The following is a 115,343-nucleotide window of genomic DNA, read 5'->3' as shown; positions in this document are numbered from 1 at the left end:
AGAATGTTATTGGAAGAAATCTATGAACCGGTTTTTAGCGACTGGAGCTATGGATTCAGGCCTAAGCGTTCCTGTCATTCTGCATTAAAAGAAATCAGAAACGGTTGGAAAGGAACAAAATGGGTATGTGATGTTGATATCAAAGGTTACTTCGACAACATTGACCACGATCTGCTGCTGAAATTCCTGAGCAAGCGGATCGCTGATAACAAATTTCTGGCGCTTCTCAAGAAGTTCCTGAAAGCTGGCTATCTGGACAACTGGCGTTACTTTGGCACTCATAGCGGAACACCACAAGGTGGCATTATCTCCCCTATTCTTGCCAATGTATTTCTCCACGAGCTTGATGAATTTATGAAAAATAGAATCACCGAGTTCGGCAAAGGAGGACGGAGGAAACCCAATCCCATATACAGAAGAGCACTACAAAACCGGACAAATCGTATTAAATGGATCAGGCAAGGTTTCGGCGCTTCAGGAATGCCTGCTGATGAGCAGAAAATCCAAAAGTGGAAACAGGAAGCGGATGAACTGGAGAAACAATTGCGCACACTATCCAGTGTTATTATGGATGATACTGAATTCAAAAGAATGCGGTATGTTCGATATGCTGATGATTTTCTGATTGGAGTGATAGGAAGTAAAGGTGAGGCAAAAAAAATAATGGAAGAGGTTGTCTATTTTGTTGAATCCGAACTTCATCTGGAAATATCAAAGGAAAAATCCGGCATTATTGACCCAAAGAAAGGATTCACTTTTCTCGGTTAAGAAAAAAAACACGCCGTGAAAGAAAACAGGTCAAATGTGTTGTAGGGCTTAATACAGATGGAAGTAAAACTCATGCGGTAAAACGTACGATAACGGAACACGTCCATCTGGGTGTACCGAGGGAAAGAATCCTGAAATTCTGCTCTCTACGTGGCTATGGGAATTACGATGGCGGATATGGTAATAGTGCTGGTCGGCCAGCAATGATGCACATGTCTGACTATGAAATCATTAGTCAGTACAACGCTGAAATGCGCGGCTACGCGAATTACTACAATCTTGCCCCCGTTCTCTATCTCAATAAGTTGCATTGGATATGGGAAAACAGTCTTTATAATACGCTGGCAGGTAAGCATCGGATATCTCGCACCAAAATCGCGCGGCGGTTAAGGCAAGCGGATGGCAGGTATGTTTATCGGGAAAATCGTAATGGAAAGGTATATGAGTTGGAGGTATTTAGACTCAAAAACAGGAGTGCGCCCAAACACAGTTCACCGGATATATTGCCGAATACGTATAAATATTCTGGCAGAACTGAATTGCTGGACAGGATGGCTGCATGCCAATGTGAATATTGCGGTACCAGAACCGGCCCTTTTGAAGTCCACCATGTGAGGAAACTTAAGGATATCAAGTCGGGTACAGATAACTGGAAGACGCTGATGATTGCCCGTAACAGGAAAACATTAGTGATGTGCCGGATCTGTCACGTCAACCTTCACAGAGGAACACTGCCAGACCGAAGAAGCTTTGTTTGATCCAATGGAGAGCCGGATGCATAGAAATGTGCAAGTCCGGTTCGGTGGGGGGGTAACGGCTAATCCGTCAGGACGCACGTACCCTACCCAACTAGCTACCCAGCCCATCTTGCCACATCCAGGCTTAAAACCCCCGCATCGCGGGGGTTTTGTATTTTCGTCGTCACTCAGCGCTAAGCCGAACCGGGGGACGTGATATCCGCTGATGAAATCCGCCACTGGCCGTCATGACGTGTGGCGGCGGAATGTATCCTGCTAGCGACGGGACGACGGTGCGTAGAACGGTGCGCGCGGCGTTTCCTGCGCCAGATAATCGCGGTAAAAATCTTTTACATGCGGGAATACGGCCTTGCCCAGCTCGCGCCGGGCCTGCTCGTCCGCGCTGCGCGGCGCGGCCAGCTTTTGCGCGATATCATTGAGCACGGCGGCGCGATCGACCCGGGTAAACCGCCCCCGATGGCAGACTTCCTCGCCCTGGATGAATACGCTCTCGATATCCTTGGCGCGCGCCCGCTGCACCAGCACATCCAGCAGGGGAATATCCTCATCCTGATACGGCCAGGTGATACTTTGCCAATCGAACAGCACCGCATCCGCCAGTTTTCCCGGCTCCAGCCGGCCGATCCGCCCGGCAAAGGGGGTGGTTTTTGCCCCGCCCTCGGTGGCCATGCGCACGATCTCACCACAGGACGGCACTTCATCCTCCTCCATGCCGGGCACGCGGTGAACCCGTAGCGCCAGGCGCATCTCCTGCAGCATATCGCGATCTTCGTTAATTCCCGCCTCATCCAGCCCCAGGCCGACGGTCAGCCCATGGCGGCGGAAGGCGTTCAGCGGCGCGACGCCGCTGCGCAGGCGCAAATTAGAACTGCAGTTATGGCAAACGCAGGTTCCCGTCGCCGCCGCCAGTTCAATATCGGCCTCGTTCAGCCAAACGCCATGTCCCAGGGTCAGCGATGGTCCCAGCAGGCCCAGCTTGTGCAGGTGCGCCAGTGCCGTGGTGCCGGTGCGTCTACGGGCATATTCCCGCTGGTAGGCGGTTTCGACCAGATGCATATGCATCGGCACGCCGGCGTTATCCGCCTCCGCTTTGATCGCCTGTAACCCTTCGTCGCTGCACCAGTGCAGGTTGGCGGGCGCCAGTTGAATACGGGTCAGCGATTGGCCGCTATTATCTGCCGCCAGCATGCGGAACAGTTTGAGGTGATCGCCCAGCGGCAGCCGCTGTTTTTTCAAATGAGCAGCCAACTGCGGCTGGATTTCAGCCGGCACGCGGGCCACAAACCGTTCATCGGCTTCATAGACCAGCAGATTCTGCTCACGCACCGCGAAGCTGTAGGAGGCGCGCATGCCTATCTCACGGTAGGCGGCAAGCACCGCGCCAGCCGCCTGATGTATCGTCTCCAGCGTGCCGGGGCGCCAGCCGTGGATATGCTGTACGGTGGTGATGCCGGAGGCGATCATCTCAAAAGCGGAATAAAGCGTATCCAGCCGCAAATCCACCTCGCGCGCGCCCATGCGGCTGGCAAACCACAGTTCCAGCGCATAATCGGGCGAACCCAACTGCAGCGGGGTTAAGCCCACATGATGATGGCTGTTGACAAATCCCGGCATCAGCACGTGTTGCATGGACCCGTAGCGGCGGACCTGGGGATATTTATGGATCAAATCATCGGCATTGCCGATGTCCTCTATAACACCGTCTTTTTGGTAAAGCGCGCCCCGTTCCACCGCGATCGGGCGACCATCGTCGCCGATCCCCTGGATCAGCGTGCCTGCTAATATCAGTGACTCAGACATAAGGATATCCTGTAGCTGTAAAATTAACGCACCCAACCATGCGGCACGGGCCCAAACAAATCGTCGCGCCGATCGTTGAAATAGCGCATTTGCTGACGAAGCTGACTGAATTGCCGGTAATCCAGCGTTGCGTTCACTTCCCCCGCCCCAAGGTGGCGAGGGCGGTGCGCCAGCAGCGTGCCGTCGGCGTTGATCACACACGACTCGCCGTAATTATCCGTCGCTATTTCGTCCAGCCATTCCTCGCCCACTTTATTGGCGCAAACGACTATCAGGCCGTTCTCTTTGGCATGGGTACGCAATTCGCCGAGGAAGAAGGCTGCGTCATCGCCGCCGCTGCCGGCGACGGGAACAATGACCACCTCAACCCCCGCCTGGCGCAGCGCGCGCCAGCATTCAGGAAAGCGGCGGTCATAACAGATCAAAATCGCACAGCGCCAGCCTTCAATAGCGAACCTTTGCAGTCCGTCGCCCGGCGTGAAATGCGCGGCCTCGTCATAGCCGGGCGGCGGATAGTCGCTGGCCGGCAAATGCAGCTTCCTGGCCAGGGCGCCGTCGCCCAGCCTTTTCCCCAGGCGGTCAAAACCGATAACGGCGTTGTGGTAACAGCCGGTTTGGCTATCGTGCTCATAGAGCGGCAATAAAATAGCGCATCCCAGCCGCTGGGCCAGCGCCGCGCACCATCCGGCGCTCTCGCCCCGGACGGATTCGGCCCAGTGGCGATATTTTTTCGCCGGCGCGGCGCAAAAATAGGGCGTCAGCGCCAGCTCGGGCAGCGCCACCAGCCGTGCGCCGGCTTGAGCGGCGCGGGTAATGGCCGCCTCCAACTGCCGGCGATTAAGCGCCAAATCTTCGCCGCCCGGCGGCATTTGCAGCGCGGCCACCGGCAGGTAGGGTGATATCATCAGCCCACCTCCTGTTCGGCAAAGGCGCGATCGACTTCATCGCGCAGCAAATCGATAAGATGGTCGCTGAGCTGATGAAACAGGGGGCTTTTGGGGTCGCGCGGCCGCGGGAGATCGATGGGAATGATTTCTTTGATGCCGCCCGGACGCGCGGTAAAGACCACCACGCGATCGGCCAGCGCCACGGCTTCATCAATATGATGGGTGACAAAAATCATCGATACGCCGGTTTGACGCCATATGCGGATAAGGAAGTCCTGCATCTTCGCCCGCGTTTGCACATCCAATGCCGCAAAGGGTTCATCCAGCAGCAGCGCCTCGGGATTCAGCGCCAGCGCCCTGGCCATCGCCACCCGCTGGCGCATGCCGCCGGATAACTGATCGGGCCGTTTCTGCGCGGCATCGGCGAGGCCGACGTTTTGCAAGATGGACTGCGCCCGTTTCAGCCTTTGCTCTTTCGACATACCCTGCATCTTCAGGCCGAAGGCGACATTTTCCGCAACCGAAAGCCAGGGATAGAGCGACGCTTCCTGGAAGACAAATCCGCGATCGGTGCCCGGTTGCGATACCTCGGCGCCGCCGCAGCGGATTGAGCCTTCGCTGACCGATTCCAGCCCGGCTATCATATACAGCAGGGTGCTTTTACCGCAGCCGCTGGGCCCAAGCAGCACGACAAACTCTCCGCGCGCCACCTGCAAATCGACATTTTTCAGCGCGACGACAGCGCCGCCTTGCGCGTCGGTCCAGACTTTGCCCACGCTATTGCAATCAATCAGCGGCGGCTGGGGGAGGGTATTTTGCGTCATTTCTGGCCTCCGGCGCGGTTGTCAGGTACCCAGTAAAGGAGCTTTTTCTGCACATAGCGCAACAGCAGATCGAAAACAAATCCGGTAATGCCGATGATGGTCATGGTGAAAAACGACAGGCTGGAATTGAAGGTATTGCGCGCCTGCATGACGATTTGCCCCAACCCGCTGCCAACGCCTGTCGCCTCAGCCACCAGCACAATCATCCAGGCGCCGAACAGGTTCATGCGCAGTACGAAAAATAACGCGGGCAGAATGGCGGGGATAATGACGTAACGGAAGGTTTGCGCCCGGGTGGCCCCCATAACCGCCGCCACGTTGAGATGCGTTTTGCTCACGCTCTCAATCTGGCTGATAGTGGATACCGTCATGACGAAAAACAGTGATATAAACACCATGAAAATCGCCGGCGGATTGCCGATGCCGAAAATAAAAATGGCCACCGGCAGCCAGGCGATAGGCGAAATAGGCGCCAGCAGGGTGATGGTCGGCAATACCAACTTGCCGAACAGACGGAAATAGCAAATAGCCAGGCCACACACCAAACTCAGGATGAAACCCAGAGCCAGCCCCGCCATCACGCGGCCCACCGTGGCGAGGATGGTTTTTCCCAACGACAGTAACGCGGTGTCGTCAGTGACCTGCCCGATAACATCGGTCGGGATAAAATATTGCGCCTGCTGGGCGAAATTCGCCAGGAAGATATGTGGCGGCGGCAACAACAGCGGATTTAATCCCCCAAAAGCCCAGCACGCTTCCCAGATCCCGGCAAACAAGGCGACGGAAGCCACGCCCCAGCCGAGGCGAGAGAAAAACGCCGGCCAGCCGCGGCGGCGGGTTTTCCTGACAGGAGGAATGATCCCGACCGGTGAGACACCGGCGGTTTTTACCGGTTTTTGCAGGGTATTCACCTTCATGCGCTTTTCAGCTCCAGCGAACCATATAAGTCGGGATTCTCCTTAATCACCTCATTGAGCAATGACCAGTCGAAGATATCCGCTCCTGGTACCTTCTGGATGTAACGCAGCTCTTTCAGGTTATTGGCGCGCTGCAGGATAAAATCCTGGTTCTGCCGCTGGTCTATCATCGCCGGCTGTTTGGCGGCGGCGTCCAGGGTGGCTTCGTAGCTGGTCTTGAAATATTTGCCCACGGTATCCTTGACCGCCGAGGCGCGGTCGGTCTCTTCCTGATGCTGGCCGATCATCATGCCCTTGATAAGCGCCTTCACCGCCTCGCGATTTTCCGCCAGCACGGAGGAGCGTACCGCCAGCACGCAATCGCTATAGTTCTTGCCATAGATGTCGACGCCGTCGGAAAGCCGTACTGCGCCAGGGCGCGCCTGCAATGCCTGGGTAGCATAAGGTTCGATATGGCACATGGCGTCGATATTGCCGTTGATAAACGCCTGGGCCAGTTCCGGGGAGGTGCCGAAGTAGCGCACTTTGACGTCGGCAAAGCCCATGCCCGCTTTTTTCAGATAGTCATAAGGCAGCATTTCCAGCGTATCCGCCTGGAAGGTGCCCAGCGTCTTGCCGCGCAGCTTTTCGGCGGAATCGATGCCCTGCTGGCTGACGATTACGCAGCCCTGCACGCCTGAGCCGGCGACGATCTTGATTGGCGCGCCCTGGGCGAAAAGCGTAATAAAGTTGGTGTAGGGGACTACCGTCACATCCACCAGCCCGGCGCCGAACAAGGCGGCTATATCGGCGTTAGTCGGCGTGGTGACAAAATCCAGCGCGACGTTTTTCGCCAGCCCGCGTTCCTTGACCAGGAAGAAGGGACAGTTGCATAAGCCCGTCCCATGGGTGGCCTTAAAGGTGGTGATATCCGCCGCCAGGGCGGGGGTGCTGATAAGGTATTTGCCCAACGCCAGGCCGCCGGCCGCCAGCGCGCTGTGTTTCAGGAAATGGCGGCGATTGATATCAAAGCCATTAAGCCGCGGAAAAACCCGTTTTGTTGACATGATGTTTGTCTCCTGGTGTTGATAAAAGAGCGAACGAACCCCTGCCTGCAAGGCATAATGTCCAGTGGATGGCTGTCGCGGCCTGGTGGCAGGCGAAGCCGCGTATTAGTGCGTATATTCCGTTTGCGCCAGCAGGGCGGATAACCGGCTGAAATCGAGTACGGAATACGGATTATCCGGTGGCGCCAGCCTGCCCATCGCCGCCAGCGCCTGGAACCGGCTGATAATGGCGCCGGCAAGAGGGCGAATATCGATTTGCGGCGGTTGCCGCGCCAAGCCTTGCATCATCGTCGCCGGGGGAACGCCGGGATAAAATCGGGTTACGCTTGCCAGGGCGCCCTGCGGATCCGCCTTTATCGTGGTTTCCGCCTGCAACAGGGCCTTTATCACCGCATCCACCACATCCGGGTATTGATGTAAAAAGCTCTGGCGTGTGACCAATACGGTATCGGGGTAACCGGTTCCCCACACTTCGGCGGTGTCGCACATTTTTTGAAAACCCAGCATTTCGAGCTGGCTAATCACCGGCTCGATAAAAGTGCAGGCGTCTATTTCACGCCGCTGCATGGCGGTAATCGCCTGGTGCAAGGTGTCGAAATAACGAATATCGCTGTGTTGCCAGGCGCCGCGGTAATGGGTGATCGTATCGTGCAGCAGCACTTCCATCGGATCCTCGAAGAAGGTGCCGAAGCGCAGGGCAGAAGGCGCCGCGGCCACGCTGTCCGGATGGATCATTACCGCCATGCCGCCAACGCCGCTTCCGGCGATAATGCGCAGCGGATCCGCCGCGCTGAAATCGCTCAGCGGCTGGGTAAATCCCGTGGTGCCAATCTGCGCCGCGCCGCTTCTGAGCAATGCGATGGTTGACGCGGTGCCGCTGAGTTCCGGCACCCTCACCGTTAATCCCTGTTCGCGAAAGTAACCGCATGCCTGCGCCACGAATAACGGCAGGTTGGAAAGCGCTTCACCATGAGCCAATACCAGTTCAGACATGCGGTGCTCCACAAAATGCTTAAAGATTGTCAACAATCATCTGCGGCGAAATAGCGTCGGGATCGTTGCGGCAGAGGATATGGATTAAATTTGACAATAAGATCATGCAAAATTGAAGTCAATAATTATTTAAATTGTTCATCAGTTTTATTTTCGTAATATGCATTTCTTATATATAGCGTTTTGCGGGCAAAAAGAAAGGAAAATACAAAGTGAGAAAAGAGCACCTAAAGCGCTCTTTCTACAGGGGAAAACCGGTGGATGTAAAGGGTGTGGGGACATCGGGGCTGCCGGACCGCATGCGCCAGATATAAGAAATTCAGTTTCCCGTGCCGAGCAGGATCTCTTCCAGATCGTCTTCCTCTTCTTCCGGCTCTTCCAGATGAAGCGAATTTTCGATCCCCAGCAGGTGATCCAACATGAGTTTTTGCGCGCGCATGCTGTCCCGCGCCTCTACCGCATCGACCAGCCGTTCATGCTCGTTGTGCTGGCAGGTGACGTCCGTGGGGGTGTCATACAGCAGGATAGTCAAGCACGTCAATAACTGCAGGCCGCGTACGGTTCTTTCAAGAAAACGATTTCCCGCCAGGGAGGCCAGCAGCACATGAAACTCGCCGGACAAGCGCACAATCTTGCGGCGATCGCCTGAATGCCTGGCTTTTTCTTCCTGTTTAACGTGCTGGCGCAGCAGCGTGATTTCCTGCGCGGTCACCCGCTGACATATATTTTCCAGCAAGGGAATCTCGACATAGCGCCGGGCCTGGAAAAATTCCTTCGCTTCCGCAATGGTGGGGCTGGCAATAAAAGCGCCACGGTTGGGCAGGATTTCCACCACGCGCTCGAAAGCCATTTGTTGCAAAGCCTCTCTTACGACGGTGCGGGAGACCTTGAAAATGGCCGCCAGCTTTTCTTCCGTAAGCTTGGTGCCGGGCTTCAGGCGGTGTTCCGAGATGGCATTCATTAATTTCTCATACACCGCGCTGCGATCCCGGGCACATAGCGTGGCCGCGGCCTGCATATTTTCATCTGTCGGACGTTTCGCTCTGGCCATGTTAAATCACTCAGCCTCCTACCTGTGGCGGAATTTAATATCAATATTTATTTACAACAATCATGACACCAATATGTATATGTCTACAAGATAAATTGTTAAACATTAAAATTAATTATGTTTATCAGTCTATACGGACGATACAGTACGGCCGTAGCGTGATGACATTGGTAACCTGGGTTACTATCCTTGAATTACCCTCCTTTGTCCGGCGATTGTTGGCTAATATCACTTGTTTCGTTAAAAAATCGTACTATTTTACAAGATCGGCAGCGGCCTTCCAGGGATTATCGAAGCGTAGACACGCGTCGTATCAATAATAGGACCATGCCATGGATCATATTGTGTATGTTGTTGACGATGATGATGCGGTAAGACAAGCCATCGTTCGGCTGCTACAGTCGGAAGACTTTAACGTTGCCGATTTCGCCTCGGCGGAGATGTTCCTGAACCAGCATTTTGGCCCGCTCCCCAGTTGCTTGATCCTCGATATGAATATGCCGGTGGCGGATGGGTTCCAGGTTCTGGCCGCGCTGGAAAAAAAGGGCAGGGAATTGCCGATTATTTTTATCACCGGGTTTGGCACCATTCCTCTTTCGGTGCGGGCGATGAAGGCCGGGGCCTGCGAGTTTTTAACCAAACCGATCGACGCGGAAGACCTGCTCAACGCCGTGCGCGAGGGGCTGTCGGCGGCGGAAAAAAACCTCTCGTTCGTGAGCGAGCAGTCGAGCCTGGCCCAACGGCATCAAACCCTGACGCCCCGGGAGCGCGAAGTACTGGGACTGGCCATCGGCGGCCTGCTGAATAAACAAATCGCCACGGCGCTGGGCGTCAGTGAAATTACCGCCAAGGTCCATAAACGGCGGGTGATGGAAAAAATGCAGACCCGCTCCCTGGCCGATCTGGTGCGGGCGGCGGAACGGCTGCATATTGTTAAATCACAAAGTCGTTAACGCTTCCCTTCTTATGAGGAACATCATTATGCCGGAGCATGTCAATGGCGATTATCGCGCCAGCCTCAAAACCGTTTCAACCTCATTACGTAAGCTGCATAAGGCCTTGATTGACCTGGAAACGGCGCGCTTCGGCCCGATCGGCGGCCCGTTTGAGCATTTGCAACTGGTGAGCAGCCATCCGCAGTTTGCCTGGATCCGGCGCCTGTCGGAGATCTTGGTGGAATTGGACGAACGGCTGGATGAACCGGACGACATCGATGCCGCAACGGTCCTGTCATATAAAACCGTCATTGAGCGTTTACTTGCCCTCGGGCCGGAAAACGACACGGAATTCGCTAAAAAATATATCGCCGCGCTGCAGGAATCCACCGAGGTGGCTATGGCGCACGGGGCGCTGCGTCATCTCCTGTTTTTAGCCAATGATACGTCAGGCGCGCCGGGTAATGCGCCGGCATGATGCATAGGCTCAGGGCTGTGCCGGGGGCCACGGCGCCACCGGTACGGCCAGGCTGCCGCCCTGGGTGCGTTGCCAATAACCCGGCGATGTGCCGGTAAAGGTTTTAAATACCCGTGAAAAATGGCTTTGGTCGGTAAAACCGCATTCGAGCGCGATCTCCGTCAGCGTCTGTTGCCTGGCGCCCAGGAGTTCCAGCGCTTTCCGGATGCGCATGTTTTGCAGCCAGACACAGGCGGAAGTGCCGGTGGTATTTTTGAAATTGCGCGCAAAGTGCGCGCGGGACAGGCCGCATTCCCGGGCAATCAATTCAAGTGAAACGCCCTTCGCCAGGTTTTCCAGCATAAAATCCTTGGCCCGTTGTTCCTGCCAGGGCGCCAGCCGGCCTTTCTGCCGGGTCCAGTCCTGGGATGCCTTGCCGTAGACTTCGGCAATATGGGCGAACAGCGCCAGGGAGATATGATCAAACATAAAATCATGCATGCCGCCGGGTTGACCCAATAACGGGATCAGCGCCTGTGCCAGATGATAAATCACCGGATCCAGCGCGCCGGGAGCGCAGTCAAAATGACCGATGCGCTTTTGTCCGCTGTCATAGGTGAATTCGTCCAGCGCCTGGCGGGTAATTAAAAATCGTACGTTATCAAAGGCGCTCAAATGCTGGCAACGCCAGTCCTCGGTAAGCCTGGTAATCGCGACGGCCTGCTGCGCGTGTCCGCCCGCGTGGACCAGGCGGCCGTCATGCCAGAGTCGGTGCGAGGCGAAATCCCGCAGTTGCACGATAACGGAAAAGGCTTCGTGATGGGGAATGGCGATAACCGGCGCGTGTTCCGGCGGCATGGTTTCCCTATGGCGGCTGACGACCAGCCGCGCCGCGCCGGTGGCCAGCGGGTTGACTGGCGAGGTGATAGTATCGATTTTTTACGCTCCCGGTGAATGTCGTCGGCTTAGACTGCGCACGCGGCGCACGCAACAACAAGGATCGCTGCAGACCCACAGTAAACCACAGAATACCCGGCTGGCGACCCTTTCCCGGGGCGCCGGGGCGGGATTCAGAATTTAGCCATTAGGGCGAACGCCGCCGCGGCGCGGCCTGGTTTTGCCTTTAAGCGCCGGTGGGCAGCGCAGGCAGGGTGAACGAAAAACAGCTGCCGTGGGGATGGCACTGTGACGCCGCCATCTGCCCCCGGTGGTTTTCGATTATGGCATGGCTGATGGCAAGCCCCATGCCCATGCCCTGCTTCTTGGTGGTATAAAAAGACTCGAATACCCGCGCCCTGACCTCGTCGCTCAGGCCGATACCGGTATCGGCCATGGCGAAGGTTATCTTGCCCGGCGCCGGATTGACGGAGGACAAGGTGAGGATGCGCGGCCGGTCATCCACGTCCGCCATGGCTTCCGCGGCGTTCATCACCAGGTTAAGCAGCACCTGCTGGATTTGCACGCTGTCGCCATAGACGATAAAGGCATCGGCCCATAGCTTATCTTCGATGGCAATCCGGCGTCTTTCCAGTTCGCTATGGGAAAGGGTAAGGATATGATGCGCGGTATGGTGCAAATCGACCGGGGCAAAATGGGGCGGCGCGTTGCGGGTGAGCGCCTGCAGGCTGCGGATCATCTCTCCCGCGCGCTTGCCTTCGGCAATGATATCCTCCAGGCCGGTGCGGACATTATCCAGCCTGGCCGGGTCGCGGTTCAGCCAGCGCAGGCTGGCGCCGGCGTTGGCCACGATGGACATCAGCGGCTGGTTGATTTCATGGGCAATCGAGGCGGTGAGCTGCCCGACCGTCGTGGCCCTCGCCACACGCGCCAAGTCGGCCTGCGCGGCTCTGACCGCGTCCTCGGCCTGTTTGCGGGCGGTGATATCGGTTATGGTGCCAAAATACTCGTGGGCATTGCCGCAGGCCGGGATCGGCTCGCCGATTCCCGCCACGTAGCGAACAGTGCCGTCAGTCCTGACGATGCGATACTCGGCTTGCATGGACAATCCTTTACCCAGGCAATAGTCGATCTGGTTGAGTATCCGGTTTCGGTCATCGGGGTGGACAAAACCGATATAGGCGGTATAGGAGATAGCCTGCTGCTCTTCATTCAAACCGAATATACGCGCGAATTCGGCCGATATTTCCAGCGTTTCCTGGGTGGTTTCCCAGCGCCAGCTGCCGGTGTGGCTGATCTTTTCCCCCAGCATTAATGAGGTCTGGCTGGTGCGCAGCTCGTTCTCGACGCGACGGCGCTGGATATTCTCCTCGAGCAATTCCGCGTACAGGGTGGCGGTTTCAATGGAGATGGCGGCCTGCGCCACCAACAGCGCAATTACCTTCGAATGTTCGGCGGTAAAGGCATCAGGCATCAGCCGGTTTTCCAGGTAGAGCACCCCCACCAGCCGGGCCTGTTTAAACATGGGCACGCACAGCGCCGCCGCGCCGGAAGCCATCAGGTAGGGGTCGTGGCTGAACGGGCTGAACTCCCCCGGCGCGCCCAGGCGGATTTCCTGGCCGGTGCGAATGACCGCGTTAAGCATGGATACCGGCAGATCTGCCGCCACCGGCGCGGCCTTGACCACCTGTACGTTTACGCCGGCGACGGTGGTGTCGGCCCGCGCCTCGATAACCGGCGAACCGGCGATCACCCTGATCAGCAGGCCGCGCTGGGCGCCCGCGTGCTCCAGCGTCATTTTCATCAGGATATGAATCAGCCGGCCGAGATCGATTTCCTCGGATAATGCCCTCGAGGCGATGATAACGCTTTGCAGATCCTGGTTTTCCTGGGCCTGCCTAAAGGAAACCCCCGCGGGGAAACCGCCGCCATCGCCGCTTTTCTCCCGGCTGTCGAGTAGAGCGAACATCTCCTTTCGCATCAGCCCGGCTGCGTTTTTAGCGCCCCGGCGCGCCCGTATGGCCGCCAGGGAAAATTGCCATTTACCGTTTCGCCTGGCCCTGGTGGCCAGTCCGTCATTGATAACGCCGTTGATAAACTGCCGGGCGAGTAAAGGATTGCCGCCGGTCTCGGCATGCGCCAAACCGGCAAGCGCCGCCATATTGGCGGGTGTGGTACGAAAATCGCGCGCCAGCCATCGGGCCAGGGCGGCGGGGCTTAAGGGCGCGGGCTGGATATCCACCACCCGCGCCGCGTTATGGCGCAGCGTGGCAAGCGGCGCGGGACGCGACGGGTCCCCGGGGGATGTCGCGTCGCGTAACGCAACCACCAGCAGCAGCGGCAGCATGGCGGTATGGGCCATCAGGTGCTCCAGCAGGCCCATGCTGGCCGGGTCTATCCACTGAATGTCGTCGATGGCCAATACCAGCGGGCGGCCCAAAGAGGCAAAGGCGCTGGCCAGGCCATATATCATAGGGTTATACCGCGCTTCTCCCGCCTCGGCGGAAAGCGCGTACAGCGGGCTTTTTTTACCCAATATCAATGCCAGTTCCGGTACCAGATTGATGGCCAGCCCCGCATCATCGCCAAGCGCCGACGCGAGACGTGTTTTCAGCGCATCGATTTGCGCCGCCGGTTGCCCGAGCATATACAGGGTAAGCGATCTGAACGCCTCCGACAGCACGGCGAACGGCAGTACCTGTCGATACCGGCAGACCCGGGCGACGGCCAGGAGCGCGTCTTCTCCCCGCAGTCCCGCCAGGGCGCGGGCAATCAGCGATGATCTGCCGATCCCAGGAGGGCCGCCGACCACCACCAGCGCATGGGTTCCCTGGCTTTTCACCCGGGTAAACGCGGCGGAAAAAGCCTGGAGACCGCTGGGCGGCGTGAAGCGGCCATCGGACGGCCGCAACGACGGGGAAACATCCTGCAGCCCCGGTATAAAGTGCCGGATATGGCCGTACGCCGCCAGCGCAGAACGGCATCGCCTGAAATCCGCCATCAACCCTTCGATGGTCTGGTAGCGGCTTTGCGCAGATTTAGCCAGCAGTTTCATCACCACCTGCGATAACATTTCCGGCACAGACGGCCGCAGGGTATGGGGCGCCGCCGGCTCGCAGGCGATATGGTGATGTATCCATTCGGCTACCCCGCCGCCGCCGGGGAACACAAACGGCGGCCGGCCGGCCAGCCGTTCATAAAAAATCATCCCCAGGGAATACAGATCGCTGCGGGCGTCGACGCCGCATTGGGTCCGTCCCGTATGTTCGGGCGACATATAGGCCAGCATATCCTTGCTGACCGGCATGCCCGCCGGCGCCGCCGCCGCGCGCGTCGCCGGGCCGCCCATATCAAGGCGGCAAGCGCCATCGTCGGTCATCGACAGCGCGGCGGGCGTCAGCGCGCCATGGATTATCCCCTCGGCATGCAACAGCCGCAGCGCGGCGCAAATACTCAGGGCCTGGGAGAGAAAAGCGGCGATGGCGCCATTCGCCGGGGCGGATAAGGGATCGGGGGCAGGGTGCGTCTTGTCATCGGTTAAGCGCGATCGTGGCGCCGGCGGCATTGCATTGATCATGGACTTCCCCCGCGTTGGGCTAATACCCGCTGGATATGCTCCAACAGCATATCCACATCGATAGGTTTACGCATAAAAGAAACCGCGCCGGCGTTTAGCGCCCTTTGTGCCATGTCCTCGTCGCCATGGCCGGAAATCAGCATGACCGGCAGCCCCGGTCGGGATTGTCCCAGGCGGCTGATAAGTTCAAACCCGTTTATCCCTTTCAATTTGACATCCAGGATGACGAAATCGATGCTATCCCGCGCTTCATCATTCAGGAATTGCTCCGCCGATTCAAAAGATATCGTCGCATAACCGGCGGATTGCAATAAATTACTTAATCCGCTTCTTACGGAACGATCGTCGTCGATAATGGCTATAAGCAACGAGGGCGTCATGACGGTCGTCCCTAGGATGGCGGGGGCTTTCGGGTATCGGGCGGCGGCGCGCCGCTGATCTTGGGGACACACTCCGTGCGAAACCATGCCAGGGTCAGCGGCTCCCGCTTCAGCAGGCGCCGGCAGACCGGCACAATCTGCTCTCCTATCAGCATACCGAGCAGGCCCAGCAGGGCAATAACCGGCGGCGCGGGTGAACGCACCTGCAGCAATGAATAAATCACGCCGGCTAACACCCCGGCCAGCAGGGAAACAACGTAGGATTTCATAGACCTCCTCCCGGAGCGGATGACTCGCCGCGCAGGGATCGATTGGGCGTGAGAGCCGCGTCTTGCGCCGTTAAGGAGGCAACGGTCTTTTTTGCCGGGGCGGCGTTTGCCGCGTGGCGTGGCGTGGCTTGCGCCGCAAAGGCCTGGCTTATCACCAGCGCCGACAGCTGTTCGCCGATAAGCATCCCCAGCAGGCCGATGAGGGCGATGGCGGGCGGGGCGGGGGAGCGCACTTTCAGCAGCGCATAGACCAGGCCGATCAGAACCCCGGCGCCCAGCGAAATACAATAAGCATTCATATTCACCCCTGCTTTAACGGGAAGCGGCCGGGCGCGCCATGGGGACACGCCGGCCGGGAGAGCGGTTATTTCGCGGGAACCGGCGCCAGGGTATGGTGATCGCCATGGCCCCTTTCCGGCGCCTTATGCACCATGGTATAGGCATAATCCACGCCCATGCCGTAGTCGCCGGAATGCTCCCGCACGATAGCCATCACGGCGTCGTAAGTTTCCTTGCGCGCCCAGTCCCGCTGCCACTCCAGCATCACCTGTTGCCAGGTCACCGGGATCACGCCGGCCTGGATCATGCGCTGCATGGCGTAATCATGGGCTTCCCTGGACGTGCCGCCCGATGCGTCGGCCACCATATAGATTTCATAATCGCCCTCCGCCATGGCGCACAGGGCAAAACTGTTGTTGCACACCTCGGTCCACAGTCCCGAGACCACGACTTTTTTCTTGCCGGTGGCGGCCAGCGCATCGCGCACTTTCTGGTCGTCCCAGGAGTTCATCGACGAGCGTTCAAGGATGTCGTGGGTGGGAAATACATCCAGCAGTTCCGGATAGGTATGGCCGGAAAAACTCAGGGTTTCCACCGTAGTGATGATGGTGGGAATGCCGAACACCTTCGCCGCTTTCGCCAGCGCCACCGTATTGTTCTTTAACACCTGGCGATCTATCGACTGTACGCCGAACGCCATTTGCGGCTGCTGATCGATAAAAATCATCTGGCAGTTGGAGGGCGTCAGCACGTCAAGTTTTGAATCAATCATAATGGTATCCCGAGAGGGTGGAAGGAAAGGATCGCCCGCGCTTACGCGGCGCGCCGGTTGGGACGATGGAAGCCGGAAGTCAGCGGAACATCCATCTGCTGAGATGGTAGGCCGGGGAAATAAGCGAAACCATTATCTCTATGTATAACTAGACGGTGATCCGCGCCGGCGATAATAATCCAGCCATTGCCAACGCGACCACGCCTGACCGCCCGGTGCGCGTTTCCGCCCGCAGCCTGGCGCTGCCCACAGTTCCGGAGGTTTTATGGTTTCGCCCGATAAAGCAGAGACAGCCGAGTTAATCCTGGTGAATGGAAGGTTTCATACCCTGGACCGGCAAAATCCCCTTGCCGACGCGGTAGCCGTCGGCAAGGGAGCATTCCTGGACGTCGGCGACGCCGCGTCGGTGATGCGTTACCGCGGTACGCAGACCAAGGTTATTGATCTGGGGGGGCGTACCGTCGTTCCCGGCCTGAACGACTCCCATCTCCACCTGATCCGCGGCGGGCTGAACTATAACCTCGAACTGCGCTGGGAAGGGGTGCCGTCATTGTCCGACGCCCTGGCGATGTTAAAGGCGCAGGCGGACCGCACGCCACATCCGCAGTGGGTCAGGGTCGTGGGCGGGTGGACCGAGTTCCAGTTTGCGGAGCGCCGGATGCCGACCCTGGACGAGCTTAATGCGGCGGCGCCGGATACGCCGGTCTTTGTACTGCATCTTTACGATCGCGCGCTGCTTAACCGCGCCGCGCTGCGGGTCGTCGGCTATACCAGGGAGACGCCCAATCCTCCGGGCGGCGAAATCCAGCGCGATGCGGCGGGTAATCCCACCGGCATGCTGATAGCCCGCCCGAACGCCATGATCCTGTATGCCACCCTGGCAAAAGGGCCGACGTTGCCGCTGGAGTACCAGGTGAATTCCACCCGGCAGTTTATGCGCGAACTCAACCGGCTCGGCGTCACCAGCGCCATTGATGCCGGCGGCGGTTTCCAGAACTACCCCGAGGATTATGACGTGGTGGATCAACTGGCGCGGGAAGGCCAGCTGACGGTGCGCATCGCCTACAATTTGTTTACCCAGCGTAAAGGCGCGGAGCTGGAGGATTTTCAAAAATGGACCGCCATGGTCAAGCCCGGGCAGGGGGATGACTTTTACCGGCACAACGGCGCGGGCGAAATGCTGGTGTTCTCCGCCGCCGATTTCGAGGACTTCCTGGAGCCGAGGCCGGATTTGGCCGCCGGCATGGAGAACGAACTTGAGCAGGTGGTCCGGCATTTGGTCTCCAATCGCTGGCCCTTCCGTTTGCACGCCACTTATAACGAATCCATCAGCCGCATGCTGGACGTGTTTGAAAAGGTGAATCGCGAGATCCCCTTCGACGGCTTGCATTGGTTATTTGACCACTGCGAAACCATTACGCCGCCCAATATCGAGCGGGTGCGCGCCCTGGGCGGCGGTATTGCCATCCAGCACCGCATGGCTTTTCAGGGCGAATATTTTGTCGATCGCTACGGCGCGGCGGCGGCGAGCCATACGCCGCCCATCGCGCGCATGCTGGCGATGGGCGTGCCGGTGGGCGGCGGCACGGACGCCACCCGCGTGGCCAGCTATAACCCCTGGACCGCGCTCTACTGGCTGGTATCGGGCCGCACCGTCGGCGGCATGAAGCTTTACGATAGTGCGAATCGTCTGCCCCGTGATATTGCCCTTGAGCTGTGGACCGCCGGCAGCGCCTGGTTCTCCGGCGAGCAGGATAAAAAAGGACGGATCAAGGCCGGCCAGCTTGCCGATATGGCGGTATTGACCGCGGATTTTTTTGCCGTGCACGAGGATGAGATCAAATCCATCGCGTCGCTGATGACCCTCGTCGGCGGTAAAGTCGTGTATGCGGACGGCGAGTTTACCTCCCACGGCCCGGCGGCAATCCCGGTGCTGCCGGACTGGTCGCCCGTCGCCCTGGTGCCGGGACATTACCGCCAACTGACCGCCGCCCGCGCCCCGATGTTGCCCCATGCCTGCGCCGGTGCCTGCGGCGTCCACGGCCACGCCCATGACGCCGCGCGCGGTTCCTCGGTGCCGGTCGCCAATCACGCCGGTTTTTGGGGCGCGCTGGGCTGCAGCTGCTTTGCGTTTTGACCATGAAAACCACCGGGCGGTTTTACCTCACCCCGCAGGTCGACCTGGGCCTGCTGTTCCTGCGCCTGACCGGCTGTTTTATGCTGTTGTACGTACACGGCGCGCCTAAAGTGCTGCACTACGCCGATGAGCTCACCAGGATTGAGGATCCTTTTGGGCTGGGGGCGTCCCTGAGCCTGTGGGCCGCCATTTTCGCCGAAGTGGTCTGCCCGGTGTTTATCGCGTTGGGCGTGGCCGCCAGGGCGGCCTGTCTGCCCATCATCGCGGTATTGCTTATCGCCATGCTGGCGGTTCATCCGGACTGGTCGGTGGCGGAAGGACAATTCGGCTGGCTGCTGCTGATTATCTTTACCACCATCGGGTTATGCGGTCCCGGCCGCTGGAGCCTGCGGCCGGCGGCGCGGGGAGGTATCTTATGACGACATCGGACAAACAGGTTTTCAATCAGGATGCCGCCGGCGGGGACAGCGCGGCGGCCGCGCCGCCCTCTTCCTGGAGCCCGCTGCGCCAGCGCGTCTTCCGTATGTTGTGGATTGCCACGGTGGCCTCCAATATCGGTTCCTGGATGAGTGATGTGGGCACCAGCTGGATGATGCTCACCCTTAATTCCGACCCGCTGATGGTGGCTATGGTCCAGGCCGCCGGCAGCCTGCCCATGTTCCTGTTTGCGCTGCCCTCGGGGGTGATGGCCGATATCGTCGACAGGCGCAAATATCTGCTGTTTTCGCAGGCCTGGGTACTGGCGGTGGCGGTGGCCATGGCGCTGCTGGCGTTGTCAGGCCAGATGACGCCGCCCCTGCTGCTGGCCGCGGCGTTCCTGCTAAGCACCGGCGCCGCCATGAGCTCGCCGCCGTTCCAGGCCATCGTGCCGGATCTGATACCGCGCGCGGATCTGGCGCCCGCCATCGCCCTGAACTCGCTTGGCATCAATATTAGCCGCGCCATCGGCCCCGCCCTTGGCGGCCTGATTTTATCGTTTTCCGGTCCGGCGGTGGTTTTTATGCTGAATGCCCTGTCGGTGGTGGGCGTCATCGTCGTGCTGTACCGCTGGAAAACCGACACCGCCATCCAGCGCCTGCCGCCCGAGCATTTTTTTTCCGCCATGCGCGTGGGGCTGCGTTATGTCCATGCGGCGCCGGTGTTGCGCACGGTACTGGTGCGGGCCATGGCGTTCTTCCTTTTCGGCAGCGCCGGCTGGGCATTATTGCCGCTGGTGGCGCAACGCGAATTGGGCCTGGGGCCAGGCGGATATGGCGTGCTGCTGGCGGCCATCGGCATCGGCGCGATTTGCGGCGCCATCCTGCTGCCGGGGCTGCGTAAAAAGCTGACGCCCGACAGCCTGACGGTACTGGCCAGCCTGCTGTTTGCGCTTACCATGCTGGCGCTCGCCTTTGTCCGCCATTTCTGGTGGCTTGCCGGTATCCAGTTTTTTACCGGTTTTGCCTGGATAACCGTGCTGTCGACCCTGAATGTCGGCGCGCAGCGCAGCGCGGCGCGCTGGGTAAAGGCGCGCGCCCTGGCCGTTTACCTGACGGTATTTTTCGGCTCCATGACCGCCGGCAGCGCTGTCTGGGGGAAGCTGGCGTCGCAGCTGACTATATCCACCTCCCTGGCCGTGGCCGCCATCGGCATGGTATTGGGCACCGCCACCGCCCTGCGCTGGCGGTTAAACCAAGATCCCGATTTAAACCTTGAACCCACGGATCACCCCCTGGCGCCGGAGTCCGCCATAGAGCATGACCGGGGCCCAGTGATGATAAGCGTCGAGTATCAGGTTGAACCCGGGGAAATACCCGCCTTTATGCGCGCGATCCAGGAAATGCGGCGCGTCCGCCGGCGCGGCGGCGCGCTGACCTGGGCGGTGTATGAGGACATCGAGTTTCCCGGCAAGTGTGTCGAGGTGTTTGTCGTCGGGTCCTGGCTTGAACATCTGCGACAGCATGAGCGTCACACGGTGAATGATAAACGCATCCAGGATCGGGTGCGCGCATTCCATCATGGCGAGCAGCCGCCGGTGGTGCGCCATCTGGTGGCGCCTGAATAGCGCATTACGGCAACAGATATGACGCCCTGAATCCAGGAATGTACACACCTTCAGTTTTCCCGCACACACCCTGTAAGGAGTATACCTATGACTACTTTTATGACCCGTGACGGCACAGAAATCTATTTCAAGGACTGGGGGCAGGGACAGCCGGTGATCTTTGTCCACGGCTGGCCGCTGGATGCCGATATGTGGGAATACCAGATGACTTTCCTGGCGGCAAAAGGTTATCGCGCGATTGCCTACGATCGCCGTGGTTTCGGCCGTTCCAGCCAGCCCTGGGAGGGTTATGATTATGATACCTTCGCCGATGATCTGGAGGAACTGCTGCAAAAGCTGGAGATCCAGCACGCGGTGCTGGTGGGGTTTTCCATGGGCGGCGGCGAAGTCGCGCGCTACATTGCCCGCCACGGCACCCGGCGATTGGCAAAGGCGGTGCTGATAAGCGCGGTAACCCCGTTGTTTATCAAAACCGCCGATCATCCCGAAGGCGTGGATAAATCGGTCTTCGACGGCATAAAAGCGGGCCTGGCCGCCGACCGGCCGCAGTTTTTAAGCGATTTCAGCACGGTGTTCTACGGTACCAATCGCCCCGATAGCAAGGTTTCGGCCGGCATCCTCACCCAAACGCTGAATATCGCCCTGCTGGCCTCCCTTAAAGGCACCCTGGACTGCGTCACCGCGTTCTCGGAAACGGATTTTCGCCAGGATATGCCGGCATTTTCATTGCCGACCCTGGTCATCCATGGCGATGACGATCAGGTGGTGCCTTTTGCGGCGACGGGTAAACTCGCGGCGGCGGCAATCCCGTCGGCCATCCTGAAAGTGTATCCCGGCGCCCCCCATGCCCTGTGTTTTACCCATAAAGACCGATTGAATCAGGATTTGCTGGCCTTTATACAGCAGGATTAAACCATCCCGGCCCTGTGAATAGGCAGGCTGCGCCGCGTCCTGATAGGTTATGGATCAGGACGCTTCCAATAGGGCCAGATAATCGCCGATTTGCTTGCGCTGCTTGGTTTCGCGCAGTTGCAGGGCCATATTGATAATATCAAGTTGCCGGGCATTGACGGCGATATCAGGGTGTAGCTTTCCTTTTGCCGCGAGCCATTCGGCCACGTCGGCCCAGCGCCATAAGGGCGATACGCCTTTGATCCTTTGCACCGGCGAGGGGAAATCGCCGGAGCCGCGAGTGCCGTCCTTGAGCATGGCAACCGCCTGCCGCGACATATCCGACAGCTCGGCGATATCGCTTAAACCAACCAGGTTGGCATCCACCGAGATGACCCTGGCGCCCAAATCCGCCGATTCGATATCACCGATGGCGCTTAACACCGCCTGGGCGAAAGACGCGCTGTCGCGATCGAATTCCAGGTACACGGATTTACCATAAAAACACACCAGGGCGTCATCGCAGCCGCTCTCGAACAGCCGGTCTTCCAGTCCTTTGGTCTCTGCGGTTACGCCGGAGAGGGTAAGCGCAAAATTGTACAATGCCATTGTCACCTCGATTAAAGGCGGAGATCCGCCTTTGCGTAATAAAGCATGTGGCCATGTTACCGGCAGTGATTGATCTTGCGGCGAAGCTGCCTGGCATGGTTTTCCGCGCTGCGGGGCGTAGACCAGACACGCATTTGATGTTCTTCATGGCCGGGCACGCCGCAGGTCAGGCGGCCAAACGCATGCCCTTTGCCATGGCGAAATCGCCAGCCTTTGGAGAGAGCATATTCAATCGCCGCCTGAATATGCTTGTTGGGATGATCCTTCATCTCCCTCCCTATTGCTTGGGTTAATGTATTAGAAATGTTGACGCTTGTCAACGGTAGATGGCAGTCTCCTGCCGGCTGAGAGTAACAAATCTTTCGCAAGAAGAGAGTATAACGGGTTATTTAACAGTGGATTAGCGAGCGGCGCCGCAAATCCCGGGATAATGGCTGGGCGGTGCGGCCGCCACCGCCCAGCGGTTTATCACCGTGGCGCCTATGGCCGCTGCGCGCTGATATGCGGCGCAAGCTGTGCCGCCAGCCAGTCCATAAACACCCGCGCGCGCTGGGGCAGATAACGGCGATCGGCATAGACCAGCGAAACGTCCATAGGCGGCGCGGGGCAGTCGGGCAGGATCGCCACCAGTCGTCCGGCGGCCAGATGCTCCTCCAGGCCGATGGCCGGCGCCTGGATAATACCCAGGCCGCCGAGACAGGCCGCGTTATAGGCATCAACATTGTTCACCGTGACCAGCGAGGGAAGCTCCTGGCTCAGGTACTTGCCCTGATGGCGGTAAACAAATCCCTCCGCGCGCGATCCCAGGCTGGAGACATAATGGATCAGCACATGGCCGGCCAGATCCGCCGGCGTCCTGGGTATGCCATAGGCCGCCAGGTAAGACGGACTGGCGCAGTTCACCATGGGCAGCCGGCCCAGCCGCCGGGCGACCAGGGAAGCCTCGGTCAGTTCGCCGATACGCAGGACGCAGTCAAAACCTTCGCGCACGATATCCACCCGGCGATCGGTGCAGCTGATTTCAATGCGCAGGTTGGGATATTTTTGCATAAATTCGCCCAATTGCGGCAATACCAGGGCGCGGGCAATACCGGCGGGCATATCCACCCGCAATCGCCCGGCCAGCACCAGGCCGTCCTGGCGGAATAATCCCTCAAGTTCATCCATGTTCGCCAGCATATCCTTGCCGCGCTCATACAGCGCCAGCCCGTCCTGGGTGGCCGTGACGCGGCGGGTCGTGCGATGCAGCAGCCTGGCGCCCACCAGGGCTTCCAGGGTCTGGACATGTTCCGATACCGTTGATTTAGGCAGGCCAAGGCTCTCGCCCGCCTGGGTAAAACTGGACAGTTCGCTGACGCGAATAAAACTGCGCAGCAGCTCAAGCTTGTTGACCATCGTATGTCCGGATTATTGTCCTGTCATACCGAACAGTATTTCCGCTTTTTGCGGGTTTATCTATACCCCGCCGGCTAATAAGCTGTAGACCGACAGATTTACCTACCCACAGGAGCACATCGAGATGAGTCACAAAATTGCTTTAATTACCGGCGCCAGCCGTGGACTGGGCAAAAACGCCGCTCTGCACCTGGCGGCAAAGGGCGTGGATATTATCGGCACCTATCATAGCCGGGCCGAGGAAGCGCAGGCGCTGGTGGCGGAGATTCAACGGGCCGGCGGCAAGGCGGTCATGCTGCAGCTGGACGTCGGCGACAGTAGCCGGTTCAGTGAATTTGCCGCCGAAGTCGGCCGCACCCTGGCCGGGGAGTTTCAATGCGATCGGTTTGATTATCTGGTCAACAATGCGGGCATCGGGCTGCATGCCGCTATCGCCGACACCACCGAACAGCAGTTTGATGAGCTGTTCAGGATTCATTTGAAGGGACCGTTTTTCCTGACGCAAAAACTGCTGCCGCTGATAGCCGACGGCGGGCGCATCCTGAATATCTCCACCGGCCTGACGCGTTTCACCGCCTCGACGGCCGCCGCCGCGTACGCCACCATGAAAGGCGGCCTTGAGGTGTTGACCCGCTATCAGGCCAAAGAATTGGGCGGCAGGGGCATCAGCGTAAATGCCCTGGCTCCCGGGGCGATAGAAACGGACTTCGGCGGTGGGATAGTGCGCGATAACCAGCAGGTCAATCAGCTTATCGCCGCCAACACCGCCCTGGGCCGGGCGGGTCTGCCCGACGATATCGGCGGCGCGGTGGCCGCCCTGCTTGCCGAGGGTACTCATTGGATGACCGGCCAGCGTATCGAAGCCTCCGGCGGCATGTTTATCTGACGCGCCGGGCCGCGCTGTCCGCCAGCTGCAGGGCGCAGGGCTGCCGGCGCAGTTCCGCCATGACCGGCGGCGGGAGTTTGTCGTCGGTGATGATGTCGGTTAAGTCCGCCAGGGGCATGGCGCAGAACAGCGAGTAAGCGCCGTATTTACTGCTGTCCGCCAGCAGGATACGCCGTCCGGCATGGGCGGCGAGATCCCGTTTGAGCGCCGCTTTATCCTCTGTCGGCGTGGTCACGCCCTTTTCCAGGCTCCAGGAGTTACAACTGATAAAGGCCACGTCCGGATAGATTTTCTGCAGCAGCTGGCGGCCGTGGTCGCCGATGCAGGACTGGCTGCTGTCATCAATACGTCCGCCGGTAATCGTCACCTCGATTTGCTTGAATTCCGATAAGAACAGCGCGATATGCAAATCCGAGGTGATAACCCGCAACGGCAGATGGGTCAGATGGCGCGCCAGTTCCAGCATGGTGGTGCCCGCATCCAGCACGACGGCGTCGCCGGGCCGCACGCATTGCGCCGCCAGTTCGGCGATGGCCTGTTTCTCCAGCAGGTTGCGCTGCTGTTTTTCATTGGTGGTCGGCTGCGCGGGGATAAAACGGTTGAGCGTGACGCCGCCGTGGGTACGGCTGATAACGCCCTGCTCATCAAGTTTGATTAAATCGCGGCGAATGGTCGCGGGGGAGGCGGTTATCGCCTCGACCAGTTGTTCCACGGTGACCAGATTATGGCTTTTAAGGTATTCCATAATCTGATCTAAACGACTTTGTCCCTTCATAGCGCCCGTTCAGTTAAGCCAATGGCACGGCTGATTTTATGGATATCGCCATGCTGTCAGAGTTGGCTTTAGCTGTCCAGCCAATATCAAACGCCGCGCTTTTGTCCCCGTCATCTAACCAGCAAGATAGCCGGTATGGCTTGCTGCCTTATGCCCGCGCCGGTCGGCGTGGTCAAAATGGCTGCGCCTGATTGCCAATCTTTTCAATTAATTCAGTTATATAGTGCCAAAAAAATTCCTCAGGCCAAATGGCAGGCCACCTGCTGCCCGGAAGGTTTGGCGCGCAGGATGGGATGTTCCGCGCGGCAGCGGTCCGTGACATAGGGGCAGCGGGTATGGAAACGGCAGCCCGGGGGCGGCGACAGGGGGCTTGGCAACTCGCCGGCCAGGCTGACCGTGGCGACGCGGTTGGCCGGATCCATGCCGGGCGCCGCGCGCAGCAGCGCCTGGGTATAGGGATGCAGCGGCTGCCGGTACAGGACCTCCGTCGCGCCGGTTTCAATGACTTCACCCAGATACATCACCGCCACGCGATGGGAAATATGCCGTACCAGCCGCAGGTCATGGGCGACAAACAGCACCGTCAGCGCCAGCTTTTGCTGTAAATCCAGCAGCAGGTTCACTACTTGCGCCTGTACCGAGACATCCAGCGCCGACACCAGTTCGTCCGCCACCAGCACTTCCGGCGCCACCGCCAGCGCCCGGGCAATGCCGATGCGCTGGCGTTGGCCGCCGGAAAATTCATGGGGCAGCTTATCCACCGCGTCGGCGGGCAGGCGTACCAGTTCGAGCAGCGCCATGATGCGCGCCGGGATCGCGGCGCGCGGGCACATCCTGTGTACCGAGAGCGCCTCGCGCAATACCTGTCCCACCGTCATGCGCGGGTTAAGCGAACCATACGGGTCCTGGAAGATCATCTGCACCTGGCGGTTGAAATCGCGCCTTCCCTTGCCGCGCAGCGCGGCGATATCCTGGCCTTTAAAGCGGATGCGGCCGTCATCGGCCGCCAGCAGGCCCACCAGCGCCCGCGCCAGCGTTGATTTGCCGCAACCCGATTCGCCCACCACCCCCAGGGTTTCACCCCGCTGTAATTCCAGCCTGACGCCGTTAAGCGCCTGGATAAACTGGGGCGGGTGCCCCTGCAACCGATGCCAAAGCGATTGTTTTACCGCAAAACGCACCTGTGCGTCCTCGACGCAGATAATCGGTTGTTCGTCCGCCGGGGTTAATCCGTTCATCACAGGCTCCGCGTTTTGACCAGATGTTGATAATGGTGGCAGGCCACGCCCCGGTGGTCCGCCAGGGACAGCAGCGGCGGTACCTGCTGGCGGCACAGATCCGTGGCGTACGCGCAGCGCGGGTTAAAGCTGCAGCCCGGCGGCGGGTCCAACAGCGAGGGCGGCGTGCCCTCGATGGAGAGCAGCGGCGTGCGTTCCACGCCGACCCGCGGCACCGAGCCCATCAAACCCTGGGTATAGGGGTGGCGTGGCGTTGCAAACACCGCACCCACCTCGCCCGATTCCACGATGCGGCCGGCGTACATCACCGCCACCCGATCGCACAGCTGCGCCACCACCCCCAGATCGTGGGTGACGAAAATAATGCCCATATGCAGCCTGTCCCGCAGGGACAGCAGCAGATTAAGGATTTGCTGCTGGATGGTGACGTCCAGCGCGGTGGTCGGCTCATCCGCCAGCAGCAGGCTGGGTTCTCCCGCCAGCGCGATGGCAATCATCACCCGCTGGCGCATGCCGCCGGAAAACTCGTGGGGGTAGTTTTCCAGCCGGCGCCGGGCGTCGGGAATGCCGACCTGGTTAAGCAGTTCAACGGTGCGCGCCAGCCGCTGGCGACCGTTAAGCCGCGTATGGGCGCGCAGCGTCTCGTCAATTTGCCGGTGTACCGTTAACACCGGATTGAGGGCGATCATCGGCTCCTGGAAAATCATGGCGATGTCGCCGCCGCGGATGCGTTGCAATTCTTGCGGCGCGGCGTCGATGAGTTCCCGTCCCCGCCAGGTCACCGAACCGCTAACCTGGGCCGACCCGGGCATAAGGCGCAGCAGGGAACGCAGCGTCACGCTTTTGCCGGAGCCGGATTCGCCCACCAGCCCGAGTATTTCGCCGGGCCGCAGTTCAAAACTGATATCCTGGATGGCCTTTATCATCCCGCGCGGGGTATGGATAACGGTGTTCAGGTTGCTGACCCGCAGGGTATCGTCACCCGGCGCGCCCGGCGCCTTGCCTGGTAATTCAGGGCCTGGCGCTGTCGTGGCATGCATTCTCGACCTCCCTCATCAGCGGTGTCCGGGCCGGAGCCGTTCGGCCAGCACATCGCCCAGCAGGCTGAATCCCAGTCCGGTAAGCACGATGGCCAGGCCGGGGAAAATAGTGATCCACCAGGCGGTATCCATAAAATTCTTGCCGGCGGCGATTAATACTCCCCACTCCGCGGTGGGCGGCTGCGCCCCCAGGCCGAGATAGCCCAGGCTGGAGCCGAGCAAAATAGCCAGCGCCATATCGGTCATCCAGTACACCAGGGTGGTGGTCATGACGTTGGGCAACAAATGTCGGAAAATAATGCGCGGCCGGCTATACCCCATCACCTGGCCGGCGGCAATATAGTCCAGGCGTTTCTGGATACTGACTTCACCGGCGATCAGCCGGGCATAGAACACCCAATAGATAATGCCGACCGCCACATACATGCTGCCCAGGCCCGGGCCGAGGATTGCCACGATGGCTATCACCAGCACCAGCAGCGGGAACGTGATCACCGCGTCCACCACCCGCTGGAACAGCGTTTCCGCCCAGCCGCCGTAAAAACCCACCAATAGCCCGACCAGCGTGCCGAAAACCATGGGGAACAGCGTGGTAAACAAGGCGATTTGCAAATCCACCCGGTAGGCATAGATAACACGTGAAAAAATATCGCGGCCAAAATTATCGGTGCCGAACAGGTGATGCGGGCCGGGCGGTTTCAGGATGGCGCGGTAATCGAACGCCAGCGGATCGTAGGGGGCGATCAACTGCGGGAAAAAACCGGCGGCCAGGCTGAACAGCAGGATGATGGCCGTGCTCAGCAGTGGCCAGGGGATATGCCGCCGCCAGGTACGGGCCGGCATTGATGGCGCCGGATGGACCGTCATCGCGCTCTCCTCGGGTCGATCATGACCTGGACGATATCGGTCACCAGGAAAATAAGCGACACCATTACCGACAGCACGATGACCAGTCCCTGGACCATGGGGTAGTCGCGGCTGAAGATACTGTCGACCATCAGGCGGCAGATGCCGGGGACGGCAAACACCGTTTCGGTGATCACCGCGCTGCCGATAATGGTGCCGATATTAAGGGCAAACAGACTGACGGTGGGGATAAGCGAATTACGCATCACATGGCGCAGCATAATCACCCGGTTTTTCAGCCCCTTGGCGCGGGCAAAGGTAATGTATTCCGCGTCCAGCACCGCGATAATAGACGTGCGCAGGTTATTGATAAGCACTGCCGCCAGGCTCAGGGCCAGGGTCATCGACGGCAGGAACAGATGGTACAGCTTATCCGTGAAAGTGGCGCCGTAGCCGCCCACCGGAAACCAGTGCAGATGGGCGGAAAACACCGTCAGCAACACCAGGCCGATATAAAACGACGGCATGGACAGCGTTACCTGGAAAGAACCGCGGATAGTCATATCGGCGGCGCTATTGCGCTTAAGCGCCGAGACAAAGGCCAGCGGAATCGCCATCAGCAGCGCGAACAGGCCGGCCATGGCGGTCAGCATCAGGCTGACCGGCAGGCGCTCGGCAATCACCCTGGTCACCGGGCTGTGCAGCACATAGGAGTTGCCCAGGTTGCCGGTCAGTACCTGGCGGGCAAAAAAGAAAAATTGCACCGGCAGCGGTTTGTCCAGTCCCAGCTGTGCGTTGATCCTCGCCACGTCGGCCTCGGTGCTGCGATCGCCAATCATGGCGCTGGCGGGATCGCCCGGCAGCAGCCGTACAATGGCGAAAGTCACCACCAGGATCACCAGCAACGTGGGGATAATCAGCAAAATACGTTTAACGATATAGGCAAACTCTGACACCCCTCTCTTCTCCTGTTCCAGGTTCCGGCCGTTAACCTGCGTCGACGTTATTTGCGCGTCAGGTAGGTTTCGGCAAACAGGTTATTGCCCAGCGGAATCTGCACAAAGCCGTGCACCGTCTTATTCAACGCCACCGGGTAAGGGCTTTCATACAGCGGCACGATCGGCCCCTGGGCGTTAAAGATCGCCTGGATCTGTTGATAATCGGCCGCGCGTTTTTGCGGATCGATTTCCTGCTGGGATTGCTCAAACAGCTGGTCTACCCGATCGTTTTTCCAGCCCGAATGCACCGCCTGGATATTTTTCGAATAAGCGAAGTAAGAGGTGATTTCATTGGGATCGGCAATATCATCGGTCCAGGTAGATAAGCGCATGCCGAAATCGCCCTTGCGATAGCGGTCGGTTTCCGTGGCGTGGTCCACCTGGGTGATGGTGAGTTTAACGCCCACCTGCGCCCACATTTGCTGCAGGGCGGTGGCGATGCTGATTTCGTCCTCATTGCCGGCCAGTACCATGATATTGGCGCTGAAACCGCTGGCGAAACCGGCCTGATCCAGCAGCTGTTTGGCCTTGGCCGTATCCACCGGATAGAGCGGTTTGTCGCCTACGTGCCCCGGCGTGCCGCTGGAAATATAAGACGTCATCGGCGTGCCGATGCCATAGGTCACCAGTTGGATAATGCCTTGCTTATCGGTGGCGTAGTTCAGCGCCTGGCGCACCTTTTCATTGGCCAGCGGATTGGCCGCGCCCTGGTACTGCGGGCGCACGTTCAGGCTGACGTATTCCACCCGGGTGGAGGGAAACAGTTTCATATCAATGGCCGGATTGGCCTTCAATTCGTTGACGCGCGAATACGGGATAAACTCGGTGGCGTCCAGCTCGCCCGACTGTAACTTCAGGATGCGCGTGGCGTCGTCCGGGACGATCTCGAAGGTAATGCCGTCGAGATAGGGCAGCGGCTTGCCGTCGGCGCCGTTGCGCCAGTAATACGGGTTGCGCACCAGGGTCATGGTGGCGTTATGCTGCCAGGATTTCAGCACATAGGGGCCGGACCCCACCGGATGCTCGGCGAAAGCTTCCGCTTTTTGCTGGTCGGTGGCGCCCGGCGTCGCCTCGAACTGCTTTTTCGGCATGATGGAGGTATTAAACGCCGTCAGGGCGCTGAGGATGGCCGGGTCCGGGTGTTTCAGATGCAGGGTAATGGCGTTGGCGCCGTCAATGGAGACGCTGGCGATGGAATCGACCATAAATTGCCATACCCCGTTGCCGGGCTTGCTGGCGCGTTCCAGCGACCATTTAACATCTTCTGCGGTAATCGGCGATCCATCGGAGAACTTGATATTATCGCGCAGGGTCAGGCTGACGCTTTTGCCGTCGGCGGCGATATTCCATTTGTCCGCCAGGCCCGGTTCGATGCCTTTGCCGTCGGCGGTGGGAAACAGGAGCGTGTCATACAGATTCGACAGGATCCAGATATCGGTATTGTTTTCATTCAATACCGGTTCCAGGAACGAACTATCGCTATAGCGGCCATAGACCAGCGTGCCGCCGCGCTGCACGGTATCCGCCGCCCAGGCGTGGGCCAGTGGTAGCGCGCCCGCCGTCAGCAAGGCGATTAACGTTATCCGATGCATAACCTTCATTGTGCCCATCCCCTTATCGCTTGGAAAATGATCCCCGCCGGAAAATCCCGCGTCACTGTTCTAATGCAGTAGTACGATATTTGAAGCAATGATCGTTTAATGTCAATAAAAGGCAGTAAAAAAGGCATTATTTTGTCATAGGAAAATGCTATAGCCCGTTGAATAGGAAAATATGCCCGCTGTGCTTGCGTTAGCTAAGCTTATAACGATAGTGTATTAGTAAATTAGCACGCATTAATGGGCGCCTTGTGGACTTCCAACTTGATAGAACATTGTCGCTCCCGTTGGGGATGCAGTTGCGGGGGCTGGTGGAGTATGCCATCACCTTCGGCGCGCTGAAGCCGGGGGATAAATTGCCCTCGGTGCGCGACATGGCCGAGCGGGTCGGCGTGGCGCCGATGACCGTGGCGCAGGTTTATCGCGAGTTGAAACAGGCTGAACTGATCTACAGCAAGCCCGGCTCCGGTACCTTTATTGCCGACGCCGCCCAGGTCCTGCGCCACAGCGACAAGCGGTTGACCGATCTGCATCAGCACATCGACGCCCTGATCGATCGGGCGCAGGACCTGTCTTTATCGGCGGCCGACCTCGCCGCCCTGGTCACCAACCGGTTCCATCACCGCCAGCGGCGCGCCAGGACCAAAACGGTGCTGGTGGTGGGTAATTTTATCGAGTCCGCCCGCGATTATGCGCAGATTATCGCCGGCACCCTGGGCGACGGCGCGCAGCTGGACGCGACGACGCTGTCGATACTGACCGCCGATAACCGCGCGCGCGAGCAGGCGCACAGCGCCGATCTGATCCTGACCTTTGCCCACCGCCGGCGCGAGGTGATGAGCCTGCTGCCCGGTATGCGGGTTATTAATATCAGCTTTATCCCCTCCGAGCAGACCCGGCGGGCGCTGGCGTCGCTTGATCCCCTTGCCAGGGTGCTGGTGGTGTCGATCTTCCCGGAGTTTACCGCGCTGATGAAAACCGGGGTGCAGCGCTTCGCCCCGCATGTGCAGTCCATTACCGTGGTGCATCGGGACGACCCTGAACTGAACCGCTATCTGGCGCATGCCGATGTGCTGGTCTACGCCACCGGCGCCGAGGCGTTACAGGACGCCTTATCTCCCGGCCAACAGGCGTTTGAATACCGGCATATTCCTGACAGCGGCGATATCAGGCGTGTGGTGATGCCGCTGCTGACGCCGGATGTGCCCTCTGTGACCGGATTGAAGGAAATATCATGAAAATCAGTGAAATGAATTGGCAGCAGTTGGAAGAATACCTGGGCCGGGACGATCGGGTGGTGGTGCCGCTGGGCAGTACGGAGCAGCATGCGTTTCTCAGCCTGTCGGTGGATTCCATCCTGGCCGAAAAGGTCGCCGTCGAGGCGGCCGAGCCGCTGGGCATACCGGTATTCCCGGTAATGCCGTTCGGCATGACGCCGGCGTTCAGCGATTTTCCCGGCACCATCAGCCTGCGGGTCGGCACTTACCTCCGGCTGCTGTACGATATTCTCGATAATTTGAAACGGCAGGGCTTTAAGCGCGTTCTGCTGGTTAACGGCCACGGCGGTAATATGCCGGCGCAGCATATTATCAGCGAATGGATGGTGGCCAATCCCGAGGTGATGGTACAGCTGCATAACTGGTGGTGCGCGCCGCTCACCTGGGCAAAGGTACAGCAAACCGATCCGGTGGCCTCGCATGCCTCATGGATGGAAAATTTCCCCTGGACCCGGCTGGCGGGCGTCGCCCAGCCGGACCGGCAAAAACCGATGCTCGATCTGGTCGGCTTTCGCAAGCTCAATCCGGCCAAGGCCCGCGCGATGCTGGGCGACGGCAACTACGGCGGGTATTATCAGCGCGCCGACGAGGAGATGCTGGCCCTCTGGCAGGTGGGTGTCGAAGAAACCCGGCGCGTGATGGAACTGCTCTGATCGCCGCCCGGGCAAGGCACCGTGCGGGGAGCCGTTTATGCGGCGGGAGTACCCGCGGCGCGAGCGGCCGCCGGTGCGAGGCCTGGGGCGCGGAGAAATACGTCTTGCCCGGCGTCATGCCCGCAGTGGCGAACGCTTAGCCCTGCTGTTCCCGATGCCGGCATTTACGCTCTTGCGCCACCAACAGCGGGCAGCTCGGGCAATATTCCAGGCCGCTGAGCTTATAGCGCAGGCAGCACAGCCGGCGGATGATTTTCGGGCCGGCGTCGTGCTCCACCACCCGTACCGGCTGATACAGCCGGTTGGGCGCGCCGTCCGTCAGGGTTTTGGTGGCGAGAAACGCCCTGGCTTCCCCGGTATCGGCGCCTTGTTCCGCGGCCATATCGATGCCGTGGGCGACGCGGATGGCGGCGTTGTTCCAGAACAGGCCCGGCCTGATGCCGGCCAACTGGCCGAAGGTCCGGCAAACCGGCAGCACATGCGTCTCCAGCAACTGCCCGAACAGGGCGGGGATGGCGACGCCGCCGGCGATTTTTGCGCCGCGATCGGCCAGGATAAATTTTTCCGGCACGGCGGATTGCGCTCCCTGGGTAAACTGAATCGCGCGCGGATCCGCCGGCAGCCGCCAGTCATGCAGCAGCGCGATCCTTGTCCAGGGCGCCAGCAGCAGGGCAAAATACCACTGCGACCACATGGAGATCACCGCCGCCCGGTCACCCCCTTCGTTCAGCCGCAGGAACGGCTCCAGTAGCGCCAGCGCCGTTTCCGGCGCGCATAAATCCGCCGCCGAATAGCCCGTTCCGCCGCTGGGAACGGAGAAGAGAAAACTGCCGTTGATATCAATGGCGCATCCGGGGGTGGGTGCTGCTGCGTCAGGCTTCATACGCTTCCTGTATCGATCGGGACTATTGATTAAGGACAAGGCAAAGAGCTTCCGGCAGGCGGGCGGCTTGCGGTCTCTCTCCAAATGCGCATAATAGGCGATCAAAATCAGAATGATAACTATTAATATTTAAAATTTATGCAGACTCATGATGCCTATCGCCGACGTCTTTTACAGGCGATGGCCGTGTTGCCCTGGTGGTTTTCCCGCCGCGCCGCCGGCGCGCCCATACCCGATGCGGCACGTATTATCGCGCTGGAGTGGCGCCCGGCGGAGCTGCTGCTGGCCCTTGGCGTGACGCCGATGGCCATTGCCGACGCGCCGAATTACCGCAGCTGGGTGGCGGAGCCGGCGCTGCCGCCGTCGGTGCTGGACGTGGGGCTGCGCAACGAACCGAATATGGAAGCGATGCAGCGCCTGGCGCCTTCGCTGATCCTGCTATCGGAGGGTTTTGGCCCGGCGCCTGCAAGCGTCGCGTCCATTGCGCCCACCATGACCTTCCGTTTTAGCCGGCAAGGCGATAGGCCTTTGGCCGTGGCCCGCCAGGATATCGTCGCCCTGGCCGGGCGCCTGGGGATGCCGGATCGGGCGCAACGGCATATGGCCGATCTCGACCGGCAACTGGACCAGACCCGGCAGCGGCTGGCGTCTGGATCCCTTCCGCTTCCCCCCGTCTTGCTGTTTTCCTTTATCGACAGCCGCCGCATCATGGTTATCGGCAAAAACAGCCTGCTCCAGGATGTGCTGGATCGGGTGAGGGTGGCGAACGCCTGGGACGGCGAGGAAAATGTCTGGGGCAGCGCAACGGTGGGCCTTGAGCGGCTGGCGCAGTTCCGGGGCGTCAGGGCGCTGTGTTTTCATCGCGGCGCCCAGGATCCCCTGGCGGAAGTGGCCGGTTCCACGCTTTGGCAAACGCTGCCTTTTGTCCGGGAAAAACAGCTGCGGGTGCTGCCCGCGGTGTGGTTTTTCGGCGCCACCCTTGCCGCCATGCGCTTTTGCCGGATGCTCGGGCAGGCGATGGAGCCACGGGCATGAGTAAACGCGTTCCGCGCTTATCCGCCGCATTGGTCCTGGCGTTGTCGCTTGCCGCGCTGTCGCTTGCGGTATTTAATTTAACCCTTCAGCTCGCGCCCGGTTTATGGTGGCGGGCGGCGTGCCATCCCGATACCGGCAGTATTGATCAAATGCTGTTTCACTACAGCCTGCTGCCGCGCACCGCGCTCTCGCTGCTGGTGGGCGCCGGGCTGGGGCTGGTGGGGGTGGTGTTCCAGCAAATACTGCGCAATCCGCTGGCCGAACCCACCACGCTCGGGGTGTCGGCGGGCGCGCAACTGGGGCTCACGGTGGCGACCCTCCTGGCGTTGCCGGGCGACGAGGCGACCCGCCAACTGGCGACGATAGCCGGCGCGCTGGCGGTGGGCGGCCTGGTGTTCGGCGTTTCCTGGGGGCGCCGGTTGTCGCCGGTCACCCTGATTCTGGCGGGATTGGTCTTGGGGCTTTACTGCGGGGCGGCCAAAAGCCTGCTGGCGCTGCTTAACTATGAGCGGCTGCAAACCCTTTTTCTCTGGAGCAGCGGCATGCTCAACCAGCAGGATTGGAGCAGGGTACAGTTCCTGCTGCCCCGGCTGGCCGTCGGCCTGCTGCTGATATTGCTGATGCTGCGACCGCTGATGCTGATGGGATTGGATGACGGCGTGGCGCGCAACCTGGGCCTGGGCCTTATCGCCGCGCGCGTCGGCGGCATCGGCGTGGCGATCGTGTTAAGCGCCTTTCTGGTCAACGCCGCCGGCATTATTGGTTTTATCGGCCTGTTCGCGCCGCTGCTGGCGCGGATGCTCGGGGCCAGGCGCCTGCTGCCCCGTTTAGGGTTTTCCTGCCTGCTGGGCGCGCTGCTGCTGCTGCTCAGCGATCAGCTGATGATCCTGCTGGCCCGGCTGTGGCGGGAAATCCCCACCGGCGCCGCCACCGCCCTGATCGGCGCCCCCCTGCTGCTATGGCTGTTGCCCAGGCTCAGGGAGACCCGCGCCATGGCCGCGGATAACGCCCAGACGCTCAGGCCGGAGCGGCGGATGACGCCGCCGGCCGTACTGGCAGGGGTTGCGCTGCTGATACTGGTCGCCGTCGTGGCGCTGACGCTGGGACGCGATAATTACGGCTGGTATTGGTCGCTACAGGAGATGTGGCGCTGGCGCTGGCCGCGCGTGCTGGCGGCCGGCGCGGCCGGCGCGATGCTGGCGGCGGCGGGCACCCTGATTCAGAAAATGACCGGCAATCCGATGGCCAGCCCGGAAGTGCTGGGCATCAGTTCCGGCGCGGCCTTTGGCGTGGTGCTGCTGTTGCTGCTGGTGCCGAACGACGCGTTTGCCTGGCTGCTGCCGGCCGGTAGCCTGGGGGCGGCCCTGACGCTGCTGCTGATTATAGTGCTCTCGCAGCGCGGCGGGTTTTCCAGCGGGCGTTTGCTGCTGGTGGGCATAGCGCTGAGCACGCTGTTCACCACCTTGCTTACCCTGCTGCTGGTCAGCGGCGATCCGCGCATGTCATCGGTGCTGACCTGGCTATCCGGCTCCACCTACAAGGTCAGCGGCGCCCAGGCCATACGCACCGCCGTTATCGCCGTGGTACTGCTGGCGGCGGCGCCCCTGTTGCGCCGCTGGCTGGACCTGCTGCCGCTGGGCGGCGCCACCGCGCGCGCGGCAGGCGTGGCGTTAAAACCGGCGCGTATGGCCATTCTATTGCTGGCCGCCGGGTTGATTGCCACCGCCACCCTGAACGTTGGCCCGCTCAGTTTTATCGGCCTGATGGCGCCGCATATGGCCCGGCTGACCGGATTTCGCCGTCCCATGCCACAGATGCTGGCGGCCTGCCTGCTGGGCGGCGTGCTGATGATGATCGCCGATTGGTGCGGCCGATTTATTATTTTCCCTTATCAAATTCCCGCCGGGCTATTGGCCACCTTCTTTGGCGCGCCCTATTTTATCTATTTACTGCGCCGGCAGGCCGGCTGATGTATTACCCTGGCATCAGGCGCGCTAATCTATTTACACACCGCGCCGGCGGACCGGTTAACAGACCGGTGCGCCTGGCCTCGGATCGGTTCACAGCTCACCATTCCCCCGCGGGTTACAGGGGAATACCGGGCAAATACCCGTCGGCGCGTGAGATTTGTTAATTTAAGACAAAAGAATTACTAATATCTAAAATATTGTCTTGCAAATAATGCATCCTCTTGCATAATCCTGAACTCTCATAAGAATCATTCTCATTATTATTCAGCAAGGGTTTTCTGCACATGCGTACTGCCGATTTTTCTCCCGTAGGGCGAATCACGTCCTCTCCACGTCTGCTGGCCGTGGTTATCGGCGCGTGCTGCGGCGCGATGGCGTTACCCGCCAACGCCGCCGCCGCATCCAGCGCTGCTAACGCCGCCGCGTCTACCGCCGCCACGCCTGCCGCCAATACGGCCGCGGGCAAGGGTGATACCATTACCGTGGTGGCCGCGCCGGAGACCAACTTCCGTCCGGGCGGCGATCAACTGGTGCCGGCGTATATGGATGGCCAGATCGCCAACGGCGGCCGGGTGGGATTTTTGGGGCAGCAGGACGCCAGTAATGTGCCCTTCAGCGTCGTCGGGTTCACGTCGAAGCTTATCCAGGATCAGCAGGCGCGCACGCTGGCGGATGTGCTGAATAACGATGCCTCGGTGCAACGCGGCTACGGGTACGGCAACTATGCGGAAAACTTCGTGGTGCGGGGATTTACCCTTAATGGCGACGATATCTCCTACGGCGGTTTGTACGGCATATTGCCGCGCCAGATATTGCCCACCGAGTTTGCCGAACGTATCGAATTACTGAAGGGATCCAGCGCATTCCTCAACGGCGTGCCGCCCGGCGGCACCGGGGTCGGCGGTACGGTAAACGTCGAGCCCAAACGCGCCGGCGATGAACCGCTTAACCGCGTTTCCCTGGATTATACCTCCAAATCCCAGGTGGGCGGCGGGGTCGATATCGCCCGTCGTTATGGCGATAACAACCAGTTCGGCGTGCGCATCAACGCGGCGCACCGCGAAGGCGGCAGCGCCATTGATGATGAAAAACGCCGCCTGACCATGGCCTCCATCGGCCTGGATTACCGGGGCGATCGTTTTCGCACCTCGCTTGATCTGGGCGCCAGTAAACAGACGGTACATGGCGGCCGTTCGGTGGTCTACCTGGGCAACGCCACCAAGATTCCCGACGCGCCTTCCGCGACGAATAACTACAGCCAGAAATGGGCTTATACCGATACGGAAAACGAGTTCGGCATGCTGCGCGGAGAATATGACCTGACGGATTCCTGGACCCTCTATGGCGCGGTCGGCGCCAATCACGATCATGAGAACGGCGATTACTCGTCGCCGACGTTGAGCGATGATAACGGCAACGGCACCATGAGCCGGCTGACAGTACCGTATTTTTCCGACAGTTTTGCCAGCCAGGCGGGGATTCGCGGTAAATTCAATACCGGCTTCGTGAAACACAACGTCAATGTCGGCTTCTCCACCCTCAACCGTAAGGTGAGCACCGCCTACACCATGTCAGGCGCGACGATAACCAATAATATCTACGATCCGCACTATTCCGACAGGCCGGAGGAAAACCTCTATACCGGCGGTCATATGGGCGATCCGGGCGTCTTCAACCGGGTGCGCAACAACGGTATCGCCATCGCCGACACCATGTCGGTACTGGATGACAAAGTGCAGCTGACCGCCGGCGCCCGGCGCCAAAACGTAGTGGTGGCCAATTACGCCTACACCGGCGAGCAAAGCAGCCAGTTCGATGAAACCAAGGTGACCCCGGCCTTCGGCCTGGTGGTTAAACCCTGGGATCATATTTCGCTGTACGCCAACCATATCGAAGCGTTGCAGGCCGGTGATAGCGCGGGCCTGACCTATAACGGCGATCTGGTAACCAACGGCGGGCAGGTGGCCGGCATCCAGACCTCCAAGCAAAACGAAGTGGGGATCAAGGCGGACTATGGCCGCGTCGCCGGTTCGGTGGCGCTGTTTGAAATCAAGAAACCGGTGGGCGTGTATACCCGCAACGGCGCCGACAGCTATTCGTTCAACAACAGCGGCGAGGTGCGTAACCGCGGCCTGGAGCTGAACGTCTTTGGCGAACCGATCTACGGCGTGCGCTTAAACGGCAGCATGGCCTGGATGGACCCGGAAATGACCAAGACCCAAGACGGCACTTACGACGGCAATGACGCCATCGGTATCCCGCGCTACCAGATGGTGCTGGGCGGCGAATGGGATATTCCCGGCCTGACCGGCATTACCGCCACCGGCAAGGTGATTCATACCGGCTCGCAGTATGCCGATTCGGCCAACAACCTGAAGGTGGATAGCTGGAACCGCCTGGACCTGGGCCTGCGCTACAATATGAACCTGCCGAAAAACAATATTATCTGGCGTGCCGGCGTGGAAAACGTCACCAACGAGAAGTATTGGGCTTCGGCCACCGGCGGTTACCTGACCCAGGGCGACCCGCGCCAAGCGAAAGTGTCCATGACGGTCGACTTCTGATAACGCGCCGGGCATAAAAAAACCGCGCCGGCCCCGGCCGTTGCGGTTTTTTTTCTGGTATTTGCGCCGCCTTTGACGACATGTCCGCCGTTAGATGCGTCACGCGTGCAGCGTTGGCCGCACGCGGTCGACCTATTAGAAGTCGACGCTCATGGAAAGCTTCAATTCACGCGGGTCGCCCTGGAAAACATAGGTGCCGGTTTCTTCCACCGATGACCAGTAATTTTCATTAGTGACGTTTTCGACACCGGCGCGCCAGACCACGTTATGCTCCTTAAGGCTGGTGGTGTAGCGCGCGGCCAGGTCCAGGCGGGTCCAGGAATCAAGCTTTACCGTATTAGCCTCGTTCATATATTGCGAGCCGGCGTGAGTCACGGTGCCGGTGGCGGTCAGTCCTTCAACGCCCGGGATATCCCATTCCCCGTTCAGCACCGCTTGGTATTTCGGCACGCCGACGGCATCGTTGCCATCATTGACCCCATTAAGGGTTCGGGACAGTTCGCTGTCTATCCAGGTGACGCTGCCAAGCAGGCGCACGCCGTATAGCGGCTCGCCGAACACATTGAGCTCTATGCCGCGATTTTTTTGTTCGCCGTTCAGGCCGTAAATATTGCTGGTCGGATCGGTAAAGCCGTTGGGCCGTTTAATTTCAAACAACGCCACCGAACCGGCGACGCGGCCGAAATCGGCTTTAATCCCCATTTCATTCTGTTTGGATAACACCGTGCCGGTAACATAACCGGCGTTAGCCGTTCTCGAAGGCGCGGTCTTGCCCGGCTGCAGCGCTTCGATATGGTTGGCGTAAAGGGAAATATGTTCCCAGGGTTTGACCACCAGGCCATATGCGGGCGTGATTTTCATCGCGTCAAAGGCGCTGGCGCCGTCTTCGACGCCGGTGTAGCTGTAATTGCGGATGCGAATTTCCTGGCGCCGCGCCCCAAGCGTTAGCAGTACCCGATCGTCCAGCGCCGAGAGCGTATCGGATACGGACGCGCCGGTGGTATTGGTGCGGCTGCGGGTCACCGGATGATGCAGTGAACTGGCGGAATACAGCGTCGGCGGATTATCAACCTGCACCGGATCGTATATGTTAGTCCGCGATGTCGAGCCCGATAGGGTATAGCCGGCGCGGGTTTGGGTATTGACACCCGAATAGCCGACGTTCACGTTATGCTTGATCACGCCGGTATGAAATGTCCCGCGGATGCCGGTCATGCCGGAGAAATTATCGCTGCTGTAACCGGTTGACAGACGGCTTATGCTCGCGTCGCCCTGGCTGTTAAGCACCGTCGCAGCGGTATAGGAGCCCAATTCATCGTTACGGCTGGCGCCGATGGCGGAATAAAACGTCCAGTTCTCGGTGATGTCATATTCGCCGCGCAGCATGCCGAATTGGGTCTTCAGATCGGAATAGGCCCACTGCGGGCTGTAATTGGTGGAAGCATCCGGCAGGGCGGGCAGGTCCGTCATGTTGGGCCCAAGCTTCAATCCCATCCGGCCGCCGTGGTCGGTCTGTTTCTGGTAACCCCCGTCCAGCGACGCGCGAAAACGATCGCCGCGGTAATCCAGGCCGACCGAGGCCAGGGTGGTGCGTTCCTTCGCGTCGTGCACCGCCGTTTCCCCTTCGCGCTGCAGGACGTTGGCGCGTACGCCAAACTGGTTGTTATCGCCAAAGCGGCGCCCGGCATCCACCGATGTCCCGATGCGTGATTTGGTGCTGTAGTCCGTTCCCAGACGCACCAGCGGGTCGTCGCCGGCGTGTTTCGGCTCCAGGTTAATTGCGCCCCCGACGCCGCTGCCTCCCGGCGGTACGCCGTTGAGGAAGGCGTTGGAACCTTTGAAAATTTCGACTCGATCTATCATCTGGGTGGAAATAATCTGACGCGGCATCACACCATAAAGCCCTCCCAGGGAAATATCCTGGCCGTCGACCTGGAAACCCCGGATCCGATAGCTTTCGGCAATATTACCGTAGCCGCCGGCCAACTGTACCGATGCATCGTTGCGCACGACATCGGACAGCGTTTTCGCCTGCTGATCCTCAATCATCTTGGCGGTAAAGCTTATTACATTGAATGGCACGTCAAGCGCGCTCTGTTCCCCCAGGATGCCCAAGCGAGCGCCATTGGCCACTTGTCCGTCCAGGTATGCCGGCACCGGCTGGTCACCACCGGGTTTAAACGCCTGCGGCGCGGCGACCACGGTAATCACGTCGTCCTTTGCACCGGTGGCGGCGGGGGTCGCTGTAGGGGCGGCGGGGAGCAGCGTTGCCCCAGCGACATGGCCACTTAATACGGAACTGAGGACTAGGGCCAGGGAACGGCGAACCCTAAACCGCCGCCCTACCAGTGAACACATACGCATAACATCCCTTAATGATAAAGATAATGAGTTTCATTCTTAGGTGGCTAATTATCAATAATTGGAATTCATTTGCAACAATTAGTAAGAATTACATTTGCAATTGCCTGCGAAAAACCTGGCGATCACAGCGGATGGCGCAAGGGGTGGTCTACAGTAATAACAGGCAATCCCTTCAAGGAGCGCGCGATGCTATCCGTTCATCACCTGAATAAATCCAGATCACACCGTATCCTGTGGCTATTGGAAGAGCTTGATCTGCCCTACGACGTTTTTTATTACCAGCGGGATAAACATATGCTGGCGCCTGAAACGCTGAAAATAATCCATCCGCTGGGCAAATCACCCATTCTCACCGACGGCGCGCTGACGCTGGCGGAATCGGGCGCCATTATTGATTATGTGCTGGATCGCTACGACGGCGCGTTCCTGCTTGCGCCGCAGGACAGTCGCAGCGAGGAGTGGGTACGGTATCGCTACTGGCTGCATTATGCCGAGGGGTCGTTAATGCCGTTACTGGTGATGAAGCTGATTTTCGGCATGCTGGGTAAACCGCCGGTACCGCTGCTGGCAAGGCCCATCGGCGCGGCGGTGGGCAAGGGGGTATCGCGCAAGTATCTCGATCCCCAGTTGCTGACCCATTGCCGGTATCTGGAAAATCATCTCAGCCAGTATCCCTGGTTCGCCGGCGACCGGTTCAGCGCGGCGGATATCCAGATGAGCTTTCCGCTGGAGGGCCTGGCGACGCGCGTGGGCATTGACGGGTACCCGTCGCTGCGGTCTTATCTCGATAAACTGCGGCAGCGGCCGGCCTACCAGCGGGCGAAAGAGCGCGAGCAGCAGCCCGGGACAGCCTGAGGACCCCCGCCAAATCAATAAAGTGTCAGCTAAAGGAACTTTCGGTTGAAATCCCCCCGCCGGGGGCAGGATAATCCCCGCCCTCGCATGGTTATATCATCGCAATCGTGATGGTAAGTGATGATGAAGCAACATAATCCCAGGGGATTTTTTATGTCCAGTTCCATCCAACCGGCCAGCGACAACGCCCGGCCGCGCTCCTCGCTTGATGCCTGGTTCCAGATTTCCGCGCGCGGCAGTACCCCGCGCCAGGAAGTATTGGCCGGCCTGACCACGTTTTTGGCCATGGTGTATTCGGTGATCGTGGTGCCCGGCATGTTGGGCAAGGCCGGGTTTCCGCCGGCGGCGGTATTTGTCGCCACCTGCCTGGTGGCGGCGTTCGGTTCGCTGTTGATGGGGCTATGGGCCAACCTGCCGATGGCGATCGGCTGCGCCATTTCCCTTACCGCCTTTACCGCGTTCAGCCTGGTCTTGGGCCAGCATATCAGCGTGCCGGTGGCGTTGGGCGCGGTATTCCTGATGGGGGTGGCGTTTACCCTGATTTCCGCCACCGGCATCCGCTCCTGGATCCTGCATAACCTGCCTATGGGCGTGGCCCACGGCACCGGTATCGGCATCGGCCTGTTTTTATTGATTATTGCCGCCAATGGCGTCGGCCTGGTGGTAAAGAACCCTATCGAAGGCCTGCCGGTGGCCTTGGGTCATTTTGCCTCGTTCCCGGTCATGATGGCGCTGACGGGGCTGGCGGCCATTTTTGGCCTGGAAAAGCTACGGGTGCCGGGCGGCATTCTGCTGGTGATTATCGCCATCTCGCTGCTGGGCCTGATATTTGATCCCCAGGTCAGCTATCGCGGGCTGTTTGCCTTGCCGACCCTGTCCGACGCCGAGGGGCATTCGCTGATTTTTAACCTGGATATCAAGGGCGCGCTGCAGCCGGCGGTATTGCCAAGCGTGCTGGCGCTGGTGATGACGGCGGTGTTCGACGCCACCGGCACCATTCGCGCGGTGGCCGGGCAGGCCAATCTGTTGGATAAGGATGGCCAGATTATCAACGGCGGCCGCGCGCTGACCGCGGATTCCCTGAGCAGTATCTTTTCGTCGCTGGTGGGCGCGTCCCCGGCCGCGGTCTATATCGAATCCGCCGCCGGGACCGCCGCCGGCGGCAAGACCGGGCTGACCGCGACCATTGTCGGCCTGCTGTTCCTGGTGATCCTGTTTTTATCGCCGCTGTCTTATCTGGTGCCGGCGTACGCCACAGCACCCGCGCTGATGTATGTCGGCCTGCTGATGCTCAGCAACGTCGCCAAACTGGATTTCAGCGATTTTGTCGACGCGATGTCGGGACTGCTGTGCGCGACCTTTATCGTGCTGACCTGCAATATCGTCACCGGTATCATGCTGGGCTTCGGATCGCTGGTTATCGGCCGGGTTTTTGCCGGGGAATGGCGCAGGCTTAACGTCGGCACGGTGCTTATCGCCGTGGCGCTGGTCACGTTTTACGCCGGCGGCTGGGCTATCTGAGGGGTTTAATGCCGGCGTGACGCGGCTACCCGCCGTCGCGCGGGTTATTTGCGCAGCTTTATCTTGCTTCCAGGCCGCGCCGGTTTCTTTAACCGGCGCGGTTTTTTATTGCTATCCCGGCGCCGCTACCCGATCGGGGGATAAAAAAAAACCGCCCATGGCCGATAACAGGTTTTTAACTTTTGGCAAAATGATCTACTATCAAAACTCGCGTTTCAGGCCAGGACCCCGCTCCAGGGCCAGACGGTAAACGTTGCCAGAAGGACAGACTAAGGTAAGCATGGAAATCTTTTTTACAATTCTGATCCTCACCTTGATTGTATCCCTGTCGGGTGTGATTACGCGTATTTTGCCGTTTCAAATTCCCCTGCCGTTAATGCAGATTGCGCTGGGCGCGCTGCTGGCCTGGCCGCAGTTCGGCCTGCACGTGGATTTTAACCCGGAGCTGTTCCTGGTGCTGTTTATCCCGCCGCTGCTGTTCGCCGACGGCTGGAAAACCCCGGCGCGGGAATTTTTACGCCACGGCGGCGAAATCGTGGCGCTGGCCCTGGTGCTGGTGCTGATTACCGTGGTCGGGGTCGGTTACCTGATTTACTGGATGGTGCCCGGCATTCCGCTGGTGGCGGCGCTGGCGCTGGCGGCGGTATTGTCGCCCACCGATGCCGTGGCGCTTTCCGGCATCGTCGGCGAAGGCCGCATCCCCAAGAAGCTGATGGACATCCTGCAGGGCGAGGCGCTGATGAACGATGCGTCCGGCCTGGTCTCGCTGAAGTTCGCCATTGCCGTGGCCATGGGCACCATGGTGTTTACTGTGGGCGGCGCCACGCTTGAGTTCGTGAAAGTGGCGGCCGGCGGTTTACTGGCCGGCGTGGCGGTGACCTGGGCCTATAGCAAGTCGTTGCGGCTGATCAACCGCTGGAGCGGCGACGACCCCGCCACCCAAACGGTATTGCTGCTGTTGTTGCCCTTCGCCTCCTACCTGATCGCCGAACATCTCGGCGTGTCCGGTATCCTGGCGGCGGTGGCCTCCGGCATGACCATCGGCCAGTCCGGCATTATCCGCAACGCGCCGCTGGCCATGCGCCTGCGCGCCAATAGCGTCTGGGCGATGCTGGAGTTCGTGTTTAACGGCATGGTGTTTATCCTACTGGGCCTGCAGTTCCCGGAAATCCTGGCCACCTCCATTACCCAGGCCGAGCTGGATCCGACCATCGAAACCTGGATGCTGTTTACCGATATCGTAGTGATCTATGCGGCGCTGATGCTGCTGCGGTTCGTCTGGCTATTGTTGATGAAAAAATTCAGCCAGCGGTTTTTGCATAAACGGCCGATGGTGTTTGGCGACTACAGCATGCGCGAAATCCTTATCGCCTCCTTTGCCGGGGTGCGCGGCGCCATCACCCTGGCCGGCGTGTTGTCGATCCCGCTGCTGCTGAGCGACGGCGCCGCGTTTCCTTCCCGCTACCAACTGGTGTTTATCGCCGCCGGGGTGATCCTGTTTTCGCTGATCTGCGGGGTGGTCGCCCTACCGCTGCTGCTGCGCGGCATCGTGGTATCGGATAAGGCGCTGAACCGCAAGGAAGAGCGCATGGCGCGCGCCGCCGCCGCCGAGGTGGCTATTGAAAGCCTGCGTAAAATGCAGGAGCGGCTGGCCAACGATAACGAAGAAAATATCGACACCCAGCTGCTTAACGAGGTTAGCGCGCGGGTTGTCGGCAACCTGCGCCGGCGCGTCGACGGCAAAAGCGATCAGGGCGACGCGCTGCTGGCGGAAAACCTGGAGCGGCGCATGCGGCTCAATGCGCTGCGCGCCGAACGGGGCGAGTATTATCATCTGCGCGCCCAGCAGAAAATCAGCAATGAAACCCTGATGAAGCTGCTGCACGATCTGGATTTGCTCGAGGCGCTGCTCATCGAGCGGGAATAGTGCCCGGGGGCGTCCGGCGGGGAAGCGCGCTGATGTCCGTTTATGGCCGCGTGCGGCTATCCGCTGGCGTGCCGTTTAGCGCGCATCGGCGGGTTTCGGCTGCGGCCAATGCTGGCGGCAGGCGGTTATCCAGGCCTGGGCGCCATGGGACAGATAACTGTCCTGGCGCCAAATAAGCCCCAGTCGCCACATCATCAACGGCGCTACCGGCAGCGACAGCAGCCGGGTTTTGTCCAGCCGCCGGCAGATGGGCTCGGGCAGGATGGCGATGCCGATGCCCGCTTCCACCATGGCCGCCAGAAAATCCCATTGCCCGCTGCGCACAGCGATTTGCGCCGTGATGCCCCCGGCCTGGAAGGCGGTCATCAACTGCCGGTAAAGCGCAAAATCCTCGTTATAGATTAATATCGGCCAGCTCCCCAACTCGGCAAAAGGCACTGTGTCGCGCCTGAGCCACGGCGCTGCGCGCGGCACCACCGCGCATAACGGGTGGCCAAACAGGGGCAATATGGCCAGGGCGGCTTCGGTATCAGGCGTCAGCGCGGTCAGCGCCACATCCAGCTCGCCGGACAATACCGCCTGCTGTACCGTCAAACCGCCAAACTCGGCGATCTGCAATTCTATACCGGGGTACTGGCGGCGGAAATCGCGGATCAGATCCGCCATCTGCGTACCGACCATGGGGGGAATGCCCAGCCGCAGGCGGCCTTTTTTCAGCGAGCCGATATCCTCCAGCTCCGTCTCCAGCTGGCGGAATTGATCCAGAATGCCCAGCCCGCGGTGATACACCGCCTGCCCGCTGTCGGTCAGGCGCAGCCTGCGTCCCTCGCGGATCAGCAACGTGCAGTCCAGCTCCTCCTCCAGATGTTTGAGCATTTTGCTGATGGTGGGCTGGGTAACGAATAAGCTTTGCGCCGCGCGCGTAAAGCTTTGCTGTTTGACCACTTCCACAAAATATCGCAGGGTGCGGATATCCATGACTATTCCAATGGGTAATGATATCCATGATATTAATTCATTTTAAGCAAGTTTACCCGTCCGCCTATAATGCCGTTTCTTCGAGGCAAAAAAGGATGCTGTCATGCTGTCGCAAGGGCGCCTGAACCTGCCGCCGCGCGTGCTGCAATATCAACTCCCGGTCCAGGTGGGGTTGTATATCGGCCTGTTCCTGATAGCCCAGCAATTGGTGGCGCGTTTTCATCTGCCGCTGCCCGCCAATGTGGTGGGCATGTTTATGCTGCTGGCGCTGATTTTATCCGGTATCGTGCCGGTGGCGTGGGTGGCGGCCGGCGCGCGCTGGCTGTTGGCGGAAATGTTGCTGTTTTTCGTCCCCGCCGTGGTGGCGGTGATTAATTATACCCAACTGCTGATGCTGGACGGCTGGCGTATTTTTGTGGTGATTGCCATCAGCACCGTGCTGGTGCTGGGGGTTACCGGCCTGGTGGTCGACCGGGTGTATCGTTTTGAGCTGTGGCTGGCGCGCCAAAAGGCCCGACATGATTGATCTGATCCTGGGTTTGGCCTGTTTATTGGTGACCTTGGTACTGTATTTCGCTAATAAGCACCTTTATCGCCTTCATCACCACCTGATGCTGATGCCGCTGATTTTTACCCCGGCGGTGCTGGTGGCATTGCTGGCGGTAACCCATGTTTCCTATCAGCACTATCTGGTGGAAACCCATTGGCTGTTATGGCTGTTGGGTCCTGCCACCATCGCGTTTGCGGTGCCGGTATACGAAAACCTCGCCATTATCCGCCAGCATTGGCTGTCGCTTTGCGCCGGCGTTATCGCCGCGACCCTAACGGCGGTCATCAGCTCGGTATGGCTGGCGCGTCTGCTGGCGTTGCCCGAGGTTATCCAGCGCAGCCTGGCGGTGCGTTCCATCACCACGCCGTTCGCGCTCGAGGCGGCCCGGCAGATGGGCGGCCAGCCGGATCTGGTGGCGCTGTTCGTGGTGATCACCGGCGTGTTCGGCATGGCGATGGGCGATATTGTTTTTTTGCGTTTGTCGGTCACGGGCAAGATGGCCAAAGGCGCCGGCCTCGGCGCGTCATCCCACGGCGCGGGCACCGCGCGCGCCTATGAGCTGGGCCGGGAGGAGGGCGTGGTGTCGAGCCTGGTGATGATGCTGGCGGGAGTGCTTACGGTGATGGTGGCGCCGCTGATTGGGCGGGTGATGTGGTAAAGCCGCATCAGTAATTTGATTTTATGGGTAAAAGACTTGCGTGGCGCGGGCGCCGGACGCGCGCTGGTAAAGGCGGTCCGTCCGCACGGACCGCCGGGCCGCTTGCCTGCGCCGGGCAATTCCTCTATCGCCCAGTGCGTGGCACGCGTAACCCTGCCTAGGCGATAGAAACCCCACCGGCGGTCGCAAGCGACACCTTTGCCGCCGCCGCGATCAGGCCTTTTTGAACGCGGCCGGGGCCGGTGTTTCCGGCCGCACGGCGTTGGGTTCGCGCACGCCGGTCTGCGAGCGGATAAACTGGGCGAAGAACAGCGCGCGCTCGCTGGCGCCCTGCGCCGAGGTATCGGTAATCGAAAACACCCAGATACCGATAAACGCCACCAGCATCGAGAACAGCGCCGGATATTCATACGGATAAATCGGCGCGGCATGGCCGAGCACCTGCACCCAGACGGTCGGCCCCAGGATCATCAGCATCACGGCGGTAATCAACCCCAGCCAGCCGCCCACCATGGCCCCGCGCGTGGTGAGCTTCGACCAGTACATCGACAGCAGGATAATGGGGAAGTTACAGCTGGCGGCAATGGAGAAGGCCAGCCCGACCATAAAGGCGATGTTCTGCTTTTCAAAGGCAATGCCCAGCGCAATGGCGACGATGCCCAGGATCACCACGGTGATTTTTGACACCCTGAGCTCGTCGCGTTCGGTGGCGTTGCCGCGCTTGATGACGCTGGCGTAAAGATCGTGGGAAACCGCCGACGCCCCGGCCAGGGTCAGTCCCGCCACCACCGCAAGGATAGTGGCGAAAGCCACCGCCGAGATAAAGCCCAGGAAGAAGTTGCCGCCCACGGCGTTCGCCAGGTGGATGGCCGCCATATTGGCGCCGCCCAATAACGCGCCGGAGCTGTCCTTAAACACCGGGTTGGCGCCGACCAGCAAAATAGCGCCGAAGCCGATGATAAAGGTTAAAAAGTAAAAATAACCCATAAAACCGGTGGCGTAGAGCACGCTCTTGCGCGCTTCCTTGGCGTCGCTGACGGTAAAAAAGCGCATCAGGATATGGGGCAGGCCGGCGGTGCCGAACATCAGCGCCAGTCCCAGCGAGAGCGCGGAGATGGGATCGGAGACCAGCCCGCCGGGGCGCATGATGGCGGCGCCTTTGCTATGCACCTTCATGGCCTCGGAAAACAGTGTGTCAAAACTGAAGTGGACGGTTTTCATCACCATCAGCGCGATAAACGTGGCCCCCGCCAGCAACAGCACCGCTTTGATAATCTGCACCCAGGTGGTGGCCAGCATGCCGCCGAACAGCACATACATCACCATCAGTATGCCGACCAGCACCACCGCCACATGGTAATTCAGGCCGAACAGCAGCTGGATAAGCTTACCCGCGCCCACCATCTGGGCAATCAGGTACAGCGCCACCACCACCAGCGAACCACAGGCGGACAGGGTACGAATCGGCATTTGCTTAAGGCGGTAGGAAGCCACGTCGGCAAAGGTATAGCGGCCGAGGTTGCGCAGCCGTTCGGCGATCAAGAACAGGATAATCGGCCAGCCGACCAGGAAACCCAGCGAATAGATCAGGCCGTCATAACCCGAGGTATACACCAGCGCGGAAATACCGAGAAACGACGCCGCCGACATATAGTCGCCGGAGATGGCCAGACCGTTTTGCAGGCCGGTGATATTGCCGCCGGCGGTGTAATAGTCCTTGCGCGAGCGGGTCCGTTTCGAGGCCCAATAGGTGATATACAGCGTCATGGCGACAAACAGCACGAACAGGATGATGGCCTGGATGTTCAGCGGCTGCCGGTCCCCCGGCGCCGCCTGTGCCAGCAGGGGAACGGCCAATAGCAAGCCCGCCGGGAGTCTGATGAATTTATGCATCGTACCGTACCTCGCGCAGGAGCTGTTGGGTCAGGCGTTCAAATTCGCCATTGGCGCGGATGACATAAACCGCGGTCAGGACAAATGAGAGGATGATAATGCCGACACCTATCGGGATACCGCGCGTGATGCTGGTCCCCTCATGGATCGGCGTGCCCAGCCAGCCCGGCGCAAAGGCGATCAGCATGATAAAACCATAGTAGATCACCAGCATTATCAACGAGAGCAGCACCGCAAAATGCTGTCGTTTGGCCACCAGTTCCTTGAAGTGTGGGTTACTCGCTATCCTTTGATAAATGACGTCATTCATCAGGGACTCTCCAGTAGGGTAGAGGTAAAGATCGGAAAGCGCCGTCCGGAGACGGCGGAGTTTTTATGAAGGCATATCCATGGATTGTTTTTCTTCTAACAGCTTTTCAACGACGCCCGGATCGGCAAGCGTCGAGGTGTCGCCCAGATTACTGGTGTCGCCGGCGGCAATTTTGCGCAGGATGCGGCGCATAATCTTGCCGGAGCGGGTTTTAGGCAATGAATCGGTCCAGTGCAGGATATCCGGGGTGGCGATGGAGCCAATTTCCTTGCGCACCCAACTGCGTACCTCGTTATACAGTTCGGCGGTGGGCATTTCGCCGTGGTTAAGGGTGATGTAGGCGTAAATAGCCTGGCCTTTGATCGCATGCGGAATACCGACCACCGCCGCCTCGGCGATTTTCGGATGCGATACCAGCGCCGACTCGATTTCCGCGGTGCCGAGGCGGTGGCCGGACACATTCAGCACATCGTCCACCCGGCCGGTGATCCAGAAATAGCCGTCTTCATCGCGCCTGGCCCCGTCGCCGCTGAAATACATGCCTTTAAAGGTGGAAAAATAGGTTTGCTCGAAGCGGTCGTGATCGCCATACAGGGTGCGCGCCTGCCCCGGCCAGGAATCGGTGATCACCAGGTTTCCCTCGCCGGCGCCTTCCTGGATAGCGCCGCCGTTATCCACCAGCGCGGGCTGGACGCCAAAAAACGGCAGTGTGGCGGAGCCGGCCTTCAGCGCCACGGCCCCCGGCAAGGGCGTGATCATGAAACCGCCGGTTTCGGTTTGCCACCAGGTATCCATGATTGGGCATTTGGCGTTGCCGATTTTATGGTAATACCATTCCCAGGCTTCCGGGTTGATGGGTTCGCCCACCGACCCCATGATGCGCAGGGATGCGCGGCTGGTGCCCTCGATGGCCTTGTCGCCCTCGGCCATCAGCGCGCGGATGGCGGTCGGCGCCGTGTACAGGATATTGACCTGGTGTTTATCCACCACCTGGGCCATGCGCCGGGCGTCGGGCCAGTTCGGCACCCCTTCGAACATCAGGGTGATGGCGCCGCAGGCCAGCGGGCCGTAAAGCAAATAGCTGTGGCCGGTTACCCAGCCCACGTCGGCGGTGCACCAGTAAATATCGCCGGGATGATAATCAAAGACATATTTAAAGGTCATGGCGGCGTAGACCAGGTAACCGCCGCTGGTATGCAGCACGCCTTTGGGTTTACCGGTCGAGCCGGAGGTGTAAAGGATAAACAGCGGATCCTCGGCGTTCATTGCCGCCGGCGGGCAGTCGTCAGCGGCGCGCGCCACCGCGTCATGCCACCAGAGATCGCGCCCCTCGGTCCAGTCGATGTCTTTACCGGTGCGCTTAAAGACAATTACCCGTTCTATGGTTTTTACCGTCGGGTTTTTCAGCGCGTCGTCGATATTCTTTTTCAAGGGGATCTTGCGCCCGGCGCGAATGCCTTCGTCGGCAGTGATCACCAGTTTGGCGCTGGAGTCGACAATCCGTCCGGCAATGGCCTCGGGGGAAAAGCCGCCGAAGATCACCGAATGTATCGCCCCGATACGGGCGCAGGCCAGCATCGCCACCGCCGCTTCCGGCACCATGGGCATGTAAATCGCCACCACATCGCCTTTGGCGACGCCTTGCTCTTTCAGTACATTGGCGAAGCGACACACCGCCTGATGCAGTTGCCGGTAGGTCAGGGTCTCGCTTTCGCGGGCGTCGTCCCCTTCCCAGATAATGGCGGTCTGATCGCCGCGTTCCGCCAGGTGCCGGTCCAGGCAGTTGGCGGATACATTGAGGGTTCCGTCTTCGAACCAGCGGATTCGCACGTGGCCGGGGTCGAAAGAGGTATTTTTCACCCTTTGGTAAGGCGTGATCCAATCAATAATCTTGCCCTGTTCACCCCAGAAGGTATCGGGGTCGGTGACAGACTGTTGATAAAGCTGGCGATATTGCTCCTGGGATAACAGGGCGCGTTGCGCAATCGCGTCGGGAATCGGGTACGTATGGGGATGGCTCATGGTTTCCTCCTTGGATTTGTTAATAATATGTCAAGCGAGGGTTAATTGAACCTGCCCTGAGGGCTTTGTTTCTTTTTTGCGCGTTAGATCACGCAGCAAAACTGAGGTTTTACCTCAGTGTACAAAAATCTGCCGCGAACTGAACTTTTTGTCCGTTTGTAGGGAGTTTATTTATCATACATAAATATTTTTTTGGTCGCTTTTTCATCGCCGATTAAAGCGCCAAAAAAGAAAAATAAGGACCGAAAAGAGAAGGGTAAACCTGATTATAATGCGTAAATGGATAAAATTTATCAAATTATAACAAACGGTTATATGAGATATTAGGCCTAATTCCACCGCAATAAGTTAAATCGTCGCCAACTCCCTATAAATCAGCGCTTGCATTCGGGCTTTTCAAGATGGTACAGAGTGACGTCCTTTTTTTTAGGCAGTCTGTAAACAGGCTCCGCCGCGTCCGATGACAGGGCGCTAAAAAATGCGCGCGACGACGTATTCAGGCCGCAATCGGCCACGACGGAATCACTTCGGGAAATTGTAAATGTTATGAAAAAGTTAAAAATTAGTCTTGCCTGGCAAATTCTCCTGGCCCTGATCCTGGGCATCGGCGCCGGGGCGTTGCTGCATAACCAGATTGAAGCCAGGGTATGGTTTATCGGCAATATTCTTGCGCCGGCGGGCGATATTTTTATCCGTCTTATCAAGATGATCGTGGTGCCTATTGTTATCTCCACGCTGATTGTGGGCATTGCGGGCGTCGGCGATGCGAAAAAGCTTGGACGCCTGGGCCTGAAGACCATTGTTTATTTCGAGATTATCACCACCCTTGCCATTGTGTTGGGCATTACGCTTGCCAACGTGTTCCAGCCGGGGCACGGGATTGATATGTCCACGCTTGCGGCGGTGGATATTTCCCAATATGAAAAGACCACGGAACAGGTGCAAAGCGGCAACCATAGCCTGGTGGGCACGCTGCTTTCGCTGATCCCGCCGAATATTTTCGCCGCCATGGCGCGCGGCGATATGCTGCCGATTATTTTTTTCTCGGTGTTGTTCGGTTTGGGTCTGGCGGCTTTGCCCGGCGAGACCAAGACGCCGCTGCTTAATGTGTTTAAGGCCGTGGCCGAGACCATGTTTAAAGTGACCCATATGATCATGCGCTATGCGCCGGTGGGGGTATTCGCCTTGATTGCGGTGACGGTGGCCAATTTTGGTTTTGCCTCGCTGCTGCCGCTGGCCAAGCTGGTGCTGTTGGTGTATGCCGCGATCCTGTTTTTTGCCCTGGTGGTGTTGGGGCTGGTGGCGCGGTTGTGCCATTTGCGCATCTGGACGCTGATCCGCATCCTGAAGGAGGAGCTGATCCTGGCCTATTCCACCGCCAGTTCGGAAAGCGTGCTGCCGCGTATTATCGAGAAGATGGAAGCCTATGGCGCGCCTGCGGCAATCACCAGTTTTGTGGTGCCGACCGGGTATTCCTTTAACCTGGACGGTTCCACGCTGTACCAGAGCATCGCGGCTATTTTTATCGCCCAGCTGTATGGTATCGATCTGTCCATCGGCCAGGAAATCGTGCTGGTGTTGACCCTGATGGTGACGTCCAAGGGGATTGCCGGCGTGCCGGGGGTGTCTTTTGTGGTGCTGTTGGCGACGCTTGGCAGCGTGGGTATTCCTCTGGAGGGGCTGGCGTTTATCGCCGGCGTCGATCGCATCCTGGATATGGCCCGTACCGCCCTGAACGTGGTGGGCAACGCGCTGGCGGTGCTGGTGATAGCCAAGTGGGAAAACCAGTTCGATAGCGATAAGGCCCTGGCGTATGAACAGCAGGTACTGATGCTAAAGACGTCGGCCGCGACGCCCTTCTGAAGGCGGCGCGCGCTCCCTTTAACATGACTTCTGTCGGTTTGGTGACGGCGGGCCCAGCGTGCCGTGGGGCGCTCGGTCGGGCGGGAAAAGCACGCCCGATTCGACCCCATTGGCACGCTCTCCCTTTAACACGTTTGCTTTGAGATGGGTGTTGGCGGGCATACCCTGCCATGGGGCGCTCGGTCGGGCGGGAAAAGCACGCCCGATTCGACCCCATTGGCACGCTCTCCCTTGAACACGTTTGCTTTGAGATGGGTGTTGGCGGGCATACCCTGCCATGGGGCGCTCGGTCGGGCGGGAAAAGCACGCCCGATTCGACCCCATTGGCACGCTCGCCCTTGAACACGTCTGCTTTGAGATGGGTGTTGGCGGGCATACCCTGCCATGGGGCCTCGGTCGGGCGGGAAAAGCACGCCCGATTCGACCCCATCGGCACGCTCTCCCTTTAACACGTTTGCTTTGAGATGGGTGTTGGCGGGCATACCCTGCCATGGGGCGCTCGGTCGGGCGGGAAAAGCACGCCCGATTCGACCCCATTGGCACGCTCTCCCTTTAACACGTTTGCTTTGAGATGGGTGTTGGCGGGCATACCCTGCCATGGGGCGCTCGGTCGGGCGGGAAAAGCACGCCCGATTCGACCCCATTGGCACGCTCTCCCTTTAACACGTTTGCTTTGAGATGGGTGTTGGCGGGCATACCCTGCCATGGGGCGCTCGGTCGGGCGGGAAAAGCACGCCCGATTCGACCCCATTGGCACGCTCGCCCTTGAACACGTCTGCTTTGAGATGGGTGTTGGCGGGCATACCCTGCCATGGGGCGCTCGGTCGGGCGGGAAAAGCACGCCCGATTCGACCCCATCGGCATGCTCTCCCTTTAACACGACTTCTGTCGGTCTGGTGATGGCGGGCCCAGCGTGCCGTGGGTGCGTTAACCTTTGCGGTGCAATAGACGATACAGCGCCGGGATCACCAGCATCGACAGCAGCGGCGCGCTGACCATGCCGCCGATCATCGGCGCGGCGATGCGTTGCATCACCTCGGATCCGACGCCGCCCCCCCACATGATGGGCAGCAGCCCGGCCATGATGGTGGCCACCGTCATCACCTTGGGGCGTACGCGCAGCACCGCGCCTTCGCGGATGGCCGCCAGCAGTTGAGCCTCGCTGAGCGGTTCGTTGCCGGTGCGATGGTTTTCCATGGCATGATTAAGGTACAGCACCATAATCACCCCGAACTCCGCCGCCACCCCCGCCAGGGCGATAAAGCCCACCGCCGCCGCCACCGACAGATTATAATGCAGCAGGTAAAGCAGCCAGACGCCGCCTATCAGGGCAAAGGGCAGCGTGCCCATAATCAGCAGCGCGTCCCTGACCCGGCCGAAGGTGACATACAGCAGGACAAAAATAATCGCCAGCGTAAAGGGCAGCACGATTTTCAGCTTGGCGCTGGCGCGCTCCAGGTATTCAAATTGTCCCGACCAGCTTAACGAGACGCCTTCCGGCAGCTTGACCTGCTGCGCCACCGTCCGCTGCATTTCCTGCACGGCGGATTTGAGATCGCGGCCGCGTAAATCGACGTAGATCCAGTCCGACAGGCGGGCGTTCTCGCTTTTCAGCATCGGCGGGCCTTCGCTGACGCGGATATCCGCCAGATCGGCCAGGGTGACCTGCGCGCCCCCGGCAGTCACTACCGGTAAGTCGCGCAGTTTCTGCACCGAGTCGCGCAGCTCGCGCGGATAACGTACGTTGATGGGGAAACGTTCGCGGCCTTCAATGGTCTCGCCGATATTATCACCGCCGATAACCGCCGCCACGATGGACTGCAGTTCACCCACCGACACGCCGTAGCGGGCGGCGCGCACCCGATCGATATTGATATCGACATAGCGCCCGCCGTTGAGCCGTTCCGCCAGCGCGGAGGTGACGCCGGGGACGTTTTTCACCACCCGTTCGATCTGCTGGGCCACCGCCTCGACCTGCTCGATATTATTGCCGTTCACTTTGATCCCCACCGGGCTTTTAATCCCGGTGGCCAGCATATCGAGCCGGTTGCGGATGGGGGGCACCCAGATATTGGCTACCCCCGGCAGCGACACCGTCCGGTCCAGTTCCTGCACCAGCTTATCGGTGGTCATGCCGGGCCGCCATTGATCCCTGGGCTTGAAATGGATGGTGGTTTCCAGCATGGTCAGCGTCGCCGGGTCGGTGGCGGTTTCGGCGCGTCCCGCCTTGCCGAAAACAGTGGCCACTTCCGGCACGGTTTTAATCAGCCGGTCGGTTTGCTGCAACAGCCGGGCGGCTTCCCGCGCCGATATGCCGGGCAGCGTGGAGGGCATATATAATAAATCCCCCTCGTCCAGCGCCGGCATAAACTCGGTGCCCAGGCGGCTGAGCGGCAGCAGGGTGACCACCAGCAGCGCCAGCGACAGGGCAAGCGTGGTTTTCGGCCACGCCAAAACCTTGTCCAGCAGCGGCTGATACATGCGGATTAGCCCCCGGTTGAGCGGGTTGGCGTGTTCGTCCGGGATACGCCCACGGATAAAGTACCCCATCAATACCGGCACCAGGGTAATGCCCAGCCCCGCCGAGATCGCCATGGCATAGGTTTTGGTGAACGCCAGCGGGCCGAACATTTTGCCCTCCTGCGCCTCCAGTGAAAATACCGGAATAAAGGACAGGGTGATGATCAGCAGGCTACAAAACAGCGCCGGCCCCACCTCGGTGGATGCGCGGGCGGAGATTTCCCAGTAATCCTCGCTTTTCGGCGTCTGTCCGGGATGATCGTGCCGCCATTTTTCCAGCACCTTGTGCATATTTTCAATCATGACTATCGCCGCGTCCACCATGGCGCCGATGGCGATGGCGATGCCGCCGAGCGACATGATATTGGCGTTAACCCCCTGGTAATGCATGACGATAAAGGCGCCGAGGATGCCCAGCGGCAGGGTGATGATCGCCACCAGCGCCGAACGGAAGTGAAACAGGAACAGGCTACACACCAGCGCCACGACGATAAACTCTTCCAGCAGCTTATGGGAGAGGGTTTCTATGGCCTGCTTGATAAGGCTGGAACGGTCATAGACCGGCACGATTTGCACGCCTGGCGGCAGGCTGCGGCGCACCTCGTTCAGCTTTTGTTTGACCGCGTTGATGGTCTCCAGCGCATTTTTGCCATAGCGCATGATAACAATGCCGCCGGCCACTTCCCCCTCGCCGTTCAGTTCGGCCACGCCGCGCCGCATTTCAGGACCCAGGCGGATATCGGCCACATCGGACAGCAACACCGGCACGCCGCCGCGCGAGGTGATGACGATATGATCAAAATCCTCCGGGGTTTTAAGGTAACCGGCGGCGCGCACCATATATTCGGCCTCGCTCATTTCCAGTACCGATCCGCCGCCCTCCTGGTTGGCTTGCTTAACCGCGTCGATGACCTGCTGGTGAGACAGGTTAAGCGCCCGCAGCCGGTCCGGTTTCAGCAGGATTTGGTATTGGCGCACCATGCCGCCGACGCTGGCCACTTCCGACACGTTCGGTACGGTTTTTAATTCGAATTTCAGCACCCAATCCTGGATGGCGCGCAGATCGGCCAGGCTGTGGCGCCCGGTTTTATCCACCAGCGCGTATTCATAGACCCAGCCGACGCCGGTGGCGTCCGGCCCAAGGCTGGCCTTGGCCTCCGCCGGCAGCGTAGACTGCACCTGGCTGAGATACTCAAGCACCCTAGAGCGCGCCCAGTAGGGATCGGTGCCGTCCGCGAACAGGATATAGACATAGGCGTCGCCAAACATCGAGAAGCCGCGCACGGTGGTGGCGCCGGGCACCGACAGCATGGTGGTGGTCAGCGGATAGGTCACCTGATCCTCCACGACCTGCGGCGCCTTGCCGGGATAACTGACGCGGATAATCACCTGTACGTCGGACAGATCGGGCAGCGCGTCCACCGGCATACGCTGCAAAGACCAGATGCCCCAGGCGGTCAGCAGCCCGGCGGCCAGCAGCACCAGCAGACGGTTGCGCAGCGACCAGCGAATGATAAAGGCGATCATTTGGCACTCCCCAGCGGCATCATTTGGGTGATGCGCGCACCGCTGTCGTCAAGCGTAAAATGGAACATGACACGGCTGCCGACGGCGATGCCCTTGGGCAGTCCGCCCGCGGGCAGGATAAAATCCATGGTCATCGGCGGCCAGTTCAGGCCGGGCACGGCATGGTGCGACAACGTCGCCATTTCGCCGTTAACCGCGTCGATAACGCCCTCGGTGGCATATTCCTGCGCGGCGCCGGGCGGCGGCGATTGCGTCGCGGCGCCGTCAGCCGGCGTAGCGGCGGACGGGGGGGCATCATCCGCGCCGGCGCCAGGATTTACGCCGGTTGCCGCCGGCGATGAAGCGTCCGTATCGTCCGTCATCTGCGGCAGAGCGCTGCGCAGGCTGGCTTCGGAATCAATCAGGAACTGGCCCGAGGTGACCACCCGATCGCCGGCGGCCAGCCCTTTACGCACTTCCACCCAGTCGCCGAACTCCCGGCCGGCGATAACGCTTACCGGGGTGAAATGCCCGTCGCCCTTGGCCAGCAGCACGGTATTGCGGCTGCCGGTCTGGATCAGCGCGTCCTGCGGCATGGTCAACACCGTTTCGCCCCGCGCCGCCTGCGCCAGGCGGATGTTAAGGTACATGCCGGGCTGCAGCTTGCCGTCATGATTTTCCAGCGCGATGCGCGCCCGGTAGGTGCGGGTGGCGTTATCCACCACCGGCAGCATTTCCGCAATCCGGCCGTGAAACAGGTCCCCCGGCCAGCGTGACGTCGTGGCCTGGATATCGCTGCCGGGCTGGAGGGCCCCGGCCTGGGATTCAGGATAATCCACCACCACCCAGACCGGATCGAGCGAGCTGAGTTCAAACATCGCCTGGGACGTGCCGACCTGGCTGCCTTCGCGCACCTCCAGGCGGCTGATAAAACCCTGCTCCGGCGCCCGTACTTCGATACGGGTTTGCGGCCGGCCGGTTTTTTCAATAGCGCGGATAATGTCCTCCGGCATAAACAGCAGTTGCAGACGCTGGCGCGCCGCGGCGGTGAGCGACGCATCCCCCAAATGCCGCACCGCCAGATACTCCTGCTGGGCGGCGCTCCATTCCGGAATCCACAGCCGCGCCAGCGGCTGGTCCTTTTTCACCAACTGCTGCTCGGCGCGGACATAGAGTTTTTCCACCAGACCGTTGGCGCGCGCCGGTATCACCTGTATTCCCCGATCGTCAATGCTGACGGTGCCGAACGCCTCGAAACGCGGCTGCACGGTTCTCAATGCCACCGTGCCCAGGCGCACGCCCAGGTTTTGCTGCTGGCGGGCGCTGACGGTTACTCCGCCGTCCTGCTGCGTCTCGTCGGCATAACGCGGCGTCAACGGCATATCCATAAACGGCGATTTGCCGGGTTTATCAAAGCGCTGTGCCGGCGACATGGGGTCGTACCAATACAGCACCCGGCGGCCGCTGTCGGCCGCGGGATTGGCCTGGGCCGGCGTGGTTGCCGCTTCCGGCGGCCGGCGCAGGAAATAACCGGCGGCAAAGGCGGCGCAGAGCGCGGCCAGGGCCAGGACGACGGCGACGGTACGTCCGGTGGTAATACGGTTCATGACCTGTTCTCCTGCGGGATAAGATAACGAATGGCGGCCCAGCTTTGCGCCAGTTCCCTGGCGGCGCGGGTTTCATTCTGCTCGCTGGCCAGCAGGGCGCTGCGCGCGCCCAGCAGTTCGGCGAGCGTGGCGCTGCCGGCGCGATACTGCGCCTGCATCAGCTGCAGTCGCTGCTTTTGCAGCGGCAGTACCTCGTCCCGCTGCCGCAGCCAGCGGGCCTGGGCGGCCTGGTACTGGGCCACCAGGATATTCAGCTGGGCGGTATGATCCCGAATGGTCTGCGCCAGGCGATCGTTGGCCTCGAAGGTACGCGACTGGTCGGCGGCATGATCCTTATCCTGCCGTTGCGACTGGAACAGCGGCAGATCGACGGTAAACATAATGCCGGCCATATCGTCGCGGCCGCTGTCGCGCTTGCCGTAATACACTTCCACGCCGACATCCGGAATCGCCGCCACCGCCGACTGAGCGGAACGGGCCTGCGAGACTTCCGCCTCGCGCCGCGCCTGCACTATTTCAGGATGCTGGTTCACGCCCTGGGCCAGTGCCTGCGGATCGGCCGGCAGGCGGTCGAACCGCGGCAGGGGGCCGGCGGTCTGGATACGATCGATGCCGGTCAGCTGCATCAGGCGCGCCTGCGCCATCGCCACGTCCCGCTGCGCGTCGGTAAGCGCATCGCGCATATCGATCACCACCAGGCGGCCGTCCAGCACCGCGCCGGCGCTGCCCCCGCCGGCTATCGCCGCCTTCTGCACCGCAATCTGCCGTTCGCTTTCCGTCAGCAGATGGGTCGCCGCCTCGACCGCCTGTTGCGACAGGGCCAAATCCAGCCAGGCCTGGGCGGTATCCCGCTGCAGCTGCGCGCGCAGGTTTTGATAACCGGCGGCGGTGGAGGCCGCCTCGGCCCTGATCGCGTCCGCTTTGCGTTCGCGTTTGGTACTGCTGACATAATCCTGCATGACGCCGATGCGCTGCATGGTCATGTCTTCACGGGTAAAACGCCGGGCATTACCGCCGCCCACCGGCAGGTTATCAATGCCGAATTTCAGCTTGGGGTCGGGCAGCTGCAGGGCGGAATCGGCCATATTTTCCAGCGCCTGGCGCTGATGAAGGTTGGCGGAAAGATCCGCCGAATAGCGTTCGGCCCGGGCCAGCGTCTCATCCAGGCTCATTTGCGCCGCGGGAGCCGCGGCGGAAACGAACAGCATAAGGACCAGCCACGTCCGGGAGGAGCATGGTAGCAACATAATGATCCTCGCTTACTGCTGGAGAGAATGAATGGCGGTGAGCGTATAGCCCTGGGCGTCCTGGCGGAAACTGAAATCCACCTGCGTGCCGGCGGCCAGCTTACCTGCGTCCAGGTCGGCCGGCACGGCGAAGGTCATGGTCATCGGCGGCCATTTCAGCGCCGCAATGGCCTGATGGGCGATAGCCACATGCTGGTTATCCCAGCGCTTGATAATGCCGCTTGCATGGTAGTCGGCGGGGGAGGTGTTAACGTTTGACGCGGCCGTGACGCCGTGATCATGATGCATACCGGGCATATCGCCCATACCGGCCATGTCGTCGGCAAACGCGGGCAAGGCAAAAACAGAAACAGCGGAGAGAACAACAATAAATAATGTGCGCATTGCATTGATTCCTGAACATAAGTCATCCACTACCGTCGCGTTCAGGCGACGGCAACCGTTGGCGTTATGTCAGGATCTATAACCGGTACCGGCAGAATTGAATCTCCGCCGGCGGCCCTGCTATGGGCGGGGTAAGCCAGGCGACATCCGGCAGGCGCGGTTCGTCGCGCCACTCGGCCACCTGGAGATCGGTTTGGCTGGGCAGGACCACGAACGGCGCGTGCTGGGTGTCTTTTTGCGCGGAATCCGGCACGCAGTGCTTATCGCATAATAACCCGGGCGCGGCGGCGCGCTGCTGCGAAGGCATATTGTCATGCAGCATATGCTCGCTATGCTCAAGGGCCGCCGGCAGCGCGGTAACCGGCATTGAGCACTGGTGGCTGGCCAGCGCCAGCTGGGCGTTCAGTAACAGCCAAAAGGCCAGCAGAATCATAGCGAACACCCGCCGCCTGCGGCAGCGTAGCTTGACCATGAATTCTGTTACTGAAGCGGAGGACACGATAATTCCCTTGTTTGGCGACTCCGGCGTGGAAAAGGCGCCGGTCGGCTTAAGTGAACGCGAAAAGCGCGGACAGCTTATTGATGCGCATCAATTTTTACTTGATAAGCAAAAACTGGCAAGGGTAATTTGCACTAACTGACAAATCAGGGGGTAAGCCGCGATGCCCGCCGCGATACGGCGTAATCGCGACGGTTTCGCGGATGATGGCGGATGTTAACGCAGATGATGCACCACCTGGTTGCTGCTGCCGCGCCAGATCAGCGCCGGGTCCCGCAGCGCCTGGATAAATTTACCGTCGATCAGCACGTTTATCAACGCGGCCACCTCCTGCTGGGCGTCGGTTAATTCCGCCAGCCGGTAACCGGTCCAGACCCAGATATCCTTGGCCGGGCACTCGGCGCGCACGCGCCGCACCAGCTGCAGCACGGCGGAGAGATTCTGCGGATGCAGCGGATCGCCGCCCGAGAGCGTCAGCCCCTGGCGGTGGATACGGGTATCCTGTAAATCGGCGATAATCCGGTCTTCCATGGCCGGGGTAAAGGGCACCCCGGAGTTAAGCCGCCAGGTGCTTTTGTTATAACAGCCCGGGCATTGGTGCACGCAGCCGGACACAAACAGCGTACAGCGCGTGCCGGGGCCGTTAATCACATCCACCGGGTAATACTGGTGATAATTCATCCCTGTCAGCCCAGCTGGCCGTCGGGCAGATGTTTCACCCGCCGTTTCACCTCTTCCTGCTTGCCGGCGTTGAACGGCCGCGCGTCCGGGCTGCCGAGATAACCACACACCCTGCGGGTTACCGACACTTTGGCCGGATTGTGATTACCGCATTTCGGGCAGGTAAAGCCCTTGCTGGTACAGGAAAACTCGCCGGTAAAACCGCACTCGTAGCATTCATCGATGGGCGTGTTGGTGCCGTAGTAGGGAACCCGGGTATAGCTATAGTCCCAGACGTCTTCCAGCGCTTTCAGGTTATGCTGCAGGTTCGGATATTCGCCGTAGCAGATAAACCCGCCGTTGGAGACCGGGGGATAGGGCGCTTCAAAATCCAGCTTGTCGTAAGGGTTGACCTGCTTTTCCACGTCGAGGTGGAAGCTGTTGGTATAATAGCCCTTATCGGTCACGCCTTCGACGATGCCGAACTCGGCGGCGTCCAGACGGCAGAAGCGGTCGCACAGGTTTTCGCTCGGCGTGCTGTACAGGCTGAAGCCGTAGCCGGTCTCTTCTTTCCAGCGGTCGGTGGCCGCCTTCAGGTGGGCCACGATGGACACGGCCTTCGCGCGCAACGTCTGATCGTCATAGACATGGGTCTGGCCGCCGAACAGGGCGTTAATGGTTTCATGCACGCCGATATAGCCAAGCGAAATGGAAGCCCGGCCGTTCTTGAAAATGTCGGCCACGTCGTCATCGGCTTTCAAGCGCACGCCGCAGGCCCCTTCCATATACAGGATCGGCGCCACGCGGGCCTTGACGCCGTCAAGCCGGGCGATACGGGTCATCAGCGCTTTTTTCGCCAGCACCAGGCGTTCATCCAGCAATTGCCAGAAACGGGCTTCGTCCCGTTTGGCCTCCAGGGCGATGCGCGGCAGGTTGAGGCTGATAACGCCCAGGTTGTTGCGCCCGTCGTGGATCTGCCTGCCGTTCTCCTCGTAAACGCCGAGGAAGCTGCGGCAGCCCATCGGCGTCTTAAATGAACCGGTAACCTTCACCACCTGATCGTAATTCAGGATATCCGGGTACATGCGTTTGCTGGCGCATTCCAGCGCCAACTGCTTGATATCATAGTTGGGATCGCTGAATTTATGGTTCAGGCCGTCGCGAATGGCGAACACCAGCTTCGGGAAAACGGCGGTTTTGCGGTTTTTACCCAGCCCGGCAATGCGGTTGCGCAGGATGGATTGTTGGATCAGGCGCGATTCACGGCTGGTGCCCAGGCCAAAACCGAAGGTGACGAACGGCGTCTGGCCGTTGGCGGTATGCAGGGTATTGACTTCATATTCCAGCGACTGGAAAGCGTCGTAACATTCTTTTTCGGTGCGCGACAGGGCATACCCTTCCGCGTCGGGAATCTTCCACTTCGTGGCGGTATTGCGATGTTTGTCGTAGCTGGCGGCCACGTAGGGCGCCAGGATCTCGTCGATCCGGTTAATGGTGGTGCCGCCGTAGATATGGCTGGCCACCTGGGCGATAATCTGCGCGGTTACCGCCGTGGCGGTGGAGATGGAGCGGGGGGGCTCGATTTCCGCGTTGCCCATTTTAAAGCCTTTGGTCAGCATGCCTTCCAGATCGATCAACATACAGTTGAACATTGGGAAGAACGGCGCGTAATCCAGGTCGTGGTAATGGATTTCGCCGCGTTCATGGGCCAGCACCACGTCGCGCGGCAGAATGTGCTGGCGCGCGTAATGCTTGGCGACGATGCCGGCCAGCAGATCGCGCTGGGTGGGGATGACCTTGCTGTCTTTATTGGCGTTTTCGTTGAGCAGCGCCATATTGCTCTGCTCGACCAGGCCGCGGATTTCCTGGTTCAGGCGGCCGCGTTGTTCACGGGCGACGTCACGATCGTGGCGGTATTCGATATACAAACGGGCCAGCGTTTTATGCGGCCCCGCCATCAGCTGGTTTTCCACCGCGTCCTGGATATCGCGGATATCGACATGGGAGCGGGAATTCATCTGCTGGCCCACCAGGGCGGCGACGGTGGCGCAATAATCGTTATCCTGAACACCGGCGGCCTGCGCGGCATGCATTATAGCCTGGTAAATCCGTTGCTCATCGAAATTGACCTGGCAACCGTCTCGTTTGATCACTACCGGTTTCACGATGCGACTCCTTTACGCCTGGGGGCGGGTTAGGTGTTTCCTTCTTTTACCGGCCGTTTTCCCGGCGGGCCTGGCCGGGCGCGATACCAGCGGTAGAGAAGGTAAACACTATATCTAGTTTGTTATAATCAATAATGCCACTAGATGTAGAGTATGAGCTAGTCAGATGTCACTAAACTTGACCTAACGCAATAAAATCGACCCGTGGTCGAAGAGTTGTACAGCGCGGTTTTTAGCCGATAAACCGGCCGTCGCGGTTTATGCCGCTGAAAATAAATCAATAAATTTCCCCCGGGGCGGCTTGGGGCGTTAAAAAATTTTTCGCGCGATTTTCCGGTCGTCGTTACCGACGGGTTTTATCCGCGCGCGTGATTATTCCCGCAGCCAGAAAACCGCCTCATAAGGCCGCAATGTCAGCGGCCCCGGCGAGTGGGGCGTATCGGCATAATTGCTCATCAGCCGCCGCCACGGGCCGCGCCAGGCGGTTGCCGGCCGCCACTGCTGCGGTTGCCGGCCCAGATTCGCCAGCACCAGCAGCCGCTGGCCGCGCCAGGCGCGCCGGTAATGCCAAAGCGCGGGGTGCGCCGGGCTCAGGTCGCGATAATCCCCCTCCGTCAGGATCGGCAGGGTTTTGCGCAGCGCAATCAGCCGCTGATAGCAATAAAATACCGAATCCGCGTCGGCCAGGGCGGCCCGCGCGTTGATCCGGGCGGCATTGCCGGCGCCGGCAATCCACGGCGTGCCGGTGCTGAACCCGGCGTTGACGCCGTCATCCCATTGCATCGGCGTGCGGCTATTGTCGCGGGATCGGGCGGCCAGGACGTCCAGCGTCTGCTGGCGGCCCAGGCCACGCGCCATGGCGTCGGCATACATATTCAGGCTTTCGACGTCGCGGTAGTCGGTAATGGCGCTGAACGCGGGGTTGGTCATGCCCAGTTCCTCGCCCTGGAAGATAAACGGCGTTCCCTGCATGCCGTGCAGCGTCATGGCCAGCATCTTGGCCGAGACGACCCGCAGCTCGCCCTCGTCGCCGAAGCGGGAAACGATGCGCGGCTGATCGTGATTACACCAAAACAGCGTGTTCCAGGCGTGGCGGTGCATCCCCCGTTGCCAGCGGTTGAATATCTGCTTGAGCAGTACAAAATCCGGCGGCGCCAGCGCCCATTTTTCTCCGTCGGCGTAATCCACTTTAAGGTGATGGAAATGGGCGGCCATGGACAGCTGTTCGCCGTTGAGATTGGCGTACTGGCGGCATTTCTCCAGGGAAGTGGACGACATTTCCCCCACCGTCGTCAGCGCCAGCGGCGTAAAGATTTCCCGGTTCATCTCGCGCAGATAATCCTGCACCTGCGGCAGATCGGTATAAAAAGGCCGGCCGTCGCCCCCGGGCGCATCGGGCAGCCGCGGGTGCTTGGCTATCACGTTGATCACGTCCAGGCGCAGGCCGTCGATACCGCGATCGGCCCAAAACCGGCAGATATTTTTCAGCTCCGCGCGCAGCGGCGGATGCGCCCAGTTCAGGTCCGCCTGCTCCCGGGAATACAAATGCAGGTAGTATTGTCCGCCCGGCGCCGGCTGGTGCCAGGCGCTGCCGCCGAATTTTGACAGCCAGTTATTGGGCGGGCCGTCGTCCCGGCCGTCGCGCCAGAAATAATAGGAGCGGTACGGGCCGTGCGGGTCTTTCGAGGCGATAAACCAGGGATGGGAAGTGGAGCTGTGGTTAAGCACCATATCCATAATGATGCGCATGCCCCGCCGGTGGGCGCCGGCCACAAGCGCGTCAAAATCCGCCATCGTGCCGTAGGACGGGTCGATGGCGTAATAATCGGCAATATCATAACCGCTGTCCACCTGGGGCGAGCGATAGACAGGCGTCAGCCACAGCGCATCCACTCCCAACTGGTGCAGGTAATCCAGACGCCGGGTGATCCCGGCCAGATCGCCGCAGCCATTGCCGGTGCTGTCCTGAAAACTTTTCGGGTAAATCTGGTAAATAACGCCGTTGCGCCACCACGGGACCGTCATGCTAGCCTCCGCCCCGCAGCCGGCCTGCCGCCGGTGTCGTTATGATTGTCGATGCGCTGGTCTCCCGGTTGTTTTTCATCGTGACGGTATAACGATTGCCTGGCAACGGGGCAAAATGTGCTGTCGCGACCAAGGGGTTCAATTATCAGCCGGCAAACGCATAGTTGTTTATTTTTCGTTGATGTCTGGGGCCGTATAGTCCGCCAGGAAATAAACGCGGCTGCCTGCAATACAGTTTATGCCTGACGTTACCTACCCTAAAGAAGTTGCCGCGCCAGGGACAGTAGTTTCGTCTTCCCGCGGGCGGATTTGTCGATAACCGCATGTTTTTTGTCTCACCGGAGGTGGATCACCTGTATGGACCCCGTACCCAACCCTGATTGTTATTCTCCCATCCGGTAAGCCCCCACGCGCTTTTTCGCGCCTGCCTTGCCGGATGATAAACGGCAGGCGGAAGCGACGCTCTTCTGCTGATGAACTTTTTGCCCTGCCCGGCGGTATTCGTCCGGATCGGCACGGAAGACAGCATCATGATTACACTTTACGCACGTCAACTTTTTACGCGGCTCTATCATCATTTGCCCCGCCGCCTGTTCCAGCGCGACCTGATGCTGGATGGGCTGAAAGCCGGCGCCAGCCGCACTGTGCCCGCCGCCCTGACCCGCGCTTGCCTGGAGTGCGCGCAGGCCACGCAAGCGGAGCTTTACGCGCGTTTCGCCAGCGGCCCGCAGGGCCTGGACGCGGCCGGCGTCGCCATCGCGCACCGGCGGCATGGCCTGAACAGCGTGGCCGCCGAGCAGCCGCTGACCTGGCGGCGGCACTTATGGTCCTGCTATCGCAATCCCTTCAATATCCTGCTGACGGTGCTGGGCATCGTGTCCTACGGCACCGACGACATCATTGCCGCCGGGGTGATCGCCCTGATGGTGATGATTGCCACCCTGCTTAATTTTATCCAGGAGGCGCGCTCCAACAAGGCCGCCGACGCGCTCAAGGCCATGGTGAGCAATACCGCCACGGTACTGCGCGCCGACGGGCCGGGCGGCAGCGGCGTGTACCAGGAGATCGCCATGGCCAGCCTGGTGCCGGGGGATATCGTCAAACTGTCCGCCGGGGATATGATCCCGGCGGATTTACGCATCCTGCATGCCCGGGATCTGTTTATCGGCCAGGCGGCGCTGACCGGGGAAGCGCTGCCGGTGGAAAAAAAAGCCGGCGTCGCTGGGGAGGCCGGGCGCAATCCCCTGGAATGCGGCAACCTGTGTTTTATGGGCACCAACGTGGTAAGCGGCACGGCGCAGGCGCTGGTCATCGGTACCGGCGATAGCACCTGGTTCGGTCAGCTTGCCGGCCAGTCCACGGCGCAATGCGCGCCGCCAAACGCGTTCCAGCTGGGCATCAGCCGGGTCAGCTGGCTGCTGATCCGCTTTATGCTGGTCATGACGCCGGTGGTGTTGCTGGTGAACGGTTTTACCAAAGGCGACTGGTGGGAAGCGGCGCTGTTTTCGCTCTCGGTGGCCGTGGGCCTGACGCCCGAAATGCTGCCGATGATTGTCACTTCGTCCCTGGCGAAGGGGGCGGTGCAGCTCTCGCGCCAGAAGGTGATCGTCAAGCGGCTGGACGCCATCCAGAACTTCGGCGCGATGGATATCCTGTGCACCGATAAAACCGGCACGCTGACCCAGGATAAAATTGTGCTGGCCAGCCATACCGATGCGTTCGGCAAGCGCTGTGAGCGGGTGCTGCAAAACGCCTGGCTGAACAGCTTCTACCAGACCGGCCTGAAAAACCTGCTGGATAAGGCGGTGCTGGAAAAAATGGCGCAGGAAGACGCCGGCCTGGCGCAGGCGCGGTGGCGCAAAATCGACGAAATCCCCTTTGATTTTGAGCGCCGCCGGATGTCGGTGATTGTCGGCGCCGAAGACGGCCAGGCGCGGCTTATCTGTAAAGGCGCGCTGGAGGAGGTGCTGGGCGTTTGCAGCCGGGTGCGCCACGGCGACGATATCGTGCCGCTCGGCGCCGCGTTGCTGGCGCAAATCAGCGCCGTGGCCGGCGAGCTGTCGCTGCAAGGGCTGCGGGTGGTGGCGGTGGCCGGTAAACCCGTCGCCATGGAACGCGGCGACTTCAGCCGGCTGGATGAGGCGGATCTGGTCCTCGAAGGTTATATCGCCTTTCTCGACCCGCCGAAAGAAAGCACCGCGCCGGCGCTGGAGGCGCTGGCCAGGCACGGCGTCACGGTGAAAATACTCACCGGCGATAACGAACGGGTGGCGGCCAAGGTCTGCCGGGACGTCGGCCTGGCGGTCGACCGGGTGCTGACCGGCGATGAGATCGAGGGCATGGACGACAGGCAGCTGGCGCTTATCGCCCGGGCGACCACGGTGTTCGCCAAACTGACGCCGCTGCAAAAAGCGCGCATTGTCGGCGCCCTGCGCCGGGAAGGGCACGTGGTGGGGTTTATGGGCGACGGCATTAACGACGCGCCGGCCCTGCGCGCGGCGGATATCGGCATCTCGGTGGACTCGGCGGTGGACATCGCCAAGGAGGCGGCGGATATCATCCTGCTGGAAAAAAGCCTGATGGTGCTGGAGGCGGGCGTAATCGAGGGCCGGCGCACCTTCGTCAATATGATGAAGTATATCCGCATGACCGCCAGCTCCAACTTCGGCAATGTTTTCAGCGTGCTGGTGGCCAGCGCCTTTTTACCGTTCCTGCCGATGCTGCCGCTGCATCTGCTGGTGCAGAACCTGATTTATGATATCTCGCAGATTGCCATCCCGTTCGATAAGGTGGACGAGGAGCAGCTACGGCGCCCGCAACGGTGGCGCAGCGGGGACCTGGGGCGTTTTATGGTGTTTTTCGGCCCCATTAGCTCCATCTTCGATATCCTGACCTTTTGCCTGATGTGGTGGGTATTCAAAGCCAACACGCCCGAGCAACAGACTCTGTTCCAGACCGGCTGGTTTGTGGTGGGCGTGCTGTCGCAAACCCTGGTGGTGCATATGCTGCGCACGCGTAAAATACCGTTTTTGCACAGTCGCCCGTCCTGGCAGCTTGGCATCACCACCCTGGCGGTCATCGCCGCCACCGTCGGCATGACCTTTACGCCGCTGGCCGGATTCCTGCACCTGCAGGCGCTGCCGGGCGGCTACTGGCCCTGGCTGGTGGCGATACTCGCCGGCTATATGGCGCTGGTCCAGTCCATGAAAGGCTGGTTCGTGCGCCGGTATGGCTGGCAATAAGCGCACGCCGGCGCCAAGCCTCGTCCCGCGCCGGCTAATTCTCCGCCAGCTTCAGCGGCGGCAGCTGCAGGAAGGTGTTCAGCAATCCTTCGGCCCAGGCTTTGCGGATGGTGGCGAAGTAGGGGTGCTGCTCGGTAATGCGATATTGCTCGTCGCTGGCGAAGCTGTCGCGGCGATAGATCATCACATCCAGCGGCAGGCCCACCGACAGGTTGCTGCGCAGCGTCGAGTCGATGGAAATCAGCGCGCAGCACATGGCCTGTTCCAGGGGGGTGTCAAAGGACAATACCCGGTCGATAATCGGTTTGCCGTATTTGCTCTCGCCAATCTGAAAGTAGGGGGTATCTTCCGTGGCCTCGATAAAATTGCCCTCCGGGTAGATATGGAACAGCCGGGGCCCTTCGCCGGCGATTTGCCCGCCCAGCAGGATGCTGCAGCTGAAATCGGTGCTGGAACCGCTTTGCTGCGCGCTGCTGTCGCGGAAAATGACTTCCCGCACCGTTTCGCCAATCAGGCTGGCGGCGTCGAACAGCGTAGGCACGGTCAGCAGGTTCGGCCGTTCCATATCCCGGGTGCGCAGCCGCAGCAGGTTGATGATGCTCTGGGTGGTCGCCAGGTTGCCGGCGCTTTGCAGCACCAGCGTGCGCTCGCTGTCCTGATGCAGGACATGCAGCTTGCGGAAGGTCGAGATATGATCCACTCCGGCATTGGTACGGGAGTCGGAGGCAAACACCAGTCCGTCCGACAGGCGCATCGCCACGCAGTAGGTCATAGAAATATATCCTCGTTATGCAGGTTATTGTTGTTGGGCGCCGGCCTGGCTTTCCTTGCCTGGCGGGAGGCTTCCCTCGGTCTGCTCCACCGTCGCTTCTGAAAACATCTCCTCGTAGCCGCCGCCGATACGCGAGCCGCGCACCGGGCAGGCGTCGAGATAATCGAAGCCGACCGCCAGCTTCAGGTGCTGGCTGGGGTTACAGGTATTATTGGTAATATCGAAACTCTGCCAGTGCTCGTTCAGCCACACTTCCACCCAGGCGTGCATCGCCACGTGTTTGGTGTCTTCGCTGTAAATATAGCCGCTGACGTAGCGCGCGGGGATATGCAGGCTGCGGCAACAGGCCAGGAATACATGGGAATGATCCTGACAGACTCCGTGCTGGGCGGCAAATACTTTAGCCGCCGAATCCTGCACCTGGGTGGCGCCGGGGGTATAGGGCATGCGTTCGCGCAGTTCCGCCATCAGTTCGCGCAGGCTTTCGTCCGCGGCGGCGGCGCGGTAATAACGCGCGGCGAAAGTGCGGATGGCCTCGTCCGCCCGCGTCAGCGGGCTGGGACGCAAGAAGACCAGCGGCGACAGCGGGCCGCATTCCTCCATGATTTCCTCGCTGTTATCGGCAATCTCCACCACGCCTTTGGCGCGGATGGCGATCACCTCATGCGGCCGGTCGAGGGTCAGCACATGCTGCAGGTTGCCGAAGCCGTCGATAACCTGCGTCGCCTGCTCCGGCAGGTTAAGCGACCATTCCATAATCCGTTGCCGGGCGGTGTTCTGCGGCGTCAGGCGCAGGTATTGCGTGCTGAATTTGACCTCGTGATCGTAGCGATAATGGGTCAGGTGATCGACGGCCAGTTTCATAACGCCTCCAGATACGTATAGTTAATGCTTTCCGCCAGCGCGTTGATCTTGCCCTGGAATTGCATCATATAAGCCTGCAACCCCAGCGCCAGCACTTCATCCAGCGTGCTGAAGCGCAGCTCCACGTTCAGGGTATGGGCCAGCCGCCGGGGCACATTGGCCCGCTGGCCGCCGATCCGCTCCAACTGCTGCACCACGTCGCCCACGCAGGCGCGCAGGGAGCGCGGCATATCGTTGCGCAGCACCAGCAGCTCGGCCACCGTTTCGCGGCTGACGGGATGTTTATACAGGCTGTGGTAGGCCTCGCGGGCGCTGACCGCGCGCAGCAGGGTATCCAGGCGATAATATTCGCGCACCGGATCGGAGTCGGCATCCAGCTGCTGGTCCTTGACGCCCAGCAATTGCGCCGTGGCGTAGGCGCGCTCGATAAGCGTGCCGAGGCGGATAAAACACAGGGCGTCGTTGCGCAGCAGGGTGCCGAACATGGCGCCGCGAAACAGGTGCGCCCGTTCCTTGACCCAGTCAAAGAACGCGTCGGTGCCCACCTTGGCCACGCCCTTGCCGCGCATCAGCTTCATTTCGATCCAGGTGGCGTTAATGCTTTCCCACACCTCGGATGACAGGCTGCCGCGCACCGCATGGGCGTTGTTCCAGGCCACCTCGAAGCAGCTGTAGATGCTGCTCGGATTGTGGGGATCCAGGGCGAAAAAGTTCAGCAGATTGGTCATGCTCAGGCGGGGATAATGCTCGGCAAACAGCTCGTGGGTGCCGGTCAGGTTAAGCGGCAGGGTTAAATCCTCGTTTTGCTGGCTGCGCAGCGGCATCAGCGACAGCTTATAGGTCACGTCCAATACCCGGGCAATGCTCTCGGCCCGCTCCAGGTAGCGGGCCATCCAGTAGAGTTCGCTGGCGGTTCTGCTTAGCATGCGTCGTCCTCCATAATCCAGGTATCCTTGGTGCCGCCGCCCTGGGACGAGTTCACCACCAGCGAGCCGGCGTTCAGCGCCACCCGGGTTAGCCCGCCCGGCACCAGCCGCACCTCATCGCCGGTCAGGGCGAACGGCCGCAGGTCGATATGGCGCGGCGCCAGGCCGTCCTCGACAAAGGTCGGGCAGGTGGACAGCGCCAGCGTCTCCTGGGCGATATAGTTGCTGGGGTTGGCCAGCAGCCGCTGGCGGAATTCAGCCAGTTCGGCGCGCGAGGCTTTCGGCCCCACCAGCATGCCGTAGCCGCCGGCGCCGTGCACCTCTTTCACCACCAGCTTTTCCAGGTTGGCCAGCACGTAGGACAGGGCGCTGGGATCGCGGCACTGCCAGGTGGGGATATTGCCGAGGATGGGCTCTTCGGAAAGATAAAACCGGATCATCTCCGGCACATAGGGATAGATGGATTTATCATCCGCCACCCCGGTGCCCAGCGCGTTGGCCAGCACCACGCCGCCGGCGCGGTAGACCGACAGCAGCCCGGGCACGCCCAGCGTGGAGTCGGCGCGAAAGGCCAGCGGATCGATATAGGCGTCGTCGATACGGCGGTAGATCACATCCACCTTGCACGGTCCCTCGGTGGTGCGCATATAAACCGCGCCCTGTTTGACGAACAGATCGGCGGCCTCCACCAGCTCCACGCCCATCTGCTGCGCCAGGAAACTGTGCTCGAAGTAGGCGCTGTTAAAACGCCCCGGCGTCATCACCACCACCGTCGGGTCTTCCACCGCCGTGCTTTCGCGCAGGGTTTGCAGCAGGTCGAAAGGATAGCGCTCGATGGGGGCGATATGCTGGCTGGCGAACAGATCCGGATAAAGCCGCATCATCATTTTGCGGTTTTCCAGCATATAGGAAACGCCGGACGGCGTGCGCAGGTTATCTTCCAGCACATAATAGTGCCCGTCGCTGTTGCGCACCATATCGGTGCCGACGATATGCGCATAGGTATTATTATGCAGATCGATCCCCTGCATGCAGGGCTGGTATTGTTCGTTGGCCAGCACCTGTTCCGTCGGCACGATACCCGCCTTTAGGATATTTTGCCCGTGGTAGATATCATAAAGGAACGCGTTCAGGGCCTTGACCCGCTGGCGAATGCCGCGATCCATCCAGGCCCACTCCTTGGCCGGGATAATGCGCGGCACGCTGTCGAACGGGATCAAGCGCTCGGTGCCGCCCTCTTCTCCGTAGACGTTAAAGGTAATGCCAACCCGGTGAAACAACAGCTCGGCTTCTTCTTTTTTCTGCTGAATGGCCTGCCGGTCCGCCTGCTGCAGCCATTGCCAGTAAGCGCCGTAGTGGCCGCGATGTCCGCCGTCGGCCAACAGCATCTCATCAAAAAAGGGCGACCCGGAAAGATTTATTTTAATCATCTGTTTACCTTTGCTGGCCCATCAACGCTGATAAAACCCCGTTAGCAGCTCCATTGACAACCCATGCATAAAACGCGCCAGCCCGGGAACCGCGGCCACCGGAGAAAACCATGCCGCGGGGCGTCCGCCTGCATTATTTTAGTGCGCGCAACGCCGCCGCCGCCTTTTACTCCCCAAAATGGTGCGTAAAATTAACCTGTTGCACGCGGACGCTTGCCTGCCATATACACTTGCTATATACCGTAATGACGTATAATTTGATGAATAAACAGGCTAAAGGAGAGGTTGGATGTCCACGAGTACAATCTTTATCAATAATCGCTCGCAGGCCGTGCGCATCCCGGCTGAGTTACGCTTTGCCGATGATGTGAAGGTGGTGAATGTCCGCGCGGTGGGGAATGAGCGGATTATCTCTCCCGCGCAGCACCGCTGGGATAGCTTTTTTTTGACCGACCCGGCGGTCTCGGAAGATTTTCCGGAGGAAAGACCCTCTCAACCGCAACCTGAGCGTGAGTCCTTTTAATGTATAAATATATGCTCGAGACGAATTTTGTCATCTACGTGATAAAACGGCGTCCGCTTGAGATGCTCGACCTGTTCAACGCCAATGCGGGGCGCATGGTGTTATCGTCCATTACGCTGGCCGAGCTGATGCACGCCGCGGAAAAAAGCGCGGATGCGGCGCGCAATTACCGGGCGGTGGAGAGTTTTGTTTCGCGCATGGAAGTCCTGGGGTATGGCGCGAAAGCGGCGCGGCATTATGGCGATATCCTGGCCCATCTGGAACAGACGGGCCTGCCGATAGGGGTAAACGAGGTGCATATCGCGGCCCATGCCCGCAGCGAGGGTTTGGTCGTCGTCACCAACAACCCGGCGGAATTCAGCCGGGTCGAGGGTTTGCTGATTGAAAACTGGATTAACTAAGGCGCCGGGCGCGCCTGTCATGGCCTAGCGCCGTACGGCGATGGCCTCGATTTCAATCTGCACGTCTTTCGGCAGGCGCGCCACTTCCACGCATGAACGGGCCGGGAAGGGCGCGTTATGTTCGGTGAAAAAAGCTTCGTAAGCGGCGTTGACGGTGCCGAAGTCGTTTAAATCCTTGACGAACACCGTGGTTTTAATAATATCCGCCACCTTCAGGCCGGCGGCTTCCACAATCGCCCGCACGTTGTCCAGCGATTGACGGGCCTGCGCCGCGATATCATCGGCCACCAGCCCGGTTTGCGGGTTAATGGGGATCTGGCCTGAGGTGAAAAGCATAGTGCCGAGATCGACCGCCTGAACGTAGGGTCCGATGGCGGCCGGTGCGTTTTCAGTACTGATAATACGGGACATGCTGGCTCCTGGGGTTGATAGGCGAATCAAAAAGCGTTGCCGGCCATTATAAGGACTAAACCGGCGCGTGCCCAGCTCAGGCGTTCTGGATAACCGCCTGATGCTCGAACTCTTTTTCACAATATTTGCATTTCAGGTGCACCTGGCTGTCGCGGCTTTTGACCGTAAAACCCGAGGCCACCGGCTCGCTGCGGCTGATGCAGTTGCTGTTGGGGCAGGTCAGCACCCCGTCGATGCGATCCGGCAGCGTCAGGGTCAGCTTGCGCACCACTTCATAGTTATCGATACGATTCACGGTGGCGTGGGGGGCGTACATCGCCAACTGGTTCGCCTGCTGTTCGGTAAGGAACACGTTCTCGATCTTGATCAGATCTTTTTTCCCCAACTGGTTCGACGGCAGGTTCAACCCGATGGTGATGCGCTGATCGGTGGCGGTCAGCTTAAACAGGGTCAGCAGCTTAAAACCCACCTGCGCCGGGATATGGTCGATCACCGTGCCGCGCTTGATTGCCTCGACCTGCAGTTTATTATCCTGAGTCATTCTCTTTCCCCTTAGCCTGCCAGTTGATCGTTTAACACCAGGGACAATAACGCCTGGCGCGCGAAAATGCCGTTGCCGGCCTGCTGGAAATAATACGCGTAGGGCGTGGCGTCCACCTCGTGGGCAATTTCATCCACCCTGGGCAGCGGATGCAGCACCTTGAGATTCGCGCGCGCCTTCAGCAGATCCACGGCGCGCAGCACAAACTGAGCCTTGACGTTGGCGTATTCCGACGGATCCAGCCGTTCTTTCTGCACCCGGGTCATATACAGGATATCCAGCTGCGGCATCACTTCCTCGATGGTGGCATGCACGCTGTACCCGATGCCTTTATCCGCCAGCATATTCAGGATATAGGCGGGCATCGCCAGCGCTTCCGGCGCGATCAGGAAAAAGTGATTGCCGTCGAACTTGGCCAGCGCCTGGGCCAGGGAGTGGACGGTGCGGCCGTACTTCAGGTCGCCCACCAGGGCCACGTTAAGGTTATTCAGCCGTCCCTGGGTTTCCTGAATGGTAAACAGGTCAAGCAGGGTCTGGGTCGGGTGCTGGTTGGCGCCGTCGCCGGCGTTGAGGATGGGCACGCCGCCGGAAAATTCGGTGGCGAGCCGGGCGGCCCCTTCCTGCGGATGGCGCATGACGATGGCGTCGACGTAGGTGCTGATAACCGAAATAGTATCCGCCAGGGTTTCGCCCTTTTTGCCCAGGGAGGTATTGCCGGCGTCGGAGAACCCGACCACCGAGGCGCCCAGGCGGTGGATGGCGGTTTCAAACGACAGCCTGGTACGGGTGGAGGCTTCAAAAAAACAGCTGGCCACCACTTTATGTTTCAACAGCTCCGGTTGCGGACGGGCTTTCAGGCCGGCTGCGGTGCGCAGTACCAGCTCCAGCTCCTCGCGGTTCAGGTCATTAATGGAAATGATGTGTTTTTGATAAAGGGGGTTAGCCATGTATGTCCTCCTTACGGGTGTCGTTGACGCCGGCCTTGCGCAAGTGTAGATCGCGGTCCGGGATAGCGCGCAAAAAAAAGCCCCTCAACGAGGGGCCTGATACGGATAGATAAAAACGGGCAACGGGAGCAGCAACGGCGGCTGGCCGCCTGCGGGCAGGCGGCGGCAGTCATAGGCAGCAAAAATCACGCAGCTGTTCATTGATCCTCCCGGCAAATTGCCCGGAATTATACGCGCGTGCCGGCACACTTCAAGGGCCAAAACGCCGATATTTATGAATAAGCAAACGATTGGCTTGCTAATCAAAATAAGTGTTAAATAACTCTCTTTTTTCGCGCGCAATCTGATTTATAATGAAACGATATTTCATTTTAAGGAAAAATTATGATCACCGGTAATATCCATCATCTCGATCTCGTGCCTTATCTGCCCGCCAAGCTGCGTGACGCCATCGACTATGTCAAACAACACATTACCAGCGAGACGCCGCTGGGTAAGCATGATATCGACGGCGACCGGGTATTTGTGCTGATCTCCAACGACAGCACCGATCTGCTGGAAAAGCGTCGCGCCGAGTTCCACGCTAAATATCTCGATATCCAGATCGTGCTGGACGGCGTGGAAGGCATGACCTTCAGCAACCTGCCGGCGGGCAAGACCGATACCGACTGGCTGGCGGATAAGGATATTGCCTTCCTGGCCGCGGGCGAGCAGGAAAAACAGTTTGTGATGCAGGCGGGCGACTTTGTGGTGTATTACCCCGGCGAAGTGCATAAACCGCTGTGCGCGGTCGGCGCGCCGGCCCATGTGCGCAAAGCGGTGGTGAAAATCGACACCGCCCTGGTTCGCTGAACAGATAGCACGCCGGCTTATTCCCGCGCGAGCGTTGCCACCATCACCGCTTTGATGGTGTGCAACCGGTTCTCCGCCTGATCGAATACCAGGCTGTGCGCCGATTCAAACACCTCGTCGGTCACTTCCATGCCGCCGGCCAGGCCATATTGTTCGGCCATTTGTTTGCCTACGCCGGTCTGGTCGTCATGGAACGCGGGCAGGCAGTGCAGAAATTTCACCTCTGGGTTGCCGGTCAGCCGGAGCATCGCCATATTGACCTGGTAGGGACGCAGCAGGGCGATACGCTCTCCCCACAGGGCTTTCTCCTCGCCCATGGAAACCCAAACGTCGGTGTAGATAAAATCCACCTCGCGCACGCCCGCCGCGATATCCTCGGTCAGGGTAATATTGCCGCCGCGCTGTTGCGCCAGTTCGCGGCAATGGGCCACCAGCCGCTTATCCGGCCAACAGGCGCTGGGGGCGACCAGGCGTAAATCCAGGCCGGTCAGCGCCGCCGCTTCCAGCATGCTGTTGCCCATATTGTTGCGGGCGTCCCCCACGTAGGCGAACGCCATCTGCGCGAAGGTTTTCTGCGGCAGGTGTTCCTGCATGGTCAGCAGATCGGCCAGTAACTGGGTAGGGTGGAACTCGGTGGTTAACCCGTTCCACACCGGCACGCCGGCATGGCGCGCCAGTGTCTCGACGATCTCCTGACCGTAGCCGCGGTATTGAATGCCGTCGTAAAGCCGGCCCAGGACCCGGGCGGTATCCTTAATGGATTCCTTATGTCCGATCTGGCTGCCGCTCGGGCCGAGATAGGTGACGCGCGCGCCCTGATCGAATGCGGCGACTTCGAAAGAGCAGCGGGTGCGGGTCGAGTCTTTTTCGAAGATGAGCGCGATATTTATACCCGCCAGGCGCGGCGTTTCCCGCCCGGACTGTTTTTCCCGCTTCAGGCTGGCGGCCAGGGCCAGTAATTCATGGATCTCGGCGGGCGTGAAATCCAATAACTTCAGGAAATGACGGTGATAGAACTGGCTCATATGCGGCGTTCTCCGGTCTTAATCAATTGTAAATTGAATTTAAATTCACTTTATATGTATGAATATTCAATTTCAAGTGTTGATATCAATTCTTTCATGTTTAAGCTGGAGCCTTACCCCCGGCTGTGGGAAAATAGGTTCCTAACAGGCCGACCGACGCATTGAGGATTGAGGGCATGGCACATCAATTTCTGGAAGAGCAGCGTGACGAAACGCGTTTGATAATCGAAGAGCTGCTGGAAGATGGAAGCGACCCGGAAGCGCTTTACACCATCGAACACCATCTGTCCGCCGAGAATTTCGATACGCTGGAAAAAGCCGCGGTCGAAGCCTTCAAGCTGGGTTATGAAGTCACCGATGCCGAAGAGCTGGAAGTGGAAGACGGCTCCGTGCTGATGTGCTGCGACGCCGTCAGCGAAATCGCGCTGAACGCGGAACTCATCGACACCCAGGTCGAACAGCTGTTTACCCTGGCCGAGCGCTTGGGCGTTAATTATGACGGCTGGGGCACGTATTTTGAAGACGGCGAAGACGACGAAGCGGATGAGGACGGCGAAGAGGGGATTGACGGCTCGGCCCCGCCGGCGCGCGGCCTTCTGGATCAGGACGACAACGGCACCCGCCACTAAGGCCATACGCGCCGTCAGATCAAAGGCTTAAGCATCGTGACTTCGCAATCCACATGTCCGGTGTGGCCCATCGGCCCGGCGATATGCCCAAACCCCAGCCGTTCATACAGCGCTATGGCCCGGGTCAGGGTGGCGGTGGTTTCCAGGTAACAGTGGGTAAACCCCTGCCCGCGGGCAAAGTCCAGCGCCTTGAGCGCCAGCTCATGGGCCAGGCCGCGCCCGCGCAGGACCGATAAAAAATACATCTTCTGCAGTTCACATATCCCCACATCCGCGCCGGCCAGCGGGGCAATGCCGCCGCCGCCGGCAATCCTGCCTTCAAACTCAATCACCCAGTACGCGCTGCGCGGCTGGCTGTAGAGCTGGTACAGATTATCCAGGTTCGGGTCGGAGACGGTATAGCCTTTATCCGCCGTCAGGCCGAACTCGGCCGATACCTGGCGAATGACGTCGGCAATGGCATGGTTATCTTCCGGCGTAATGGGGCGCACCAGAATATTGACTGAAGTAGCTGTGGACATCGTCATTACCCAAAAAAGAAAAAAGACACTAAGCGTTCTGGATTTATTGTTATGAGTAATAGCATCGCGCGGGCGGCGGATGCAAATAAATTAAACGGCGGTTAAACTTTTGTCGATTGCCGGCAAACCTCCACACGCGCTGAAAGCGGGTGTGCCGGGCCGGGAACCGAGCGAGCGCCCACGTCTTTGCACGACGGCGCGGACGTTGGCACGCGCTTATGGCTCACCTCCGTGTGAGCCATAAGCGCGCGTCTATGTCGCCAGGGACGATTTACGCTCGCCCTCATGCCCGCGGGCATGGCCTGACCGGCAAACGCCCGCAGGTGACGCTTTCGTTGTCAGCTATAAATTGGCGATGGTCGCCTGCTGCTCCAGCAGCTTGGCCTTGGCGTCGGCATAACCCGCCAGTTTTTCCCGCTCTTTCGCCACCACCGCTTCCGGCGCGCGGGCGACAAAACCTTCGTTGGACAGCTTGCTCTCGATGCGCCCGATCTCGGTATCGATTTTCAGCACTTCGTTGGCCAGCCGGTCCAGCTCCAGGGCTTTGTCGATAATGCCCGCCATCGGGATCAGCAGTTCGCCTTCCTCCACCAGCTTGACGATGGAGACCGGGCCTTTCTCGCCGTCCGCCAGGATATCCAGGCTCTGCAGCCGCGCCAGCGTCTGGATAAAGCTCTTGTTATCCGCAATCCGCCGGCGGGTCAGCGCCGTGGCGCCGCGCACCAGGACATCCAGCGGTTTGCCGGGGGCGATATTCATCTCGCTGCGAATGGTGCGCACGGCGATAACCAGCTGTTTAATCCATTCCACGTCCGCCAGCGCCTGCGTATCGTCAAGCGTGGCGTCAAACTGCGGGAAGGCTTGCAGCATCAGCGTATCGTCGGTAATGCCCTTGAGCACCTTCACCCGCTGCCAGATGGTTTCGGTAATAAACGGCACTATGGGATGCGCCAGGCGCAGCAGGCCTTCCAGCACCTCCACCAGGGTATGGCGGGTGCCGCGCAATTCGGCCTCGGCGCCGCCGGTCATGACCGGTTTGGTCAGTTCCAGATACCAGTCGCAGAACTGGTTCCAGGTAAAGTCATAGAGGATATTGGCCGCCATATCGAAGCGGTAGCCGTCAAGCGCGTCGCGATAGGCTTTTACCGTACGGTTGAATTCCGCCAGGATCCAGCGGTCCGCCAGCGACAGGCTCATCTCGCCGCCATGCTGGCCGCAATCCTGGTCCTCGGTGTTCATCAGCACAAAGCGGCTGGCGTTCCACAGCTTATTACAAAAGTTGCGATAGCCTTCCAGGCGCTTCATATCCCAGTTGATATCGCGCCCGGTGGAGGCCAGCGCCGCCAGGGTAAAGCGCAGCGCGTCGGTGCCGTGCGGCTCGATGCCGTTGGGGAACTGCTTTTCGGTGCGCTTGCGGATTTTGTCCGCCAGCTGCGGCTGCATCATATTGCCGGTGCGCTTTTCGATAAGCGCCGGCAGCGAGATGCCGTCCACCATGTCCAGCGGGTCGATAACGTTGCCTTTGGATTTCGACATCTTTTGGCCTTCGTCGTCGCGGATAAGGCCGGTCATATACACGGTCTTGAACGGCACCTGCGCACGCCCCTGTTCATCCTTGACGAAATGCATGGTCAGCATGATCATGCGGGCGATCCAGAAGAAGATAATATCAAACCCGCTCACCAGCACGCTGGTGGGGTGGAAGGTCTTCAGCGCCTCGGTCGGCTCCGGCCAGCCCAGGGTGGAGAAGGTCCATAGGCCGGAGGAGAACCAGGTATCCAGCACGTCCTCGTCCTGGCGCAGCGCCACCGAGGCGTCAAGGCCGTTTTCACGGCGCACCTCGGCCTCGTCGCGCCCGACATAGACCTTGCCGGCGGCGTCGTACCAGGCCGGGATGCGATGTCCCCACCACAGCTGGCGGGAAATACACCAGTCCTGGATATCGCGCATCCAGCTGAAATACATATTTTCATACTGCTTCGGCACGAACCGGATAGCGTCGTTTTCCACCGCCTCGATGGCCACCTTGGCCAGCGGCGCGGTACGCACATACCACTGATCGGTCAGCATGGGTTCAATCACCACGCCGCCGCGATCGCCGTAAGGCACGGTCAGGGCATGGGGTTTGATTTCATCAAGCAGGCCCAGGGCGTCGAAGGCGGCGACCACCGCCTTGCGGGCGGCAAAACGCTCCAGGGAGCGGAATTCGGCCGGGATCTCGCCGCTCCAGGCGTCGCTGGCCTCGCCCAGGGTGTCGAACACTTCCGCCTGTTCGCGGATATCGCCGTCCAGGGTCAGGATATTGATCATCGGCAGGCCGTGGCGCTTGCCGACCTCATAGTCGTTAAAGTCATGGGCCGGGGTGATCTTCACGCAGCCGGTGCCCTTGGTCATATCGGCATGCTCGTCGCCGAGGATGGGGATGCGGCGGCCGACCAGCGGCAACAGGACGAATTTGCCGATCAGGTCTTTATAGCGCGGGTCCGCGGGGTTCACCGCCACGCCGGTATCGCCCAGCATGGTTTCCGGACGGGTGGTGGCCACCACCAGGTAGTCCCGGCCGTCCGCGGTCCTGGCGCCGTCGGCCAGCGGGTAGCGCAGGTGCCACATGGATCCCTGTGATTCGCGGTTTTCCACCTCCAGATCGGAAATGGCGGTGCGCAGCTTGGGATCCCAGTTCACCAGGCGTTTGCCGCGGTAAATCAAATCCTGCTTGAACAGCTGGACGAACACTTCCTTCACCGCCTCGGACAGCCCGGCGTCCATGGTAAAGCGCTCGCGCTCCCAATCCACCGAGGCGCCCAGGCGGCGCATCTGGCGGGTAATGGTGCCGCCGGATTCCGCCTTCCACTGCCAGATTTTTTCGATAAAGGCGTCGCGGCCGTAATCGTGGCGGGTCTTGCCCTCTTCGGCGGCGATTTTACGCTCCACCACCATCTGCGTGGCGATGCCCGCGTGATCGGTCCCCACCTGCCACAGGGTGTTTTTACCCTGCATGCGCTGGTAACGCACGATAATGTCCATAATGGTCTGCTGAAAGGCATGACCCATATGCAGGCTGCCGGTCACGTTCGGCGGCGGGATCATGATGCAGAAGCTTTCTTTGCTGGTATCGTTATGCGGCTTGAAATAGCCCTGTTTTTCCCAGTGCTCGTACAGCGGCTGCTCGATATCGTGCGGGTTATATGTCTTTTCCATTATGCGTCGTATTTCACTGCGTTGGCGGCGTGGCCGTGGTCAATTGGAAGCCGACGCTGCGATAGGCTTTATACCGGTCGCGCGCCAACTGTTTTAATGCGTCTTCGTCCGGGACGAAGTCTATCACTTCATGGAAAGCGGAGGCAAAATCCGCGCACTGCGGCAGCAGGCTTATCAGCAGCTCGCGCGGCGCATTGCCGCGGCGTTTGGGCCAGCACAGCTCCACCGGCGCGCCATAGCGCGGCCCCTCGCCCGCCAGGTTATGGGGAACAAACGCGGCCGGGTCCCGCTGCCATAAGGCTTCGTCCAGCCTCAGCGCCTGCTCCTCGTCGTCACAGGCTATCAGCACCCTTTTGCCGGCGCGCCAGTGGAGCGCCGCCAGATCGCAGGCCAGCCGCTCCACAGGGCTAAGCCCTTCCTGGAGATCCTGCCGGTCGAGAAGATAAAAGGTTGCGTTTTTCATGTACCGTTTTAGTCAAGCCTGAGGGGGAGAACGGAAAAATAACGGGCGGCCTGGGCCGCCCGGACAAGTTTACCTTTTTTAGGCCTACTCGTCACCGTTGAGACCGGAGCGATTGAGCAGAAACTGCGCCAGCATGGAGACCGGACGCCCGGTAGCGCCCTTGGCCTTGCCCGAACGCCAGGCGGTGCCGGCGATATCCAGATGCGCCCAGCTGTATTTACGGGCGAAACGGGACAGGAAGCAGCCGGCGGTAATGGCGCCGCCCGGTCGCCCGCCGATATTGGCCATATCGGCGAAATTGGACTCCAGCTGCTCCTGGAACTCATCTCCCAGCGGCAGGCGCCAGGCGCGGTCGCCCGACTGCTCGGCGGCGGCGATAAGCTCGTGGGCCAGCGGATTATGGTTGGACATCAGCCCGGTCAAGTGATGGCCCAGGGCGATAACGCAGGCGCCGGTCAGGGTGGCGACGTCAATCACCAGCTCGGGGTCGAAACGCTCGACATAGGTCAGCGCGTCGCACAGCACCAGCCGCCCCTCGGCGTCGGTATTCAGCACTTCCACCGTCTGGCCGGACAGGGTGGTCAGCACATCGCCGGGACGGAAGGATCGCCCGTCGACCATATTCTCGCATCCCGCCAGCACGCCCACCAGGTTCAGCGGCAGGCTCAGCTCCAGCGCCATGCGCATCACGCCGTACACGGTGGCGGCGCCGCACATATCGTATTTCATCTCGTCCATGCTGTCGGCGGGCTTGATGGAGATGCCGCCGGCATCAAAGGTCAAGCCTTTGCCCACCAGCACGATCGGACGCGCTTCCGGGTCCGGATTGCCCTTATATTCGATAACCGACATCAGAGATTCGTTTTGCGAGCCCTGGCCGACCGCCAGATAGGCGTTCATGCCCAGCTCTTTCATCTGCTGCTCGCCGATAACGCGGGTGGTGGTGGTCTTGCCGTACTTATCCGCCAACTGGCGCGCCTGGGATGCCAGGTAGGCCGGATTGCAGATATTGGGCGGCATATTGCCCAGGTCCTTCGCGGCCTTGATGCCGGAGGCGATGGCCAGTCCATGCTGGATGGCGCGCTCGCCGCCGGTAAGCTCGCGGCGGGTGGGCACGTTAAACACCATCTTGCGCAGCGGCCGGCGCGGTTCGGCCTTATTGCTTTTCAGCTGGTCGAAGGTATAAAGCGACTCTTTGGAGGTTTCCACCGCCTGGCGCACTTTCCAGTAGGTGTTACGCCCCTTGACATGCAGTTCGGTCAAAAAGCAGACGGCTTCCATTGATCCGGTGTCATTCAGCGTATTAATGGTTTTCTGGATCACCTGCTTGTACTGGCGCTCATCCAGCTCGCGTTCCTTGCCGCATCCGATAAGCAGGATACGCTCGGAAAGCACATTGGGAACATGGTGCAGCAGCAATGTCTGGCCCACCTTCCCTTCCAGTTCGCCGCGGCGCAGTAAGGCACTGATATAACCATCGCTGATTTTGTCGAGCTGTTCGGCAATCGGCGACAGACGGCGCGGTTCGAAGACGCCGACGACAATACAGGCACTGCGTTGTTTTTCCGGGCTACCGCTTTTTACACTGAACTCCATGCACTCTCCTGAATCTTAAAGACAAAGACGGCCAACCGGGATAAAATATTTCATTCCCTATCGTATCCCCCGCCTTTGCATTAACTCTTATGTGTTAATCTGAACGACGCAAAGGACGTTATTCCGGCAATAATCAGTGCGTTCTCATAGCACAGCCGAACGCTTAATGTTGTTATACTCTATCTGGCGATAAAGGTGACTAATTGATACGCATTAATAGTGCATTAGCGAAGAAATTATCGATTTTCCTGCAAAAAGACAAGTTTTCACAGGCGAAATAAGCGTGATCATCATTAGATATCTGGTTCGGGAAACCTTTAAAAGCCAGCTGGCCATCCTGTTTATCCTGCTGCTGATTTTTTTCTGTCAGAAGCTGGTGCGGGTCCTGGGCGCGGCGGTAGACGGCGATATCCCGACAAACCTGGTGTTATCCCTGCTCGGTTTAGGCGTGCCGGAAATGGCGCAGTTGATTCTTCCCCTTAGCCTGTTCCTTGGGTTACTGATGACCCTGAGCCGGTTGTATGCCGAAAGCGAAATAACCGTCATGCACGCATGCGGGCTGGGCAAGAGCGTACTGATCAAGGCGGCGCTGCTATTAAGCGTGCTGACGGCGTTATTCGCGGCCGCCAATGTCATCTGGCTGTCGCCCTGGTCGTCCCGGCACCAGGACGAGGTGCTGGCGGAGGCCAAGGCCAACCCCAGCATGGCGGCCATGGTGGGCGGGCAGTTCCAGGCGGCGCAAAACGGCAACTCCGTCCTCTTTGTCGGCAACGTCAAAGGGCAGGAATTCCAGAACGTCTTCCTGGCGCAGCTGCGCCCGCGTGGTAACTCGCGCCCCTCGGTGGTGGTGGCGGACCAGGGCCATATGACCCAGCGTCCCGACGGCTCGCAGGTGGTTAACCTCAATAAAGGCACCCGCTACGAGGGCACCGCGCTGCTGCGTGATTTTCGCATTACCGATTTTACCCAGTACCAGGCGGTCATCGGCCACCAGGCGGTATCGGTGAACAACAACGACGCCGAGCAGATGACCCTGCAGGCCCTGTGGCAATCCAGCCAGCCGGAAGCGCGCGCGGAGCTGCAGTGGCGCCTTACCCTTATCATATCGGTGTTTATCATGGCTATCATGGTGGTGCCGCTCAGCGCGGTCAACCCGCGCCAGGGCAGGGTATTAAGCATGCTGCCCGCAATGCTGCTGTACCTGGTGTTCTTTTTGCTGCAAAGCTCGCTGCGCTCCAACGGCGCCAAGGGCAAGCTTGATCCGGTGATATGGATGTGGCTGGTCAACCTGGCCTACCTGGGCATCGCCCTGCTGCTTAACCTGTGGGACAGCGTACCGTTCAGACGGGCGCGCGAACGTTTACATATCAGAGGAGCGGCCTGATGTTTGGAGTACTGGACCGCTATATCGGTAAAACCATCTTCAACACCATCATGATGACCCTGTTCATGCTGGTGTCGTTGTCGGGCATCATCAAATTCGTCGATCAGCTGCGCAAGGTGGGGCAGGGCGATTACTCCGCGGCGGGCGCCGGGCTCTATACCCTGCTGAGCGTGCCGAAGGATATTGAAATCTTTTTCCCGATGGCGGCGCTGCTCGGCGCGCTGATGGGGCTCGGCACCCTGGCCAGCCGCAGCGAGCTGGTGGTGATGCAAGCCTCCGGTTTCACCCGCATGCAAATCGCCGCGGCGGTAATGAAAACCGCCATCCCGCTGGTGCTTCTGACCATGGCCATCGGCGAATGGGTCGCCCCCCAGGGCGAGCAGATGGCGCGTAATTTCCGCTCGCAGTCGTTATACGGCGGCTCCATGCTGTCGGTGCAAAACGGTCTCTGGGCCAAGGACGGCAGCGATTTTATCTACATCGAACGGGTGGTCAGCGACAACCAGCTGTCGGGGGTGAATATCTATCACTTCAACCACGAGAACCGCCTGCAGACGCTGCGCTACGCCGCCAGCGCCACCTTTACCGACGGCACCTGGCGCCTGGCGCAGGTGGATGAATCCGACCTGACCGACAGCCAGCAGATCACCGGCCGGCAAACGCTCAGCGGGGAATGGAAAACCAACCTCACCCCCGATAAGCTGGGCGTGGTGGCGCTCGACCCGGAATCACTGTCTATTTCCGGGCTGTACGACTATGTCAAATATCTCAAGCAGAGCGGGCAGGAAGCCAGCCGATACCAGCTGAATATGTGGAGCAAGATCTTCTCGCCCTTCTCGGTGGCGGTGATGATGCTGATGGCCCTGTCGTTTATTTTCGGCCCGCTGCGCAGCGTGGCGATGGGCGTGCGGATGATCACCGGTATCAGCTTCGGCTTCTTGTTCTACGTGTTGGATCAGATCTTCGGACCGCTCAGCCTGGTGTACAATATGCCGCCGCTGTTCGGCGCGCTGCTCCCCAGCATGGCCTTCCTGGTGATAAGCGTGGCGTTGCTCTTGAAGAAACGGTAAAGATATCCCGACGCGCTAACAGGCAAAACCTGTTAGCGCCGGGTTGGATTGGCGCAGGCCCATTGCATCGACCTTCAGATTCAGCTCTCTTATTACAACCGTAAAAAACTCATTTAATACTCTCGACAAACATCACCTTGGTCAGGTCGCGCAGCCATTTATGGCAGGGCGAGTGATTATGCTTGGAATGCCAAGCCTGGATGATGCTGCGTTTGCCCAAATCAAAATCGGCGCTGAAAAACTCCACCGCGATATTCAGTTTACGCAGGTTATTCACCACAAAATCCGGCACGATGGCCAGCGCGTCGGAATGGGTAATGGCGTTCATGGTGGCCATATAACCGGGCGTGGTGCCCATCACATGGCGCGTGGACCAAAAATATTTCATTGCTTCGTCCGACCCGGCCGGGTATTTTTCCTTGGTCTGGACAAAATGATATTTCAATAAGTTATCCATATTTTTATCCCCACAAATAATAGGGTGACCGCAGCGGCACATAAAATAACATTTGGCCGAGTGAATGGTGCGGATGGTAATTTCTGGATTGAGATCGCGCATTTCGCCAATGTAGAGATCAATATCGTTGGAGCGCAGGAAATCATCATCAAATTCCGAATCATGCACCATATTAATAAAGACATTCGGTGCGCTGCGCTGTATTTCGCTGAATAACGAGGCGTTAAGGGTAAAGACGATGGTGGCGTTCGCCGCGATGGTGAAGGACACCGTGGTGGTATGGGGTTCAAAGGCCATATTGGTATTGAGCATCGACTCAATGCGGTTGACCAGTTGGCGCACATCCTCCTTAAGTGCGATAGCCTTGGGCGTGGGGATCAGTTTTGTGCCGCTGCGCACCAGGATGGGATCGTTGAACAGCCCCCGAATCTTATTCAGCGATTTGCTGATGGCCGGCGCGGTGACGTTCAGTTTCCTGGCCGCCAGATTTACGCTACAGTCTTCCAGCAGCGCATTGAGTACTATCAATAAATTGAAATCAAAGTTATTCATATAATTGTCATGATCTAGAACGCTGGTTTGAGGGATATCCGATAGCTAAACGGATATAAATGCAAAATAAATTATTATCCTGCTTCTACTGCTCCTATATATCGATAGCATGAGAATTATTAACGTACTGCTTTCAGTGACTAATGATTTTATCTTTTATTTTTTAACGATGACAAGGCGAAAATATCTCCAATGAAATGCATCAGCGCCGGAGAAGGCCATAAAATGACCGCGGAAGGGCGCTGGCGCTGGCATGTCTTGCCATTATTGTTGCGTTTCATAATATAGTTAATTGAGTGTAAATAGCATGATATTAATATTATGTTTACCATGTGAAGGGCGGTTTTATGATAACCGAATATAAGCGGGGGAGGGAAACTAATACACACAAACTGACTGTGGATGTGCCTTATGTTGAACTTAGTCTGAGAATTGCAACTACCCTTTAGTATAGGTGGCGTTGTCGCCCGCGGGCATATGCCATGCCGGACGGCATATCCGGCGCGGTAGTTCCCGCGCCTTATCCCGCGCGGTCAGGAAATGAAATTCTTGCTTTGTTTCAGCACCACATCGCAGGCCTTGGTTTTCACCTTCTGCCCCAGTTGTGAATTGCTCAGATCGTTAAGATTCACCTGGCCGTTTTTACCGGTGGTCAGCAGGCCGCCCAGGCCTTCCTGATAATCCTGGCTTTTGGCGTTGGCGGTGCTGGTAATCCCCAGCTTGCCAAGCAACTGGTCCTTCAGCGTCGAGGTGCCGTTGGCGGACAGCAGGTTATTTTTAACACAGTATTGCAGCACGCCGGCGGCATTGGTCATGCTGCTGGAGCTTAACGCCTTGTCGCCGCCGTTCAGCAGGCCCGACAGGGCGGCCAGCGAACTGGCGTTATTGCCGGTGGTGGCGCCGGCGGTGCCGGACCCGTTGCCGGTGGACGATTTATTCAGCTCGGTAACCGCGCTGTTAACCGAATCCATCCAGTTGCCGGCCGCCTGGGCCACGCCCGAGGCCAAACCGGTGCAGAGCGCGGCGGCAACGGCCAGCGCCATTAACCTGCGGTGGGTGGTGATCATAATAAGCCTACTCCTGAAATAGTCGCGCCGGACGCGCCGGCTGTTAATCTGCGAATAACCTACCCCACACCCGCGCCGCACCGCCAGCGCGGACGGGTGAAAACCCCCCGCCGGACGGCAAATTAAGACTATTCCCGACGGCCGGTGCTATCTTAAGTACAGAAACGAAACATAAACGGAACATAACGGAGTGCAGCAATGCCGGAAGGACCGGAAATCCGCCGCGCCGCCGATACCCTGCTGGCGGCGATGGCAAACAGGCCCCTAACCCGGGCCTGGTTCGCTTTTCCCCACCTTAAGCCTTATGAGGACGGATTGGTGGGCCAGCATATCGAGAAAATCGATACCCGGGGCAAAGCCCTGCTGACCTGGTTTTCCAATGGCCAGGTGCTTTACAGCCATAATCAGCTCTATGGCGTCTGGCGGGTGGCCGCGGCCGGGGAATCACCGGTCACCAAACGCGATCTGCGGGTGCGCCTGGAAAACGCCGACCAGGCCATCCTGCTCTACAGCGCCTCGGATATCAAAATCCTCAGCGCCGATGAACTGGCCGCGCATCCGTTTTTACTGCGCATCGGTCCCGACGCCCTGGATATGGCCCTGACGGTGGACGAGGTCATCGATCGCCTATCGTCGCCCCGCTTTAGCGGCCGCCAGTTCGGCGGCCTGCTGCTGGACCAGTCGTTTATCGCCGGCCTGGGCAACTACCTACGGGTGGAGATTCTCTGGCAGGCGGGCCTGACCGCGCAGCACAAGGCGCGTGATTTAAGCGCGCAGCAGCTGCGCCGCCTGTGCGAGGCCATCCTTGAAATCCCGCGCTTGTCCTACGCCACCCGAGGACAAAGCGATATCGATAAGCACCACGGCGCGGTATTCCGCTTCCGGGTCTTTCACCGCGCGGGCAAGCCCTGCGAGCGCTGCGGCCGGCCGATAGAAAAAACCACGGTAGCATCGCGGCCGTTTTACTGGTGCCCGGGATGCCAGCGGTAAAAAAGGCGCCGGCGCGGGATGGGTTCACATACCGGCCGCATGAATCCGCCCGGAAGGGTGTTTTTTCAGCAGTCGGCAGCACCTGAAGCTGATTAGTATTGCGCCGGGATGCGTTAACGGTATAATGCACCTCGTTTTCCGTATACTAACTTCAGTGCCGAAGTGGCGAAATCGGTAGACGCAGTTGATTCAAAATCAACCGCCTTCGGGCATGCCGGTTCGATTCCGGCCTTCGGCACCATGCAGAATAATTTCAATTAAAACAGAAGGTTAAGCTACCTGAATTACCTTTCTGTCACCTGAAACTGTACTGAACCCTAACACACGAAAATGCCTCTGTGGTTAGTAGTGGCTATTTGGGATTCTAACTTACAGTGGCGTGTAGTTCCAGGCTCAAACACGTAGCATTATCCAACTTGAAGCTAATGACGCAGCCAACGTCTTTAAAATTTCCCATCACAGATTAATCATACGCATTTAAGCCCGATGTGTGGCGTTGTACAGCCCCAAACAGGTCTATGGTGGTAAACGTACCTGCACACGATATGCAGGCTCTACTAGCGTCTCAGCCACGCTCCTAACGGTACACGGTTATCCTGATAAGGTGTGATTACTCTGGACAGCTAATGAAGTCGCTACGCTCCGCATGTTGGCAGTACCACCAACGGGGCTTTATGGCTGCTATTGCCAGTTATCAAAGACTAAAGTCAAAGGGGTTAAATAAGGTTTTTATAGAGGGTTTAAGTTTGCGCACTCTAACTTGAGATGCTTCCAGAATTTTTCCCCTTATTGATGAGTCTTCTGAAGGTGTGCAAATCTCTGTATGTATTGCGTTGAAAATGCCCATAAGTTCACGGCCTGCTTCCAGATGTTTTAATCCCAGCAATTCGGAACTCAAAAGAGGAAGTTCATCAACTCTTTCTGTTTTATGGTAGCAATTACCATTTGGCCCCAAGGTATCTATGGTTCTTATAATCCGTAAGGCTTCCTTCTTCAAATTTGAAAAAGCTACTGCCTTTGAGACTACTATACCCATATAGCCACCAGTGACTAAACTCATCAAAAGGTTGACCAAAAAATCTGACATCTATTTCACTCCTATTTCACTCACGTAGATTACATATTGTCCTTTCTTATCACAGATTATAAGATAAACAAGCGTTTATCATGATGTGAGGTTAAGGATGAGTCGTCGTGTAGCTGAGACTAAGCAAGAGGTTCGTTCGCTCTACCTAAACTGGCCTGAACGACGTCAGCAGAATCCAGGGAAAAGCATGTTGTTCCAAGCATACCTGCGACAGCAAAATGGTTTCTCATACATGCAATTTGGTCGAGAGGGAATGCATCAGGCTGTAACAAGCTGGGTTGATGAGTGGGATTGTTTTTACAATTGAGGTCTTAAATGGGTATCACATTAGCCAGTGCAGCAACCGCCGTTGGGATCATAGATAAAGCTGTAGGTATCACTAAAAAACTTTCTGACAACAGTCCTGAACTCGATAAAGCTACGCTCAAACTTGAGTTAGCAAACTTGATGGTTGAACTGGCAAGCGTGAAGATGGAGGTGATCTCTCTTCAGGCACTTGTGTTCGATGCGGAGCTAAAGAATAAAGCTCTTGAGGAAAAGCTCAAAGACAATGAGAGCTTTATCTTCAAATCCGGTGTGTACTGGAAAGATGGCGATGATACAGCCTTTTGCCCAAAATGTTGGGAAAAGGATGGTAAAAAGCTACACATGCTTGCACTTGATAATCAAACCTCACTTTTTGGTGATAGTTATGCGAAACCTAACTGGTATTGCAGAGGTTGTGGAACCTCCTTTGATAGGGTGTAAATCGCAGGTAATGACCTAACAGTGCCAATTCATATTCAGCGAGATATGTCAATTAAATGTTGATATTTGTTGCATAAATGTTAATATGGATTATGCCCGATGATTACCCCGCATTCATCAAGCCCATCATGTATGAATACCTCTCTAACAAACTCTTCAATGTCACCTGACAGATTACTTTGATTGTCCCTGCAAGTTGATGCGGGTCGTAAAACCAGTGTTAGCTCTCATACATGGCTGACGGTTTCTCGTGGAGACAATTCTTTTTTAGGTGACATTGAAGAGTTTTTTATTGTCTGTTTGACAGTAGCTCTACTATCCCGCAACCACTTATCACACTTGAGGTTTTAATGTATGGAATGACCACATTCACCAAATCTTATCACCATGTAATGCTTGATAAAGATCCCCGTATGACCAAACCCATGAAAGAAGTCTATTGCTTCTTACTCAGCTTCCAGGAAACTGAATCAATCAACCAGATTTTCCCATCTACTCAGAAAATTGCTGAATTTACGTGCAATTCAGATAGAACGGTTAAGCGTGCGACAAAAGCATTACAAGACATCGGCCTGATCCAGAAAACACGTCGCTTCAACTCATCCAGTATTTTTAAGGTCATGCCCTATGCTACGAAAGATGTAGGGGCCACACAGTCCCTTACCATTGGGCCACACAGTCCCCAGCCTGGGGCCACAGTGTCCTCTTATAAGATCACTGATAAGATCAAAGATAAGATCAGTTTAGAAGAGGAAGGTCAAAACCAGGACGCTTCGCTGTCACAGGTAAACATGGGATTGGATGAAACCAGAATCCATTGTGATAAGAGCGATAGCGATCTTAATCTTGGGGAAGAAATCTCTGAAGAGAAATCTGTAAAGAGAGAAGAACTGGTGACGAAAACATACGCCAGTATGCCTCCTGCTCAAGATGACTTCGATGATGAACCACTCGACCATAGCGATGATTATTCAGATGATTCATTTACTGCATCTCAAGATGACGACGATGAACTGCTTGATCATGACGATGATGTAAAAGTACCCAATCAGAACATCTTCGCTACCGGTAACCGTATCGGAATGGCTCCGCACCAGAAAAAGCGTCAGAAGCAACTCATTCGTAACAACCCCGTCTATTAATCCTCCTGCTCAGTCTTAACCCTCAAGGCTGAGCGTTAATCTTATGTCAGCATAGACTCCATCTCATACACAAGGTATCTCACCAAATGTACTCGCTAATCCCAACACAGGAAGTGCAACGCTTCCTCTCTCTAATCCACTCTGGACAGACCCCCTCTCAGGCTGCTGTTCAAGCAGGTCTGAACCCACATGAAGCCATCCTGATCCGTAAACTCGCAGGTCTTCCCGTCAACAGTCCTAAGCAGAACATCCCTGAAAAGGTCGTTAAGCTGCGTTTTCAGGGACTAACTCACAAACAGATTGCTCAACAGCTCGGTATTTCCCAGAGCTACGTCAACCTGATCCTATGCAAGCATCGCAAAACACTCACCCGGTAACTGAGCAATGACCCAGCAATTTCTTTTCCATATCCTGTACGACACTCTCCCCTGTAGCGTCCTGACGGTGTTCATTCTGAAACTCGTTGACGATCTGACCAGCAAAGACGATTGAAGAGACACCATTCAGGCGAATATCAATTTAACTTCTTGATTTGTAATTATTTATCTGAGAAATCTCTGATGGGTATCTGCTCATTGCGTTACGGTACAGCTACCCAGCTCCCCACCTTATTTGGAAAATCTGCATAATGTCCGAAAATAACCAACTTACACCCGCTGATGATTCAGCCACTGCACCAGCCTTGCTTCGTACCTGCATCAATCCAGCAGACATCGATCTGTTCCAGGCCGCTGTGTTCTATCGTGACCCGACACTGTTAGCACTCTTCAGCTTGAAGCCTGACGATGTTCAGCTTAAAGACCAGCTTGCTGTGATGGGTAAATTCACCGCTGACCGCAATGCTCAACGCAGACACGAACAGTCTAAGGTCAACAAACAGCTTAAGGGCTTAACTGACCAGACAGCCTCAACAGACGTTACAACATCCATTAACACTGTGACCCAATCTCAACCAGCATCGGCTACACCAACCTTTCAACGTCACGCAGGGCTAACCAGTCAATTCGCCCCCAAAGTGGTCGCTTAATCGTTCACATAGGGTATACCTGATTTGAAAACAGATTTTGTGAATAAATTTGTTCATATAGGATTATTTTTATTTACTCTACATAGTTATTTCACGTAGAATAATCACATTGAAACCCATTGTGAACAACAGGCCAACCATGAAGACAACAGCTCATATCTACCTGCGTGCATCGACCTCTGACCAAGATGCAACACGTGCTCTCCAGACTGTTAATCAGTTCGCTGATGACCACCAGCTTAAGAACGTGGTTCACTACGTTGAAAACTTCTCTGGTGCAAAGCTGGAACGTCCAGAACTCTCCAGATTGCTCAGCAGTGCCAAGAAGGGCGATCTGATTCTTGTTGAAAGCATCGACCGTTTGACTCGCTTACCAGCAGCACAATACGAAGAACTGAAAGCAATCATTGCTCAACGTGGTTTACGTGTTGTCGTGGTTGATCTGCCAACATCGCACGGTGCATTGAAAGCATCAGCAGATGACAGGATCATTCAGTTGATAAATGGTCTGATGATGGATATCGCTGCTCACTATGCCCATGAGGACTACACCAAACGCCGTGAACGTCAGTCACAGGGTATTGCGAAAGCGAAAGAAGAGGGCAAGTATCAGGGACGCCCAGCAGACACAGCGTTACGTGACAAGATTGCCCGTTACCTGGTTAAAGGTGGCTACACATACGCAGAGATAGCAAAACTGTGCGAGTGCTCTGTGGGAATGGTGGCAAAAGTGAAGAAGCTCACGAGTGGTTTTGACCCCATATATCCATGCACCTATTCCCGCTTAGGTTGATGGTTTCCCCCTGCGCCGATATTCTCTTGGTGAGCGATATCCTAAAGCGCTGTGCGGGTGATATTCGTTGTAATGTTCGAACGCTAACGGCAGGTTCAACACTGCCGTCTGGCTGTCCGGTTTTGGCATCATGCCGATATAATCACGCTTCATCGTCTTAACGAAGCTTTCTGCTACACCATTACTTTGTGGACTTCTGATCGCGGTCGTTCGGGGCTCCAGGCCCAGCATTTTAGCAAAGCTCCGGGTTTCATCGGCACGATAGGCCGAACCGTTATCCGTCAGCCATTCGAGGGGCGCTGTCGGCAGGTTTTGCCCGAACCGGCGTTCAACTGAGCGTAGCATAACGTCCTGTACCGTATCGCTGTCATAACCGCCGGTGCTGGCCGCCTAGTCCAAGGCTTCCCTGTCGCCACAGTCGATGGCGAAGGTGACCCGCAGCTTTTCGCCGTTATCGCAGCGGAACTCGAAGCCATCCGAACTCCAGCGCCGATTGCTTTCGGCCACCGCCACCCGGCCTGTGTGACGACGGGTATCCGGTGTGGGACGGGGTTTCGACTCTAACAACAAGCCGTTGTCACGCATCACGCGCCATACCCGTTTTGCGTTCACCCTCGGCAGACCTTCCTGCTCCGAACGGCGGCGCAGATTAGCCCAGATGCGTCGATAGCCATAACTCGGAAGGTCGGCAACTTCGGCACGGATGTGTTCCAGTAATTCGGCGTCATCTTGATGCCGCTGCATGCGACCGTCCTGCCAGTCAGCCTGCCGATAACGATAAAGCGAGAGCTGCGCACGCGACACACCCAGAGCTTCACTCACTGGTTTTACTCGTCGTCCCCGGGCAATAAGGGTCCGTGCGCAATCCATTTTTTTGCTTTGCCGTATTCTACCGCCTCCTTAAGGATCTCATTTTCCATGGTTTTCTTACCCAGGAGACGCTGGAGTTCACGGATCTGTTTCATGGCACTGTTTAACTCAGAAGCCGGCACAACTTCTTCGTCGGCAGAGACCGCCGTCAGGCTGCCATCCTGGTATTGCTTACGCCATTTAAAGACTTGATTAGCATTCACATTATGACGACGAGCGACAAGAGAAACGGAGCTTCCTGGCTGGAAGGTCTCCTGAACGATGGCGATCTTCTCCTGCGGAGTGCGACGACGGCGTCGCTCTGGCTCAGTAAGAACAGTACCCATGATTTCGCTTTGACCAGTCTTGAACATAGTTCCAAGCCTACCTCTTATTTTAGGCGGGTCAAAGTGTATGGATCATCAGGGGGCTAATACAAGCTCAGACCTAAAGAATCAGGTTCACGTGTCGAGCAGATTTTGACTGAACTTCGCCAGATTGGTGTGATTGCCATTAATGCCCCTCCAGCAATACCTCATACCCAATCAAAGGTAACGAGTTGCCCTTCTCTCCTGAAGATGCGGGATCAGTATCTTCTCCAGTTCAGCGAGAAGCGGAAGCTGACTACCCTGTCTAAAACAAATAAAGCTGTAGAGGTTTTCTTATCCCATCTTGGTAAACGTGATATTCAGCTTAGTGAGATAAACCGTACATCTGTCACAGGCTGGCTTGATAAGCTTAAACAAGAGAAGGCACTACAGACGATACAGAACTACATCAGCTCCCTTGCTCAAATCTGGGATCTGGCCCGTAATCGTTATCACGATGCACCACAGGATAACCCTTGGCGTGGTCATGGACTGGAAGCGAAAAGCAGTAAGGTTAGCTATGAGGTTTTTGCACATACTGAGATAGCGAAAGTCTTTGCTGCAATGAATGGTGACGCAGAAATGCAAGCTGTTACGCTGATAGGTATGTACAGCGGTATGCGTCTCAATGAAATCTGTTCATTGAAAACGGACAATATTAAGAGTGTTGAAGGTGTGTTGTGTTTTGAAATTATGGAAGGTAAGACGAAATCAGCGAAAAGATTAGTTCCTGTTCATAGCGCACTTAAGACACTCGTTGAATCATTGCTTCAGACGCCTTCTAACGGCTTCTTATTCTACCGGGCATCTATTATTGAGCGTGCAGATGGTAAGCGATCCACGTGGCATACACAGCGTTTTACGAGGGCTAAATGGAAGGTTTTAGGAAAACAAGGAAGCGAGAAGAAGGTGTTTCACAGCTTGCGTCATGAATTTGCTCAACAGCTTGACCGAGCGCAAGTACCTGAGGATAGGATAGCCCTGCTTATGGGGCATGAACGAGGCAAAACAGAGAGTTTCAAAACTTACAGTAAATCAGGTTCTCCCATCGAATTAGCACGTTATGTAGAAAATATCACTTACCCATTGTTAGAAGCAGAAGAATGAAAAGTATACTGATTGCTATTTTGCTGCTGGTGGGTTTGAGTAATTTTTCAGAGGCTGCACAGCTTAAGGAGAAGTTTCGGGATGATAACAACGACCTGATCTGCGTGTATGATAGCCACGGTCACAGAGTGTACGTTAACGCTGGCTTCTCTGGTCATTGCAGTTTCAGCGTATCAGATGACGAGCTTTAAAAAGTCTGTGAGATAGACGAAGACAATGATGCGGTGCAGCAATCAAGGGAGATTACCATGGCAATAGTTGAGCTGTATTCAAAAAGGCAGAAGAGGCTTCGTGGAGATGTCTCTGATGTTTATCAATACACGGATTTAACTCATAATTTTCGAGTCCAAGTCGTTCAAATAATTAGAGAAATACTCGGCGAGGACTATGGTCAAGGGAGTAACACTGGCAATATTTATGCAGCAATAAATAGTACACTCTGCCGGGAATACGGTGTGTTTACTTTAAAAGAACATGCCAGATCAAATTTTGAAGCTGTGTATGACTTCTTTTTAGGTACAAGAGAATATGAAAAATGCTTAGATATCATAGAGATAACATTTAAACATATCATCTACACGGTTGCGGAAGAACCCTGGAGTTTTGGTCTTGATGATGAAGAACCTCAGCAAGCTATTGATGAATTAAACGTCCGATTCAGAGAGTCAGGAATTGGTTATCAATTAGAGGCCGATGAATTGGTCAGAGTGGACTCTCAATTCTTACATTCTGAAGCGGTTAAACCAACCCTTCAAATTCTGGGAGTTAATCCGAACTACGAGGGCGTTAACGATGAATTTCTTTCCGCTCATGAGCATTACAGGCACCATAACTACAAAGAGTGTTTGAATGACTGTTTAAAGTCATTTGAAAGTTTGATGAAGACCATTCATACAAAACGTGGTTGGGTTTTCAATCAGAACGATACAGCGAAGAAATTAATCAATGGTTGCCTTACGAACGGGTTGATCCCGGAGTACATGCAGAATGAGTTTTCATCCTTAAGAAGCCTACTGGAGAGTGGTATTCCTACCATTCGGAACAAAGAAGGTGGTCATGGTCAGGGTCACGAAGTTACAACTGTTCCTGAGCATTTGGCGGGCTATGCGCTCCATCTTACGGCGTCCACCCTACTGTTTCTGGCTAAGTGCGACGAGAAACTCTGAACACAAAACCCCGAACAGCTTTCACTGGACGGGGTCAAATTTATTGAGGTTTTTTAAGTAAAGAAGGGTTCCATCCAGCATTGTTACCAGGTGATTGCCAACTACCAGCAAGGCCATTTGCAGACATCATCTGAAGTTCATGTTGCTGATTGATTGTGTCCAGAGCCACACGCTGGATCGTTCCGTCTGGAAGGGCGACATTTAGCTGCCCATTCGAGATTACTTCGATTCTCAAAGGTGCAAACTGGATAGGCTTCTGGGCTGACAATGCTGCCCGATCCTGAAGCATGTTTGGCGAAAGTAACGGTACACCGTTGTTAGGCACAGGTGCAGACTTGAGGCGGGCATACATGTTATCGAGCCATGTCCAGCCTTTATCGACCCATGAATCTTTAATCGCGTTGCCACCGTGTGTCGTTTTAGTACCAGTTACCCCACCCCATCCAAATTTTTCATGGGCGAACTTCTGGAACTCTGGAATCCATTTGTCAAAAATCAGGTTACCAAGTTCAACGCCAATGTATGCAGCGGCCGCAATCCCGAACGCCTTACCTGAGGTACTACCCATCACAGAAGTTGCGCCACCTTCAGCAGCAGCCTCAGCAGTGCCACCAGCAGCACGACCCACACCGAGCAGACGTCCACCAAGTCTCAGGCCACCCAGACCGAGTGCAGCCGTAGTGGTAACAAGGAGCCAATCAAAGAAGGTATCGAGCTGGTCTTTAACGAGATCGAGGGCTTTCTGTGTCGATGGTGACAGAGTGCTATAAAACTTATCCCACTTATCTTCGAACAGGGTCAGATACCCGTCAACGTTCATCCCGATGTTGTCGAGAGTTTTGGTGATATCGTTCAGACGTTCGATGAACCAGCCGATAGCCTGACCGCCACGTTCAAACAGTCCACCTGAGTTGTTCAGGGAACTGGCAAGGGAGTCATACAGAGTTGAAAGGTGTGAGCTGAAACCACGGAAATTTTTATCCATCGCATATTTTTCAGCGTTGTACATGCGACCACGAGCAGCAAGGATATTGTGCTGGGCCATCTCCACCTGTTCAGGAGTTGGTTGCATCGCTTTCATCATCAGTTCTGCGATATCTGATCCCTTCATGGTTTTCAGCTTCGCTTTCACATCAGCAGAGTCTTTTACACCGAGTGTGTCAGCCAGTCTGGACACTAATGGACTGCCCCCAAAACCGTGGACATTTCCTGTCCTCACGATGAGGCCCGTTCAAAGGCCTCGGGACTGGCCTCACCCATGCGGCTCTGACAGTAATGTTAACCCGCGTTAAATACTTCACGCCAGGCCAGCACCTGTCTCACGGAAAGTCATACTATCTTACGGCGTTTCTCACAGGTCACTCGTAACATCCCGCTACTGGAAACATTGGTGGCTGTCATCGACAGCAGGGCTTCGTGGTCAGAAATAAGACAAAGTTTTGCAGGTTTCAAGTGCTTTGACTCTGCCAGAAAAGAGAGTAATCTAGCACTTAGTGCTATAGTTAAGGTTACAGGATGTCGACCTGATGCATGTATTCAAAACCAAATGGTTCACTAAGGCGGCTAAATCCCACGCCATCAAGGATAGCGAATTATGTCAGGCTATTGAGGCGGTAATGCAAGGGAAAGCTGACGATCTGGGCGGCGGCGTTTATAAGAAGCGGCTGAACCAGAATCGCGATCGCGCCATCATACTGGCGAAAGGTGCACAGCATTGGTATTACACGTTTCTGTATGCCAAGCAGGATATGGCGAACATTGATAATCGAGAACTGGCCGGATTCCGTGAGTTGGCGAAGCACTATGCCGCCCTTGCCGATGAAAAAAATTACGGCACTCATTAAGAGTAAAGAACGGGTGGAGATTTGCCATGACCGCAAAAAGTAAATTCAAGAGTCCTGCATTTGAAGCCATCCACAGCGCGGCTTCTGGATTATTCAGCGTCGATGCTATCCCACAGGAAACGATGCGCAACTTTGACAAAGAGTGCCTCAACAGCGTGGACAAGCTTCAACCCCTTGAGATTAAGGCGTTGCGTGAGAAGCTGAACGTCAGCCAGCCGGTTTTCGCCCGCTACCTGAACACCAGTGTTTCGACGGTGCAGAAATGGGAAAGCGGCATAAAACGCCCTAGCGGGTCATCGCTGAAGCTGCTTACCGTGGTGCAGAAACATGGTTTGAAGGTGTTGGTTTGATTGTGTCGGACAGACTTAGAAACCATCTCAATAGAGATTGTCGGTAAGCGTCCGGAAAAGTGCTATTACAGACAGTAACTCACGGGCGCTCTACTCTACTACATCACGTCCGGTTCGGTGGGCGGGAGAGGCATGTCCTCACTGAGGCATGATCCTCCCGCCTCAATGCCGAGCTGGGAAGCTCATTTCTGATTGCGGATCTGGGGATTGTCGGAGAGGTTCAGCATGAGATCTACATCGCGTCATGGCTGAAGCGGAGCGCAGCCAAAGCGAGCACCGAACAACCAAGCCCCTTCAGCGGCATAAAAAATGTCTCGCTGAATGCTGTAGATAATGCTCCACCCTTCAGCATTGAAAAAACAGTAGTCTCGGTGTCTTCATGTTGAGACTTTTTGCTGCTCATTACTTTCAAGGAGCGAGATTAGGTTATCTCTTAATTACATAATTATTTGATAAATAATATTTAAATTAATTTATCAGCATGCATTCTCCCTTCGAAATCCCTTGCGGTTCATTACCGTTAACGGTATCTTTTAGCTGCGCCTGCAAAATCAGGCGTCGGGATTGGTCTCCCGAGATTCATACTGGCGACATATGACGCGCCTGCGTCTTTTTTTATGTTGTATGTCCGGCCCTTGGGAGCGATGATTGATTGTCTTCCACTTCAATGGTGGGCTGGACGGGGGCACCGCAAGGTGCGCCGGTGTCCAGTATGGCCGGTAAGACCAACTCCGTTCAGTCCATCACCCGCTAGATTGGTCTCTACGCTGTGGTGGTTTAAGACATAACATACTGGAGGCTGCCTAATGGCTACGATCCCCACTCGAACTCACACGTTACTTGCCATCCCGTTCGATTCAACCACCGATTTTACCGTTCTGGCCGGCCATTGTGAAAACCTGGCCGACGCTTTGCTGCAAAGCGACGACCCGGAGCAGCGCCAGGCGCTCTGCGCACGGCTTGACCGTTGCCTGGCGCAGTTGCGACCCACGTTGGACGATGCCATCCCATCTCATCTGATTGAAAGTCTGACCGTGGATGACCTGCCCATGACCTCCCCTCGCTTTGAACCCGATGCCGATCTGTTCTGCGGGTACGGCCAGGCGCTGGCGCGGTTGTTGGCGGAGCGTAAATTATCGCCGGAGATGGAGCCGGTTCTGGCCGGGCTGCTGTTTGATTTGGTGGTGTATTTCGCTGATGAACTGCGTGCGCCACGCTGGATACGTACTGATGACGGGGTGAAATTTATCGAGGAACTGGATATGGTTAAGGAAAACTGAATACCTTGAAGGCAGAAACCAGCCGTCAGGCTGGTTTCTTTACATCATAGTGCCCGACTCGGGAACATTCAGCTCTCTATTAAGTTGAATTCAATTATAAATTTTATCCCCGCCAGTTGTTAAGGCCGGATATGTCGATAAAAATGATTTTTTAAATATACGGCCCGAACCTGTTTACGATATCGACATGCCCCGGCAATCTGTCGATAAATCACGATTTTTTAAACATGATGGCGTGACATGTTTATAACATCGACATAGTATGACTATATGTCGATGAAAACGGTTTTTATAAACATATGAATTGGAATCCAGCAACCCCTCACAACGGAGTAAATACATGTTGCTTATAAAATAGCCAATATCAGCAGGTGAGTGCGTTTTGCATGCTGTCACGGGCAAAGTTCTTGGGCGGTGGCATCAAGCACTTCTTGGCGCAGAGTGAGTATCTGCCCGAGCGATCATCTTTAATACGGTGGCAGTTACTCAAAATTATTTACCGGGCATGAGCGTACCCAGATCACCACTGTTTATTTAGGACGGTAAGCAAGGGGAGAGTATTCACTGCAGACGCGGAAAATAGCGGTCAACCCACATTGAGCACGGGTGCCGACAGCGACTTTTGCGCTTTAAGTATTAAAAACGGTGGCCGGCGGCAGTGCTTCATTAATTCAGGCCGTTGTGCCAGGGCTTCTTCTGTCGGCTGCGGCTCAGACAACGCGCGCAGGGTAAATCCACTATTCAGCAGGGTATTCACATAGTTTTCAGTTGTGCGATGGTATTTAATAACGTCGTTTATAAACCATTTCGTATGGCGTATCGACTGATCGTGATAATTATCCAGCGGCCAATGTTCGCCGGTTTCAGTGGTGATCCACCCCACCGGCCAGGCGGTACAAACCGGATGTTCAACGCTGAAAATAAAATAGCCACCGGGTTTTAGCGCCTTATAAACCTTGCGGCATATTCCCGTGTAATCCTCGACGTAATGCAAGGCTAATGACGACACCACCAGATCATAGATATTGTCATCAGCCGCAAAATCCTCCATCGAAATAGGCTGAAAGGTAATGCCCGGATCATCCGTCAGGCGTTGCGCCTCAGCCAGCATACGCGTTGACAGTTCAATTCCCGTGACATGGGCGGCGCCCTTGGCGCGGGCGTATCGCGCAAAATCGCCAAAGCCGCTGCCAAGATCGAGCACGTTCAAGTAGCTCAGTTCCGGCAGTAACGCGCGGATCGCGGGCAGCTCCAGCGCGCCGTTCAGGCCGGAGTCATTCTGGCGTAATATTTTATATCCTTCGAAAAAATCAGGGTCATCGTACACATTTTGCCGGGATAAATCGTTGTGCGACGCAGTCATGATACAAGTCTCCTTTGTCGTCGGTTACGTCAGCTTGCTTTGATGCTAATGAAATTAGTGGAGGGAAGCACTATTTTGATCGATGATATACCTATCAATATTCATCCGGGAGAGGACGTTGATGACACGCATCGCGATCGATTTACCTGAAGAAGATCTCCGGCAATGGGATAATCTGGCCGCTATACGCCATCTCTCCCGGCCAGAGTTAATCAGGCAAGCCTTGTCTGGCTATCTTGCAGATAATCGTGCTGATAGTAATGATGCGTTTGGCCTATGGGCTAATAGCAACACTGACGGCATCCTCTATGAAAGTCAGGTCCGCAATCATGACTGGGAATGAGTGTTCGATGGGCTTCGTTTGACATCGCTATCAGTTTTAAAATGGCGCTGAAAAAGTCCTCGCAATCTGGTTTGACTAGTGCTGGATTCAGCGTAAAAATATGTCGGCTCCGCCCCATCTTAACAAATTGGGGGCCTTTTTGGGGGCTTCGATAGAAAGGCTTTCTAACTTACTAAAATTAAATAATTATTTGGTGTTCGATTTCGGCCTTCCCATTAGTACATAATCAGGTCACCCAAGGGTGGCTTTTTCTGTCCATATTCTTCTGCAAGTTCATAATCTTCTTTTATATAAAGAAATATATCCATGTTTCCTTCCGTGTCGAGTTCTCATTCTTCCATACTGGCCGTTTTTCATCCATTAATATCCGGTCCATGGATGCGGCTTCCCGTTTGCAACAAACAAAATCAACGCGCTCCTGCCATGGAACCTCACATCCCTGCGGAATAACGGTCAATACGGCCCTGGGTGTATGTTTACACTGGGAGAGGTGCCGACAGTGTCTATACAGCTTCTTCGGGGTAAGTTCAGGGAGACGCGCTATGTTTTTTGACAGCCCGTGACTTGCGGGTAATTGCGACATACGAGATCGAGTTTGTTTTTCGGCTCGAAACCTTTATCCAGCATGCATCGCTGAACATTAGCGGCTTTGCGCAGCGTGGGCACGTAAGGCGCCGAGCCCAAAGGTTGCGGATAACCGCATTGATACATCACCGCCAGTGCTTGTTTGTCGTTTTCAACTTCATGAGAAAAATGCAGCGAGGCCCCCACTTTACGCCAAGTAATCAAGGAAAACTTGCTCACGCCGGAATCCTGCTTAATCGGATGAAACCCGCTGTCTGCGACAAAAGGCAGCGCTTCCAGCTGGCTCTGGCTCAAGGGGTGCCCCTGCTTTTGCTGGAGGCAGGCTGGTGTATCATGGTAAACACGAACGCTGCAAATTTTGAATCCGTCTTTACGGGTAAACCCCATATTCTCCATGCATTGGTAATACAGAACTGACTCATTATCCGTTTTGGGGATATCGGCGCCGGGGAGTTGCACGCCGCATTTATCCATCGCGGCGCGCAGGCCGTCGATATCCGTATCAGGCCGCTGCCACTGTGTTATATCCGATCCTGGGGGGCATCCTGTCAGCAGGAATACCGACGTCGTCAGCAGAAGTAAAGTCATCAGAATCGATTTTCGGAACATTAAAATCCCTTATTCTGTCACCCCGCGCAGGAATGTGTGGTAATCATCACGCCTCTCCAGGTTGGGGCGGGACAAATACAGTATAGGCAGCGAAAGCAACCCAGACTGAATCAGGTACAGGATATTCAGGATACGACTCGTTCACCTGTTCCCGTCCGGGAACGGGTGGATGTACTCAAAAAACATATCACGCCATCATGTTTAAAAAATCGTGTTTTATCGACACATGGCTAAAACGTGTCGATACCATAATCCTATCCCGGCCATATGTTTAAAAAAAAATTTCATCGACACATGGCCGAGACATGTCGATATTGTAAATACGTTCGGGCCGTATATTTAAAAAAATCATTTTTATCGACATATTCTAAGATGTTTTACGTGCGCCATCTGGATTGATCTATAACCATTTTCCAGCATACAAAACGCATTGGGTCGAAGACAAAACAGTCTATAAACTAAATGAGGCAACGCCGGAAGCGTACCTGCGCCCTGTGCAGGCGACAATTGCGGACCATTCCATCAATAATGTGCCGGATCCTGGCGGTTATGGGGGCATTCTACATACCCAAATCGTGTTAAATAACACCTCTATTTATTAATCGCGTAATAGTAAACACAAGCTGAATAATAAAAAATTTTGAATGCCTGTCGCCATAAGTAAACCCAGTCATGCTCAATTCCTTCCCAACACAAACAAACTATTGCGATCGTGTTCGCATCGTGGAATGCTTAACAATGTGCTGCGTTTATATCAATGAAATCAATAATTTTTGTTAAGTCAGGGACGGGGAATGGACAAGAATACTCAGGGGTTCACATCATACTGGCGTAACTCCTTAGCAGACGCCGAGTCTGGTAAAGGGGCATTTGAGCGTAAAGACGCGGATAAATTCACCCGGTGGATGGACATCTCCACGGGACGGCTGGATGAAGAAGTTATTAACGCATTCTTTGAGGGTGAAAGCGACACGGTAAAAACCGTCGAGGTATTGTTACGACCAAAAGCTTGGATCCGCCAGCTAAAGCATGGTAAAGAGCGAACGGCAGGTGCGCCAGGTATCGCCACACCGCTGGTGACTTCCGCTCTCCTGAACCGTGAAGGCTTTTTGTTCCCCACTGCACCTGCCACTATCCCTCGTGACCTGCTCGAACCGCTTCCCAAAGGCACCTTCTCCATTGGCGAGATGGCGCAATATGACAGATACAAAACCACGCATAATTCGACCACTTTTGGCGAGGATGACGAACAGCAACGCCGCGAGGAAAATGACGAGCAGCGGGTTAAGCGTTATGAAAAGCATCAGCAGCAGTGGCAAAGGTACCTGACTGAGACAAATAATCTCCTGGAAAGCGTGGCCGGAAAATGGATCGCCACACACGAGCAATACGAACCGGCAGGGTATGGCTACATTATCAAAGCGAACCAGCCCAGCGGGGCCAGCCTCCATATCCTTCCTCTGTATGATCATCTGCTGATGTGTAAAAAAGAGGTTCCGTTACTGGCGCGCTTTGCCTCGACGGAAATGCCCCCCGTAGAACTTCTCCTTGCCGCCAATGCAAAGTTCAGCGAGCGTCTGGGGCATTCCGGGGACGAGTTCCCACTGGCTGTGGCGCAGCGAGACGCCCTGAGCCATTATCTCACCCAAAAGCAGGGTGATATCCTCGCCGTCAACGGCCCGCCGGGAACCGGAAAAACCACTCTGGTTCTCTCTATCATTGCTACTGAATGGGCAAGAGCTGCTCTCAATAAAACCGAACCGCCGGTGGTGATTGCCACATCAACCAATAACCAGGCAGTGACCAACATCATTGAAGCGTTCGGTAAAGATTTTGCCATTGGCACCGGAGCAATGGCCGGGCGCTGGCTGCCTGAGCTGAAAAGCTATGGCGCGTACTTCCCGTCTTCGGGCCGTAAGGCCGAGGCTGTGAAAAAATACCAGACGGATGACTTTTTTAACCGTGTTGAATCCCTGGAGTATGTTGAAGATGCGCAGGCCTTCTATCTTGCAAGGGCAAGGGTGGCGTTTCCGTCGGAGGAATGCAGTTCGCCCGAACGCGTCGTGGATCTCCTGCATGAGCGTTTAACCGAGCAGTCCGCGCAGCTCAAGCAAATCGATTCAGCATGGTACAGCCTGAGCCGCATCCGCCAGGAACGGAGCGCTATCAGCGAAGATCTTGACCAGTACATTCAGGACAAAAGTACGTTATTGCTCGACCGCACGAATGAAATTGCGCTTTTAACACTGGGCAAAAAGCAGTGGCAGCAATATCGCGCGGGTGAGTCGATGATGTATGCGTTCTTTTCATGGATCCCCGCAGTTCGTACTAAGCGCCATTATCAAATTAACCTCTTCCTGGACACTACGTTTGGCACACGAATGGCCGGGTTCCAGGGAATTGCGCCGGAAGGTATTGACGCGTATATCGACGGTTTGATTGCGCAAACGCAAAAAGAGCAGGGTGAGTATCAGCAACAAATCGATCTTGCACAGGACGTTTCCCGGCGCGAAAGCGCGGCCGTCAAGCATTGGCGCCAACTGACCGGGGCATTGGGACATTCAGGCGAAGAAGAGCTGGGCCTGGCCGGAGCTGATGAGCTTGCTGATACGCAGATTCGCTTTCCGGCGTTCCTGCTGGCGACCCACTACTGGGAAGGTCGCTGGCTGATGGATATGGCCGCTATTGATAATCTTCAAAAAGAAAAAGGCCGAAACGGCGCGAAAACAGTTAAGGCTCGCTGGCAGCGCAGAATGAAGCTCACCCCCTGTGTGGTGATGACCTGTTATATGCTGCCTTACCATATGAAAACCAGTGAATTTGCAGGTAAGGGAAAGCCATTTGATAAAAGCTATTTTTATAATCTTGCTGATCTGCTAATCGTCGATGAAGCGGGGCAGGTGCTCCCGGAGGTGGCGGCAGCCTCCTTCGCGCTGGCGAAAAAAGCGTTAGTGATTGGCGATACGGAACAAATCGCGCCTATCTGGAACAGTTTGCCCGGTATTGATATGGGCAATATGGTGGAGGAGAACATCCTCCCCGGCGGCACTCAGGAAGAGCTGACGGATGCCTATGCGCTGATGTGTGATTCAGGTAAAAGCGCGGCGTCGGGCAGCGTCATGAAGGTCGCGCAATTTAATTCGCGCTATCAGTACGATCTGGATCTGGTCCGCGGGATGTACCTGTACGAGCACCGACGCTGCTTCGATAACATCATTGGCTACTGTAACGCGCTCTGCTACCACGGCAAATTACAGCCGAAACGGGGCGCACAAAAAGAGACGCTTCTTCCGGCGATGGGTTATCTGCATATAGATGGTCTGGGTCAGCAGACAAACGGTGGCAGCCGCTACAACGCCTTTGAGGCCGGGACGATAGCGGCCTGGCTGGCGTCGCACAAAGAGGAAATCGAGCGTCATTACGACAAACCGCTGCATAAAGTGGTGGGGGTCGTTACGCCATTTTCGGCGCAGGTCAACGCCATCAAAGCGGCGTTGCGTAAGCTTGACATTAACTGTAACGGTGATGAAGATTCCCTGACGGTCGGCACGGTGCACTCCCTGCAGGGGGCGGAAAGAGCGATTGTGCTCTTCTCCCCGGTCTATTCCAAACATGAGGATGGCGGGTTTATCGACAGCGACAGCAGCATGCTGAATGTCGCCGTCTCCCGCGCTAAGGACAGCTTTCTGGTCTTCGGCGATATGGATTTGTTTGAGATCCAGCCCGGTTCTTCGCCACGAGGATTGCTGGCAAAATACGTGTTCGCCTCAGACAGCAACGCATTGCAGTTTGAGTTTCAGGAGCGCAAAGATTTAAGCGCAGCACAAACGCAGGTCTCTACCCTGCACGGGGTGGAGCAGCATGATGCGTTTTTGAACCAGGCTTTTGACACTATCGGGAAGAGTATTACCATTGTTTCCCCTTGGTTGACCTGGCAAAAGCTGGAACAAACCGGCTTTCTGACATCGATGATTAAGGCGTGCTCGCGCGGCATTAATATCACGGTGGTGACAGACAGATATTACAATACCGAACACGCCGATTATGAAAAGCGTAAAGAGAAGCAACAGCGTCTTCACGTAGCATTGGAAAAGTTGAACGAGATGGGTATCACTACGAAGCTAGTTGAGCGCGTCCACAGTAAAATTGTGATTGGGGACGAGGGACTACTGTGCGTAGGGTCGTTTAACTGGTTCAGCGCCACGAGAGAAGAGAAGTATCAACGGTACGATACGTCGATGGTTTATCGCGGCGAGAGCTTAAAAGGTGAAATCAACACGATTTATACCAGCCTGGAGCAGCGCCAGTTGTAAGGCGAGTGCGAGTCCTTTAGATATGGAGTGAGCACCTTGAATATGTTGCATGAGCTCTGACTGTACGTTTTAGCGGTGGTGGATGCCGGTACTCACAGCGTCAACTCTGGGCCGTATTGACGCTTATTCAGTAGGGATTTTGAGGTTCCACGGCAGGGGATCTGTGATTTTATTGATGGGATGATCCGCGATAATTTCCAGCACATGGCGCAGATACGCTTCCGGCCCCACGCCGTTCAGTTTGCAACTGCCGATCAGCATATACATTAACGCCGCCCGATCGACGTCGCTGTTTTACGCCGAGTTGCCCTATTCTCAAATTTATCTTTAGTAGAACTCGGGCCTATGGGACTGTTAAAAAGGGCCGAGCCTTTTACAACGTTCTAATCAATCGGGCTGGGTTGCCGGCATAAATCCCTTTCACCGTCACGGGATTGACCACAACCCCCCCAGCCCCTATCACCGACCCGCTGCAAATGAAATCGGTTAATATCGTCGCACCGCTGCCGATGGTGACATTATCGCCAAGGCTGATTTTAATCCAACTTGCTGGATTTGGGTCTGGCGCACCATACCTGAATAAATCATTGGCGAATGTGACATTATGCCCAATAAAACAGTTCTCCCCCAATGACACGTTCTCACAAATGAACGTGTGTGACTGCACACGGCTGCCGCGCCCAATGACACATCCTTTCTGAATCTCAACGAAGGGGCCGATAAAAACATCATCATGAAGCTCACATTCATAAATGTTCGACGGTATCATCACTTTGACGTTATCTCCGGTAGTCACGTCTCGTATGTCACAACTGATAATTTTCATAACCCATCCATAGTTTATTTGTTGCCGCCAATGTAAAAAGACCCACTGAGGTTGGAGATGTCAACATGGGTCAATGGAAATATACTGTGTCCAGCAGAATTAATTTATAACTCTTATCACAATTATTATTGGCGTAAATGAAAAATAACTGATTGCGATATGAAGTTGGATGAGCAACATCCAGATTTGTTATATTTTAATGCTAAAAATGCTATATGGAATGATAATAATGTTAATGCAAATATATATGCCGCTAACCTATGTCCTAATAGCGATGTATTTTACGGTGAGCAATCATGGCCTGAGCCGAAATAGTATTTACAAAGGCATATGTTATTCTTTTCTGGCCAATTTTGTGATATTGCTCGCGCCCGATAACCTAAGTATTGATAATATCACTCAAGACGGTATGTTATCGTACCTCTCTGCATCATCACTCACGATAATTATCATGCTTATCGTGTTATTTCTTTATTATCTTTGCAAAAGGGGAAAAAATGAATAATGTCAATGCAGGACCGGATAATGCTGAAGTAGCGCGTGGTATAGGTAGCGACATGGCTTGGGGCGCGACGTTCGGCGCGGTGTCCGGCGGCCCCGTCGGGGCAATGGTGGGGGCCGGTTGTGCCGCCGTGCAAAATGTGGTGCAAGGAGCGGTGAAACACGGCCCCGTGGCTGTAACTATGCCAACGGTTCCTATGGGACCTACGCCTTTCATGCCCGGCGCACCGCCGACCATCAATGGCATGTCTATAGACGAATTTTTAAAAAAACATAAAGCGCTTAATTAAGCCTTTATCAACGATTTGATTGCTTACATTCAATCTGGGAAGTCTTTTGCTGGATGCTTTCTGCTTCTTCTCTATGTTATGCCACCCTGTTGATTAAACAACAGTGAAAGGTTAATATCATGCTTGTAGACCCCCGGTGCGACCTCTGCGCAAGCATGCCCCCGGGGGCTTTTTTTTATATAGGCTAGACAGCATAATATTTTTCGGTAAATTAAAAGTATGATTTTAATCATGCAGCAACTTAATTTTTTCATTTTATATTTTAATCTAATTACATTAATTAGCTTGTTTAGATTCCTGGGTGTTATCTTTTCTTTATATCAGTACATGATGAAAGGTATTGCCTATGTCATCGGTCAGCCGTTGATGATGGTAATTAAATAAGTGGTTCGGAGCACTATTGTGATCGATCATGATACACATAAGGAATCATCCGGGAGAGGGTGCTGATGACCCGCATCGCGATCGATTTATCTGACGAAGATCTGCGGCAATGGGATAATCTGGCCGCTATTCGCCCTCTCTCCCGGGCAGGGTTAATCAGGCAAGCCTTGTCCGGCTACCTTGCAGATAATTGCACCGGTAGTAATAATAATGCGTTTGGCCTATGGGCTAAAAGCAATACTGACGGGATTTTCTTTGAAAGCCAGATCCGCCAGGAATGGAAATGAGTGTTTGATGGGCTACGTTTGATATAGATATCAGTTTTAAAATGGCGTTGAACAGAGCCTCGCAATCTGGTTTGACCAGTTATACATTCAGCGTTACAGGTCATCCGCGGGTGGCTTATTTATGCTTGAAATTCAGTCGCCGCAAGGCTTTACACGCTTTCCCAGTCAACATAAGTACAGGATTCAATCAACATCAACTTACTGACAATAGTACAAATGTGGCTATATCCCGCTTCGATCATGTTTGTATCCGCGAGGTCGGCTGCATGGCCCACAGCCGGCGTAAAATCCTTGATATCCATATGCGCCGTCCGTTGCCAGCCACGACCGAGACCCTGCGCCGGGCCGATACGGCGAGGCGTTCAACTACTTGGTAAGCCACTGATAGGCGTTGTGTTATTACAGCACCGATAGTTGTTTAGCCCCTCCGGTTTTTAGTACCACTGCCACTTGTGGCATCCCGCCCATTAACTCCTGGCTAGGGGATCAGGGGTTTATTCCCGGGCGCCGGCAGCGCGCCGGGTGTTGGAATGCTGAAGCCTGTGACAATGATCACGGTTGTACTACGCTTAATCGTATCCCACGCCGCGGCCGCCGGCGTTCATTGATGAGCCAGGAATCAGCCAGTTGTGAAGAACAAAACCTTTATCTCGCCCGCCCGGGAACAGGGGTACGCCGAGTTGGGCGACTATGCCGCGATTGGCGAGGGCCGTTCCGTGGCGCTGATCGCCCCGGACGGCGCCATTGACTGGTGGTGCGCGCCCAATATCGATTCACCGCCGCTGTTCGACCGCATACTTGATGCCGGTATCGGCGGGTATTTTCAGCTGGTTCCGGAGGGGGCCTGGCGTATGCGGCGCGGTTACCGCCGGGACAGCAATGTGCTGGAAACCCATTACGAGACGGCAAGCGGCAGCGTGCGGATAACGGAATCGCTGAACAGTACCTTGGCGGGCCGCCTGCCGTGGAACGAACTGGCGCGGCGCGTCGAGGGGCTGGAAGGGACGGTGCGCATGCTGCTGCGATTAAAGCTGGGTACGCGCGCCGAAACGCAGTCGCCCTGGCTGGATGACGCGCAGGGCATACCGGTGTTTCATCTTGGCGATCTGATGGCGATGCTGCGTTTTTCCGACGATATCACCCTTACCGGCAGCGACGATGAAGGGGTAAGCGGCTTTTTTATTACCCGCCCCGAGTCCCGCTCGCTGGTGGCGCTGGTGACCACGGAACGGGAGCCGCTGGCGGTGCCGCCGCTGGCGAAGATTGACCAGCGTATCGAGACCAGCGATCGCGCCTGGCGCGACTGGGCGGATAATCTTACCTGGGATGGCCCTTATACCGATCACGTTAAGCGTTCAGCGCTGGCCCTGAAGTTCCTGTGGTATGCGCCCACCGGCGCGCTGGCCGCTGCGGCCACCGCTTCGCTGCCGGAAGGGCTGGGCGGTGGGAAAAATTACGATTACCGCTATGCCTGGGTACGCGACGCCTGCCTGATCATCAAGGCGTTTGTTTATCTTGGCGCGCTGGAGGATTGCAAAGCGGCCTTCTCCTGGCTGACCAATACCATTATCCGCCATGATGGCGTACTGCGCGCCTGCTATACCCTTGAGGGCGGGCTGGTGCCCGAGGAGCGTTTCCTGCCGCTGAAAGGGTACCGGGGCACCCAGCCGGTGCGGTCCGGCAATAATGCCAGCGACCAGGTCCAGCTCAGCATGTATGGCGATATGCTGGCTACCGCGCGCCTCTTTATCGATGCCGGTCATATCCTGGATCTCTCAACGTCGCGGCTGTTGGGCCATCTCGCCAACCGCTGCGCCGACAGCTGGCGCGAACAGGACAGCGGTATCTGGGAACTGCCGGAAAAACAGCATTATACGCATTCAAAGATGGCCTGCTGGCTGGCATTGGACCAGGCTGTCGCCCTGGCGGACGCGGGCCATATCGAACCGACCTGGAAAGGGCGCTGGCAACGGGAGCGCGACCGCATCAGCGCCTGGATTGAGCGGCACTGCTGGTCTGAACAGCGCCATGCTTACACCTTCTACGCCGGCAGCGACAGGCTGGACGCGGCCATCGCGCTGACCCACTATTATGGCAGCAAGGTCAATCCGGCACGCATGCTCTCCACGCTTGGCGTTATCCAGCGGGAACTTGGCGAGGGCGGCCCGCTGGTTTATCGCTACTCCGGCATGGACAAAGAGGAAAGCGCATTTGTCGCCTGCGCCTTTTGGCTGGTGGAAGCGCTGGCGAATATGGGGCGCCAGGCGGCGGCGGATAACGCCATGGAAGAGATTTTAGCGACGCTTTGCCAGACGGGGAATGTGCAGATCTTCAATGAGATGTTTGATACTAAAACCCAGACCTGGCGCGGCAATATGCCGCAGGGCTTGAGCCATCTGGCGCTGATCTGCGCGGCAAAAGGACTGGCCGGGGGCGCTACCGGGCAAGGGCAGGCCCTGACCCGATCGCCGCCCGCGGATAAGGCGTAGGTGTTCAGAGATAAATCCTTGTCCGGAGCGGAGTGATGGCGCCCGTGATGGCCGGGCGGCTGCGATAATAATAGCGCCGGCAGCGTCCTTCGGGAAGGGAACCTGGGCCAAGGTTGCCTTTACAAAGGCTTCAGGCGCGCCGGCTGCTGACAATCCAATAAAAAATCAAAAAAGGAATGCGGCGGGTTTTTATCATTCCCGCCGTCAATGTCGCTTTTGAAAACGTTTATTGCTGATGAAGGTTTTTATTTGTGAGTAATTTATATGATTTCTTCTTTAATAAGATATTAATTTAGCTATTGTATATTAATCAATTTTTTAATCGTGAATTCTGTAAGGTAATTTATATATTAAATATATGTTATTAGTGTTTACAATAGCCCGGTGTGTATTTTGGGTTAACAACGCGAGTGCTATATAAAAATATCTTTAAAATATCCATTATCATCATTGGGGGAAATAAAATGAACACTATTTTTCCATCGCTATGGCCGCCGCAGGCGTACCCTGACTATGAAAAGAAAGGCCATAACAAATTAAATAATAATTTAACTGCCGGGTACCTATACCACCATGCCCCGCAGCGAAATAATGCTATTCTTAGCGGAGAAGAACTTTTCCATAGGGCGCACGTTCTCAAACAAGAAAGCAGCCGGCAGCTTGATGATAAGCCTCGCCAAATAGCCACGCTAAATCAGCCCCAAAATATTTTCGAGCGCATCCTCTATG

General features: G+C 57.4%; 97 protein-coding genes, 1 tRNA gene and 9 pseudogenes (2 of these 107 cut by a window edge). 46 read left to right on the top strand and 61 right to left on the bottom strand.

The features are described from left to right. Window positions 1–1,526, top strand: a pseudogene (locus tag ACL2XN_RS16205) (reverse transcriptase domain-containing protein) (it extends 354 nt beyond the left edge of the window). Window positions 1,527–1,781: 255 nt separating this feature from the next. On the opposite strand, the gene ACL2XN_RS16200 reads toward ACL2XN_RS16205, so the two are convergent. From ACL2XN_RS16200 to ACL2XN_RS16170, 7 genes are all read right to left on the bottom strand, one after another. Beyond that, entirely contained in the window at window positions 1,782–3,326 is a 1,545-nt protein-coding gene (locus tag ACL2XN_RS16200) for an amidohydrolase family protein (RefSeq protein WP_413729081.1), read from the bottom strand. A 23-nt stretch (window positions 3,327–3,349) separates the two neighbouring features. Continuing rightward, window positions 3,350–4,231 (bottom strand): carbon-nitrogen hydrolase family protein, encoded by an 882-nt coding sequence (locus ACL2XN_RS16195; RefSeq protein ID WP_413729080.1) that lies wholly within the window; start codon window positions 4,229–4,231, stop codon window positions 3,350–3,352. Beyond that, complete coding sequence (locus ACL2XN_RS16190; protein ID WP_410012596.1) at window positions 4,231–5,037, bottom strand: ABC transporter ATP-binding protein; 807 nt, start codon at window positions 5,035–5,037, stop codon at window positions 4,231–4,233. Before ACL2XN_RS16190 ends, ACL2XN_RS16195 begins: the two co-directional genes overlap by 1 nt. Continuing rightward, entirely contained in the window at window positions 5,034–5,954 is a 921-nt protein-coding gene (locus ACL2XN_RS16185) for an ABC transporter permease (RefSeq protein ID WP_413729078.1), read from the bottom strand. Before ACL2XN_RS16185 ends, ACL2XN_RS16190 begins: the two co-directional genes overlap by 4 nt. After that, window positions 5,951–7,000 (bottom strand): ABC transporter substrate-binding protein, encoded by a 1,050-nt coding sequence (locus tag ACL2XN_RS16180; RefSeq protein WP_413729077.1) that lies wholly within the window; start codon window positions 6,998–7,000, stop codon window positions 5,951–5,953. The genes ACL2XN_RS16185 and ACL2XN_RS16180 overlap by 4 nt, the downstream gene beginning before the upstream one ends. A gap of 105 nt (window positions 7,001–7,105) precedes the next feature. Then, on the bottom strand, window positions 7,106–7,993 hold the full coding sequence (locus ACL2XN_RS16175; RefSeq protein WP_413729076.1) for an ABC transporter substrate-binding protein: 888 nt from the start codon (window positions 7,991–7,993) through the stop codon (window positions 7,106–7,108). Window positions 7,994–8,312: 319 nt separating this feature from the next. Next, a complete protein-coding gene (locus ACL2XN_RS16170) occupies window positions 8,313–9,044 on the bottom strand; it encodes a GntR family transcriptional regulator (protein WP_413721859.1) in 732 nt (243 codons plus the stop codon). A 332-nt stretch (window positions 9,045–9,376) separates the two neighbouring features. Here ACL2XN_RS16170 and ACL2XN_RS16165 point away from each other — a divergent pair, with 332 nt between their 5' ends. Beyond that, complete coding sequence (locus ACL2XN_RS16165; RefSeq protein WP_413721860.1) at window positions 9,377–9,997, top strand: response regulator transcription factor; 621 nt, start codon at window positions 9,377–9,379, stop codon at window positions 9,995–9,997. Window positions 9,998–10,025: 28 nt separating this feature from the next. Next, on the top strand, window positions 10,026–10,457 hold the full coding sequence (locus tag ACL2XN_RS16160) for a hypothetical protein (protein ID WP_413721861.1): 432 nt from the start codon (window positions 10,026–10,028) through the stop codon (window positions 10,455–10,457). A gap of 9 nt (window positions 10,458–10,466) precedes the next feature. Here the strand turns inward: ACL2XN_RS16160 and ACL2XN_RS16155 are convergent, their stop codons facing one another. The 7 genes and pseudogenes from ACL2XN_RS16155 to ACL2XN_RS16125 form a co-directional block, all read right to left on the bottom strand. After that, complete coding sequence (locus tag ACL2XN_RS16155; RefSeq protein WP_413729074.1) at window positions 10,467–11,294, bottom strand: helix-turn-helix domain-containing protein; 828 nt, start codon at window positions 11,292–11,294, stop codon at window positions 10,467–10,469. A 265-nt stretch (window positions 11,295–11,559) separates the two neighbouring features. Continuing rightward, window positions 11,560–13,242, bottom strand: a pseudogene (locus ACL2XN_RS16150) (ATP-binding protein); the annotation flags it as partial. 477 nt (window positions 13,243–13,719) lie between these two features. After that, window positions 13,720–14,898, bottom strand: a pseudogene (locus ACL2XN_RS16145) (serine/threonine protein kinase); the annotation flags it as partial. 8 nt (window positions 14,899–14,906) lie between these two features. Continuing rightward, window positions 14,907–15,290: a response regulator transcription factor gene (locus ACL2XN_RS16140; RefSeq protein ID WP_413721863.1), complete on the bottom strand. Its 384-nt coding sequence runs from the start codon at window positions 15,288–15,290 to the stop codon at window positions 14,907–14,909. Between the two features lie 11 nt (window positions 15,291–15,301). After that, entirely contained in the window at window positions 15,302–15,559 is a 258-nt protein-coding gene (locus ACL2XN_RS16135; protein WP_410012587.1) for a DUF1427 family protein, read from the bottom strand. Continuing rightward, window positions 15,556–15,858: a DUF1427 family protein gene (locus tag ACL2XN_RS16130; protein ID WP_410012586.1), complete on the bottom strand. Its 303-nt coding sequence runs from the start codon at window positions 15,856–15,858 to the stop codon at window positions 15,556–15,558. The genes ACL2XN_RS16135 and ACL2XN_RS16130 overlap by 4 nt, the downstream gene beginning before the upstream one ends. A 65-nt stretch (window positions 15,859–15,923) precedes the next feature. After that, on the bottom strand, window positions 15,924–16,610 hold the full coding sequence (locus ACL2XN_RS16125) for a hydrolase (protein WP_413729073.1): 687 nt from the start codon (window positions 16,608–16,610) through the stop codon (window positions 15,924–15,926). Window positions 16,611–16,875: 265 nt separating this feature from the next. Between ACL2XN_RS16125 and ACL2XN_RS16120 the strand changes: the two genes are divergently transcribed. The 4 genes from ACL2XN_RS16120 to ACL2XN_RS16105 all read left to right on the top strand — a co-directional run bounded on the left by ACL2XN_RS16120 (window position 16,876) and on the right by ACL2XN_RS16105 (window position 21,703). Beyond that, window positions 16,876–18,747, top strand: coding sequence for an amidohydrolase (locus ACL2XN_RS16120; RefSeq protein ID WP_413729072.1), 1,872 nt, complete (start codon window positions 16,876–16,878; stop codon window positions 18,745–18,747). A 2-nt stretch (window positions 18,748–18,749) separates the two neighbouring features. After that, window positions 18,750–19,166 (top strand): DoxX family protein, encoded by a 417-nt coding sequence (locus ACL2XN_RS16115; RefSeq protein ID WP_410012583.1) that lies wholly within the window; start codon window positions 18,750–18,752, stop codon window positions 19,164–19,166. Further along, window positions 19,163–20,791, top strand: coding sequence for an MFS transporter (locus ACL2XN_RS16110; protein WP_410012582.1), 1,629 nt, complete (start codon window positions 19,163–19,165; stop codon window positions 20,789–20,791). The genes ACL2XN_RS16115 and ACL2XN_RS16110 overlap by 4 nt, the downstream gene beginning before the upstream one ends. Window positions 20,792–20,878: 87 nt before the next feature. Continuing rightward, on the top strand, window positions 20,879–21,703 hold the full coding sequence (locus ACL2XN_RS16105) for an alpha/beta fold hydrolase (RefSeq protein WP_410012581.1): 825 nt from the start codon (window positions 20,879–20,881) through the stop codon (window positions 21,701–21,703). Between the two features lie 54 nt (window positions 21,704–21,757). Here the strand turns inward: ACL2XN_RS16105 and ACL2XN_RS16100 are convergent, their stop codons facing one another. The 3 genes from ACL2XN_RS16100 to ACL2XN_RS16090 all read right to left on the bottom strand — a co-directional run bounded on the left by ACL2XN_RS16100 (window position 21,758) and on the right by ACL2XN_RS16090 (window position 23,686). Next, complete coding sequence (locus tag ACL2XN_RS16100) at window positions 21,758–22,291, bottom strand: helix-turn-helix transcriptional regulator (protein WP_410012580.1); 534 nt, start codon at window positions 22,289–22,291, stop codon at window positions 21,758–21,760. A gap of 56 nt (window positions 22,292–22,347) precedes the next feature. Next, window positions 22,348–22,560 (bottom strand): hypothetical protein, encoded by a 213-nt coding sequence (locus tag ACL2XN_RS16095; RefSeq protein WP_410012579.1) that lies wholly within the window; start codon window positions 22,558–22,560, stop codon window positions 22,348–22,350. Between the two features lie 211 nt (window positions 22,561–22,771). After that, the gene (locus tag ACL2XN_RS16090; RefSeq protein WP_410012578.1) at window positions 22,772–23,686 is read right to left on the bottom strand and encodes a LysR family transcriptional regulator; all 915 of its coding nucleotides are present in this window, start codon (window positions 23,684–23,686) and stop codon (window positions 22,772–22,774) included. A gap of 124 nt (window positions 23,687–23,810) precedes the next feature. Between ACL2XN_RS16090 and ACL2XN_RS16085 the strand changes: the two genes are divergently transcribed. Beyond that, window positions 23,811–24,572: an SDR family NAD(P)-dependent oxidoreductase gene (locus ACL2XN_RS16085; protein WP_410012577.1), complete on the top strand. Its 762-nt coding sequence runs from the start codon at window positions 23,811–23,813 to the stop codon at window positions 24,570–24,572. Here ACL2XN_RS16085 and ACL2XN_RS16080 read toward each other — a convergent pair. The 6 genes from ACL2XN_RS16080 to ACL2XN_RS16055 all read right to left on the bottom strand — a co-directional run bounded on the left by ACL2XN_RS16080 (window position 24,565) and on the right by ACL2XN_RS16055 (window position 31,070). Beyond that, window positions 24,565–25,347 carry a DeoR/GlpR family DNA-binding transcription regulator gene (locus ACL2XN_RS16080; protein WP_410012576.1) on the bottom strand — a complete coding sequence of 261 codons (783 nt, stop codon included), beginning with the start codon at window positions 25,345–25,347 and terminating at the stop codon, window positions 24,565–24,567. The two genes, ACL2XN_RS16085 and ACL2XN_RS16080, sit on opposite strands and share 8 nt — an antisense overlap. A gap of 239 nt (window positions 25,348–25,586) precedes the next feature. Further along, on the bottom strand, window positions 25,587–26,585 hold the full coding sequence (locus ACL2XN_RS16075) for an ABC transporter ATP-binding protein (RefSeq protein WP_413727357.1): 999 nt from the start codon (window positions 26,583–26,585) through the stop codon (window positions 25,587–25,589). Further along, entirely contained in the window at window positions 26,585–27,625 is a 1,041-nt protein-coding gene (locus ACL2XN_RS16070; protein ID WP_410012574.1) for an ABC transporter ATP-binding protein, read from the bottom strand. Before ACL2XN_RS16070 ends, ACL2XN_RS16075 begins: the two co-directional genes overlap by 1 nt. A 15-nt stretch (window positions 27,626–27,640) precedes the next feature. Beyond that, window positions 27,641–28,492, bottom strand: coding sequence for an ABC transporter permease (locus ACL2XN_RS16065; protein ID WP_410012573.1), 852 nt, complete (start codon window positions 28,490–28,492; stop codon window positions 27,641–27,643). Next, complete coding sequence (locus ACL2XN_RS16060; RefSeq protein WP_413729070.1) at window positions 28,489–29,427, bottom strand: ABC transporter permease; 939 nt, start codon at window positions 29,425–29,427, stop codon at window positions 28,489–28,491. The genes ACL2XN_RS16065 and ACL2XN_RS16060 overlap by 4 nt, the downstream gene beginning before the upstream one ends. A 47-nt stretch (window positions 29,428–29,474) precedes the next feature. Next, window positions 29,475–31,070, bottom strand: a complete 1,596-nt coding sequence (locus ACL2XN_RS16055) for an ABC transporter substrate-binding protein (protein WP_413729069.1) — start codon at window positions 31,068–31,070, stop codon at window positions 29,475–29,477. Between the two features lie 272 nt (window positions 31,071–31,342). On the opposite strand from ACL2XN_RS16055, the gene ACL2XN_RS16050 reads away from it, so the two are divergent. Next, window positions 31,343–32,305, top strand: a complete 963-nt coding sequence (locus tag ACL2XN_RS16050; protein ID WP_413721872.1) for a GntR family transcriptional regulator — start codon at window positions 31,343–31,345, stop codon at window positions 32,303–32,305. After that, a complete protein-coding gene (locus ACL2XN_RS16045) occupies window positions 32,302–32,997 on the top strand; it encodes a creatininase family protein (RefSeq protein WP_410012569.1) in 696 nt (231 codons plus the stop codon). The genes ACL2XN_RS16050 and ACL2XN_RS16045 overlap by 4 nt, the downstream gene beginning before the upstream one ends. A 136-nt stretch (window positions 32,998–33,133) precedes the next feature. Here ACL2XN_RS16045 and fhuF read toward each other — a convergent pair whose 3' ends face one another. Beyond that, a complete protein-coding gene (gene fhuF / locus ACL2XN_RS16040) occupies window positions 33,134–33,880 on the bottom strand; it encodes a siderophore-iron reductase FhuF (protein WP_413729068.1) in 747 nt (248 codons plus the stop codon). 138 nt (window positions 33,881–34,018) lie between these two features. Between fhuF and fhuD the strand changes: the two genes are divergently transcribed. From fhuD to ACL2XN_RS16025, 3 genes are all read left to right on the top strand, one after another. Further along, on the top strand, window positions 34,019–34,915 hold the full coding sequence (gene fhuD / locus ACL2XN_RS16035) for a Fe(3+)-hydroxamate ABC transporter substrate-binding protein FhuD (protein ID WP_413729067.1): 897 nt from the start codon (window positions 34,019–34,021) through the stop codon (window positions 34,913–34,915). Further along, a complete protein-coding gene (fhuB, locus tag ACL2XN_RS16030) occupies window positions 34,912–36,885 on the top strand; it encodes a Fe(3+)-hydroxamate ABC transporter permease FhuB (protein WP_413729066.1) in 1,974 nt (657 codons plus the stop codon). The genes fhuD and fhuB overlap by 4 nt, the downstream gene beginning before the upstream one ends. Window positions 36,886–37,169: 284 nt before the next feature. Beyond that, window positions 37,170–39,449, top strand: a complete 2,280-nt coding sequence (locus tag ACL2XN_RS16025) for a TonB-dependent receptor (RefSeq protein WP_413721876.1) — start codon at window positions 37,170–37,172, stop codon at window positions 39,447–39,449. A gap of 135 nt (window positions 39,450–39,584) precedes the next feature. On the opposite strand, the gene ACL2XN_RS16020 is transcribed toward ACL2XN_RS16025, so the two are convergent. Further along, entirely contained in the window at window positions 39,585–41,807 is a 2,223-nt protein-coding gene (locus ACL2XN_RS16020; RefSeq protein ID WP_413721877.1) for a TonB-dependent receptor, read from the bottom strand. A gap of 192 nt (window positions 41,808–41,999) precedes the next feature. On the opposite strand from ACL2XN_RS16020, the gene ACL2XN_RS16015 reads away from it, so the two are divergent. The 3 genes from ACL2XN_RS16015 (at window position 42,000) to ACL2XN_RS16005 (ending at window position 46,116) form a co-directional block, all read left to right on the top strand. Beyond that, entirely contained in the window at window positions 42,000–42,668 is a 669-nt protein-coding gene (locus ACL2XN_RS16015; RefSeq protein WP_413721878.1) for a glutathione S-transferase, read from the top strand. 153 nt (window positions 42,669–42,821) lie between these two features. After that, the gene (locus ACL2XN_RS16010) at window positions 42,822–44,189 is read left to right on the top strand and encodes an NCS2 family permease (protein ID WP_413721879.1); all 1,368 of its coding nucleotides are present in this window, start codon (window positions 42,822–42,824) and stop codon (window positions 44,187–44,189) included. A 280-nt stretch (window positions 44,190–44,469) separates the two neighbouring features. Continuing rightward, entirely contained in the window at window positions 44,470–46,116 is a 1,647-nt protein-coding gene (locus ACL2XN_RS16005) for a Na+/H+ antiporter (protein ID WP_413721880.1), read from the top strand. Between the two features lie 75 nt (window positions 46,117–46,191). On the opposite strand, the gene ACL2XN_RS16000 is transcribed toward ACL2XN_RS16005, so the two are convergent. Then, a complete protein-coding gene (locus tag ACL2XN_RS16000; protein ID WP_410012561.1) occupies window positions 46,192–47,094 on the bottom strand; it encodes a LysR family transcriptional regulator in 903 nt (300 codons plus the stop codon). A gap of 103 nt (window positions 47,095–47,197) precedes the next feature. Here ACL2XN_RS16000 and ACL2XN_RS15995 point away from each other — a divergent pair, with 103 nt between their 5' ends. Together ACL2XN_RS15995 and ACL2XN_RS15990 are read left to right on the top strand one after the other, a co-directional pair. Continuing rightward, window positions 47,198–47,620, top strand: a complete 423-nt coding sequence (locus tag ACL2XN_RS15995; RefSeq protein ID WP_410012560.1) for a CidA/LrgA family protein — start codon at window positions 47,198–47,200, stop codon at window positions 47,618–47,620. Further along, window positions 47,613–48,302 (top strand): LrgB family protein, encoded by a 690-nt coding sequence (locus ACL2XN_RS15990; protein ID WP_410012559.1) that lies wholly within the window; start codon window positions 47,613–47,615, stop codon window positions 48,300–48,302. Before ACL2XN_RS15995 ends, ACL2XN_RS15990 begins: the two co-directional genes overlap by 8 nt. Before the next feature lie 213 nt (window positions 48,303–48,515). Here the strand turns inward: ACL2XN_RS15990 and ACL2XN_RS15985 are convergent, their stop codons facing one another. From ACL2XN_RS15985 to acs, 3 genes are all read right to left on the bottom strand, one after another. Next, entirely contained in the window at window positions 48,516–50,195 is a 1,680-nt protein-coding gene (locus tag ACL2XN_RS15985) for a cation acetate symporter (protein ID WP_413729065.1), read from the bottom strand. Next, a complete protein-coding gene (locus ACL2XN_RS15980) occupies window positions 50,188–50,505 on the bottom strand; it encodes a DUF485 domain-containing protein (protein ID WP_413721882.1) in 318 nt (105 codons plus the stop codon). Before ACL2XN_RS15980 ends, ACL2XN_RS15985 begins: the two co-directional genes overlap by 8 nt. 63 nt (window positions 50,506–50,568) lie before the next feature. Beyond that, window positions 50,569–52,527 (bottom strand): acetate--CoA ligase, encoded by a 1,959-nt coding sequence (gene acs, locus ACL2XN_RS15975; protein ID WP_413729064.1) that lies wholly within the window; start codon window positions 52,525–52,527, stop codon window positions 50,569–50,571. 546 nt (window positions 52,528–53,073) lie between these two features. On the opposite strand from acs, the gene gltP reads away from it, so the two are divergent. Then, complete coding sequence (gene gltP, locus ACL2XN_RS15970; RefSeq protein WP_413729063.1) at window positions 53,074–54,390, top strand: glutamate/aspartate:proton symporter GltP; 1,317 nt, start codon at window positions 53,074–53,076, stop codon at window positions 54,388–54,390. Window positions 54,391–55,317: 927 nt separating this feature from the next. On the opposite strand, the gene ACL2XN_RS15965 is transcribed toward gltP, so the two are convergent. The 8 genes from ACL2XN_RS15965 to ACL2XN_RS15930 all read right to left on the bottom strand — a co-directional run bounded on the left by ACL2XN_RS15965 (window position 55,318) and on the right by ACL2XN_RS15930 (window position 67,003). Further along, window positions 55,318–58,437, bottom strand: a complete 3,120-nt coding sequence (locus ACL2XN_RS15965) for an efflux RND transporter permease subunit (RefSeq protein WP_413729062.1) — start codon at window positions 58,435–58,437, stop codon at window positions 55,318–55,320. Then, on the bottom strand, window positions 58,434–60,023 hold the full coding sequence (locus ACL2XN_RS15960; RefSeq protein WP_413729061.1) for an efflux RND transporter periplasmic adaptor subunit: 1,590 nt from the start codon (window positions 60,021–60,023) through the stop codon (window positions 58,434–58,436). Before ACL2XN_RS15960 ends, ACL2XN_RS15965 begins: the two co-directional genes overlap by 4 nt. Beyond that, a complete protein-coding gene (locus ACL2XN_RS15955) occupies window positions 60,020–61,270 on the bottom strand; it encodes a TolC family protein (protein ID WP_413721885.1) in 1,251 nt (416 codons plus the stop codon). The genes ACL2XN_RS15960 and ACL2XN_RS15955 overlap by 4 nt, the downstream gene beginning before the upstream one ends. A 12-nt stretch (window positions 61,271–61,282) precedes the next feature. Continuing rightward, window positions 61,283–61,654, bottom strand: coding sequence for a copper-binding protein (locus ACL2XN_RS15950; protein ID WP_413721886.1), 372 nt, complete (start codon window positions 61,652–61,654; stop codon window positions 61,283–61,285). Window positions 61,655–61,730: 76 nt separating this feature from the next. After that, the gene (locus ACL2XN_RS15945; RefSeq protein ID WP_410012550.1) at window positions 61,731–62,087 is read right to left on the bottom strand and encodes a hypothetical protein; all 357 of its coding nucleotides are present in this window, start codon (window positions 62,085–62,087) and stop codon (window positions 61,731–61,733) included. 282 nt (window positions 62,088–62,369) lie between these two features. Next, window positions 62,370–62,834: an anaerobic ribonucleoside-triphosphate reductase-activating protein gene (gene nrdG, locus ACL2XN_RS15940; RefSeq protein WP_410012549.1), complete on the bottom strand. Its 465-nt coding sequence runs from the start codon at window positions 62,832–62,834 to the stop codon at window positions 62,370–62,372. 5 nt (window positions 62,835–62,839) lie between these two features. After that, on the bottom strand, window positions 62,840–64,978 hold the full coding sequence (nrdD, locus tag ACL2XN_RS15935) for an anaerobic ribonucleoside-triphosphate reductase (protein WP_413729060.1): 2,139 nt from the start codon (window positions 64,976–64,978) through the stop codon (window positions 62,840–62,842). 372 nt (window positions 64,979–65,350) lie between these two features. Further along, the gene (locus tag ACL2XN_RS15930; protein WP_410012547.1) at window positions 65,351–67,003 is read right to left on the bottom strand and encodes an alpha,alpha-phosphotrehalase; all 1,653 of its coding nucleotides are present in this window, start codon (window positions 67,001–67,003) and stop codon (window positions 65,351–65,353) included. 530 nt (window positions 67,004–67,533) lie between these two features. Here ACL2XN_RS15930 and mgtA point away from each other — a divergent pair. Further along, window positions 67,534–70,245, top strand: a complete 2,712-nt coding sequence (gene mgtA, locus ACL2XN_RS15925) for a magnesium-translocating P-type ATPase (RefSeq protein ID WP_413729059.1) — start codon at window positions 67,534–67,536, stop codon at window positions 70,243–70,245. A 34-nt stretch (window positions 70,246–70,279) separates the two neighbouring features. On the opposite strand, the gene ACL2XN_RS15920 is transcribed toward mgtA, so the two are convergent. From ACL2XN_RS15920 to ACL2XN_RS15905, 4 genes are read right to left on the bottom strand one after another with little or no spacing between them, the layout of a single operon-like run. Beyond that, complete coding sequence (locus tag ACL2XN_RS15920) at window positions 70,280–71,017, bottom strand: peptidase (RefSeq protein ID WP_410012545.1); 738 nt, start codon at window positions 71,015–71,017, stop codon at window positions 70,280–70,282. Between the two features lie 24 nt (window positions 71,018–71,041). Continuing rightward, window positions 71,042–71,881, bottom strand: a complete 840-nt coding sequence (locus ACL2XN_RS15915) for a transglutaminase family protein (protein ID WP_413729058.1) — start codon at window positions 71,879–71,881, stop codon at window positions 71,042–71,044. Beyond that, the gene (locus ACL2XN_RS15910) at window positions 71,878–72,807 is read right to left on the bottom strand and encodes an alpha-E domain-containing protein (protein ID WP_413729057.1); all 930 of its coding nucleotides are present in this window, start codon (window positions 72,805–72,807) and stop codon (window positions 71,878–71,880) included. The genes ACL2XN_RS15915 and ACL2XN_RS15910 overlap by 4 nt, the downstream gene beginning before the upstream one ends. Continuing rightward, a complete protein-coding gene (locus tag ACL2XN_RS15905; protein ID WP_413729056.1) occupies window positions 72,801–74,237 on the bottom strand; it encodes a circularly permuted type 2 ATP-grasp protein in 1,437 nt (478 codons plus the stop codon). The genes ACL2XN_RS15910 and ACL2XN_RS15905 overlap by 7 nt, the downstream gene beginning before the upstream one ends. A 289-nt stretch (window positions 74,238–74,526) precedes the next feature. Here ACL2XN_RS15905 and vapB point away from each other — a divergent pair, with 289 nt between their 5' ends. Beyond that, window positions 74,527–74,760 carry a type II toxin-antitoxin system VapB family antitoxin gene (vapB, locus tag ACL2XN_RS15900; RefSeq protein WP_410012541.1) on the top strand — a complete coding sequence of 78 codons (234 nt, stop codon included), beginning with the start codon at window positions 74,527–74,529 and terminating at the stop codon, window positions 74,758–74,760. Further along, window positions 74,760–75,161 (top strand): tRNA(fMet)-specific endonuclease VapC, encoded by a 402-nt coding sequence (vapC, locus tag ACL2XN_RS15895; RefSeq protein WP_410012540.1) that lies wholly within the window; start codon window positions 74,760–74,762, stop codon window positions 75,159–75,161. The genes vapB and vapC overlap by 1 nt, the downstream gene beginning before the upstream one ends. 24 nt (window positions 75,162–75,185) lie before the next feature. Here vapC and ridA read toward each other — a convergent pair whose 3' ends face one another. From ridA to pyrB, 3 genes are all read right to left on the bottom strand, one after another. Further along, a complete protein-coding gene (gene ridA / locus ACL2XN_RS15890; RefSeq protein WP_410012539.1) occupies window positions 75,186–75,572 on the bottom strand; it encodes a 2-iminobutanoate/2-iminopropanoate deaminase in 387 nt (128 codons plus the stop codon). A 76-nt stretch (window positions 75,573–75,648) separates the two neighbouring features. Further along, complete coding sequence (pyrI, locus tag ACL2XN_RS15885; protein ID WP_410012538.1) at window positions 75,649–76,113, bottom strand: aspartate carbamoyltransferase regulatory subunit; 465 nt, start codon at window positions 76,111–76,113, stop codon at window positions 75,649–75,651. 11 nt (window positions 76,114–76,124) lie between these two features. Next, complete coding sequence (pyrB, locus tag ACL2XN_RS15880; RefSeq protein ID WP_410012537.1) at window positions 76,125–77,060, bottom strand: aspartate carbamoyltransferase; 936 nt, start codon at window positions 77,058–77,060, stop codon at window positions 76,125–76,127. A 384-nt stretch (window positions 77,061–77,444) separates the two neighbouring features. On the opposite strand from pyrB, the gene ACL2XN_RS15875 reads away from it, so the two are divergent. Continuing rightward, window positions 77,445–77,912 carry a YhcH/YjgK/YiaL family protein gene (locus tag ACL2XN_RS15875; protein ID WP_410012536.1) on the top strand — a complete coding sequence of 156 codons (468 nt, stop codon included), beginning with the start codon at window positions 77,445–77,447 and terminating at the stop codon, window positions 77,910–77,912. Window positions 77,913–77,929: 17 nt separating this feature from the next. On the opposite strand, the gene argF is transcribed toward ACL2XN_RS15875, so the two are convergent. After that, window positions 77,930–78,937 carry an ornithine carbamoyltransferase gene (gene argF, locus ACL2XN_RS15870; protein ID WP_413729055.1) on the bottom strand — a complete coding sequence of 336 codons (1,008 nt, stop codon included), beginning with the start codon at window positions 78,935–78,937 and terminating at the stop codon, window positions 77,930–77,932. A 176-nt stretch (window positions 78,938–79,113) separates the two neighbouring features. On the opposite strand from argF, the gene rraB reads away from it, so the two are divergent. After that, complete coding sequence (gene rraB / locus ACL2XN_RS15865; protein WP_413729054.1) at window positions 79,114–79,566, top strand: ribonuclease E inhibitor RraB; 453 nt, start codon at window positions 79,114–79,116, stop codon at window positions 79,564–79,566. Between the two features lie 14 nt (window positions 79,567–79,580). On the opposite strand, the gene ACL2XN_RS15860 is transcribed toward rraB, so the two are convergent. From ACL2XN_RS15860 to pepA, 4 genes are all read right to left on the bottom strand, one after another. Beyond that, window positions 79,581–80,087: a GNAT family N-acetyltransferase gene (locus ACL2XN_RS15860; protein ID WP_410012533.1), complete on the bottom strand. Its 507-nt coding sequence runs from the start codon at window positions 80,085–80,087 to the stop codon at window positions 79,581–79,583. A gap of 342 nt (window positions 80,088–80,429) precedes the next feature. Further along, window positions 80,430–83,285 carry a valine--tRNA ligase gene (locus ACL2XN_RS15855; RefSeq protein WP_410012532.1) on the bottom strand — a complete coding sequence of 952 codons (2,856 nt, stop codon included), beginning with the start codon at window positions 83,283–83,285 and terminating at the stop codon, window positions 80,430–80,432. 13 nt (window positions 83,286–83,298) lie between these two features. Then, window positions 83,299–83,748, bottom strand: coding sequence for a DNA polymerase III subunit chi (locus tag ACL2XN_RS15850; RefSeq protein WP_413729053.1), 450 nt, complete (start codon window positions 83,746–83,748; stop codon window positions 83,299–83,301). Between the two features lie 84 nt (window positions 83,749–83,832). Then, window positions 83,833–85,344 carry a leucyl aminopeptidase gene (gene pepA / locus ACL2XN_RS15845; RefSeq protein WP_331122916.1) on the bottom strand — a complete coding sequence of 504 codons (1,512 nt, stop codon included), beginning with the start codon at window positions 85,342–85,344 and terminating at the stop codon, window positions 83,833–83,835. 283 nt (window positions 85,345–85,627) lie between these two features. Here pepA and lptF point away from each other — a divergent pair, with 283 nt between their 5' ends. Beyond that, window positions 85,628–86,728, top strand: a complete 1,101-nt coding sequence (lptF, locus tag ACL2XN_RS15840; protein ID WP_413729052.1) for an LPS export ABC transporter permease LptF — start codon at window positions 85,628–85,630, stop codon at window positions 86,726–86,728. Continuing rightward, window positions 86,728–87,798: an LPS export ABC transporter permease LptG gene (lptG, locus tag ACL2XN_RS15835; RefSeq protein ID WP_410012529.1), complete on the top strand. Its 1,071-nt coding sequence runs from the start codon at window positions 86,728–86,730 to the stop codon at window positions 87,796–87,798. The genes lptF and lptG overlap by 1 nt, the downstream gene beginning before the upstream one ends. Before the next feature lie 109 nt (window positions 87,799–87,907). Here lptG and ACL2XN_RS15830 read toward each other — a convergent pair whose 3' ends face one another. Together ACL2XN_RS15830 and ACL2XN_RS15825 are read right to left on the bottom strand one after the other, a co-directional pair. Beyond that, entirely contained in the window at window positions 87,908–88,807 is a 900-nt protein-coding gene (locus ACL2XN_RS15830; protein ID WP_410012528.1) for a LysR family transcriptional regulator, read from the bottom strand. Between the two features lie 533 nt (window positions 88,808–89,340). Beyond that, window positions 89,341–89,874, bottom strand: a complete 534-nt coding sequence (locus ACL2XN_RS15825) for a DUF2501 domain-containing protein (protein WP_410012527.1) — start codon at window positions 89,872–89,874, stop codon at window positions 89,341–89,343. Window positions 89,875–90,072: 198 nt separating this feature from the next. Between ACL2XN_RS15825 and nei the strand changes: the two genes are divergently transcribed. Further along, window positions 90,073–90,864 (top strand): endonuclease VIII, encoded by a 792-nt coding sequence (nei, locus tag ACL2XN_RS15820; protein ID WP_413729051.1) that lies wholly within the window; start codon window positions 90,073–90,075, stop codon window positions 90,862–90,864. A gap of 156 nt (window positions 90,865–91,020) precedes the next feature. Beyond that, a tRNA-Leu gene (locus tag ACL2XN_RS15815) sits at window positions 91,021–91,105 on the top strand. A 453-nt stretch (window positions 91,106–91,558) separates the two neighbouring features. On the opposite strand, the gene ACL2XN_RS15810 is transcribed toward ACL2XN_RS15815, so the two are convergent. After that, window positions 91,559–91,951: a hypothetical protein gene (locus ACL2XN_RS15810; RefSeq protein ID WP_413729050.1), complete on the bottom strand. Its 393-nt coding sequence runs from the start codon at window positions 91,949–91,951 to the stop codon at window positions 91,559–91,561. A 315-nt stretch (window positions 91,952–92,266) separates the two neighbouring features. Between ACL2XN_RS15810 and ACL2XN_RS15805 the strand changes: the two genes are divergently transcribed. The 5 genes from ACL2XN_RS15805 to ACL2XN_RS15785 all read left to right on the top strand — a co-directional run bounded on the left by ACL2XN_RS15805 (window position 92,267) and on the right by ACL2XN_RS15785 (window position 95,660). After that, complete coding sequence (locus ACL2XN_RS15805) at window positions 92,267–92,698, top strand: hypothetical protein (protein WP_413729049.1); 432 nt, start codon at window positions 92,267–92,269, stop codon at window positions 92,696–92,698. A gap of 359 nt (window positions 92,699–93,057) precedes the next feature. Then, window positions 93,058–93,840, top strand: coding sequence for a helix-turn-helix domain-containing protein (locus ACL2XN_RS15800; RefSeq protein ID WP_413729048.1), 783 nt, complete (start codon window positions 93,058–93,060; stop codon window positions 93,838–93,840). Between the two features lie 86 nt (window positions 93,841–93,926). Further along, window positions 93,927–94,217 carry a hypothetical protein gene (locus ACL2XN_RS15795; protein WP_413729047.1) on the top strand — a complete coding sequence of 97 codons (291 nt, stop codon included), beginning with the start codon at window positions 93,927–93,929 and terminating at the stop codon, window positions 94,215–94,217. A 251-nt stretch (window positions 94,218–94,468) separates the two neighbouring features. Then, a complete protein-coding gene (locus ACL2XN_RS15790) occupies window positions 94,469–94,867 on the top strand; it encodes a hypothetical protein (protein WP_413729046.1) in 399 nt (132 codons plus the stop codon). Window positions 94,868–95,006: 139 nt separating this feature from the next. Then, window positions 95,007–95,660, top strand: a complete 654-nt coding sequence (locus ACL2XN_RS15785) for a recombinase family protein (protein ID WP_413729045.1) — start codon at window positions 95,007–95,009, stop codon at window positions 95,658–95,660. On the opposite strand, the pseudogene ACL2XN_RS15780 reads toward ACL2XN_RS15785, so the two are convergent. Further along, window positions 95,652–96,856, bottom strand: a pseudogene (locus ACL2XN_RS15780) (IS3 family transposase). The gene ACL2XN_RS15785 and the pseudogene ACL2XN_RS15780 sit on opposite strands and share 9 nt — an antisense overlap. A gap of 93 nt (window positions 96,857–96,949) precedes the next feature. On the opposite strand from ACL2XN_RS15780, the pseudogene ACL2XN_RS15775 reads away from it, so the two are divergent. The 3 genes and pseudogenes from ACL2XN_RS15775 to ACL2XN_RS15765 all read left to right on the top strand — a co-directional run. After that, a pseudogene (locus ACL2XN_RS15775) lies at window positions 96,950–97,984 on the top strand (site-specific integrase); the annotation flags it as partial. Continuing rightward, window positions 97,981–98,175 carry a hypothetical protein gene (locus ACL2XN_RS15770; RefSeq protein ID WP_413729044.1) on the top strand — a complete coding sequence of 65 codons (195 nt, stop codon included), beginning with the start codon at window positions 97,981–97,983 and terminating at the stop codon, window positions 98,173–98,175. The pseudogene ACL2XN_RS15775 and the gene ACL2XN_RS15770, both read left to right, overlap by 4 nt. Before the next feature lie 57 nt (window positions 98,176–98,232). Then, a complete protein-coding gene (locus ACL2XN_RS15765; RefSeq protein ID WP_413729043.1) occupies window positions 98,233–99,150 on the top strand; it encodes an STM4504/CBY_0614 family protein in 918 nt (305 codons plus the stop codon). A 40-nt stretch (window positions 99,151–99,190) separates the two neighbouring features. Here ACL2XN_RS15765 and ACL2XN_RS15760 read toward each other — a convergent pair whose 3' ends face one another. Next, a complete protein-coding gene (locus ACL2XN_RS15760; protein ID WP_413729042.1) occupies window positions 99,191–100,282 on the bottom strand; it encodes a hypothetical protein in 1,092 nt (363 codons plus the stop codon). A gap of 394 nt (window positions 100,283–100,676) precedes the next feature. On the opposite strand from ACL2XN_RS15760, the pseudogene ACL2XN_RS15755 reads away from it, so the two are divergent. The 3 genes and pseudogenes from ACL2XN_RS15755 to ACL2XN_RS15745 all read left to right on the top strand — a co-directional run. Further along, window positions 100,677–101,037 (top strand): annotated as a pseudogene (locus tag ACL2XN_RS15755) (type II toxin-antitoxin system RelE/ParE family toxin). Then, entirely contained in the window at window positions 101,021–101,344 is a 324-nt protein-coding gene (locus tag ACL2XN_RS15750; protein WP_413729041.1) for a helix-turn-helix domain-containing protein, read from the top strand. The pseudogene ACL2XN_RS15755 and the gene ACL2XN_RS15750 overlap by 17 nt, the downstream one beginning before the upstream one ends. 161 nt (window positions 101,345–101,505) lie before the next feature. Continuing rightward, window positions 101,506–101,598, top strand: a pseudogene (locus ACL2XN_RS15745) (zincin-like metallopeptidase domain-containing protein); the annotation flags it as partial. Here ACL2XN_RS15745 and ACL2XN_RS15740 read toward each other — a convergent pair. Further along, complete coding sequence (locus ACL2XN_RS15740) at window positions 101,577–101,747, bottom strand: hypothetical protein (protein WP_413729040.1); 171 nt, start codon at window positions 101,745–101,747, stop codon at window positions 101,577–101,579. The pseudogene ACL2XN_RS15745 and the gene ACL2XN_RS15740 sit on opposite strands and share 22 nt — an antisense overlap. A gap of 403 nt (window positions 101,748–102,150) precedes the next feature. Here ACL2XN_RS15740 and ACL2XN_RS15735 point away from each other — a divergent pair, with 403 nt between their 5' ends. Next, window positions 102,151–102,624, top strand: a complete 474-nt coding sequence (locus ACL2XN_RS15735; RefSeq protein ID WP_413729039.1) for a hypothetical protein — start codon at window positions 102,151–102,153, stop codon at window positions 102,622–102,624. Between the two features lie 586 nt (window positions 102,625–103,210). Here the strand turns inward: ACL2XN_RS15735 and ACL2XN_RS15730 are convergent. Further along, on the bottom strand, window positions 103,211–103,828 hold the full coding sequence (locus tag ACL2XN_RS15730; RefSeq protein ID WP_413730983.1) for a class I SAM-dependent methyltransferase: 618 nt from the start codon (window positions 103,826–103,828) through the stop codon (window positions 103,211–103,213). Between the two features lie 280 nt (window positions 103,829–104,108). Between ACL2XN_RS15730 and ACL2XN_RS15725 the strand changes: the two genes are divergently transcribed. Beyond that, window positions 104,109–104,330, top strand: coding sequence for a ribbon-helix-helix protein, CopG family (locus tag ACL2XN_RS15725; protein ID WP_413729038.1), 222 nt, complete (start codon window positions 104,109–104,111; stop codon window positions 104,328–104,330). A gap of 540 nt (window positions 104,331–104,870) precedes the next feature. Here ACL2XN_RS15725 and ACL2XN_RS15720 read toward each other — a convergent pair. Both ACL2XN_RS15720 and ACL2XN_RS15715 read right to left on the bottom strand, forming a co-directional pair. Next, on the bottom strand, window positions 104,871–105,524 hold the full coding sequence (locus ACL2XN_RS15720; protein WP_413729037.1) for a hypothetical protein: 654 nt from the start codon (window positions 105,522–105,524) through the stop codon (window positions 104,871–104,873). 12 nt (window positions 105,525–105,536) lie between these two features. After that, window positions 105,537–105,704: pseudogene (locus ACL2XN_RS15715) on the bottom strand (Fic family protein); the annotation flags it as partial. Between the two features lie 614 nt (window positions 105,705–106,318). Between ACL2XN_RS15715 and ACL2XN_RS15710 the strand changes: the two are divergent. Continuing rightward, a complete protein-coding gene (locus ACL2XN_RS15710) occupies window positions 106,319–109,837 on the top strand; it encodes an AAA domain-containing protein (protein ID WP_413729036.1) in 3,519 nt (1,172 codons plus the stop codon). 123 nt (window positions 109,838–109,960) lie between these two features. Here the strand turns inward: ACL2XN_RS15710 and ACL2XN_RS15705 are convergent. Beyond that, window positions 109,961–110,119: pseudogene (locus ACL2XN_RS15705) on the bottom strand (transposase domain-containing protein); the annotation flags it as partial. A gap of 91 nt (window positions 110,120–110,210) precedes the next feature. Then, window positions 110,211–110,663 (bottom strand): acyltransferase, encoded by a 453-nt coding sequence (locus ACL2XN_RS15700; RefSeq protein WP_413729035.1) that lies wholly within the window; start codon window positions 110,661–110,663, stop codon window positions 110,211–110,213. A gap of 159 nt (window positions 110,664–110,822) precedes the next feature. On the opposite strand from ACL2XN_RS15700, the gene ACL2XN_RS15695 reads away from it, so the two are divergent. From ACL2XN_RS15695 to ACL2XN_RS15680, 4 genes are all read left to right on the top strand, one after another. Further along, window positions 110,823–110,978, top strand: a complete 156-nt coding sequence (locus ACL2XN_RS15695; protein WP_413729034.1) for a hypothetical protein — start codon at window positions 110,823–110,825, stop codon at window positions 110,976–110,978. A 182-nt stretch (window positions 110,979–111,160) separates the two neighbouring features. Then, window positions 111,161–111,454, top strand: a complete 294-nt coding sequence (locus tag ACL2XN_RS15690; RefSeq protein ID WP_413729033.1) for a hypothetical protein — start codon at window positions 111,161–111,163, stop codon at window positions 111,452–111,454. A 449-nt stretch (window positions 111,455–111,903) separates the two neighbouring features. Continuing rightward, window positions 111,904–112,125: a CopG family transcriptional regulator gene (locus tag ACL2XN_RS15685; protein ID WP_413729032.1), complete on the top strand. Its 222-nt coding sequence runs from the start codon at window positions 111,904–111,906 to the stop codon at window positions 112,123–112,125. A gap of 629 nt (window positions 112,126–112,754) precedes the next feature. Then, window positions 112,755–114,614 (top strand): glycoside hydrolase family 15 protein, encoded by a 1,860-nt coding sequence (locus ACL2XN_RS15680; RefSeq protein ID WP_413729031.1) that lies wholly within the window; start codon window positions 112,755–112,757, stop codon window positions 114,612–114,614. 636 nt (window positions 114,615–115,250) lie between these two features. On the opposite strand, the gene ACL2XN_RS15675 is transcribed toward ACL2XN_RS15680, so the two are convergent. Then, window positions 115,251–115,343, bottom strand: partial view of a hypothetical protein gene (locus tag ACL2XN_RS15675; protein ID WP_413729030.1) — the 3' portion only. The gene runs 84 nt beyond the window's last position; 93 of the gene's 177 nt are visible here — the last part of the coding sequence; its start codon lies off the right edge, out of view — the gene reads right to left on this strand; the stop codon is at window positions 115,251–115,253.

The organism is Sodalis sp. RH22 (genome assembly GCF_047324165.1).
GTDB lineage: Bacteria > Pseudomonadota > Gammaproteobacteria > Enterobacterales > Enterobacteriaceae > Acerihabitans.
This window is presented reverse-complemented; position numbering and strand designations above follow the sequence as displayed.

Bases quoted from the DNA above. Each gene is read 5' to 3' on its own strand.
- ACL2XN_RS16200 (WP_413729081.1), bottom strand. From the start codon at position 3,326: ATGTCTGAGTCACTGATATTAGCAGGCACGCTGATCCAGGGGATCGGC.
- ACL2XN_RS16195 (WP_413729080.1), bottom strand. From the start codon at position 4,231: ATGATATCACCCTACCTGCCGGTGGCCGCGCTGCAAATGCCGCCGGGC.
- ACL2XN_RS16190 (WP_410012596.1), bottom strand. From the start codon at position 5,037: ATGACGCAAAATACCCTCCCCCAGCCGCCGCTGATTGATTGCAATAGC.
- ACL2XN_RS16185 (WP_413729078.1), bottom strand. From the start codon at position 5,954: ATGAAGGTGAATACCCTGCAAAAACCGGTAAAAACCGCCGGTGTCTCA.
- ACL2XN_RS16180 (WP_413729077.1), bottom strand. From the start codon at position 7,000: ATGTCAACAAAACGGGTTTTTCCGCGGCTTAATGGCTTTGATATCAAT.
- ACL2XN_RS16175 (WP_413729076.1), bottom strand. From the start codon at position 7,993: ATGTCTGAACTGGTATTGGCTCATGGTGAAGCGCTTTCCAACCTGCCG.
- ACL2XN_RS16170 (WP_413721859.1), bottom strand. From the start codon at position 9,044: ATGGCCAGAGCGAAACGTCCGACAGATGAAAATATGCAGGCCGCGGCC.
- ACL2XN_RS16165 (WP_413721860.1), top strand. From the start codon at position 9,377: ATGGATCATATTGTGTATGTTGTTGACGATGATGATGCGGTAAGACAA.
- ACL2XN_RS16160 (WP_413721861.1), top strand. From the start codon at position 10,026: ATGCCGGAGCATGTCAATGGCGATTATCGCGCCAGCCTCAAAACCGTT.
- ACL2XN_RS16155 (WP_413729074.1), bottom strand. From the start codon at position 11,294: ATGCCGCCGGAACACGCGCCGGTTATCGCCATTCCCCATCACGAAGCC.
- ACL2XN_RS16140 (WP_413721863.1), bottom strand. From the start codon at position 15,290: ATGACGCCCTCGTTGCTTATAGCCATTATCGACGACGATCGTTCCGTA.
- ACL2XN_RS16135 (WP_410012587.1), bottom strand. From the start codon at position 15,559: ATGAAATCCTACGTTGTTTCCCTGCTGGCCGGGGTGTTAGCCGGCGTG.
- ACL2XN_RS16130 (WP_410012586.1), bottom strand. From the start codon at position 15,858: ATGAATGCTTATTGTATTTCGCTGGGCGCCGGGGTTCTGATCGGCCTG.
- ACL2XN_RS16125 (WP_413729073.1), bottom strand. From the start codon at position 16,610: ATGATTGATTCAAAACTTGACGTGCTGACGCCCTCCAACTGCCAGATG.
- ACL2XN_RS16120 (WP_413729072.1), top strand. From the start codon at position 16,876: ATGGTTTCGCCCGATAAAGCAGAGACAGCCGAGTTAATCCTGGTGAAT.
- ACL2XN_RS16115 (WP_410012583.1), top strand. From the start codon at position 18,750: ATGAAAACCACCGGGCGGTTTTACCTCACCCCGCAGGTCGACCTGGGC.
- ACL2XN_RS16110 (WP_410012582.1), top strand. From the start codon at position 19,163: ATGACGACATCGGACAAACAGGTTTTCAATCAGGATGCCGCCGGCGGG.
- ACL2XN_RS16105 (WP_410012581.1), top strand. From the start codon at position 20,879: ATGACTACTTTTATGACCCGTGACGGCACAGAAATCTATTTCAAGGAC.
- ACL2XN_RS16100 (WP_410012580.1), bottom strand. From the start codon at position 22,291: ATGGCATTGTACAATTTTGCGCTTACCCTCTCCGGCGTAACCGCAGAG.
- ACL2XN_RS16095 (WP_410012579.1), bottom strand. From the start codon at position 22,560: ATGAAGGATCATCCCAACAAGCATATTCAGGCGGCGATTGAATATGCT.
- ACL2XN_RS16090 (WP_410012578.1), bottom strand. From the start codon at position 23,686: ATGGTCAACAAGCTTGAGCTGCTGCGCAGTTTTATTCGCGTCAGCGAA.
- ACL2XN_RS16085 (WP_410012577.1), top strand. From the start codon at position 23,811: ATGAGTCACAAAATTGCTTTAATTACCGGCGCCAGCCGTGGACTGGGC.
- ACL2XN_RS16080 (WP_410012576.1), bottom strand. From the start codon at position 25,347: ATGAAGGGACAAAGTCGTTTAGATCAGATTATGGAATACCTTAAAAGC.
- ACL2XN_RS16075 (WP_413727357.1), bottom strand. From the start codon at position 26,585: ATGAACGGATTAACCCCGGCGGACGAACAACCGATTATCTGCGTCGAG.
- ACL2XN_RS16070 (WP_410012574.1), bottom strand. From the start codon at position 27,625: ATGCATGCCACGACAGCGCCAGGCCCTGAATTACCAGGCAAGGCGCCG.
- ACL2XN_RS16065 (WP_410012573.1), bottom strand. From the start codon at position 28,492: ATGACGGTCCATCCGGCGCCATCAATGCCGGCCCGTACCTGGCGGCGG.
- ACL2XN_RS16055 (WP_413729069.1), bottom strand. From the start codon at position 31,070: ATGAAGGTTATGCATCGGATAACGTTAATCGCCTTGCTGACGGCGGGC.
- ACL2XN_RS16045 (WP_410012569.1), top strand. From the start codon at position 32,302: ATGAAAATCAGTGAAATGAATTGGCAGCAGTTGGAAGAATACCTGGGC.
- fhuF (WP_413729068.1), bottom strand. From the start codon at position 33,880: ATGAAGCCTGACGCAGCAGCACCCACCCCCGGATGCGCCATTGATATC.
- fhuD (WP_413729067.1), top strand. From the start codon at position 34,019: ATGCAGACTCATGATGCCTATCGCCGACGTCTTTTACAGGCGATGGCC.
- fhuB (WP_413729066.1), top strand. From the start codon at position 34,912: ATGAGTAAACGCGTTCCGCGCTTATCCGCCGCATTGGTCCTGGCGTTG.
- ACL2XN_RS16025 (WP_413721876.1), top strand. From the start codon at position 37,170: ATGCGTACTGCCGATTTTTCTCCCGTAGGGCGAATCACGTCCTCTCCA.
- ACL2XN_RS16020 (WP_413721877.1), bottom strand. From the start codon at position 41,807: ATGTGTTCACTGGTAGGGCGGCGGTTTAGGGTTCGCCGTTCCCTGGCC.
- ACL2XN_RS16015 (WP_413721878.1), top strand. From the start codon at position 42,000: ATGCTATCCGTTCATCACCTGAATAAATCCAGATCACACCGTATCCTG.
- ACL2XN_RS16010 (WP_413721879.1), top strand. From the start codon at position 42,822: ATGTCCAGTTCCATCCAACCGGCCAGCGACAACGCCCGGCCGCGCTCC.
- ACL2XN_RS16005 (WP_413721880.1), top strand. From the start codon at position 44,470: ATGGAAATCTTTTTTACAATTCTGATCCTCACCTTGATTGTATCCCTG.
- ACL2XN_RS16000 (WP_410012561.1), bottom strand. From the start codon at position 47,094: ATGGATATCCGCACCCTGCGATATTTTGTGGAAGTGGTCAAACAGCAA.
- ACL2XN_RS15995 (WP_410012560.1), top strand. From the start codon at position 47,198: ATGCTGTCGCAAGGGCGCCTGAACCTGCCGCCGCGCGTGCTGCAATAT.
- ACL2XN_RS15990 (WP_410012559.1), top strand. From the start codon at position 47,613: ATGATTGATCTGATCCTGGGTTTGGCCTGTTTATTGGTGACCTTGGTA.
- ACL2XN_RS15985 (WP_413729065.1), bottom strand. From the start codon at position 50,195: ATGCATAAATTCATCAGACTCCCGGCGGGCTTGCTATTGGCCGTTCCC.
- ACL2XN_RS15980 (WP_413721882.1), bottom strand. From the start codon at position 50,505: ATGAATGACGTCATTTATCAAAGGATAGCGAGTAACCCACACTTCAAG.
- acs (WP_413729064.1), bottom strand. From the start codon at position 52,527: ATGAGCCATCCCCATACGTACCCGATTCCCGACGCGATTGCGCAACGC.
- gltP (WP_413729063.1), top strand. From the start codon at position 53,074: ATGAAAAAGTTAAAAATTAGTCTTGCCTGGCAAATTCTCCTGGCCCTG.
- ACL2XN_RS15965 (WP_413729062.1), bottom strand. From the start codon at position 58,437: ATGATCGCCTTTATCATTCGCTGGTCGCTGCGCAACCGTCTGCTGGTG.
- ACL2XN_RS15960 (WP_413729061.1), bottom strand. From the start codon at position 60,023: ATGAACCGTATTACCACCGGACGTACCGTCGCCGTCGTCCTGGCCCTG.
- ACL2XN_RS15955 (WP_413721885.1), bottom strand. From the start codon at position 61,270: ATGTTGCTACCATGCTCCTCCCGGACGTGGCTGGTCCTTATGCTGTTC.
- ACL2XN_RS15950 (WP_413721886.1), bottom strand. From the start codon at position 61,654: ATGCGCACATTATTTATTGTTGTTCTCTCCGCTGTTTCTGTTTTTGCC.
- ACL2XN_RS15945 (WP_410012550.1), bottom strand. From the start codon at position 62,087: ATGATTCTGCTGGCCTTTTGGCTGTTACTGAACGCCCAGCTGGCGCTG.
- nrdG (WP_410012549.1), bottom strand. From the start codon at position 62,834: ATGAATTATCACCAGTATTACCCGGTGGATGTGATTAACGGCCCCGGC.
- ACL2XN_RS15930 (WP_410012547.1), bottom strand. From the start codon at position 67,003: ATGACGGTCCCGTGGTGGCGCAACGGCGTTATTTACCAGATTTACCCG.
- mgtA (WP_413729059.1), top strand. From the start codon at position 67,534: ATGATTACACTTTACGCACGTCAACTTTTTACGCGGCTCTATCATCAT.
- ACL2XN_RS15920 (WP_410012545.1), bottom strand. From the start codon at position 71,017: ATGACCTACTGCGTGGCGATGCGCCTGTCGGACGGACTGGTGTTTGCC.
- ACL2XN_RS15915 (WP_413729058.1), bottom strand. From the start codon at position 71,881: ATGAAACTGGCCGTCGATCACCTGACCCATTATCGCTACGATCACGAG.
- ACL2XN_RS15910 (WP_413729057.1), bottom strand. From the start codon at position 72,807: ATGCTAAGCAGAACCGCCAGCGAACTCTACTGGATGGCCCGCTACCTG.
- ACL2XN_RS15905 (WP_413729056.1), bottom strand. From the start codon at position 74,237: ATGATTAAAATAAATCTTTCCGGGTCGCCCTTTTTTGATGAGATGCTG.
- vapB (WP_410012541.1), top strand. From the start codon at position 74,527: ATGTCCACGAGTACAATCTTTATCAATAATCGCTCGCAGGCCGTGCGC.
- vapC (WP_410012540.1), top strand. From the start codon at position 74,760: ATGTATAAATATATGCTCGAGACGAATTTTGTCATCTACGTGATAAAA.
- ridA (WP_410012539.1), bottom strand. From the start codon at position 75,572: ATGTCCCGTATTATCAGTACTGAAAACGCACCGGCCGCCATCGGACCC.
- pyrI (WP_410012538.1), bottom strand. From the start codon at position 76,113: ATGACTCAGGATAATAAACTGCAGGTCGAGGCAATCAAGCGCGGCACG.
- pyrB (WP_410012537.1), bottom strand. From the start codon at position 77,060: ATGGCTAACCCCCTTTATCAAAAACACATCATTTCCATTAATGACCTG.
- ACL2XN_RS15875 (WP_410012536.1), top strand. From the start codon at position 77,445: ATGATCACCGGTAATATCCATCATCTCGATCTCGTGCCTTATCTGCCC.
- argF (WP_413729055.1), bottom strand. From the start codon at position 78,937: ATGAGCCAGTTCTATCACCGTCATTTCCTGAAGTTATTGGATTTCACG.
- rraB (WP_413729054.1), top strand. From the start codon at position 79,114: ATGGCACATCAATTTCTGGAAGAGCAGCGTGACGAAACGCGTTTGATA.
- ACL2XN_RS15860 (WP_410012533.1), bottom strand. From the start codon at position 80,087: ATGTCCACAGCTACTTCAGTCAATATTCTGGTGCGCCCCATTACGCCG.
- ACL2XN_RS15855 (WP_410012532.1), bottom strand. From the start codon at position 83,285: ATGGAAAAGACATATAACCCGCACGATATCGAGCAGCCGCTGTACGAG.
- ACL2XN_RS15850 (WP_413729053.1), bottom strand. From the start codon at position 83,748: ATGAAAAACGCAACCTTTTATCTTCTCGACCGGCAGGATCTCCAGGAA.
- pepA (WP_331122916.1), bottom strand. From the start codon at position 85,344: ATGGAGTTCAGTGTAAAAAGCGGTAGCCCGGAAAAACAACGCAGTGCC.
- lptG (WP_410012529.1), top strand. From the start codon at position 86,728: ATGTTTGGAGTACTGGACCGCTATATCGGTAAAACCATCTTCAACACC.
- ACL2XN_RS15830 (WP_410012528.1), bottom strand. From the start codon at position 88,807: ATGAATAACTTTGATTTCAATTTATTGATAGTACTCAATGCGCTGCTG.
- ACL2XN_RS15825 (WP_410012527.1), bottom strand. From the start codon at position 89,874: ATGATCACCACCCACCGCAGGTTAATGGCGCTGGCCGTTGCCGCCGCG.
- nei (WP_413729051.1), top strand. From the start codon at position 90,073: ATGCCGGAAGGACCGGAAATCCGCCGCGCCGCCGATACCCTGCTGGCG.
- ACL2XN_RS15810 (WP_413729050.1), bottom strand. From the start codon at position 91,951: ATGTCAGATTTTTTGGTCAACCTTTTGATGAGTTTAGTCACTGGTGGC.
- ACL2XN_RS15805 (WP_413729049.1), top strand. From the start codon at position 92,267: ATGGGTATCACATTAGCCAGTGCAGCAACCGCCGTTGGGATCATAGAT.
- ACL2XN_RS15800 (WP_413729048.1), top strand. From the start codon at position 93,058: ATGACCACATTCACCAAATCTTATCACCATGTAATGCTTGATAAAGAT.
- ACL2XN_RS15795 (WP_413729047.1), top strand. From the start codon at position 93,927: ATGTACTCGCTAATCCCAACACAGGAAGTGCAACGCTTCCTCTCTCTA.
- ACL2XN_RS15790 (WP_413729046.1), top strand. From the start codon at position 94,469: ATGTCCGAAAATAACCAACTTACACCCGCTGATGATTCAGCCACTGCA.
- ACL2XN_RS15785 (WP_413729045.1), top strand. From the start codon at position 95,007: ATGAAGACAACAGCTCATATCTACCTGCGTGCATCGACCTCTGACCAA.
- ACL2XN_RS15770 (WP_413729044.1), top strand. From the start codon at position 97,981: ATGAAAAGTATACTGATTGCTATTTTGCTGCTGGTGGGTTTGAGTAAT.
- ACL2XN_RS15765 (WP_413729043.1), top strand. From the start codon at position 98,233: ATGGCAATAGTTGAGCTGTATTCAAAAAGGCAGAAGAGGCTTCGTGGA.
- ACL2XN_RS15750 (WP_413729041.1), top strand. From the start codon at position 101,021: ATGACCGCAAAAAGTAAATTCAAGAGTCCTGCATTTGAAGCCATCCAC.
- ACL2XN_RS15740 (WP_413729040.1), bottom strand. From the start codon at position 101,747: ATGAGCAGCAAAAAGTCTCAACATGAAGACACCGAGACTACTGTTTTT.
- ACL2XN_RS15735 (WP_413729039.1), top strand. From the start codon at position 102,151: ATGGCTACGATCCCCACTCGAACTCACACGTTACTTGCCATCCCGTTC.
- ACL2XN_RS15725 (WP_413729038.1), top strand. From the start codon at position 104,109: ATGACACGCATCGCGATCGATTTACCTGAAGAAGATCTCCGGCAATGG.
- ACL2XN_RS15720 (WP_413729037.1), bottom strand. From the start codon at position 105,524: ATGTTCCGAAAATCGATTCTGATGACTTTACTTCTGCTGACGACGTCG.
- ACL2XN_RS15710 (WP_413729036.1), top strand. From the start codon at position 106,319: ATGGACAAGAATACTCAGGGGTTCACATCATACTGGCGTAACTCCTTA.
- ACL2XN_RS15700 (WP_413729035.1), bottom strand. From the start codon at position 110,663: ATGAAAATTATCAGTTGTGACATACGAGACGTGACTACCGGAGATAAC.
- ACL2XN_RS15695 (WP_413729034.1), top strand. From the start codon at position 110,823: ATGAAGTTGGATGAGCAACATCCAGATTTGTTATATTTTAATGCTAAA.
- ACL2XN_RS15690 (WP_413729033.1), top strand. From the start codon at position 111,161: ATGAATAATGTCAATGCAGGACCGGATAATGCTGAAGTAGCGCGTGGT.
- ACL2XN_RS15685 (WP_413729032.1), top strand. From the start codon at position 111,904: ATGACCCGCATCGCGATCGATTTATCTGACGAAGATCTGCGGCAATGG.